Source organism: Streptomyces sp. NPDC033221, from assembly GCF_055577005.1.
In genome coordinates, this window is record NZ_JBVIQN010000007.1 from 171,710 (window position 1) to 287,052 (window position 115,343).

Consider the following 115,343-nt stretch of genomic DNA (forward strand, 5'->3'; position numbering starts at 1 on the left):
AGCTCGGCGTGGGCGACGGCCGGGTCCGTGGCCCGCATCCGCGCCAGCTCCTCCTCGAAGGGCGCGAGCGAGGACTCCGGCGGCGGGCCCAGGAAGTCCGGGGTGTAGCCGGGCTGCGGGGACGGCATCAGAAGCCACAGCGCGGACAGGTCCAGGCCCGTCAGCGCCGCGCGCGTCCGCCGCAGCCAGGGCAGGTGGTAGCCGTGCCGGTCGGTGCGTAACAGGGTCCGTACGGCTTCGTGGGTCTCGCACAGCGGCGAGATGGCGAAGCGGATGCGCAGCAGGTCGTCCGCGCCGAAGCGCATGTTCAGCGGCATGGCCGAGGCCCCCCTTCCCTCCTGCCTCCACTCTTCCCACCGGGCGGCCTGTTCCGTCATGGATTCGGCTGCCGGCGAATGACTGGGGAGCGGGGGCGCGGCCCGGCACGCTGCCGCCATGCCCTCGCCTTCCGGGCCCGCCGCCCGGGCCCCGGACCGGGCACCGCCCGCCGGTGCCGGTTACCGCGCCGTCTTCGCCGTCCCCGAATTCCGCCACGTCTTCGCCGCGCACCTCCTCTCCTCGCTCGGCGTCGTCGTCTGCGAGATCGCGCTGTCCGTGCTGGTGTACCGGCTCACCGGGTCGCCGCTGCTGAGCGCGCTGACGTTCGCGCTCGGCCTGCTGCCGTACGTCGTCGGCGGCACGCTGCTCTCCGCGGTCGCCGACCGCTACCCGGCCCGCCGCGTCCTCGTCGTCTGCGACCTGCTGTGCGCGGGCTGCGCCGCCGCGATGGTGGTCCCGGGCACGCCGGTCGCGGTGCTGCTGGCGCTGCGCTGCGCGACCGCCGCCATAGCCCCCGTCTTCGCCGGTACGCGGGCCGCGACGCTGGGCGACGTGCTGGGGGAGGGCGACCTGTTCGTCCTGGGGCGTTCGCTGATCCGCATCGTCAACCAGAGCGCGCAACTGGTCGGTTTCGCCGCCGGCGGGCTGCTGCTGGCCGCCGTGGCGCCCGGTGCGGTGCTCGCCATCACGGCCGGTACGTTCCTCGGCTCGGCGCTGCTGCTGCGCCTGGGCACCCGTGCCCGCCCCGCGCGCGGCGGGTCCCGCGGCGCGCTGCTGGGCGCCTCACTGGCCGGTACCCGGCAGCTGCTGGCCGACCGCCGTATCCGGTCCCTCCTCCTGCTGACCTGGCTGCCGCCGACGTTCGTCGTCATGCCGGAGGCGCTGCTCATCCCGTACGCCGACCAGCTCGGCACCGGCCCGGCGGGGGCCGGGCTGCTGATGTGCGCCATGCCGATCGGCGCGATCACCGCCGAAACCCTGGCCGGCACCTTCCTCGGCCCCCGGGCCCGCGCCCGGCTGACGTTCCCGCTGGGCGTCTTCTGCGTCCTGCCGTCCCTCGGCTTCGCCGCCCGGCCCTCGCTCGGCTGGGCGGTGGCACTGCTCGCACTGACCGGCACCGGCATCGCGTACAACTTCGGCGTGGACCGCTGGTTCGTGACCGCCGTACCCGACGCACTGCTGGGGCAGGCGATGACGGTGATGCAGGCGGGCCGCATGACGATCATGGGCTTGGGCATGGGCGTGGCAGGCGCCGCAGCCGAGTACGCGCCCTTGCGGGTGGTGATGCCGGCCGGCGGGGTGGTGGGGGTGGTGTGCGTGCTGCTGGTGGTGGCCGCGGTGCGGTGGACCCGTGCCGACCGGCCGTGTCACCAGCTGATCCGCCCGGGTACCGAAACCTGAGACACGGCTGACCACGATATGGCCGGACGGTAGGGTCGAAGACGTGCCGAAGCCGCTCAGCCTTGCCTTCGATCCCATCGCCCGCGCCGACGAACTGTGGCAGCGACGCTGGGGAGCCGTGCCGTCCATGGCCGCCATCACTTCGGTCATGCGTGCCCATCAGATCCTGCTGTCCGAGGTGGACGCGGTGCTCAAGCCGTACGGGCTGACGTTCGCCCGGTACGAGGCGCTGGTGCTGCTCACCTTCTCCAAGGCGGGGGAGCTGCCGATGTCGAAGATCGGCGAGCGGCTGATGGTGCACCCGACCTCGGTGACCAACACCGTCGACCGGCTGGTGAAGTCCGGCCTGGTCGACAAGCGTCCGAATCCGAACGACGGGCGCGGCACCCTGGCGACCATCACGGAGCAGGGGCGCGAGACCTGCGACAAGGCCACCCGCGACCTGATGGCGATGGATTTCGGTCTGGGTGCCTATGACGCAGAGGAGTGCGCGGAGATCTTCGCGATGCTGCGGCCGCTGCGGGTCGCGGCCGGTGATTTCCAGGACGGCTGATCCGTGGTAGGGGCGGCGAAGATCGCCCCGGAACGGGCGGTTACGCTCGGACCATGAAACGAAGCGTGCTGACCCGCTACCGGGTGATGGCCTACGTCACCGCCGTCATGCTCCTCGTCCTGTGCGCCTGCATGGTGGCCAAGTACGGCTTCGGCACGGGCAAGGACCTGACGCTCGTGGTCTCCCAGATCCACGGTGTGCTCTACATCATCTACCTCGTCTTCGCCTTCGACCTGGGCTCCAAGGCGAAGTGGAAGTTCGGCAAGCTGCTGTGGGTGCTGATCTCCGGCACCATTCCGACCGCCGCTTTCTTCGTCGAGCGCAAGGTCGTCCGCGAGGTCGAGCCGCTGGTCACGGACGGTACGCCGCAGCCCGCCAAGGTCTGAGGCACTGCACGGCCGCACCGTCGCCGTACGGCCGCCGGGCCCGGCCCGGCGGCCTTCCCGCGCCGCCCGGCGGCTGCCGTAGGGCAGCTCACGTCCGTCAGGCATCGACAATTACTAGGACGTCCAAGTAAATTTGCGGGTATGGACGCTGACGCGATCGAAGAGGGCCGCCGTCGCTGGCAGGCCCGGTACGACTCCGCCCGTAAGCGGGACGCGGACTTCACCACGCTGTCGGGGGATCCCGTCGAGCCCGTGTACGGCCCCCGCCCCGGCGACACGGTCGACGGCTTCGAGCGCATCGGGTGGCCGGGGGAGTACCCGTTCACCCGCGGCCTGTACCCGACCGGCTACCGCGGCCGTACGTGGACCATCCGGCAGTTCGCGGGCTTCGGCAACGCCGAGCAGACCAACGAGCGCTACAAGATGATCCTGAAGGCGGGGGGCGGCGGACTCTCCGTGGCGTTCGACATGCCGACGCTGATGGGGCGGGACTCCGACGATCCGCGGTCGCTGGGCGAGGTCGGCCACTGCGGTGTCGCCATCGACTCCGCCGCCGACATGGAGGTCCTGTTCAAGGACATCCCGCTCGGTGACGTGACGACCTCGATGACGATCTCCGGCCCGGCCGTACCGGTCTTCTGCATGTACCTGGTCGCCGCCGAACGCCAGGGCGTCGACCCGGCCGTGCTGAACGGCACGCTCCAGACGGACATCTTCAAGGAGTACATCGCCCAGAAGGAGTGGCTCTTCCCGCCCGAGCCCCACCTGCGCCTGATCGGCGACCTGATGGAGCACTGCGCGCGCGGCATCCCCGCGTACAAGCCGCTCTCGGTCTCCGGCTACCACATCCGCGAGGCGGGCGCGACGGCCGCGCAGGAGCTGGCGTACACCCTCGCCGACGGCTTCGGGTACGTGGAGCTGGGCCTCTCCCGCGGCCTGGACGTCAACACCTTCGCGCCCGGCCTGTCCTTCTTCTTCGACGCGCACCTGGACTTCTTCGAGGAGATCGCGAAGTTCCGGGCGGCCCGCCGCATCTGGGCCCGCTGGATGCGCGACGTGTACGGCGCGACCAGCGAGAAGGCCCAGTGGCTGCGCTTCCACACGCAGACCGCGGGCGTCTCGCTGACCGCCCAGCAGCCGTACAACAACGTCGTCCGTACGGCAGTGGAGGCGCTGGCCGCGGTCCTCGGCGGGACCAACTCCCTGCACACCAACGCGCTGGACGAGACCCTCGCCCTGCCCAGCGAGCAGGCCGCGGAGATCGCGCTGCGCACGCAGCAGGTGCTGATGGAGGAGACCGGCGTCGCCAACGTCGCGGACCCGCTGGGCGGCTCGTGGTTCATCGAGTCGCTGACCGACCGGATCGAGGCCGACGCCGAGAAGATCTTCGAGCAGATAAAGGAGCGCGGCACCCGGGCCGTCCCGAACGGCCGGCACCCGATCGGCCCGATGACCTCCGGCATCCTGCGCGGTATCGAGGACGGCTGGTTCACCGGCGAGACCGCCGAGTCCGCCTTCCGCTACCAGCAGGCGCTGGAGAAGGGCGAGAAGAAGGTCGTCGGCGTCAACTGCCACCACGGCTCGGTCACCGGCGACCTGGAGATCCTGCGGGTCAGCCACGAGGTCGAGCGCGAGCAGGTACGGGTCCTGGCGGACCGCAAGGCGGCCCGGGACGACGCGCGGGTGCGTGCGTCGCTGACCGCGATGCTGGACGTTGCGCGGAGCGGCGGCAACATGATCGAGCCGATGCTGGCGGCCGTACGGGCCGAGGCGACGCTCGGCGAGATCTGTGACGTGCTGCGCGACGAGTGGGGCGTTTACACGGAGCCCGCGGGGTTCTAGCGGCGGTACGTGCCGGGGGCGGGGCCGGGTGCGGCCCCGCCCCCGGTGTCGTTGCAGGACGCTCAGACCACCGCGCCGTTCCCGGTCCTGGCCTTGTCGCGCGGCCGGGCGGCCGGGGCTTCCGGAGCCGGGTGGCGGCTCTCCAGGAGGATCGCGGCCGGGGTGGCCGTGAAGACCGTCGAGGCGAGGCCGAACAGGACGCCCGCGAGCAGCGCCACGGAGAAGTCGGCCAGTGAGTCACCGCCCAGTACGGCGAGGGCGGCGAGGACGAACAGGGCGCCCATGCCGGTGTTCACCGTACGGGGCACGGTCTGCACGATCGCCCGGTCGGCGAGGCGGGCGAGCCCTTCCGGACCCCGCGCGGCCCGGTCGCCCTTGGCGCCGCGCCGCAGCTCCCGTACGCGGTCGAAGAGCACGACCGTGTCGTTGACGGAGTAGCCGACGACGGTCAGCAGCGCGGCCAGGAAGACGCTGTCCACCGGCTTGCCCAGCCAGGCGAACAGGCCCACCACCAGCACCACGTCCTGGACCATGGCCAGGACCGCCGCCGTCGCGAACGTCCAGCGGAACCGGATGCTCAGGTAGATCAGCTGGGCGGCGACCGCGATGCCCAGCGCGATCAGCGCCTTGCCGCGCAGCTCGTCGCCCATGCTCGGTCCGATCAGTTCGTCCCGCTCGACCTCGACCGTGCCGCCGGGTGCCTGGAGGGACGTACGGATACGTTCCTGCTCGGCGTCGGTCAGCCGCTCGGTCCGTACGGCGATGCCGCCGTCGCCCGACTCCTGCACGACCGCGCGCGGGAAGCCCGCCTCCGACACCGCATCGCGCGCCGTCCCGGCGTCCACCGTACGGCTGGTGCTGTACTCGACCAGCTGGCCGCCGGTGAACTCCACACCGAACTCCAGACCGCGCACGCCGATCCCGGTGACGGCGAGCAGCAGCAGGCCGGCGCCGATCCCCAGCCAGGTGCGGCGGTGCCGCATCAGCCGCGGTTCGCGGCGCGCCAGCCACCGCCGGACCCGCCCCTCGGACGCCATGCCGGTGATCGCGGGCCGCCGCCGAACGCCGTTGCGGCGCACCGCCCACCCCGCCAGCACCCGGGTGATGACCAGCGCCGAGACCATCGAGGCCAGCACGCCGATGGACAGCGTGACGCCGAAACCCTTGACCGGTCCGGTGGCGAAGAAGAACAGCAGGCCGGCGGCGAGCAGCGTGGTGACGTTCGAGTCGAGGATCGCGCTCCACGCCTTGCCGAAGCCTTCGCGCAGCGGGCGCCGCAGATCGCCGCCGGAGCGGGCCGCGCGGCGCGCGTACTCCTCCCTGGCCCGCTCGAACACCAGGACATTGGCGTCCACCGCCATGCCGATCGCGAGGACGAAACCGGCGAGGCCGGGGAGGGTGAGGGTGGCGCCCAAGGCGACGAGCACGGCGTACGAGATCAGTCCGTACGCGGCGAGGGCGACCGTGGCCAGCGCGCCCAGCAGCCGGTAGACCACGATGACGAACGCGCCGGTGCACAGCAGGCCGATGGCCGCGGCGGTGGCACTGGCCTTGATCGCGTCGGCGCCCAGCGTCGGGCCGACGGTGCGCTGTTCGGCGACCTCGACGGGCACCGGCAGGGCGCCGCCCTTGACCAGGGCCGCCAGATCGCGGGCCTCGGCGTCGCCGAACCCGCCGGTGATCTGGGCGTTGCCGCCCGCGATGCCGGTCTTGCACGGCACGCTCTGCTGCATCCCCGGGGCGGAGATGACCCGGTCGTCCAGCACGATCGCGACCCGCCGGGCCGGATCGCCGGGCGCCGCGCACGCCGCCTGGCCGGTGACCCGCGCCCAGGCGTCGGCCGCGGGGCCGCGGAAGGCCAGGTCGACGGTCCAGCCGCGGCCGCCCTGCGCGTCGAAGACGGCCTCCGCGTCCTTGACGCCCTCGCCGGTCAGTGCGGGCGGGCCGAGCCGCAGGGCCCGGCCGGGCGCGTCGGGGTCGGGAAGGGTGCGGGTGCGGTCGCCCTTGGCCTTCGCCTCCGGCGTGCCCTTCGGATCCTGCGTCGTCCCGAGCACGGGGTGGAACGTGAGCTGCGCGGTGCGGCCGATGACCGCGACGGCCTCCTTCGGGTCCTGGACCCCGGGCAGTTCGGCGACGATGCGCTTCTCACCGGAGCGGGACAGCGACGGCTCGGCGACACCGAGCGCGTCGACCCGCTGCCGCAGCACCTCCAGGGCCCGGTCGGTGGCGGCGGCGTCGGCGCGGGTGGTGGGCGAGTCCTTGGTCTCCAGGACGATCTGGGTGCCGCCGCGGAGATCGAGTCCGAGGCGGGCGGGGGTGGTCAGGGCGAAGAACAGCGACACGGCGACGACGGCGAGCGCGATCAGCGCACGCCAGGGCCGCCGCGACGGAGCGCGGGACGGCATGGGTCTCCCCTTCAGGGATACGGAGGCGGGGCGCCGGCCGGCCACGCGCACCGGGCCGCGACGGCGCGCTGAGGCGTCGCCGGGCGTGCGGGTGCTGCGGGCTGCCGTACGCCTGGGGCGTCAGCTGCTCCGTACGAAGGGGGGTCCGCGCGGGCTGCGCGGGGAGTACCGGGCCGGGGGCGGTGCCCGTTCCTGGCGGGGGCCGACGGTCTCGCCGTACCCGAAGGGGGAGTGGCGGGGCGCCGGGGCCGCGGAGGGCAGCGCGCCCGGGAGGCCGGGGAAACGCGGGGGCGGGAGGACGGCTTGCACCTGGGCGGCGGCGGTCTGGCGGGCCACCGGCCGGTCCGGAGCGGTGCGGGCGTCGGCCCGGGGGTGCTGTCCAGGTGTGGCGTACGCGGTGAGTACCTGGGGCGCGGAGGATGGCCGGGAAGCGGGGCCGGCGGGGCCGGAAGCGGCGGCTGCGGGATTCGCTACGGCAGCCAGTGGGCGGGGGCCCAGCGGGCCGGAAGCGGCACCCGCCGTACCGGACGTGCCGGCCAGCACCAGCAGGACGGCCCACAGCCCGGCCAGCGCGCGGGGCAGGAAGCCCGGCAGCGCACGGAACGCTTGTCTGCTCACCGCCCGCCCCTTCCGGTCCTTTGCCCTGGCCGTCCGGCCGCGCGTCCGGCCCAGGGTAGTACGCCGTTCCTGTCCCTGACCCGCCTGAAAACCCCCGCCGGAGACCACCGTCCTACCCCACTGGAAAGCGGAGACGGAAGAGCGCCCCGCCGCCCGGCGCCTGTGCGGCGGTGAGTTCGGCGTGGTGCGCGCGGGCGATCTGGCGCGCCATGGCCAGGCCCAGCCCGGATCCGGGCAGCGCGCGGGCCGCCTCGGCACGGTAGAAGCGGTCGAAGACGTGCGGCAGGTCCTCGGCCGCGATGCCGGGCCCGTGGTCGCGTACGGTCAGCTCCAGCGCGTCCGCGGACATGGTCAGTTCCGTTTCGACGGGGCCGCCGGGCGGTGAGAACTTCGCCGCGTTGTCGAGGAGGTTGGAGAGCAGGCGGGACAGCCGTGCCGGTACGCCGGGGACGGCCACCCCGTTCGCCGCCTCATCGGTCCGCGCGGTGAACGTGATCTCCGGCCAGTGGCCGCGTGCCGCCTCCACCGCGTGCTCCAGCAGCGCCGCCGGGCGCACCTGCTCGACCAGTGGCTGCGGCTCCTCGTCCCGGGCCAGTTCGATCAGGTCGTTGACGAGCGTGGTGACCTCGCGCAGCTGGCGGCCCAGCGCGCCGGACGCGCGGTCGCGCTGGGCGTCGGTCAGCCGGTCGGCGCGGGCGAGGAGTTCGGCGTTGGTGCGCAGCGCGGTCAGCGGGGTGCGCAGTTCGTGGGAGGCGTCCGCGACCAGCCGGCGCTGCGAGGCGACCGACTGCTCCAGCTCGCCGAGCATGGTGTTGAAGCTGGCGGCCAGCCGGGTGACCTCGTCCTCGCGGCCGGGCGGCCCGGCGGGCAGTTCGATGCGGTGCCGGGCGTCGCGGGTGGCGGCGATGCGTTCGGCGGTGGCGGTGAGCCGGGCGACCGGGGCCAGGCCGGTACGCGAGACCCAGTAGCCGAGGCCGGCGGCCAGCAGGATGCCCGTGCCGCCGACCCCGGCCAGCGCCAGGGAAGCCTTCTGCACGCCGCGTTCCACGAGGTCCGAGCGCAGCGCCACCTGGAGCGCCTGGTCCTTGCCGCGCAGCCGGACGGTGTACATCCGCACCGGATAGCCGGCCACGGTCAGCTCTTTGTAGTACGGCGCGCGCCGGCCGGCGGCGACCTCGCGGGTGGCGTCGTCGACCGGCAGCGCGTAGGGGCCGCGCGGGTCCCTGGACTTGTCGGCGGGGACCGACTGGACGCAGGGCACGGCCTGGTACTGGCAGCCCTTGTCCCCGGCCGACGGGCCGTCCTGGCGGTACTGCTCGGAGTGCTGGGCGGCTGTCTGGACCAGGCGGAATTCGAGTTGCCGGATCATCTGGTGGCGGGTGATGAAGATCGCCGCCACACAGATGCCGACCGCCACCAGCGCCACGGCCGCGGAAGCGGCGATCGCCAGCCGCGTCCGCAGCGGACGGCGACGGCGCCAGTGCGCGCCCAGACCACGTCGGCCGCTCACGCCTGTCCCGCCTGGTCAAGGCGGTAGCCGACGCCGTGCACGGTGTGCACCAGCCGTGACTCGCCGCCCGCCTCCAGTTTGCGGCGCAGGTAACCGACGTACACGGCGAGGGAGTTGGAGTCCGGGCCGAAGTCGCGGCCCCAGACCCGTTCCAGGATCACCTCGCGCGGCATCACCTGCCCGGGGTGCAGCAGCAGCAGTTCCAGCAGGGCCCACTCCGTACGGCTGAACTCCAGCGGCCGGCCGCCCCGGTGGCCGGTGCGAGTCACCGGGTCGACCACCAGGTCGGCGAAGGACAGCGAGGTGTCGTCGGCGGCGGTGGCCGAAGCGCGGCGCAGCAGCGCCCGTACGCGGGCGACCAGCTCGTCCAGCGCGAACGGTTTGACCAGGTAATCGTCGGCGCCCGCGTCCAGCCCGTCCACCCGCTCGCTGACCGAGTCCAGCGCGGTCAGCACGAGGATCGGCGTACGGTCGTCCAGCGCGCGCAGCCGGCGGCAGACCGCCAGGCCGTCCAGCACCGGCATCATCACGTCCAGCACGATCGCGTCCGGCTGCCAGGAGGCGACCTCGGAGAGCGCGGCCAGCCCGTCGGCGGCGCCGCGCACCGCGTATCCCTCCACGGTGAGGCCGTCCTCGACGGCGGCCCGCACCTCCGGTTCGTCGTCGACGACGAGGATCTTCGGCGGGGACGCGGCGGGCTGCTGGGCGGCGCTCCGGTGCGTGGGGTGCGGTGCAGGCGAGGACGGCATGCACACAGGCTGCCAAACCCGCGTCTTAGAACCTTCTTAGGGCGCTTGGCGAGCGTGGCGGCCATGCGCACACCACTCTCAGTCGTCATCGGTGCGGGCGGTACCGGCGGCCACATCTACCCCGGGCTCGCCCTCGCGGACGCCCTGCGCCGGGCCGTGCCCGACGCGGTGGTCTCCTTCGTCGGTACGGAGCGCGGGCTGGAGACGCGGCTCATCCCCCAGGCCGGGTACCGCCTGCACACCGTGGACATGATTCCCTTCGACCCGTCACTCGGCGCCAAGCGCTATCTGCTGCCCGCCGCGCTGCTCAAATCGGGCGCCCAGTGCCGCTCGATCCTGCGTCAGCAGGAGGCCCAGGTCGCGGTCGGCATGGGCGGCTACCCGAGCGCGCCGGTCATCGTCGGGGCGCGGATGACCGGGCTGCCCAGCCTGGTCCACGAGTCCAACGCGGTGCCCGGCCGGGCCAACAAGTTCGCCGCCCGGCTCACCCCGCACATCGCGCTGGCCTTCGACCGCAGCCGCGCGCACCTGGCGGGCGGCGAGCGGGCCGAGACCGTCGGCATGCCGCTGGTCGGGCCGCTGGCGAGCCTGGACCGTACGGCGCTGCGCGAGCGGGCGCGCCGCGAGCTGGGCGTGCCGGACGGCGCCCGGCTGCTGCTCGTCAACGGCGGCAGCCTGGGCGCGGCCCGGCTCACCGAGGCCGCGGTCGGACTCGCGGCGCGGTACCGCTCCCGTACGGACCTGCGGCTGCTGATCAAGACAGGGCCGGCCGCCCTGGAGGAGACCCGGGAGCGGCTGGCGGCGACGGGCGGCGCGGCGGTCGCCGAGGCGGTCCCGTACCTGGACCGGATGGACCTGGCCTACGCCGCCGCCGACCTCGTGGTGTGCCGGGCCGGCTCGGCGACCGTCGCCGAGCTGGCCACGATCGGGATGCCGTCCGTTCTGGTGCCGTACCCGCACGCGCCCGGCGACCACCAGACCCACAACGCGCGGGTGCTGTCCGACGCGGGCGCCGCCGTCCTGCTGCCGGACGCCGAGACCACCGCGGAACGCCTGGACACGCTCGTCACCCCCCTGCTCGACGACCCCACCCGGCTGGCGGTCATGGGCCAGGCCGCCGACCCGGGCACCCACGCGCACGCCGCCGACCTGCTGGCCGCCAAGGTCCTGAAGCTGGCCGGCCACCCCGACGCCCACCCCACCACCACCTACCTGAGGGAAACCGCATGAGCACCACCGACCACGCCGCCACCGACCACGCCACCATGGAAGCCCGCTGGAAGGACCGCACCGTCCTGGTCACCGGCGCCGAGGGCTTCATCGGCTCGACGCTGGTGGACCAGCTCGTCGGGTACGGCGCGAAGGTGCGCGCCTTCGTGCACTACAAGCCGTACGGCGAGAAGGGCCACCTCGCGCGCTACCTGGGCCCGGACAGCCCGGTCGAGATGATCGCGGGCGATGTGCGGGACGCCGGCCGGGTGGCGGACGCGGTGGCCGGCTGCGACACGGTCTTCCACCTCGCCGCCCTGATCGGCATTCCGTACAGCTACGACTCGCCCGGCGCCTACGTGCAGACCAACGTCGTGGGCACCGAGAACATCGCGGAGGCGTGCCGCCGGCACTCCGTGCGCCGCCTCGTCCACACCTCGACCAGCGAGGTGTACGGCACCGCCCTGACCGCGCCGATCAGCGAGGACCACCCCCTCCAGCCGCAGTCGCCGTACTCCGCCTCGAAGATCGGCGCGGACATGATGGCGCTGTCCCACTGGCACGCCTTCGAACTGCCGGTCACGGTCGTCCGCCCGTTCAACACCTACGGCCCGCGCCAGTCCGCGCGCGCCGTCATCCCCACCATCCTGGCGCAACTGCACTCCGGCGCCCGGGAGATCAGGCTGGGCTCGCTCACCCCGACCCGCGACTTCACCTACGTCACCGACACCGCGGCCGGGTTCCTGGCGATGGCCGACTGCGACCGGGCGCTGGGCGAGGTCGTCAACCTCGGTACCGGCCGGGAGATCTCCATCGGCGACCTGGCGCGGTCTCTGATCGCCGCGTCCGGGCGGGACGCCGAGGTGGTCGTGGAGGGGGCGCGGCTGCGGCCCGCCGGCAGCGAGGTCCAGCGACTGCTTTCGGACAATTCCCGGGCGCGCGAGTGGGCGTCGTGGACGCCGGAGGTGTCCCTGGAGGAGGGGCTGAAGCGGACGTCGGAGTGGGTGGCGGAGAACGTGCACCTGTTCGCGGCGGACCGGTACCAGGTCTGAGCAGGGGGCCGTACCCGAGGTGGCCGGCGGGCCCGTCCGGAGCGTCATGCCCCGGGCGGGCCCGCGTCCGTGTGTCCGTCCAGGCCGCCCAGACCGCTCAGTCCGGCCAGCAGCAGCGCGCTGAACTGCTGCGCCCACAGTTCGTCCACCGGTTCCGCGCTGACCAGCGCCCGGTGCACGACCGCGCCCGCGATCACGTCGAAGATCAGCCCCACCGCCCGCCCGGCGGCGGCCGCGCCCTCCTCGCCGGCCGGGTCGGGCGGCAGCTCCCCGCGGGCCTGGGCCCGCTCCCGGCCGAGGACCACCAGCCGCTTCTGCCGCTCGACCACGGCGGAGCGGATACGTACCCGCAGCGCCTCGTCAGTGGTGGACTCGGCGACCACGGCCATCAGCGCCGTCTTGGTCTCCGGGCGGGCCAGCAGCGAGGCGAACTGCAGGACGACGCCCTCGATGTCGGCCTGCAGGCAGCCCCGGTCGGGCAGTTCCAGCTCGTCGAAGAGGACCGCCACGGCGTCCAGGACCAGCTCGTTCTTGTTGGCCCAGCGGCGGTAAAGCGTGGTCTTGGCGACCCCGGCCCGGGCGGCGACGTCGCTCATCGTCAGCTTGCCCCAGCCCAGCTCGACCAGCGCGGCGCGGGTGGCGTCGAGGATCGCGCGGTCCGCCTCGGCGCTGCGCGGCCGGCCCGTACGGCCCGCGGGGGAGCCCGCACGGCCCGCGGGGGAGCTGGTGCCGGTGAGGGGGCAGCGGTGCATGGGGGCGACCATACCGGCCAGTAGGTGACGCCGGACCCGTCCTCGTGAGGCAGATCACTCGTAACGGTTCGCGCGAGGGCTTGCCGGGCCGGGGCGCCGGACAGTTACGCTACGGGTCGTAGCGAAAGGGTGTGGCCGGCACGGCACGCCCCGGACGCGACAACCACAGGCCGCGGGTGGGGACCCGAGGCCACAGCGGTACCAGCCGGCCCCCGGGCCGGCGCACTCGCGGCACCTGCGCCCTGCGCCGGCACACCGGCAGGCAGCACGGGCGGACCCGGCGCCGCGCGTTTTTCGCGCACCGTGAATTTTCGGCACCGCTTTTCGCAACGGTCCGCGGGAGGGGGGAGGATAGGCCCATGCAGCCACGCAACATGTCCATGAGTGGAGTCGTCGACCTCGCCGCGGTGAAGGCGGCCGGGGAAGCCAAGCAGAAGGCGGAGCAGGCGCGCGCCGAGGCGGCCCGTACCGGCCGGCCCGCAGGCGGCGGCGCCCGTCTGGTGTTCGATGTCGACGAGGCGGGGTTCCAGCAGGACATCCTCCAGCGCTCCACCGAGGTGCCGGTCGTCATCGACTTCTGGGCCGAATGGTGCGAGCCGTGCAAGCAGCTCGGACCGCTGCTGGAGCGGCTGGCGGGGGAGTACGCCGGCAAGTTCGTCCTGGCCAAGATCGACGTCGACGCCAACCAGACGCTGTTCCAGCAGTTCGGTGTACAGGGCATCCCGGCGGTCTTCGCGGTCGTCGCGGGCCAGCCGATCCCGCTGTTCCAGGGCGCGGCCCCGGAGGCGCAGATCCGCCAGGTGCTGGACCAGCTCGTACAGGCCGCCGAGCAGCAGTTCGGGATCGTGGGCGCGCCCGTCGACCCGGCCGACGACGCGCCGCAGGAGGACGTCCCCGAGCCGGTCGGCCCGTACGACGCCCTGCTGGAGGCCGCGAACCAGGCGCTGGACAGCGGTGACCTCGACGGTGCCGTCCAGGCTTACAAGAACGTGCTCTCCGACGACCCGGCGAACCCGGAGGCCAAGCTCGGCCTGGCGCAGGCCGAACTGCTGCGCCGGGTGCAGGACCTGGACCCGCAGGAGGTGCGCAAGGCGGCGGCCGACGGCCCCGCCGACGTGCCGGCGCAGATCAGGGCGGCCGACCTGGACCTGGTCGGCGGCCATGTCGAGGACGCCTTCGGGCGGCTGGTGGACACCGTCCGGCGTACGGCGGGCGAGGACCGCGAGGCGGCCCGGGTGCGGCTGCTGGAGCTGTTCGAGGTCATCGGCACCGACGATCCGCGGGTGGTTTCGGCCCGTACGGCACTGGCACGGGTGCTCTTCTGACCCTTCCGCGCACGGTCACCCGCGTCTCCTGAGGCGCGCGGATCCCAGCACTCGACGGCGGCCACGTTTTACCAAATCTTGGTAATCGTGGCCGCTGTTACTTGGAGTAAGTGGGGAGAGGGTTTTTGTCGGCCTTCGTCCCCGATTTCTCTGCGACTCCTCACTGGCGGCCACCACCCTGGGTGGCGGCCTGATTTCGCGCCGTTGCGGCGCGGTCATCTCTCCGTTACTCGCAAGTAACGAACCCCTTGTGCGACGGCCGCCGATGCACCACGATCGGCCACGCTCGGTCCATTCCCGCCGCCCGGCAACCGGTCGGCGCCGCGGGGGTCATGGGTCCCCACCGAGTGGCCGGCGGCACCGCCACCGGTCCTGGACAGGGGGGTTCCTGCCCACCCGGCAGGGCCTGTCCGACAAGGGCCGCGCGCGAGCGTGGCCAGTGGTTGTCGCTCGGGGGTGATCGCCGGTGCATCGGAACGCCGTACGCCTGTACGCCATTTCGATACGGGCGCTCTCCTTCCCGAGGACGTAGCACTTCTCCCATCCCAGGTACGGCCGCCGTCTTCCCAAGACCCGGACCGCAACCGGAGATGTACGTCCGAGAAGGAGGAAAGTCATGGAGTCCCTGGCTCGTGGCGGGACCAGATGGAAGCGGTTCGCCGTTGTCATGGTGCCGAGCGTCGCGGCGACGGCTGCCATCGGAGTCGCCATCGCGCAGGGTGCGCTGGCGGCATCGTTCAGCGTCTCCGGGCAGCAGTTCAAGGTCACCGCGTCCGAACTGGACGGCGAAGGCTTCGTCCAGTACGGAGCCCTCGACGGCGGCGAAAAGGGGCAGCACCCGGTCGCCGTGGTGGGCATGAACTCGGCCCAGATCACCAACCTGTGCCAGTCGGTGGTCGTCCCGGTGCCGGTCTTCGGCGACGTGACGATGCAGCTCAAGGCGGGCGGCAACGGCGGCCCGCGGGTCGAGGCGAAGAAGCTCTACATCGACGCCGACGACCTGCAGACCAACGCGACGTTCACCAACGTCGACATCGGCGTCTCGGTGGACCACACCACCAAGGGCCCGGGTCCGGCGAAGCCCGGCGAGGGCGGTCGGGGACAGTACCTCCCCAACTCCTTCGCCCAGCAGGCCGACAGTGTGCACTTCGAGAAGGTCAAGCAGCGTGCCTGGGCCACCACGGCCGGCACGTTCAAGCTCAGCGGCCTGCACATGAACGTCAGCCGCGGCAAGAACGAGTGCTACTGACGCACTGAGCGCACGGGTACGGGGCGCCCGCCGGACGGCCGCCCCGTCCGCCGTCCCGTACCCGTACGCCGGTAGCCACCGCAGCGCGTACTCCAGCGCATGTACCACCGATGAGCCAGTCCCGAGGAGCTGTACGACATGAGCGCCGACACGCGACCACGGCTGAACGAGAACATCGGCCGAAAGCGCACTTCGTTCCGGGAATGGCGAGGCCAGCGCCCGTTCTGGGGCGGGGTGCTGACGCTGCTGGCCGGCTTCCCGATCATGTACATCCCCTACGCGAACCTCACGATCGGCTCCCTGACCGTCCGTATGGCGACGACCGCGGGCGCCGGCTCGCTGATCATCGGCGTACTCCTGGTCGTCCTCGGCCTGACCATGTGGTTCCAGCCCGCCTCCCGCGTCTTCGCGGGCGTCGCGGCCATCCTGCTGTCCCTGGTCTCCCTGGTGGTCTCCAACTTCGGCGCCTTCATCGTCGGCTTCGCGCTGGGACTGGTCGGCGGCGCGCTGGGGGTCTCCTGGGCGCCGGGCAAACCCGTCGCCCCCGAGGACGGCGAACCGGCCGGGCCCGCGGGCGGCGCGCCCGCCGACCTGTCAGGAGCGAGCCCGGTCAACGGGGCGAACGGGAGGCACAGTGCCGGGTGACGAGCTGCACGAGACGAAAGCGGCCGCCCGCGCGAGAACCGGGCCACGCCACGCGGCCCCGCGCAAGCCGCTGCTGACCCGGCTGCACGTGCCCGCCGGCAAGGCGATCGCCATCGCCGCCATGCCCTCCGCCGTCCTGATGGGCATGGGCCTGACACCACAGCTGGCGATGGCCAAGCCGCAGCCGGAGAACCCGTTCAAGAAGGGCCCGTGCGTCAGCGCGCCCGACACGGCGGAGCAGCAGGCGAAGGAGGAGGCGGAGAAGGACAAGGCGGCGAAGGACAAGGCGGAGAAGGAAAAAACCGCCAAGGAGAAAGCGGCCAAGGACAAGGCCGAGAAGGACAAGGCGGCCAAGGACAAGACCGGCACGGGCAGCGGCACGGACACCCACACGCCCGGCACCCCCTCCCCGTCCCCGGACAAGAGGGGGACGGCCCCCGGGCCCGCCCCCGCCCCCTCCGCCGGCAAGTCCACCACTCCCTCCCCCTCCGCCTCCCCCACGCAGCAGAACCCCTGGTACGACCCCCTGGGCGTGGGCAAGAAGCTGCACGACGTCTTCCACCCCGGCGAGGACAAGCCCGCCACCCCGAGCACCACCCCGTCCCCGTCCCCGTCGTCCTCCGCACCCGCGGACAAGGACTCCGGCGGTACGTCCGGCAAGCGCACCGACCCGCTCAAGGACACCACCGACAAGCTGGGCAAGGCGGCCGGCGACACCACCGGCAAGGCCGGGAAGGCACTGGACGACGCCAAGGACAAGGCGGGCGACGCCCTCCCGTCGCCGTCACCGTCCCCCAGCGGCAGCGCCGACCCGGGCACCCCCGACGCGGACGGAAAGAAACCCTTCCCGTGCGTCGAGGAGAAGAAGGCCGCCGGCAAGGACGAGCAGTCCCCGGCAACCGTGCCGGTCCAGCCCTGGTACCTGGAGTCCAGCGGGCTGACGCTGCGCGGTCTGGACTACGAGGGCGTCGTCAACCTGACGATGCCGAACGGCCGGACCAAGCAGGCGCTGAAGTTCACCGCCGACAGCATCGACATCGGCGACCTCCACCAGATCGTCGACGGCCAGGCCGGCAAGAAGTACCACGTCCAGGCGGCCAAGGGCTCCACCTCGACGATCCGCGGCGGCAAGGTCACGATGTACACCGAGCGCCTCCAGGGCAATCTCTTCGGCCTCATCCCGATCGTCTTCGACCCGGAGCACCCGCCGCCGATCAACGTCCCTTATGCCTACTTCACCAAGGTGAAGATCACCCAGGCGGGCCAGTTCGGCGGCACCCTCACCATTCCCGGACTGCACCAGTCGATCACGGGCTGAGCCCGGCACCGGCGTACGGCAGTGGGCCGCAACCCCGAAGGGATGCGGCCCACAGTCGTCTTCAGATCGCGCGCGGCGTCAGGCGCGCTCGCCACCCAGGTGGTGGACCCGCACCATGTTGGTGGTGCCGGGGACCCCGGGAGGCGACCCAGCGGTGATGATCATGGTGTCGCCGTCGTTGTAGCGCTGGAGCTTCAGCAGCTCGGCGTCGACCAGGTCGACCATCTCGTCGGTGTGCTCCACGTGCGGCACGACGAAGGTCTCCACGCCCCAGCTCAGCGCGAGCTGGTTGCGGGTGGCCGCGTCCGTGGTGAAGGCCAGGATCGGCTGCGCCGAGCGGTAGCGGGACAGCCGGCGGGCGGTGTCACCGGACTTGGTGAAGGCGATCAGCGCCTTGCCGTCGAGGAAGTCGGCCATCTCGGCGGCCGCGCGGGCCACCGCGCCGCCCTGCGTACGGGGCTTCTTGCCCGGGACCAGCGGCTGCAGGCCCTTGGACAGCAGCTCCTCCTCGGCCGCCTCGACGATCTTCGACATCGTCTTGACGGTCTCGATCGGGTACTGGCCGACCGAGGACTCGGCGGACAGCATGACCGCGTCGGCACCGTCCAGGATCGCGTTGGCGACGTCGGACGCCTCGGCGCGGGTCGGCCGCGAGTTGGTGATCATCGACTCCATCATCTGGGTCGCCACGATCACCGGCTTGGCGTTCCGACGGCACATCTCCACCAGGCGCTTCTGCACCATCGGGACCTTTTCGAGGGGGTACTCCACGGCCAGGTCACCGCGGGCGACCATCACGCCGTCGAAGGCCGCGACGACCTGCTCCATGTTGGCGACCGCCTGCGGCTTCTCCACCTTGGCGATCACCGGGACGCGCCGGCCGACCTCGTCCATGACGCGGTGCACGTCCTGGACGTCCTTGGCGTCGCGCACGAAGGACAGGGCGACCAGGTCGCAGCCCATGTTCAGGGCGAACTTCAGGTCGTCGATGTCCTTCTCGGACAGCGCCGGGACGTTGACCGCCGCGCCGGGCAGGTTGATGCCCTTGTGGTCGGAGATGACGCCGCCCTCGATGACGATGCAGCGCACCCGCGGGCCGTCGACCTCGACGACCTGGAGCGCGACATTGCCGTCGTTGATCAGGACCGGGTCGCCCTTGGAGACGTCACCGGGCAGGCCCTTGTAGGTCGTGCCGCAGATGGTCTTGTCACCGGGCACGTCCTCGGTGGTGATGACGAACTCGTCGCCGCGCACCAGCTCGACCGGGCCGTCGGCGAAGGTCTCCAGGCGGATCTTGGGGCCCTGGAGGTCGGCCAGCACGCCGATGGCGCGGCCGGTCTCCTCGGCGGCCTTGCGGACGCGGTGGTAGCGCTCCTCGTGCTCCGCGTGGGTGCCGTGGCTCATGTTGAATCGGGCCACGTTCATGCCGGCCTCGATCAGCGTCTTCAGCTGGTCGTAGGAGTCGACGGCGGGGCCCAGGGTGCAGACGATTTTGGAACGGCGCATGGCTCAATCCTATCGTTTGTTTCGGAGCGGAATTATTTGGGCTCGGGTGCCCGGATGCGAGGCGGGGGACAGGCGCCGCGCCGAGACCGGCGGCGCCTGCCCACAGAAGCCGAAGGTCAGTTGCTGACCAGGGCGTATGTCTGGTCGGCGATCTCCAGCTCCTCGTCGGTGGGGACGACGGCGACCGCGACCCGGGCGTACTCCGGCGATATCAGCCGCGCCTCGTCGGACCGTACGGCGTTCAGGTCGGCGTCCACCGCCAGCCCCAGCTCCTCCAGGCCCTTGACCGCGGCCTCGCGCACCGGGGCGGCGTTCTCGCCGACGCCCGCGGTGAACGCCACCGCGTCCACCCGGCCCAGCACCGCGCTGTAGGCGCCGATGTACTTCTTCAGCCGGTGGATGTAGATGTCGAAGGCGAGCGCGGCCCGCTGGTCGCCCTCGTCGATCCGGCGGCGGATCTCCCGCATGTCGTTGTCGCCGCACAGCCCGACCAGGCCGCTCTTCTTGTTGAGCAGCTCGTCGACCTCGTCCGCGTCCATCCCCGCCACCCGCTTGAGGTGGAACACCACGGCCGGGTCGATGTCACCGGAGCGGGTGCCCATGACCAGGCCCTCCAGCGGCGTCAGCCCCATGGAGGTGTCCACGCAGCGGCCGCCGGCCACCGCCGAGGCGGAGGCGCCGTTACCCAGGTGCAGCACGATGACGTTGACGTCCTCGGGCGCCTTGCCGAGCAGCTCGGCGGTCTTGCGCGAGACGTAGGCGTGCGAGGTGCCGTGGAAGCCGTAGCGGCGGATGCGGTGCGCGTCGGCGGTCTCCACGTCGATGGCGTAGCGCGCCGCGTGCTCCGGCATGGTGGTGTGGAAGGCGGTGTCGAAGACCGCGACCTGCGGCAGGTCGGGGCGGAGCGCCTGGGCGGTCCTGATGCCGGTGATGTTCGCCGGGTTGTGCAGCGGCGCGACCGGCACCAGCCGCTCGATCTCCTTGAGCACCTCGTCGTTGATCACGGTCGGCTCGGTGAACTTCAGGCCGCCGTGCACCACCCGGTGCCCGATCGCCGCCAGCTCGGGCGAGTCCAGGCCGAGCCCGTCCGCGGACAGCTCGTCGGCGACCGCCTTCAGCGCCTCCTCGTGGTCGGCTATCCGGGCCTCGCGCTCGCGCTTGTCACCCCCGGTGGCCAGCGGGGTGTGGGCCAGGCGCGAGGTCTCCTCACCGATGCGCTCGACCAGGCCCACGGCGAGCCGGGAGCCGTCGTTCATGTCGAGCAGCTGGTACTTGACCGAAGAGGAGCCGGAGTTGAGGACGAGGACGCGGGTGGCTTTGGCAGTCATGAAGCAGCTTCCGGTTGGTGGTGGGGGGGGCGGGTGGCGGGGGGTGTCAGACGTCGGCTGCGGGCGAGCCGCCCGGCGCCGCACCTTGCGCCTGGATGGCCGTGATGGCCACGGTGTTGACGATGTCCTGGACGAGCGCGCCGCGCGAGAGGTCGTTGACCGGCTTGCGCAGGCCCTGGAGCACCGGGCCGACGGCGACCGCGTTGGCCGAGCGCTGCACGGCCTTGTAGGTGTTGTTGCCGGTGTTCAGGTCGGGGAAGACCAGCACGGTGGCCCGGCCGGCGACCTCGGAGTCCGGCAGCTTCGTCTTGGCCACCGCGGCGTCCACGGCCGCGTCGTACTGGATCGGGCCCTCGACCAGCAGGTCGGGACGGCGCTCGCGGACCAGCTCGGTGGCCTTGCGCACCTTGTCGACGTCCGCGCCGGAGCCGGAGGTGCCGGTGGAGTACGACAGCATCGCGATCCGCGGCTCGACGCCGAACTGGGCGGCGGTGGCCGCCGACTGGATGGCGATGTCGGCGAGCTGTTCGGCGTCCGGGTCCGGGTTGACCGCGCAGTCGCCGTAGACCAGGACGCGGTCGGCCAGGCACATGAAGAACACGGACGAGACGATCTGCGCGCCCGGCTTCGTCTTGATGATCTCGAAGGCGGGGCGGATGGTGGCCGCGGTGGAGTGCACCGCGCCGGAGACCATGCCGTCGGCCAGGCCCTCCTGCACCATCAGCGTGCCGAAGTACGACACGTCCGCGACGACGTCGTACGCCAGCTCGTAGGTGACGCCCTTGTGGGCGCGGAGCTTGCCGTACAGCTCGGCGAAGCGCTCGCGCAGCGGGGAGACCTGCGGATCGATGATCTGCGCGCCGTCCAGGTCGATGGCGAGGTCGGCGGCGCGCTTGCGGACCGCCTCCTGCTCGCCGAGCAGCGTCAGGTCGCACACGTCGCGGCGCAGCAGTACATCGGCGGCGCGCAGCACCCGCTCCTCGTTGCCTTCGGGCAGCACGACGCGGCGGCGGCCCGAGCGGGAGCGCTCGATCAGTTCGTGCTCGAACATCATCGGTGTGACGCGGCCGGAGCGGGCGACGGAGATCCGGTTCGTCAGCTCGGCGGTGTCCACATGCCGCTCGAACAGGCCGAGCGCGGTCTCCGCCTTGCGCGGCGCCGCGGCGTTCAGCTTGCCCTCGACGGCGAACAGCTCCGCCGCGGTCGGGAAGGAGCCGCCGGAGACGGAGATGACCGGGGTGCCGGGCGCGAGCCGGTTGGCCAGCGCCATGATGTCGGGCCCCGGACGCTCGTCCAGGGTCAGCAGCACACCCGCTATGGACGGGGCGCCGGCGCTGTGCGCGGCGAGCGAGCCGATGACCAGGTCGGCGCGGTCGCCGGGGGTCACGACCAGGCAGCCGGGCGTCAGTGCCTTCAGGAAGGTCGGCAGCATGGCGCCGCCGAAGACGAAGTCACGGGCGTCGCGGGCCAGCCCCGAGTCGTCTCCGAGCAGCACCTCGGCGCCGAGCGCGTGCACGATCTGGCCGACGGTGGGCGCGGAGAGGGCGCCGTCCTCGGGGAGTGCGTAGCAGGGGACGGGCAGGTGGGCGGAGAGCTGCCCGGCGACGGCCGTGCGCTGTTCGGGCGCCACCCGGTTCACGACCAGGGCGACGACGTCGCAGCCCAGCGAGTGGTAGGCGCGGTAGGCGTTGTGGGCCTCGGCGCGCACCGACTCGGCCTCCTGGCCCTGGCCGCCGACGACGGGCAGCACGGCGGCGCCGAACTCGTTCGCCAGCCGGGCGTTCAGGTTCAGCTCGGCCGGCAGGCTGGTGGCCGCGTAGTCGGAGCCGAGCACCAGGACGTACTCGTGGTCCCTGGCCACCCGGTGGAAACGCTCGACGAGCTGGGAGACCAGCTCGTCGGTGCCCTGCTCGGCCTGGAGGCGGGCGGCCTCCTCGTAGCCGAGGCCGAAGACGGTCTCGGGGGGCTGGGAGAGCCGGTAGCGGGCTCGCAGCAGTTCGAACAGGCGGTCGGGTCCGTCGTGGACCAGCGGGCGGAAGACGCCCACCCGGTCCACATGGCGGGTCAGGAGTTCCATCACTCCCAGCTCGACGACCTGGCGGCCGTCGCCGCGGTCGATCCCGGTCACGTACACGCTGCGCGTCACGCGTGCTCTCCGATCCATCCGTCGCTTCGCAAGGTCAAATTTCCCGTTATGGTGAGCTTGCCCCTCTTGACAATACCTGCGGCTGTGGTTAAGCCGCCCCTCCAGTTTTACGCATGTGTCAGCGGCTGGTCGCAGTGGTGCCCGACGCTGTGCGGGCAACGCCTGCCGGCCCGTGAAACAATCGGACCGGCTCTCAAGAACCAACAGCGAGCACAGGAGACACAGCACCATGCGTATCGGAGTCCTCACCGCGGGCGGCGACTGCCCCGGCCTCAACGCTGTGATCCGTTCGGTGGTGCACCGGGCCCTCACGGGACACGACGACGAGGTCATCGGTTTCGAGGACGGGTTCAAGGGTCTGCTCGACGGGCGGTACCGCAAGCTGGACCTGGACGCGGTCAGCGGCATCCTGGCCCGCGGCGGCACCATCCTCGGCTCCGCCCGCCTGGAGCGCGCCCGGCTGCGCGAGGCGTGCGTGAACGGCAAGGACCTGGCCCGGGAGTACGGCATCGACGTGCTCATTCCCATCGGCGGCGAGGGCACGCTCACCGCGTCGAAGATGCTCGCCGACGCCGGCCTGCCGATCGTCGGGGTGCCCAAGACCATCGACAACGACATCTCCGCCACCGACCGCACCTTCGGCTTCGACACCGCCGTCGGCGTCGCCACCGAGGCCATCGACCGCCTCAAGACGACCGCCGAGTCCCACCAGCGGGTCATGGTCGTCGAGGTCATGGGCCGGCACGCGGGCTGGATCGCGCTGGAGTCCGGCATGGCCGGCGGCGCCCACGGCATCTGCCTGCCGGAGCGCCCCTTCGACGTGAACGACCTGGTCGCCATGGTCGAGGAGCGCTTCGACCGGGGCAAGAAGTTCGCCGTGGTCTGCGTCGCCGAGGGCGCCCACCCCGCCGAGGGCACGATGGACTACGGCCACGGCGAGATCGACCAGTACGGCCACGAGCGCTTCCAGGGCATCGGCACCGCCCTCGCCCGCGAACTGGAGCACCGCCTCGGCAAGGAGGCCCGCCCGGTCATCCTCGGCCATGTGCAGCGCGGCGGCACCCCCACCGCGTACGACCGGGTGCTCGCCACCCGCTTCGGCTGGCACGCCGTCGAGGCCGCCCACCGCGGCGACTTCGGCCAGATGACCGCCCTGCGCGGCACGGACATCGTGATGAGCCCGCTGGCCGACGCGGTCACCGAGCTGAAGACCGTGCCGGTGAACCGCATGGACGAGGCCGAGTCGGTCTTCTGACCCGCGCTTCCGCACGCTGTCGGCGCGCGTTCCCCGCCGGGGAGCGCGCGCCTTCGCGTTGCCCGGGACAGGTGCCCGGCGCCCCCGCGTACGTTCCGGGCACCCGTACGGGCCAACGTTCCGGTTAACCGGCCCGTGAGGAGGTACCCGGCGCGCACAAGGAAGGAGGCGTGACCGGGATGAGCGATTTCGTGGATCACCGGACGGCCCCGCCGGACGGCAGGCCGGTCAACGAGCTGGTCACCCAGGCGTCGGAGCAGCTGTCCCGCCTGGTGCGCGACGAGATGCGGCTGGCGCAGACGGAACTGACCCGCAAGGGCAAGCGCTTCGGAGTGGGAGGCGGGCTGCTCGGCGGCGCCGGCACGGTGGCGTTCCTGGCCGCACAGGCGCTGGTGGCGACCGCGATCATCGCGCTCGGGCTGGTGCTGCCGCTGTGGGCCGCGGGCCTGGTGGTCGTGGGCGCCCTGCTGGCACTGGCGGCGGTCCTCGGACTGCTGGGACGGCAGCGCATCCGCCGTGCCACCCCGCCGGTGCCCGAGGAGGCCGTGCGCAGCGTCCGTCAGGACATCGAGACGATCAGGGAGAGGGCCCGGCGATGACCAGTGACCCCGGCAAGGACGGCACGGCGAGCCCGGCCGAACTGCGCGCCCGCATCGAGCAGACCCGGCAGGAACTCGGCGACACCGTCGCCGCGCTCGCCGACAAGGCCGACGTGAAGAGCCGCGCGCAGGAGAAGGCGGCCCGGTTCAAGGACCGGACGCTGCACCGGACCTCGGCGGTCACGGACCGGATGGCCGGTTCCACAGCCGTCCGCACGGCCGCCGTCGCGGGCGGCGCGCTGCTGGCCGGCGTGCTGGTGCTGCGCCGCCGCCGTCCCCGCGCGCGCGTACGTCCGTACGTGCTGCGTACGAAGAAGAAGATCCAGCGCCCGCTCGCCAAGACGGGCACCAAGGCCCGGCGGGCCTGCCGGAGCAAAGGACTGCACCGATGATCAAACTTCTCTACAAACCCCTGGGACTGGCGTTCGGCGTCCTCGGCGGGCTGCTGGCAGGGGCGCTGTTCAAGCGCCTGTGGAAGCTGGTCGGCGGCGAGGAGACCGCGCCGAAGCCCACGGACGAGGAACGCCGCTGGCGCGAGGTACTGCCCGCCGCCGCACTCCAGGGCGCGACGCTCGCGGTGGTCAGAGCTGCCGTGGACCGCAGTGGCGCGGTGGCCGTCCGCAAAGCCACCGGCACCTGGCCCGGCTGACTCCGAACACCGATGCCGCTTGGCGCCGCCGTGCCGTACGTGCGCACTGCGGCGCCGGGCTGTGCGTGCGCTCGCTGCCGCACGGCGCCGCCCGCTCACGGCCGGGGGTTGATGCGGTGCCACCGGGGGCGGGCGTCACCGCCCCGGCGCCCGGCGACGGACGCGCACCGGGGGCACACCCGCTGGACGCGGTCCGCCGCGCCGCCGGACTCGGGGAGGATGTCGGGCCAGGCGATGTGCGGGAACCGCGCCAGCTGCGAGCGGCTGAGCGAGAGGCCGCACACGGTCTGATTCAACCCCTGCTCCCAGGCGTGCACCTCGCCCGCGGGCAGCCGCCGCCCGTCCTCGTCGTCCACCCACTGGCCCGATCCCGCGACCGCGTACCGCTTCGCCGCTGCCATGACTGATCGTTCCTCCTCCCGTGGCGCCCCGCGCGCGGGAGGCGGCGGAGGCCACCCTGGTGCACACGCTGCACGGCCCCGCCGGATCGCCGGCAGGGCCGTGCCGCATGGCGTCGTCCGTGCGTTCACCGTGCCCGTCAGGAGGCGACGATATGCCGCTCGTCGGGTACGCAGTGGGTCATGGTCAGCCCGGAGACGTCCCGCGGCGGATTGTCGCCGAGGCGCGTCAGCCGCACCCGGTCCTCGTCGGTCAGATCCTGGCTCGCCAGCGGCTCCAGGTGGGCGACGTCCTTCGGGCCGATGCCCAGCCCCTCGCCGACCCGCAGCCCGAGGTCGTTCTCGACCAGCAGGAAGTGCCACACCATCCGCTCCTGGACCGCGCGGTCGGCCTGCGAGATCAGGTCGGTGAGGTTCTTCACCAGGTCGTCGCGCTCCCAGTCCTCCAGCAGGCAGTACCGCTGGCCCGCTTGGAGGTAGTCGTTGGTGCGCGGGATGCGCTTGCGGGTGAGCCGCCCGTGGATCTCCGGCCCCTGTTCGTCGTGGGTCGGGTAGGTGCCTTCCCGCAGGCCGCCGGTGATCGACGGCTCGTAGTTGACCTCCGGATTCGTTCCGTGCTGGTCCTGCTCGTACGCCATCAGGCCGTCGCGCTGGTTGGTGTGCACGGTGGCGTGCTTGGCGCGGTTGACCGGCAGCTGGAGGTAGTTCGGGCCGACGCGGTAGCGCTGGGTGTCGCTGTAGGAGAAGGTCCGGCCGGTGAGCATCTTGTCGTCGGAGAAGTCCAGGCCGTCGACGAGGACGCCGGTGCCGAAGGAGATCTGCTCGTTCTCGGCGAAGTAGTTGTCCGGCATCCGGTCGAGGACCATCCGGCCCACCGGGCGGGGCGGGAAGTCCTGCTCGGGCCAGGTCTTGGTGTCGTCCAGCGGGTCGAAGTCCAGCTCGGGGTGGTCGTCGTCGCTCATCATCTGGACGACCAGTTCCCACTCGGGGTATTCACCGCGGCGGACCGCCTCGTACAGGTCCTTCGTCGCGTGCCCCAGCTCCCCGGCCTGGACGGCGGCGGCGTCCTCCTCGGTCATGCTGCGCACGCCCTGCTTGGGCAGCCAGTGGTACTTGACCAGGACGGTGTCGCCCGCGTCGTTCACCCATTTGTAGGTGTTGACGCCGAAGCCCTGCATGTGCCGGTAGTCCGCCGGGATGCCGCGCGGGCTGAAGAGGTTGACCAGCATGTGCATCGACTCCGGCGTCTGCGACATGAAGTCGAAGATGCGGGCCGGTTTCTGCTCGTGCGAGACCGGGTCGGGCTTGAGGGCGTGGATGACGTCGGGGAACTTGATGGCGTCCCGGATGAAGAAGACGCCCAGGTTGTTGCCGACCAGGTCCCAGTTGCCGTCCTCGGTGTAGAACTTGACCGCGAAGCCGCGCGGGTCGCGGGCCGCCTCGGAGGAGTCCCGGCCGCCGATCACGGTGGAGAACCGCAGGGCCACCTCGGTGCGCTTGCCGGCCTCCTGGAACAGCTTGGCCCGGGTGTGGCGGCCGATGGGCTCGTCGCCCCACTTCCCGTAGCTCTCGAACCAGCCGTACGCGGTCACGCCGCGCGCGTGCACGACCCGCTCGGGGATGCGCTCCCGGTCGAAGTGGCTGATCTTCTCGATGAACTGGTAGTTCTCCAGCGTGGCCGGTCCGCGTGCGCCGACCGTCCGCTGGTTCTGGTTGTCGTAGACGGGGTGGCCCTGCCGGTTGGTGAGCACCGGCCGGTCGTCGCCGGCTGCCGGTCCCTGGCTTGCTACGTCTGTCACTGCTCTCGGTTTCCTTCAGCACTCGAAAGGCGCTCGGACCCGCGCCGTGGGTGGGGCTCCGGAAGGTCAGGGGTACCCGTTGGGGGCGGCGGTGGTGCAGACGCTCACCTGTTTGGACCAGTGCGGGGGAGTGTTGTCCGCATGTGGCTTTTCAGTGGTCCGGTGACGGTTCCTGGCCCGTGGGGCGGCGCCGGCGCGGCCACCGCAGCCGGTCCGGCCAGGTGCGGGTGTCCCGCGGCTCCACGTACGGCTCGTCCTGCGTCGGGTGCCCCTCGGTGATCGCCCGCTGCCGGGCCAGTTCGGCGTCGAACTCCAGGCCCAGCAGGACCGCCAGGTTCGACAGCCACACCCAGATCAGGAAGATGATGACGCCCGCCAGGGTCCCGTACGTCTTGTTGTACGAGCCGAAGTTCGCCACGTACAGCGCGAAGCCCGCCGAGGCGGCCAGCCACAGCACGACGGCCAGGAAGCTGCCGGGCGTCAGCCACCGCAGACCCTGGTCCCGTACGTTGGGCGTGGCGCGGTACAGGATGGTGATCATCAGCACCACGAGCAGGAGGAGGACGGGCCACTTGGCCACCGACCAGACCGCGATGCCGGTGTCACCGACGCCCATCGCGCGGCCCGCCTGCCGGGCCAGTGAGCCGGTGAAGACCACGATCACCGCGCTGGCGGACAGCAGCACCATCAGGACGACCGTGACGCCGAGCCGCAGCGGCAGGGTCTTCCACGCCGGCCGCCCCTCGGGCAGGTCGTAGACGGCGTTGGCGGTACGGATGAAGGCCGCGATGTAGCTGGAGGCCGACCACAGCGCGGCCAGCAGGCCCACGACGGCCAGTACGCCGCCGGTACCGGGCCCGTCCTGCAGCTGGCGTACCGCGCCGCGCAGGATCTGCTGCGCGGCCTCCGGCGTGATCTCCTCCAGGGTGCCGAGCACGGCGTCGGTCGCCGACTTCCCGATCACCCCGAGCATCGAGACGAGCACCAGCAGCGCGGGGAAGAGGGAGAGCACCCCGTAATACGTGAGGGCCGCGGCGCGGTCGGCCAGCTCGTCGTCCGCGAACTCCTTGGCGGTGCGCCGGAGTACGGACCACCACGAGTGGGCGATCAGCGCGGTGGGTTTCTCGGATTGCCGTTCGGCTGCCATGCCGGAGCGGGTTGCCCGTTCGGCGCGGGTGAACCCCCGGGTTCCGTACGGGCGGGCAAAAGCGTCTGCCCCGTCCCTGGGGGAGGAGGGACGGGGCAGACGGGCGGGCGGGGGCCGCCTCGGGGGTGGTTACTGGGCGCCGATGGACTCCAGCATGTTCAGCCGGGCGGCGCGGCGGGCCGGCCAGGCGGCGGCGAGGATGCCGACGACCAGGGCGATCGCCAGGAAGATGCCCAGGCGGTCCCACGGCAGGATCATTTCGTACGTGGGCATCGAGGTGGCCGTCATCTTGCCGCCGGCCCAGGCGAGGAAGACCCCCACGCCGATGCCGAGCACCGCGCCGAACAGTGAGATGACGACGGATTCGAGGCGGACCATCTGCTTGATGCCGGTGCGGGCCAGGCCGATGGCGCGCAGCATCCCGATCTCCCGGGTGCGTTCGAAGACCGACATGGCCAGGGTGTTGACGACACCGACCACCGCGATGATCACGGCCATGCCGAGCAGTCCATAGACCATGTTCAGGACCGTGTCGATGCTGCCGGCGTTCTCCTTGCGCAGGTCGTCCTTGTCCTGGACCTTCAGCAGCGGGCTGTCGCCGAGGGCCTTGCGGATCTCCTTCGCCAGCCCGGCGTCGGGTCCGTTGGCGGCCTTGACCAGGACCTTCTCGTCCTTGAGGGGCTTGACGTGCGGGTCGACCAGCGCGGTGGCGCCGAACAGGTCGCCGACGGTGGCGTTGTCCTCGTAGACGGCGGCGACCTTCAGCCGGGCCTTCTCCTTCTTCTCCGTGCCGGTGAAGAAGCCGACCTCGTGGGTCTCGCCCGCCTTCCAGCCCAGCTTCTCGGCCCTGCTGACGGAGACCGCGACCCCGCCGTCGCGTACGGCGTCCAGCGACCCGCTGCGGAACGTGAGGTCGGTGACCTGGCCGAGGTGCGCGAGGTCGGTGCCGGTGATCGAGCCGTAGCCGCTGCCGCCGTCCGTCTCGAAGCCGGCTGAGCGGAGGGGCACCGCCGCCGTCACTCCGGGCAGGTGCGCGGCCTTCTGCGTCAGCTTCGGGTCCAGGCCGCGGAAGTTGGACGTGCTGACCTGATAGTCGGCGGTGAGGCCCTGGGCGGCCATCTCGTCCGAGGCCCGCTGCGTCGAGATGCCGGCGACCGTCATGCCGGTGATCAGGGTGAGGCCGATCATCAGGGCGGAGGCGGTGGCGGCGGTCCGGCGCGGGTTGCGCAGCGCGTTCTCCTTGGCCAGCTTGCCGCTGATGCCGAAGACCCGGGTGGTGACCTTGCCGGCCAGCGCGACCAGCGGCCGGGACAGCAGCGGCGCGAGGATGATGACGCCGACCAGGGTGAGTGCCGAGCCCGCCATGGCGGTCATCAGGCCGCTTTCCTCGGCGGTCTTGAGGGTGGAGACATACAGCATGATCGCGACGCCGAGGGCGGTGATGACCGAGCCGATGGTGTTGCGGAGGACCAGGCCGCGCAGCGCGGGCGCCGCGTCCACGGTGCTCAGCGCCTCGACCGGGGCGATCTTCGCGGCCTTGCGGGACGGCAGCCAGGCGGCCAGCACGGTCACCAGCACGCCGACGCCGAGCGCGGACAGTACGGCGCTCGGGCTGATGACCAGGGGGCCGTCGGGGAAGCCGGCGCCGTTGGCGTTGAGCACCGCGCGTATGGTGACCGCGATGCCGGTGCCGAGCGCGAAGCCGACGACGGAGGAGATGAGGCCGAGCAGGCCCGCTTCGGCGAGCACCGAGCGCACCACCTGGCGGCGGGAGGCGCCGATGGCCCGCATCAGCGCGATCTCGCGGCTGCGCTGGGAGATCAGCATGGTGAAGGTGTTGGCAATGATGAAGATGCCGACGAACAGCGCGATGCCGGCGAACACCAGCAGCGTCTTGCTCATCGCCTGGTTGCTCATCTCGACCATCTTGGCCTGCTCGGCGGCGAGCGCGGTGCCGCTGGTCGCCTCCGCGCGGTCCTTCGGCAGCAGCTTCTCGACGGCGGCGGTCAGCGCCTTCTCGTCGGTGCCGGGCTGGGCGGCCACCACCAGTTCGTCGTACTGACCGGGGTGGGTGAACAGCTTCTGCGCGGTGACGGTGTCGAACAGCGCGAGGCTGCCGCCCGCGGTGACCTGCGGGTCCTCGGAGTGGACGATGCCCACCAGCTTCTTGTGCAGGGCCGGTCCGTCGACGGCGAAGCGCACATCGTCGCCGAGCTTGAGGCCGCTCTTGCCGGCGGTGGCCTCATCCAGTGCGATCTCGCCGGCCGAGGCCGGGCCGTGCCCCTTCACCAGCGGGTAGCGGCTGTCCTTGCCACCGGGGCCCGGCTGGTAGTTGGTGGCCACGTTCTGCCAGTCGCGGCCGATCGGCTGGTTGTCCTTGTCGGCGACGGTGGCGCGGCCGGTGACGTTGGCGTGCACGGCGGCCACGCCCGGCAGGGAGCGGACCTGGTCCGCCAGCCGGTCGGTGAGCAGGGTTTTACGGTTGCCCTCCTCGGGCCGGGGCTCATCGCCGGAGGTGGCCTTCACGGAGACGGCGACGTCCTTGAAGCTCTTGGCGGAGGCCTTCTTGACGGCCTCGCCGACGGTGTCGCTGAAGACCAGGGTGCCGGAGACGAAGGCCACGCCGAGCAGGACCGCGAGCGCGGTCATCATCAGGCGGGCTTTGTGCGCGAGCACGTTGCGCAGGGCGGTTTTGAACATGGTGGTGGGCTCAGTCCTGGGGTGAGGGCGGCGGCGGGCGTCAGCTCGTACGGTTCTTGGCGTCGAACAGCCGCATCCGGTCCAGGACGGCGTCGGCGGTCGGCTCGTACAGCTCCTCGACGATGCGGCCGTCGGCCAGGAAGATGACGCGGTCGGCGTAGGCGGCGGCGACCGGGTCGTGGGTGACCATCACGACGGTCTGCTCCATGGCCCGCACCGACTCGCGCAGAAAGCCCAGGACCTCGGCGCCGGAGCGGGAGTCGAGGTTGCCGGTGGGCTCGTCGGCGAAGATGATCTCCGGTTGGGAGGCCAGCGCGCGGGCCACCGCGACGCGCTGCTGCTGGCCGCCGGAGAGCTGGCCGGGCCGGTGCTTGAGCCGCCCGGACAGCCCGACGGTCTCCACGACGCGGTCGAGCCACTGCCGGTCGGGCTTGCGGCCCGCGATGTCCATGGGCAGCGTGATGTTCTCCAGCGCGGTGAGCGTGGGGAGCAGGTTGAATGCCTGGAAGATGAAGCCGATCTTGTCGCGGCGCAGCCGGGTCAGGTGCCTGTCGCTCAGCCCGGTCAGTTCGGTGTCCCCGATCCGCGCGGAGCCGGAGGATATGGAGTCCAGCCCGGCCATGCAGTGCATCAGGGTGGACTTGCCGGAGCCGGAGGGGCCCATGATGGCGGTGAAGCGGGCCCGGCCGAACTCGACGGAGACCTGGTCCAGCGCGACCACACGGGTCTCGCCGTCGCCGTAGACCTTGCTCAGATCCGTGGCCTGGGCGGCGACGGCCGCGGTGGCTCGGACGGGGGCGGGAAAGGCGGCCGCGTGGGACACGGATGAACTCCTGGGAAGGGGACGGGTGTGTGGTGCAGTCCCATTCTTCGCCGTACGGGGCTCCGATACCTCAGCCCCAAGTGGTGAAAGCGGTACCGGCCAGAAGTCCGACCTGCAGGGGGTCCGTCATCCCGTGGACGGACGGGAGTCCGACTTATGGCCGACGTAAGCGGACCGTCAGGCGGTCGGCCCGGGCCCCTGGGCGGCGTCGGAGCCCGACCCGGACCCGGAGTCCGGCCCGGGCCCTCGGACCGGCTCGGGCCCGAAGTCCGGTTCCGCCGCGGCCGGGCGGCGCAGCTCGTGGAAGCCCGGCACGGAAGCCATCATCAGGGCACCGTCCCACAGCCGCCCCGCCGTCTCTCCCCGGGGCGCGGGGGAGACCACCGGCCCGAAGAAGGCCACCGTGTCCACCGCGACGACGGGCGTGCCGACGTCCTCGCCGGCCAGGGCGACGGCGCGCGCGTGCGAAGCGCGGATCTCCGCGTCGTACTCCGTGGTCCACGCCGCCGCAGCCACCTCGCCGGGCAGCCCCGCGTCCGTCAGCGCGCGCTCGATCCCGTCCCACTCGCCCCGGTGGTGCAGCCGGATGCCGAGCGCGCGGTAGAAACGGTCCAACGCCTCCTGCCCGTACCGCTGTTCCACCGCGGCGCAGGCCCGCACCGGCGCCCACAGGTACGCGCCCCACTCGCCGTCCGGATCATCGGGATTGACCTCCCGGCCCTCGTTGAGCACTTGGAGGCTCATCAGCCGCAGCCGTACCCGCACCGGGCGGACCCGGGCCACTTCCCGTATCCACTGCGCGGCGATCCAGGTGTACGGGCAGACGGGATCGAACCAGAAATCCGCCGTCACACCGGGGCCGCCGGAAGCCGCCGAGCCTGCCGCCCCGTCCATGCGAGCCCCCCGCCGTCGACGCCGGGACGCGGTCAGCCACCGCCGGTGCGCGCCCAGAACGTCTCCAGAATGCCATCGAGGAACGCCTGCCCGGCATGGCCCGACTCATCGGCGCTCCCACCGCCGCCCCAGTTCAGCGAGGCGGCCATCAGCCCCTGATAATCGCCGTGCAGCCCCTGGAGAGCGGCCTGGACGCGCGGTTTCGGGAGCGGGACCAGCTTGGTGACCGGCCGCACGTACGCCTGCCAGCGGGTGGTCGCGGCACTGCGCAGCAACTCGGTCAGCTTCCCGTCCCGGCCGGTCAGCCGGATCAGCGCGTGGCACGGCAGCCGCAGCGCCTCGGCGAGCGCGGCCGCCTGCCGGTCGTTGCCGGTCCAGGTCCCGGCCGCCTCCATCCGCGCGTACGCGGCGGTCCCCATCCCGATGCGCAGCGCCAGGTCGTCCGCCGCCAGGCCGCGCGCCAGCCGGTGCTCGCGCAAGGTGCGCGGCGCGCCGAGCAGTTCGCCCGGCGCACACCACAGGGCCCCGGCCAGCGCGGCCAGCTCGGCCTCCGAAGGGGCTGCCTCGCCCCGCTCCCATGCCGTCACGGTCGCGGGCAGGACCCGCAGCCCGTACGCCGCCCAGATCCCGTACGCGACGTGCTCCGGCGTCATGCCGAGCGCCGTGCGCAGCCGCCGCGCCGCCGCGGCGTCGAACGGCGGTCCGGCCGGGCCGCCGGTGAGGTGCGTGGTCACCGGCACACGGTAGGGGCGGCGGCACCGGCGTACCTATGGTGCGGAGGTACAGGACGCGAAGTCGTAGGAAGCTACGGCCGTACCGGTGCGTCCGGCGCGCCGGGGGCGCCGTGGTGCGAGGACATGCGTACTCGCACCACCCCCGTTTGCCACCCCGGGGCGCTGGAGATTACGACTCTGCACCGCCGTGGAGTTGTCCGAAAGTGCAGCTCGCACGGGACAAACAAGCCGGACAATGGGGACCCGGGCCGCGGGGGCGGCCCCGGCGCAGGAAGAAGGTGGCGGGGATCGCAGGGGGAGGGCAGCACAAACCCCGGCTGGGGCGGCCGGAACGGCCGGTGGACCCGCAGGCCGGGCCGGTGGAGCGGCTGGCCTGGGAGCTGCGGCAGCTGCGGGAGCGGGCCGGGACGCCGAGCTACCGCACGCTCGCCAAAACGGCGCACTATTCCGCCAGCACGCTGGCGGAGGCGGCCAAGGGGGAGCGGCTGGCCACCCTGGACGTCGTCCTGGCCTACGCCCGGGCGTGCGGCGGGGAACGGGCCGAGTGGGAGGCGCGGTGGCGGGCCGCCGCGGGGGCCGGCGACGACGAACCGGTAACGGTCCGCTGCCCGTATCCGGGGCTGGCCGCCTTCGAGGCGGCGAACGCGGCGGAGTACTTCGGCCGCGCCACCCTCACCAAGGAGCTGTCCGGCCGCGTCGAACAGCACGCCCTCACCGTGGTCTTCGGCGCCTCGGGAAGCGGCAAGTCCTCCCTGCTGCGGGCCGGGCTGCTGCCCCGCCTCGGCGCGCACTGGCACCCGGTACTGCTGACCCCCGGCGCCCGGCCGCTCGACGCCCTCGCGGCGGCGGTGGCCCGCCTGGTGGCGGAACCGGACCCACCGGGCGGCGCGGGCCCGGCCGCCGACACGGTCGAGGCGGTGGGGGACGCGGCCGTGGCGGTGGGTGCCGCGGGGGCGGACGCGAATACGGATACGGATACGGCTGTCGGTGATGCCGCGGAGGCGCGTACGGCGGAGGAGGCGCGTACGGACGAAGGAGCCGCCCCCGAACCCCCGGCGCCCGACCCCCGGGCCCCCGACCCCCCGGCCCCCGGACCCCCCACCCCCGAAGACCACGCCACCGCCCTCCGCCGCCGGATCGACGAAGACCCCGCCGCCCTCGACCTCGCACTGCGCACCTGGCTCGCCGCCCGCCCCGACACCGCCCGCGCCCTGCTGGTCATCGACCAGTTCGAGGAGGCCTTCACCCTCTGCGCCGACGAGGACGAACGCACCGCCTTCCTCGGCGCCGTGGCCGACCTGGCCCGCTCCGGCGACCGGCGGGTCCGGATCGCCGTTGGCATCCGGGCCGACTTCTACGCACGCTGTTTCGTCCACCCGGGCCTGGTCGCCGCCCTGCGTACGGCCGCCCAGCTGCCCGTCGGGCCGCCGAGCCGCGCGGAGTTGCGGGACATCATCGCCGAGCCCGCCGTCCGTTCCGGCGTCCAGGTGGACGCCGATCTGGTGGAGGCGGTGCTCGCCGAGGCGGCCGGGCAGCCGGGCGCGCTGCCGCTGGTGGGGCACGCGATGCGCGAGGCGTGGCAGCGCCGGGGCGACGCCACCCTGCGGCTGGCCGATTACCGTGCCACCGGTGGGATGCGCGGTGCCGTCGCGCAGACCGCCGAGCGAATGTACGACGAGGCCGCACCCCGGCAGCGGGACGTGATGCGGGCGGTCTTCCTGCGGCTGACCGCGCTCGGCGAGGGGACCGAGGACACCCGGCGCCGGCTGGCCCGCCGCGAACTGGACGGGCTCGCCGACCCGCACGAGATCGACGGACTGCTGCGCAAACTGGCCGCCGCCCGGCTGGTCGTCCTGTCCGACGGCACGGTCGAGGTGGCCCACGAGGCCGTCATCCGGGCCTGGCCCCGGCTGCGGCACTGGCTCGACGAGGACCGGGAGGCGCTGCGGACCCACCGCAGGCTCACCGCCGCCGCCGAGACATGGCACGAACTGGGCCGGGACGCGGGCGCGCTCTACCGTGGCGCGCAGCTGGCCGGCGCGCGCGCCTGGGCCCACGGCCACGGCTCCGCGCTCAACACACTGGAACGGGACTTCCTGCGCAGTGCCACCGGAGCCGACCAGCGGCGCGGCCGCCGCGCGCGCTGGCTCACCGCGTCGCTCGGCGCCCTCCTCGTCCTCGCCCTGATCGCGGCGGGCGTCGCCATCCAACAGTGGTCGGACGCCGAGGTGCAGCGCCGCACCGCGGTGTCCCGTCAGTACGCCGCGCAGGCCGGCGAGCTGCTGCAGCAGCAGCCCCAGGCGGCGGCGCTGACCGCGCTGTACGGCTACCGGCAGGCGGAGACGGTGGAGGCGCGGGGCAGCCTGCTCAGCGCCTACGCGGCTTACCGGGCGAACCAGTTCACCGGGCACACCGGCGTCGTCAACGCGGTGGCTTTCGCGCCCGACGGCCGCACCCTGGCCACCGCTTCGGCGGACCGTACGGTCAAGCTGTGGGATACCGCCGCCAACCGGATGCACGGCACCCTGATCGGCCACACCGGCCCGGTGTACGCGCTCGCCTTCAGCCCGGACGGCCGCCTCCTCGCGACCGCCGGGGACGACGGCACCGTACGGCTGTGGAATGTCGCCACCCGCCGCTGGATCGCCGTGCTGGACGGCCCGTCGGGCCGGGTGGAGTCGCTGGCCTTCTCCCACGACGGCGCCACCCTCGCCTCCGGCAGTGTCGGCAACGCCGTACGGCTGTGGGACGTGGCCTCGCGGCGCCGGACCGCCGACCTCACCGGGCACACCGGCAACGTGGTGGCGGTGGCCTTCTCCCCGGACGGGAAGGTGCTGGCGTCGGCCGGTGACGACCGTACGGTACGGCTCTGGGACGCGCGCACCCACCGGCCGCTGGCCACCCTCACCGGTCATCTCCAGCCGGTGCACACGCTGGCCTTCAGCCCGGACGGCCGGACCCTCGCCAGCGGGGGCGGTGACCGCACGGTCGTGCTGTGGGACGTCGCCGGGCGCCGCAGATCGGGCGAACTCACCGGAACCGCCGACCGGATCACCGCCCTGGCCTGGGCGCCGAACGGCCGCACCCTCGCCGTCGGCAGCGCCGAAGGCATCGTCCGGCTGTGGGACGTCAACGCCCGGCACGCCGGGGAGAAGTTCGCCGCGCGCGTCGAGACGGCCAGTGCGCTGTCCTACGCGGCGGACGGCTCGGCGCTGGCCGCGCCGGCGGACGACGACACCGGGACGGTCCGGCTGTGGCGCTCCGCCGGCAACCGGAAGGAGACCCTCGGTGGCCGGCAGAGCGCGATGACCTCGGTCGCGGTGTCCCCGGACGGCCGGCTCGTCGCGGCCGCCGGCAGCGCGCTGACGCTCTGGTCGGCCGACCGGCCACGGCCGCTGCGGACGCTCGACGTGCCGCCCGGAATGGTCACCAGCCTGGTGTTCTCGCCGCGGAACGACACCTTCGCCTCCGTGCACGCCGACCGCTCGGTCCGGCTGTGGGACGCGCGCACCGGACGGATGCTCGCCACCCTGCGCGGACACACCAACACCGTCCGGCAGGTGGCCTTCTCGCCTGACGGCCGACGGCTGGCCACCGCCGGGGACGACCGCAACCTGTTCCTGTGGGACGTGGCCTCGCACCGCAGGACGGCCGCGCGCAAACTGGCGGGCGGCGGGTCCACCGTCACCTTCTCGCCGGACGGCACGGCCCTGGCGGTCACCGAGAACGCCAACAACCGGGGCTCCGTGCGGCTGTGGGACGCGGCGACGCTCGGCGAGACCGCCCGCCTGTCCGGCCGCTCCTACCCCATCTTCGCCGCCGCCTTCACCCGGGACGGGAGGACCCTGGCCACGTCCGGCACGGACCACGACATCCTGCTGTGGGACGTACCGGGCCGCCGGCAGACCGGCACGCTGCGCGGCCACGCCAGCAGTGTCGCCTCGCTGGTGTTCAGCCCGGACGGCCGCACCCTGGCCTCGGGCGGGGACGACGACACCGTACGGCTGTGGGACGTGGCCGCCCGCCGCACGTCGGCCGTGCTGTCCGGGCACACCGGCAGCGTCCTGTCCCTGTCGTTCTGGCCCGACGGCCGGGCGCTGATCAGCGGCAGTGCGGACGGCACCGTACGGGAGTGGTACGTCAAGGTGGACGAGGCGGCGCGGACGATCTGCCAGCTCAGCCGGAAGGGGCACTGGGCCGCTTCGGCCCTCGGCGTGCCGGCCGGCTGGTACTGCCGGTGAGTGCCGGGTCCGTCAGTGGAGGGTGAGGCCGAACGCCTGCAGTACCGGGACGACCGGCTGGAGGTAGGTGGTGCCGCCGGACGAGCAGGTGCCGCTGCCGCCCACGGTGAGGCCGATCGCGGTGCTGCCGGAGACGGCGGGGCCGCCCGCCGCGGTGCCCGGCTCGGCGCAGGCGGATGTCTGGGCGAGCCCGGTCACCGTGCCCTCGGGGTAGGTGACGCTGGCGTTCAGGGCGCGTACCCGACCGCAGTGCGTGCCCGTCGAGAGACCGGCCAGGCATACGGACTGGCCCACCGTGGGCCGGGCTGCGCCGGTGATGTCGAGGAAGCGGCCGCCGCCCAGGTCGACCTCGCCCGGGTAGGAGACGGCCGGGTTGGTGTAGCGGATGAGGGCGTGGTCCTCGCCGGGGAAGCGCACGGCTTCGGTGACGCCGACATGGACGGTGCGGGCCGCGTCGGCGTACCAGTCCCGGGCGCCGCCCGCACACCGGCCCTCCATGATCGCGTAATAGCCGCCGCCCTTGGTGGCGTTGAAGCCGACGGTGCAGCGGCCGGACGCGCTGTACAGGACATTGCCGCCGCGGACCGCCGTCGCGGCGGCCGTACGGGACGGGCCGGTGTCCGGGGCGGCACCGGCCGGCGGCGCGGCGGCCAGGACGGCCGAGGCGGCGGTGGCCAGGGCGGCCAGGGAGCGGAGCGCTGCGATGGGTCTCGGTCTCACGGGTCCTCCTACGGGAGGGACGGGGTCAGCCCTTCACCGCGCCGCCCAGCGCGAACCCGCCGCCCAGCCGGCGCGAGATCAGTACGTACAGCAGGACGACCGGCGTCGAGTACAGGATCGAGAACGCCGCCAGCTGGCCGAAGGCGATGGCGCCGTAGTTGCCGAAGAAGGTGAAGATGCTGACCGAGGCGGGCAGTTGCTCGGGGGTCAGGAGCAGCAGGAACGGGACGAAGAAGTTGCCCCACATGAGGGCGAAGGTGTAGATCGTCACGACCGTGACGCCCGGCCCCATCAGCGGCAGGATCACCCGCCACAGCGTCTGGAACCAGGACGCGCCGTCGGTCCAGGCGGCCTCTTCGAGGACGCGGGGGATGCCGTCCATGAAGTTCTTCATCAGCCAGATGGCGAACGGGAGCTGGGAGGCGGCGAGGAACAGCGCGGTGCCGTACACGGTGTCGATCAGATTGACCTGTACGTACAGCGCGTACACCGGGACCATCACCGCGGTGATGGGCAGGCAGGTGGAGAACAGGATGGTCAGCAGGTACGGGCGGCTGAACCGGGAGCGGTAGCGGGACAGCGGATAGGCCGCCAGCGCCGCGCAGGCGACCGTCAGGACGGTGGCGCTGCCGCACAGCACCAGGCTGTTGAGCATCGGCGTGAAGGTGATCTCGTCCGTCAGGACCGCCGAGAAGTTGTCCAGGGACGGCGACCCGGGCACGCGTATCCGCAGCGTCGCCTCGGTGTCCAGCGAGGAGAGCACCAGCCAGGCCAGCGGTACGGCGAAGGCGGCGGCCAGGGCGAGCAGCGCCGCGTCGGCGGCCAGGCGGCGCCGGGTGCGGCGGGTCAGCAGGGGTCTGGCACGGGAGGCGCGCACCGCGTCACACCTCCTCGCGCAGCAGACGCAGATAGACGACGGAGAAGAGGGCGCCCACCACGAGCAGCAGCAGGGCGACGGCGGTGCCGTACCCGATCAGCGACTTCAGGAACGCCTGGTCGTACATGAACACCGGCAGCGTCTGGCTGCGGCTGCCGGGGCCGCCGCGGGTCATGGCCCAGATCAGCCCGAACACGGAGAGCGTCTGGAGGGTGTTGAGCATCAGGTTGGTGCCGATGGAGCGGCGGATCATCGGCAGCGTCACATGCCACAGCCGCTGCCGGCCGCTCGCCCCGTCCACCTCCGCGGACTCGCTGACCTCCTGGGGGATCTCGGAGAGCGCGGCCGAGTAGATCAGCATCGAGAAGGCCGTGCCGCGCCACACGTTGGCGAACGACACGGCCAGGATCGGCAGCGTGAACAGCCAGTTCTGCGACGGCAGGTGCAGCCAGTCCAGGATCGCGTTGAGCGTGCCGCGCCGCTCGAAGAACGTGTACAGCAGGAAGCCCGCGACGATCTCCGGCAGCACCCAGGCGGTGAGGACGACCGCGCCGGTGACCGTACGGACGGGCTTGGAGGCGCGCCGCATCAGCGCGGCGAGCGCCAGGCCCAGCGTGTTCTGGCCCAGGATCGACGAGATCAGGGTGAAGACCAGCGTCAGGACCACGGCGTTCAGGAACGCGGGGTCGCCGAAGGCGTGCCGGAAGTTGTCCAGGCCCACGAAGGAGGTGGACTCCTGGCCGGTCAGCTGCATGTCGGTGAAGGCGATGTAGACGCAGTAGCCGATGGGCCCGGCGAGGAAGAGCAGCAGCAGGACGGTCGCGGGGGCCAGCGGTGACCAGCGCAGCAGGGCCGTACGGCGGGACCGGGCGCCGCGGCCCGCCGTGCCGTACGCGGTGGTCGTGGTGGCGGCGCGGCTCATGGCTTGGCGACGACCTGTCCGTCGACGATGGACTTCAGCTGCTCGTCGTAGTCCGCGGCCGCCTTCTGCGGCGTCGCGTCACCGGAGGTGACCGCCTCCATCGCCTCGCCGATCGCCGCCGACACCTTGGGGTAGACGGGCAGCGCCGGCCGGTACTGGCTGACCTCCACCAGGCCGGTGAAGAAGTCGATGCCCGGGATGGACTTGCGGTACGCGGGGTCCGCCGCCACGTCCTTGCGTACCGCGATCTGGGCGCCGCGCACACACCATTCCAGCGCGTTGTGCTGCGTCTGGAGCGCTTCGATCAGCTTCCAGGCCAGATCGGGCCGCTGCGACTGCCGTGGTACGGACCAGGTCCAGCCGCCCGCCAGGCTCACCCGGCCGGGCGCCGCGCCGGTCTGGGTGGGGAACGCCGTCCGGCCCAGCACCGCCGGCCACTCGGGCCACGGTTTGCCGCCGCCCTTCGGCTGCCACTGCTGGCCCAGCCAGGAGCCGTCCAGGTTGATCGCGAGCTTCTCCTCGGGCATCAGCTCGGTGGCGACGTTGGTCTGGATGTTGGGGCTGAGCGCGTCGGACACGTCGGGGCCCAGCTTCTCGCCGTACACGGTGCGGATGAATTCCAGGCTGTCCCGGAAGCCCTTGCTCCCGGTGACCCACTTCTTCGTCGCGGGGTCGTAGAGCTGGTCCTTGCCGGTGCCGTACAGCAGCATCTCGAAGCCCTGCATGACGGCGGCCTCGCCCGCGCCCTTGCCGGTGTAGACGTTCAGCGGGATGACGCCGGGCACCTTGCGCTTGACGGTGCGGGCCGCGTCCAGCACCTCGTTCCAGGTCTTCGGCCGCCAGTCCTGCGGGAGCCCCGCCTTCTTGAAAATGTTCTTGTTGAACCACAGGCCGCGGGTGTCCGTGCCGTCCGGTACGCCGTACGTCTTGCCGTCCTGCGCCCGTGCGGCGGCCTTCGCGGCCGGCTCGAACTGCTTCCAGTCCGCCCACTTGGCGATGTAGTCGTCCAGGGGGCGCAGCAGCCCGGCGGTGATGTCGGAGTTGATCAGGAAGGTGTCCTCGTAGACCAGGTCGGGGGCGGTCTTCGGGGAGCGCATCATCTGCTGGATCTTGGCGTAATAGTCGTTCTCGGACGCCTGGATCGGGATCAGCTTGACCTTCTTGCCCGGGTTGGCCTTCTCGAACGCGCGGGCCACCGTCTCCAGGTAATCGTCCCGGACGGTCACCTTGTTGTTGGTGTCCTTGATGAACGCGACCTTGAGGGTGTTCTTGTCGCCTCCTGAGCCGCCGCCGCAGGCGGTGAGCGTGCCGGCGGCCAGCGCGGCGGCGGTGAGCAGAGTCATCGGAGCGGTGCGGCGCACGGCATGACCTCCAACTAGCCACGGCAGGCTGCCCGGTGACCGTAAGTCAGGGGTAAGGGGAGGTCAATGCCCCATCCAGCGGTAGCGCAATTCCGGACGGCCCACCTGACCGTACTGCGGGGCGCGGGCGGCACGGCCTGCTTCGACGAGATGTTCGAGGTAACGGCGGGCCGTGATACGGGAGATGCCGATCTCCTCGGCGGCCGCGGTGGCGCCGAGGCCGCCGGGGGCGGCGCGCAGCGCGTCGGTGACCAGGCGCAGGGTCGCCGCGGTCAGCCCCTTGGGCAGCGCGGCGGGCTGCGGTGAGCGCAGGGCCGCGATCGCCCGGTCCACCTCGTCCTGTCCGCTGGCCTCGCCGGCGGCCGCGCGGAAGGCCGCGTACCGCAGCAGGCGGTCGCGCAGCGTGGCGAAGGTGAACGGCTTCAGCACGTACTGCACGACACCGAGCGAGACGCCCTCCCGGACGACGGCCAGTTCCCGCGCGGAGGTGACGGCGATGACGTCGGCGCCGTGCCCGGCCGCCCGCAGCGACCGGACGAACGTCAGGCCGTGCCCGTCCGGCAGGAACAGGTCCAGCAGGATCAGGTCGACGCCGTGCTGGTCCAGGTGCCGCCGGGCCCCGGCGACGGAACGTACCGTGCCCGACACGGTGAAGCCGGGCACCCGGCCCACGTACAGGGCGTGCGCGTCCGCCGCGACCGGGTCGTCCTCGACGACGAGCACCCGCAGCGGTGGCGGCACGGCCTCCGGGCGTGCGGCGCTCATCCGGCCCCGCCCGCTCCGGCAGTGACGTTCCGGCCCGTTCCCGTCGTGGCGTCCGCGGCCCGCAGCGGCAGCCGCACCGTGAACTCGGCGCCGCCCTCGGGCGCCTCGCCCACCCGCACGGTCCCGCCGTGCCGCCGTACGGCCTGCCGTACGAGCGCCAGTCCGAGCCCGCGGCCAGCGCCGCCCTTGGTGCTCCACCCCCACCGGAACACGTCCTCGGCATCCGCCGCACCCCGTACGCCGCCGCCGTTGTCCGCCACCCGCAGCAGCAGTTCCCCGCCGTCGGCCAGCGCGGTGACCCGCACCCGGGCGCCTTCCGGCGCCGCCTCGATCGCGTTGTCCAGGAGGTTGCCGAGGACGGTGACGAGGTCGCGCTGGGGAAGGGACGCGGGCAGGACGCCGTCGTCGATCCGGCTGTCGGCGGTGAGTTCCAGCTCCACGCCGTGTTCGTTGGCCTGGGCGGCCTTGCCGAGGAGCAGGGCGGCGAGGACGGGTTCGGCGACCGCGCCGACGACCTGGTCGGTGAGGGCCTGGGCCAGTTCCAGTTCGGCGGTGGCGAATTCCACGGCCTCGTCCGTACGGCCCAGCTCGACCAGGGAGACGACGGTGTGCAGCCGGTTGGCGGCCTCGTGCGCCTGGGAGCGCAGTGCCCGGGTGACCCCGCGTACGGAGTCCAGTTCGCCGGAGAGCGCCTGGAGTTCGGTGTGGTCGCGGAGGGTGACGACGGTGCCGCGCCGCTCGCCGCCGGAGACCGGCGAGGTGTTGACGACCAGCACCCGGTCGTCGGTGAGGTGGAGTTCGTCCGTGTGGGGGGCGGGGGAGAGGAGGGTGTCGGTGAGGGGCGTGGGCAGGCCGAGTCCGGTGACGGGCCGCCCGACGGGGTCCCCGCGCAGGCCGAGGAGTTCGCGGGCCCCGTCGTTCAGGAGGGCCACCCGCCGCTCCCCGTCCAGCATCAGCAGCCCCTCGCGTACCGCGTGCAGCGCCGCCTCGTGGTAATCGTGCAGGCGGCTCAGTTCGGCGGCGTTCATGCCGTGGGTGTGCCGGCGCAGACGCGCGTTGACGAGGTAGGTGCCGAGTCCGCCCAGGGCCAGCACCCCGGCCCCGACGGCGGCCAGGGTCAGGACCTCCCGCCGCAGCCCGTCGCTGATCGTCTCGACGGTGATGCCGGAGCTGACCAGGGCGACGATGCGGCCGCCGTCCTCCCGGTCGCGTACCGGCGAGATGACCCGTACGGAAGGGCCGAGGCTGCCCAGGTGCGTCTCGGTGTGGGTCCGGCCGGCCCGGGCCTCCGCGGTGCGGCCGAGGTAGGTACGGCCGATGGCGGACGGCTCGGGGTGGGTCCACCGCTTTCCTGCCGTGTCCATGACCACAATGAAGTCGACCCCGGCGTCCCGCCGCAGCCGCTCGGTGTACGGCTGGAGCTCCGCGGTGGGATCGGCCGAGCGCACCGCCCGCGCCACCGCGGGCGCGTCGGCGACCGCCGCGGTCACCGCCGTCGTCAGCCGCCGCGCGGTCTCCTCGGCCTGCCGCCCGGCGCTGACGTACGCGAAGACGGCGTACCCCGCGACCACCACGCCGACCAGCACCACCTGCACGGCGAACAGCTGCCCGGCCAGACTGCGCGGCCACCGCACGCGCGGGCGGCGCACGACCGTCGCACCAGGTGCTGGGCGCGCGCTGCGCGGCGGATCCCCCCGTCGGGAACGTGGCATGGGCGACAGTCTGCCCGTTCCTTGACGCGTGAACGAAATGCACGCAAGGGTGACGGGCGCCACAACGGCGTGCATAGTCACCGGGACTGTTCTGCGTACGGGCCGCGTACCGGCACGACACGGGCCGGATACGGGTTGCAGAGCCGCAGACCGGCGCAGGACCAAGGACCGAGGAGTCAGCCGTGGCCGCACAGACCCCACCGCCCGGGGGCACGACCGAGGAGACCGCACCGCACAAGAAGCGGGACCGGACGCATTACCTCTACATCGCCGTGATCGTCGCCGTGCTCGCCGGCATCGCCGTGGGCTTCGCCGCCCCCGGCTTCGCCGTCGGGCTGAAGCCGCTGGGCACCGGCTTCGTGAACCTGATCAAGATGATGATCTCGCCGGTCATCTTCTGCACGATCGTGCTGGGCGTCGGCTCGGTCCGCAAGGCCGCCAAGGTCGGCGCGGTCGGCGGCCTGGCGCTGGGCTACTTCATGGTGATGTCCACGGTCGCGCTGGGCATCGGCCTGGTGGTGGGCAACATCCTGGAGCCCGGCTCCGGCCTGCACCTGACCGAGTCGCTGCGGCACGCGGGACAGGCCCAGACCAAGGGCGGCGCCGAGTCGACCACGGACTTCCTGCTGGGCATCATCCCGGAGACGCTGGTCTCCGCGCTCACCCACGGCGAGGTGCTGCAGACGCTGCTGGTGGCGCTGCTCGTCGGCTTCGGCCTCCAGGCCATGGGCGCCTCCGGCGAGCCCGTACTGCGCGGCATCGGGCACCTCCAGCGCCTGGTCTTCCGCGTGCTGTCCATGATCATGTGGGCCGCGCCGGTGGGCGCGTTCGGCGCGATGGCCGCGGTGGTCGGCGCGACCGGCGTGGACGCCCTCAAGTCGCTCGCCGTCATCATGGTCGGCTTCTACGTGACCTGTCTGCTGTTCGTGATCGTCGTGCTCGGCACGCTGCTGCGCCTGATCGCCGGGGTGAACATCTTCGCCCTGCTGAAGTACCTGGGCCGGGAGTTCCTGCTGATCCTGTCCACCTCCTCCTCCGAGTCCGCGCTGCCGCGGCTGATCGCGAAGATGGAGCACCTGGGCGTCAGCAAGCCGGTCGTCGGCATCACCGTGCCGACCGGCTACAGCTTCAACCTCGACGGCACCGCCATCTACCTGACGATGTCCTCGCTGTTCATCGCGGAGGCGATGGGCAGCCCGCTCTCCATCGGCCAGCAGATCTCGCTGCTCGTCTTCATGATCATCGCGTCCAAGGGTGCGGCGGGCGTGACGGGCGCCGGACTGGCGACGCTGGCGGGCGGTCTCCAGTCGCACCGCCCGGAACTGGTGGACGGCGTCGGCCTGATCGTCGGCATCGACCGCTTCATGAGCGAGGCGCGGGCGCTGACCAACTTCGCGGGCAACGCGGTGGCCACCGTCCTCGTCGGCACCTGGACCAAGGAGATCGACAAGGCCCGGGTGGGCGAGGTGCTCGGTGGACAGCTGCCCTTCGACGAGCGGACGCTGAGCCCGGACGGGCACGGGCCCGACGGCGGGGCGGCGGCCGCGCCGGAGCAGCGCGCCGACGGGTCGAAGGAGCCGGTGAAGGTCTGAGACCCGAGACCCAGAAATAGGGGCCTCGGCGGGTGCGCCCGCCGGGGCCCTTCCGCGTTTCCGCCCGCCCGCGCGTCAGCCCGCCGCTGCCGCCCCGGCGGGCGCCCGCGACCCCCGCGACTCCTCCGCCGTCCGTACCGCCTCCGCCGCCCGCTCCGCCGGTACGCCCGACGCGGCCAGCACCGTCTCCGCCGCCGCGTGGCCGGCCACCTCCGCGCTCAGGTCGCCGTCGTTGACCGCCTGCATCAGCCCGAACAGCGTGTGCTCGTGTACGTGCGCGAGTGCGCGCGGGGTGAGCGGTGACCGGAACAGGCCCGCCTCCAGACCGCGGGTCAGGATGGTCGTCGCCCGGCTGCGTACGGGCTCCAGGCGGGTCCGGATACCCGCGTCCGTGACGCTGCACTGGGCGAGCGAGACCAGCAGCCGGTAGCGGTCGGCGCACTCCCACGAGGCGAGGGTGGCCCGGGCCAGCGCCACGTCGGCGGGCTCGGACGGGTCGGCCGTGCCGTCGGCGAAGGCGGTCGTCACATCGTCGACGGCGGCGTCCGTCAGCGCGGTGATCAGCGCCTCCCGGCTCGGGAAGTGCCCGTAGACGGTGCGCCGCACCACCCCGGCGGCGCGGGCGATCTGGTCCATGGTCGCGTCCGGGTGCCGCAGCAGTTCGGCCAGCGCGATGTCCATGATCCGGCGGCGGTTGGCGTGGGCCCGGCTGGTGAGTGCGGTCATGGCGCGGCGGCTCCTCGGTCGGCGGACGCGTGCGGTCACGGTCCCGCTCTCCTCTCATTTTGCACATCGCTGTGCAGCGACGTAAATTGCACACGGCTGTGTAATTGCACAGCCATGTGCAAGATCGTGCGCGCGGACGCGCGCCACCACGAGCATGGGGAGAGACAGGGGTGAATCGGGTGGCTCCTACGGAGACCCGGCCGGTCCAGGACACGGACCGGCCCTATACGAAGCGCTGGTGGGCACTGGGCGTGCTGTGCCTCAGCCTGCTGATCATCGTGATGGCGAACACCTCACTCACCGTCGCGGCCCCCGACATGACCGCCGACCTGGGCCTGAGCAGCTCCGACCTGCAGTGGGTCATCGACGCCTACACCGTCCCGTACGCCGCGCTGATGCTGATGCTCGGGGCCGTCGGCGACAAGTACAGCCGCCGCGGGGCCCTCGTCCTCGGCCTGCTGGTCTTCGCCGGCGGCTCCGTCGCGGGCGCCCTGGTGGACAGCTCCGGCGGCGTCATCACGGCGCGCGCCGTGATGGGCGTGGGCGCGGCCATGATCATGCCCGCGACGCTGTCCCTGCTGGCCGCCACCTTCCCGCGCGGCGAACGCGCGCTGGCCATCACCATCTGGACCGCGACCGCCGGACTCGCCATCGCCGTCGGCCCGCTCGTCGCCGGCGCGCTCCTGGAGGACCACGGCTGGTCCTCGTCCTTTCTGATCAACGTGCCGGTCGCCGCGCTCGGCATCATCGGCGCGCTGCTGGTCGTCCCGGCGTCCAAGGCAGGACACAGCGACCGCCTCGACTACGTCGGCGGCCTGCTGTCCGTCGTCTGGGTCGGCGCCCTGATCTACATGCTCATCCAGGGCCCGCACTTCGGCTGGGACGCCCGCGCCATCGGTGCCGCGGTCGCCGCCGGCGTCGGCCTGGTCCTCTTCGTCGTCTGGGAACTGCGCCACCCGCGCCCGGTCCTGGACGTACGCCGCTTCGCCCACCGCGGCTTCGCCGGCGCCAACCTCGCCGTCGCCCTCTTCTTCCTCGCGGTCTTCGGCGCGTTCTACTACCTCACCCAGCACCTCCAGTTCGTCCTCGGCTACTCCCCGCTGGACACCGGCATACGGATGCTGCCGCTGGCCGGCGCGGTCTTCGTGGGCGCCGCGCTGACCGGCTTCCTGACGCCGCGGCTGGGCATGAAGGTCACGGTCACCACCGGCATGGTCGGCGGCACGGCCGCCCTCGCCCTGCTCACCCGCGTGGACGCCGGTTCCTCGTACGGCGACTTCCTCGCCCCGCTCATCATCCTGGGCCTGGCCATCGGTCTGTCCCTGTCACCGTGCACGGACGCCATCATGGGCGCCTTCCCCGAGGACCAGCTCGGCGTCGGCGGCGCGGTCAACGACACCTCCATCGAACTGGGCGGCTCGCTCGGCATCGCCATCCTGGGCTCCGTCCTGGCGAGCACCTACTCGTCCAAGCTCTCCGGCGCGGCGGCGTCGGCCGCGGCACACGGCGGCCCGAAGCTGCCCGGCAGCGCCCTGGAGACCGCGCAGGACTCGGTGGGCGCCGGGCTGGCGGTCGCCAAGGAGGTCGGCAAGCAGGTCGCCCAGGGCGCCGCGCCCAAGGCCGGCCCGGAGAAGGCCCAGGCACTCGGCCTCCAGCAGGCCCAGGCGGTCGCGGACGCGGTGCGCGGGGCGTTCTCCGACGCGGTCGCGCACACCAGCCTGATCGGCGCGGTCGTGCTGGGCGTGGGCACGGTGCTGGTCGCCGTCCTGCTGCCGCGCCGCCGCCGTACGCAGCAGCCGGACACCGGACCGGAGGCCTCCCGCGCGCCGGTCACGGCGGGCAGCGGCGGCACGTCCACGCGCGGCTGAGCGGCTGCGAACGCGCACGACGAACCCCGGCGGCCAGTGCCGCCGGGGTTCGTGGCGAGCTCAGGACTGGGCCTGGTGGATCTTCCAGTCGGCCACGTCCGAGCTGCGGTTGAAATAGGCGTTGGTGCACAGGTCGTACCGGGCGTCCGTGAGCGTGCTCGTGTGGTTGGTCTCCAGGAAGCCTCCGTTGTCCCCGTACAGGTTCCACAGGTGCACCACGTCGCCGGTCCGGACGTTCTGGTCGGCGGGGTCGGAGGTCCGCGCGAAGATCCGCCAGCGCCCGGTGCCCTGGGCGCGGTCCCTGGCCTGGGACGTGGACACGTCGTACTTGGCGCCGGCGTTCTTCTGCTCGTCCCTGGCGTGACCGTTGGTGTCCAGATAACCGCCGTCGCCGCCGTAGAGGTTGCGCAGGTAGATCACATCGCCGCTGACGACGGGCTGACCGGCGGTCTTGCCGGCGGCGGAGAGGACCTCCCAGGTGCCGGTGCCCTTGCCCCGGGTGGGCGTGGCGGCCGTCGCGACCTGGTACTTCGCTCCCGACGCGCTGCTGTGGCTGTTGGTGTCCAGGTAACCGCCCTGCCAGCCGTTGTAGCCGTTCTGGAGGTGGATCTGCGCGCCGTACCTGAGCTCGTTCGCCATCGGGCCTCCCTTGCTGGATGACCGCGAGTGCGGACCGCGTCCCGGCAGGGGCGGGGCGCCGCACGCGGTGGACGACTGCCCATCCTCGCGCCGGGACACGCAGCGCGGGCCAGGTTCGCAAGGTTGTCCAAATGGCGTCCGTGCCGGTTCCGGCCATGCGGTGCCGGCGGTCACCGCCGGCCGGGTGCACGGGCCGCCGGGCCGATTGTCAGTGGCAGATGCCACGATGCAATCGGCCCGGTGGTGGTGCGGGCGTGCGGGGCGGTGACGAGTGAGGGGTGGACGCTGATGGGGACGTCGGGCATGGGGCCGTTCGACAACGACGGGGCGAAGGATCTGCTGGACGACCTTGCCGCCATGCCGGAGGAGCGGCGTCTCGGCGCCCTACGGGGCGTGCTGTCCACCGCCGCCGCCGAACGGGACTATCTCGAAGCCCCGGAAGGCCAGATGGCCGTGGCCGCCGCGGCCCTGACGGCCGCCGCCCGCTCCGGGAGCGCGTGCCCGGCCGTTTCCGCGTACGCCCCGGACCTGACGGTCCCCGAACCGCCGCCCCAGCTCGCCGTGCTCGCGCTGCACGCCCTGGACCGGGTGCTCGCGCCGGAGTCCGAACTGGCCGAGCTGTGGGACGGGACGGACGGCGGCCAGGAGTGGCTGGCGCACCTGGCCCGCCTGCGCGCGGAGCTGACCGGGGACGCGGACCGGGGAGCCGGCCGGGGACCCGGACCGGTCCCGCGCCCGTGAGCGGCCACGCCATGCCCGGCGCCTGCCGTGCGTCCCACCGGTCCCGCGCCTACGGTTGACCGCGGAGCGTCACCCGCACCGGCGACCGAGGAGGACCCGTGGAGTACCGCACGCTCGGGCAGTCGGGCCTGAAGGTGTCCCGGCTCGTGCTCGGCACCCTCAACGTGGGCGCGCGCGAGCAGTTCGCCCAGATCGGCGGGCTCGGCACGGACGAGGCCCGCCGGCTGTTCGACATCGCCCTGGACGCCGGGGTGAACATGATCGACACCGCGAACATGTACTCCTTCGGCCAGGCCGAGGAGATCACCGGCGAGGCGCTGCGCGGCCGGCGGGACGACGTACTGCTCGCCTCGAAGGTCCGCATGCAGGTCGGCGACGGGCCCAACGAGGGCGGATCGTCGGCGTACAGCGTGCTGCGCGAGGTCGAACGCAGCCTGCGCCGGCTCCAGACCGACCACCTGGACCTGCTCTATCTGCACCAGTGGGACGGCCAGACGCCCATCGAGGAGACCCTGACCGCGCTGGACCGGCTCGTCGCCGACGGCAAGGTCCGCTACGTCGGCGTCTCGAACTTCAGCGGTTGGCAGATCATGAAGACGCTCTACACCGCGCGGCTGCACCGCCTGACCGCGCCGGTGGCCCAGCAGGTCTACTACACCCCCGAGGCCCGCGAGGCGGAGTACGAAATCCTCCCGGCCGCCCTGGACCAGGGTCTGGGCACGCTGGTGTGGAGCCCGCTGGGGGAGGGGCTGCTCAGCGGCAAGGTCCGGCGTGGACGGCAGGTGCCGTCCACGACCCGGCAGGGCACCGACTGGCCCGAACCGCACGTGGTCGACAAGGAGCGGGCCTACGACATCATCGACGCCCTCGCCGAGGTCGCCGAGGCGCACGGCACGTCCGTACCGAGAGTCGTGCTCTCCTGGCTGCTGGGCCGCCCCGGCGTCACCGGCCTGGTGATCGGCGCCCGCAACGAGGAGCAGCTGCGCGACAACCTCGCGGCCACCGGTCTCACCCTCACCGAGGCCGAGACGGCACGGCTCACCGGACTCTCCCAGCTGCCCGCCTACTACCCGTACTGGCACCGCGTCATGAACGCGTCCGACCGCCCGGACCCGGCCGAGGCGCCCTTCCTGGACGGCTGGAAGCAGGCCATGGGCGGCTGAACGGGCCGGGGCCGGGGCATGACGGCCCCGGCCCCGGAAAGCCGCGCTCCGTCACACCGGCCGCAGCCAGACCGTCGCCAGCGGCGGCAGCACCGGCGTGATCGACGCCGGCCGCCCGTGCCACGGTACGGACGCGTCGGGCACCAGCGGCTCGGCGCTGCCCACCCCGCTCCCGCCGTACCGCGCCTCGTCCGTGTTCAGCACCTCCCGCCAGGCCGGCACGTCCGCCGGCACCCCGAGCGGATACGCGTGCCGCACCACCGGCGAGAAGTTGGCGACCGCCAGCAGCGGGGTGCCGTCCGTGCCGTAGCGCAGGAAGGCGAAGACGTTGTCCTCGCTCGCGTCGCCGACGATCCAGGAGAAGCCCTCCGGCACGGTGTCCTGCTCCCACAGCGCGGGGGTGTCCGTGTAGCGGCGGTTCAGGTCGCGGACCAGGTCCCGTACGCCCCGGTGGTCGGGCTCGGCCGAGTACGACGGGTCCAGCAGCCACCAGTCGGGCCCGTGCCCCTCCGCCCACTCCGCCCCCTGGGCGAACTCCTGCCCCATGAACAGCAGCTGCTTGCCCGGGTGCGCCCACATGTACCCGAGGTACGCCCGCTGCGTGGCCCGCTGCTGCCACCAGTCACCGGGCATCTTGGAGACCAGCGACCGCTTGCCGTGCACCACCTCGTCGTGCGAGATCGGCAGCACGTAGTTCTCCGAGTACGCGTACACCATCGAGAACGTCATCTCGTTGTGGTGGTACTTGCGGTGCACCGGCTCCTTGCCCACATAGCCCAGCGAGTCGTGCATCCAGCCCATGTTCCACTTCAGCCCGAAGCCCAGCCCGCCGAAGCCGCCGGGCCCCGCATGGTGGGTGGCGCGGGTGACGCCGTCCCAGGCGGTGGACTCCTCGGCGACGGTGACGACACCGGGGCAGCGCCGGTAGACCGTCGCGTTCATCTCCTGGAGGAAGGCCACCGCGTCCAGGTTCTCCCGGCCGCCGTGCGCATTGGGCGTCCACTCGCCGCTCTCCCGGGAGTAATCGAGATAGAGCATCGAGGCGACGGCATCCACCCGCAGCCCGTCGATGTGGAACTCCTCGCACCAGTACACCGCGTTGGCGACCAGGAAGTTGCGCACCTCGGCACGGCCGTAATCGAACTCCAGGGTGCCCCAGTCCGGGTGCGCGGCCCGCGCCGGGTCCTCGTGCTCGTACAGCGGCCGCCCGTCGAACTCGGCCAGCGCCCAGTCGTCGCGCGGGAAGTGCGCCGGCACCCAGTCCATCAGCACGCCGATGCCGGCCCGGTGCAGCGCGTCGACCAGATACTTGAAGTCGTCGGGGGTGCCCATCCGGGCGGTCGGGGCGTAGAAGCCGGTGACCTGGTAGCCCCAGGACCCGCCGAAGGGGTGCTCGGCGACCGGCATCAGCTCGACGTGGGTGAAGCCCAGGTCCGCGACGTAGGCGGGCAGCTGCTGGGCCAGCTGCCGGTACGTGAGACCGGGACGCCAGGACGCCAGGTGCACCTCGTAGACGGAGAACGGCGCCGCGTGCACCGGGCGCTCGGCGCGCCGCTCCAGCCATGCGGCGTCCTGCCACCGGTGGTGCGAGGTGTGCACCACGGAGGCGTTGGCGGGCGGGCACTCCGTACGGCGGGCCATCGGGTCGGCGCGCAGCGTCTTCGAGCCGTCCGGCCGGGTGATCTCGAACTTGTACAGCTCGCCCTCGCCCAGTCCCGGCAGGAACAGCTCCCACACACCGGACGAGCCGAGCGAGCGCATCGGGAAGCCGGTGCCGTCCCAGTAGTTGAAGTCGCCGACGACGCGCACGCCCAGGGCGTTCGGCGCCCAGACGGTGAAGCGGGTGCCGGTCACCTCCTGGTGCACCATCGGCCAGGCGCCCATCGCCTGCCACAGTTCCTCGTGGCGGCCCTCGCCGAACAGGTACAGGTCCAGTTCGCCGACGGCGGGCAGGAAGCGGTACGGGTCGTGCACGGTCACGACGTTGTCCTCGTACGAGACCAGCAGCTCGTACTCCGGGATCGCGGAGAGCGGGATGACGCCGCCGAACAGGCCGTCGCCCTCGTCGTGCAGATCGGCCCGCAGGCCCTTGGCGACGACGGTGACCGCCCGCGCGTACGGGCGCAGCACGCGGAAGAGCACGCCGCCGCGCACCGGGTGCGCGCCGAGCAGGCCGTGCGGGTCGTGGTGGGCACCGGCCAGCAGCCGGTCCCGGTCCCCGGTGCCGAGCGGCGGCGCGGTCCGGACGCCACGGCTCCCGCCGCTGGGCTCCGGGGCGGGGCCGGGGTGCGTGCCGTCGGGCCGGGTGCCGTCGGTCTGCGTGCCATCGGTCTCTGTGCCGGCGGTCCGAGCGCTGTCCCGGCGCGCGGCGTGGGACCGCTCCGGCAGGGGCTCGCCGTGGTCGCGCTGGTGCGGCGGCCGCTCGGCGGTCCCGCCAGGGTCACCGGACCGGCCGGTCCCGTCGGCGGAAGCGGCCCCGTCGGGCCCGGCAGGATCGTCCCGCCCCGGCAGGAAGGTCGCCGGTACACCGGGCCGGCCGGCGGTTGCCTCCGGGGACTCGCCCCGGACGGCCGTGCCACGGGCGGGCGCGGGTTCTTGCGATGGGCGGCGGGACGACGAACGGGCGGTCACGAGAGGAGCCTCCTCGGCCAGATGTCAGAGATCAGGGTGTCTGGGATGCGGGGGTCTGGTGCGCGCCGGGCGCGCGGGACGGGCCGGGGCCGCGCCCGCCGGTGTCGGTGCTCCGTGGCCCGGGTGGCCCGCTCCCGCCGATTCATGCGCGTCCATCGGCCCCGTCCGGATCCGGGCCCGCACAGGGGTCCGTGCCGGCGGCGCCCCGGGAGGCCTGCGCACCGGCGAGCCGCCGCACCGCGGCCATCGGTACGGGCAGCCAGTTCGGCCGGTGCCGGGCCTCGTACAGCACTTCGTAGACGGCCTTGTCGGTCTCGTACGCCCGCATCAGCTCGGGCGCCGAGCGTGGATCGAGCCCGCCGGCCTCCGCGTACCCGAGGCAGTACGCGGCCCGGGTGCGCCGGGCCCACTCCAGCGACCACGGATCGCCGCCGGACGGGCCGCTGCGCGCCGCGTAGTCGAACGAACGCAGCATGGCCGCGACATCCCGCACCGCGGGCTGCGGGCGCCGCCGCTCGGCCAGCGGCCGGGACGGCTCGCCCTCGAAGTCGATCAGCGACCAGCGGCCCTCGTCGGCGGACCGCAGGGTCTGCCCCAGGTGCAGGTCGCCGTGGATGCGCTGGGCGGACCAGGCGCGGCCGTCGTGCCCGAGCGCGGCGAGTTCGTCGAAGGCGGTGCGCAGCCGGGCGCAGTACGGCCGCAGCGCGGGCACCACCCGCGCGGTGGCCACCAGGCGTTCGTTCATCCGGGTCGCGATCGCGTCGAGTTGGGGGCGGCGCAGCTCGGTGGTGGGCAGCGTCTCGGCCAGCGCGGTGTGCACCTCCGCGGTGGCGTGTCCGAGCGCCCGCGCCGAGCTGGTGAAGTCGGCCTGCACGGCGAGCGCGTTGAGGGCCAGCTGCCAGCCGTCGGCCGAGCCGTTCAGGAAGGGCTGGAGCACGCCCAGCGTCACCGGCTCGCCCTCGTCCGCCTCCGGGTCGGTCTCGAACCAGGCGGCGGGCGCCGGCACCCGCCCGCACTTGGCGCGGGCCAGCGCCAGCGGCAGTTCCAGGTCGGGGTTGAGGCCGGGCGCGGTCCGCCGGAAGACCTTGAGGATGTACGAATCCCCGTAGACCACTGATGAGTTGGTCTGCTCGGCGGTGACCGGACGGGCGGGCATCCCCGAGGAGATGGTGCTGTCCGGCACCCGGCAGAACCGCAGCCCGCCGAGCCGCCCCGGTACGCGCAGCCGCTCCAGCAGGAGGGCGCACAGCCGGTTGTCCAGCAGCGCGTCGTAGACCGTACGGCCGTGCAGGGGGCCGCCGGCGGGGCGGCCGATCACGGCGGGGGCGAGCTGCGGCGGCAGTGCGCTGTGCACGCCGAGCAGGAGTTGGTAGCAGTCCGCCGTGGCCGCGGGGCCCCCGGACGGCGTGGAGGCCTGATCGGCCAGGCCCTCCGGTGGTGGTACCGGCTGCGGAGCCCCGGGGGGGACCGCCGACTGCTGCGCCCGTACGAGCAGGTGCAGCAGCCCCGGTGTGGCGCCACCCGCCGCGCACGGCAGCAACTCGGTCGCCGTCACCAGCTGGAATCCCGTGATCGGCCGCCCTTTGCCGGCGAACCACCGCTGCCGCGGCAGCCATTCGCTCAGCAGGGGGACGAGTGAGGACAACAGCGCGGGCGCGGTGGTCGAGAGGCGGTCATGCGAACTGCGGATGGCACGGGTCGAGGCGGTCTCCGACATGGCGTCGCGTCCTTTCCCCGGGCACACGACAGGTAGGGCAAAGTGTCCCGGAATGCGGCCTTGACTGTGCGGCGGTGCGGGACGTGTCGGGTGAGGATCGTCCGTACGGCAGCGGCGTACGTGGGGATTACCCCTGACGCCGGGGTTTCGGCGCTGGCTCACCCGGCCCGTGCGGTAGTAGGAAGACTGCCCGTGGGTGTGGTCGGAAAACGCCCGTACCCGCCTCGCGGACGGATACGGGCGGCGGTTTTCCGCCGCCCTGCACGTGCGTCGGTACAGTCCCTAGACCGCCCCCCTCCGCAACCGGAACCAATAGAAGCCGTGGCCGGCCAGGGTCAGCAGATACGGCCATTCGCCGATGGGCGGGAAACGGACGCCGCCGATCAGCTCGACCGGATGCCGTCCGTTGAATGTCCGCAGATCCAGTTCGGTGGGCTGCGCGAAACGCGAGAAATTGTGCACGCACAGCACCAGGTCGTCCTGGTATTCGCGCAGGAAGGCCAGTACGGCGGGGTTGGACGAGGGCAGTTCGGTGTAGGTGCCGAGGCCGAAGGCCGGGTTCTGCTTACGGATCTCGATCATGCGCCGGGTCCAGTGGAGCAGCGACGACGGCGACGACATCGACGCCTCGACGTTGGTGACCTGATAGCCGTAGACCGGGTCCATGATGGTCGGCAGGGAGAGCCGGCCGGGGTCGCAGGAAGAGAAACCGGCGTTCCGGTCGGGGGTCCACTGCATCGGGGTGCGGACCGCGTCTCGGTCGCCGAGCCAGATGTTGTCGCCCATGCCGATCTCGTCGCCGTAATACAGGATCGGCGACCCCGGCAGCGACATCAGCAGCGCGGTGAACAGCTCGATCTGGTTGCGGTCGTTGTCGAGCAGCGGGGCCAGTCGGCGGCGGATGCCGATATTGGCCCGCATGCGCGGGTCCTTGGCATATTCCGCGTACATATAGTCGCGCTCTTCGTCCGTGACCATTTCGAGCGTCAGCTCGTCGTGGTTGCGCAGGAAGATGCCCCACTGGCAGTTGGCCGGAATCTCCGGGGTCTTGGCCAGGATTTCCGAGACCGGGTAGCGTGATTCCCGGCGGACCGCCATGAAGATGCGCGGCATGACCGGGAAATGGAACGCCATGTGGCATTCGTCCCCGCCCTTGGAGTAGTCACCGAAATAGTCGACGACGTCCTCCGGCCACTGGTTCGCCTCGGCCAGCAGCACCGTGTCGGGGTAATGCGCGTCGATCTCCGCCCGGACGTGCTTGAGGAAGCCGTGCGAGGCGGGCAGGTTCTCGCAGTTGGTGCCCTCCTCGGCGTACAGGTACGGAACCGCGTCCAGCCGGAACCCGTCGATCCCCAGGTCGAGCCAGAAGCGCAGCGCGGAGAGCATCTCCTCCTGGACGGCCGGGTTCTCGTAGTTCAGGTCCGGCTGGTGGGAGAAGAAGCGGTGCCAGAAGTACTGCTTGCGCACCGGGTCGAAGGTCCAGTTCGATGCCTCGGTGTCAACGAAGATGATCCGCGCGTCCTGGTACTGCTTGTCGTCGTCAGCCCAGACGTAGTAGTCCCCGTACGGGCCGTCCGGGTCGGTGCGGGACTCCTGGAACCACGGGTGCTGGTCGCTGGTGTGGTTCATGACGAAGTCGATGATCACCCGCATCCCGCGCTGGTGCGCGGCGTCCACGAACTCCACGAAGTCGGCCAGATCGCCGAATTCGGGGAGTACGGCCGTGTAGTCCGACACGTCGTAACCGCCGTCCCGCAGCGGGGACTTGAAGAACGGCGGCAGCCACAGGCAGTCCACGCCCAGCCACTGGAGATAGTCCAGTTTGGCCGTGATGCCCTTGAGGTCGCCGATGCCGTCGCCGTTGCTGTCCTGGAAGGAACGCACCAGGACCTCGTAGAAGACGGCCCGTTTGAACCAGTCGGGATCGCGGTCCTTGGCCGGCGTGTCCTCGAACTTGTCCGGGACGGGCTCGTTGACGATCAATTGGGTGACCCTCCGATCGGTGAGGACGGTCGCAGGGAGAACAGGTGCGCGGGCGCCGGGGCGCGGCCCGGGTCGAGGCGCACATAGTTGTCCCTGCCCCAGTGGTAGGTCTCGCCGGTGAGCTCGTCGCGCACCGGGACGGAATCGTGCCAATCGAGGCCGAGTTCCGGCATGTCCAACGACACCGTCGCCTCGTGGGTGTGGTGCGGGTCGAGGTTGACGACGGTGAGCACCGTGTCGGCCCCGGCGCCGTTCCCGGCCCGTTTGGAATAGGCGAGGACGGCGTCGTTGTCGACGGTGTGGAAATGCAGACTGCGCAGCTGTTGGAGTGCCGGGTGGCGGCGTCGCAAGCGGTTCAGCGTGGTGATGAGAGGAGCGATCGTACGTCCCCGGCGCGCCGCTGTCTCCCAGTCCCGTGGCCTCAGTTGGTACTTTTCGGAATCCAGGTACTCCTCGCTGCCATCTCGTACCGGTGTCGACTCGCACAGCTCGAATCCGGCGTAGACGCCCCACGCCGGGGAGAGGGTGGCGGCCAGTACGGCACGCACCTCGAACGCGGGCCGCCCGCCGTGCTGCAGATAGGCGTGCAGGATGTCCGGCGTATTGACGAAGAAATTCGGCCGCATGTACGAGGCCGATGCGCGCGACAGTTCGGTGAGGTACTCGGTCAGCTCGTGCTTGGAGTTGCGCCAGGTGAAGTAGGTGTACGACTGCTGGAACCCGATCTGCGCCAGCGTGCGCATCATGGCAGGCCGGGTGAACGCCTCGGCCAGGAAGATGACGTCCGGATCGGTGCGGTTGACGTCCGCGATGACCTTCTCCCAGAAGAGCACCGGCTTGGTGTGCGGATTGTCGACCCGGAAGATGCGCACCCCGCGCTCCATCCAGAAGCGCAGCAGCCGTTCCGTCTCCCGTACCAGCCCGTTCAGGTCGGCGTCGAACGCCAGCGGGTAGATGTCCTGGTACTTCTTCGGCGGGTTCTCGGCGTAGGCGATGGAGCCGTCCGCCCGGTGGTGGAACCACTCGGGGTGCTCGGTGACCCAGGGGTGGTCCGGCGAGCACTGGAGGGCGAAGTCCAGCGCCACCTCCATGCGCAGGTCGCGTGCCGTGCGGACGAAGTGCTCGAAGTCCTCGAAGGTGCCGAGGTCCGGATGCAGGGCGTCGTGCCCGCCCTCGGGGGAGCCGATCGCCCACGGCGACCCCACGTCGCCCGGGCCCGCGGAGAGCGCATTGTTGGGGCCCTTGCGGTAGGAGGTGCCGATGGGGTGTACGGGCGGCAGATAGACGACGTCGAAACCCATGGCCGCGACCGCCGGCAGCCGCTCGGCGGCCGTCCGGAACGTGCCGCTGACCGGTGCCGCGCCCTTGCGGACGACCGCGCCCTCCGAGCGCGGGAACAGCTCGTACCACGATCCGAACAGCGCCCGGCGGCGTTCGACCAGCAGCGGCGCCGTACGCGAGGCGGTGACCAGCTCGCGCAGCGGATGCCGGGCGAGCGCGGCGGTGACCTCGGGGGCGAGCGCGGCGGCGAGCCGGGTCGCGGCGGGCAGGTGCGCGTCGCGCAGGGCGTCCACCGCGGCCAGCACCGCTTCCCGGCCGTCTCTCTTGGGCACCCCCTCGGCGGCGCGTTCGTGCAGCGTGGCGCCCTCGGCGAGGACCGGTTCGGTGTCGATGCCGGCCGGGATCTTGATCCCGGCGTGGTGGCGCCAGGTGCCGACCGGGTCCGACCAGCCCTCGACGGCGTACGTCCAGCGGCCCTCCACGTCCGGGGTGACCTCGGCGCCCCAGCGGTCCGTGCCGGGTGCCAGTTCGCGCATCGGGGTCCAGGGGCCCGGCCGGCCCAGCGGGTCGCGCAGGACGACGTTGGCGGCGACCGCGTCATGGCCCTCACGGAAGACGGTCGCCGAGATCTCGAAGGTCTCACCGGCCACCGCTTTCGCCGGGCGACGGCCGCAGTCGATCAGCGGGTGGAGGTCGAGCACGGGAATGCGGCCGATCATGGGGTCACCTGACACTCGGGACGTGCTACCGGATTCTGTCCTTTCTATCGTTTTTGTCACGGATGGACGGGCTGCGGGCATGGGCACTCCTGTCCGCTTTCACTCGGCTGGCGGATGGGGGTGGTGCGGGAAGCCGTGCGGCGCTCCGGGGCGCAAGAGCGGTACCGCACAAGCCTTCCCGTGGCGCACGGGCGGGCAATCCGGCCGTCCGCGCACTACCGGTACGTAACCGCGGAACGGAATATGACCGGGGCCCCGGCCACGCCCACCGAAGGCGCGGAGGCCCCCGGGCGCACGGTTCCAGCCCGCCCGCACGTGGTACGGAGCCGCGCCGCCCTTGGCTCACCAGCCGGAGCTGACCTGCGACGACGCGGTCGGCGAGCCGGGGCCCGCCGCTCTGGTCCGATGCCCGGCCGCCACGGCGGCCGGCGCGTTCCGCACCTCCTTCGGTCCGGCCCGACGGTGGGCCACAGGTGGAGCGCGGCCGCGCCGGCTGCGTACGGAGCGGCCGTGGGCTTGCCGGAGCGGGGCCGCTTCGCAGTCTCCCCCGGGTTCCACGCGGACGTGATGTCCACACCCGGTGCGAACAGGCCGACTTTCGCACGCCAGTTGGAGAACGCGGCCCGCCGGTCGCAGGTATCGCCGGCCCCGGTCGCGGCCGCCTCGCGCCGCCGGACCGACACCACCCGGCAGCCTTCCGCCCGGCGTGCGCCCGTACAAGAGTGCGCGACGGTGGGGAACCGGCCATATCGGCCGCGCGGGGCGGGCGGGAAGCGGGGGAGGGGCGGACCGGACCCGGCCGTCGTCGCGCGCCGTACCGTGCCCACGGGTGGCCGGAAGGCGCCCTCCTGGGGGTCGGCTCCGCCGAACGGGTGACGCCCCAAGATCCTTACGGGTCCCGGCAGTTGGTGGTCTCATGCGACCGGATTACGGGGTACCGGGCGAATCGGGCGGCCCTGCGCCGCTACCGTCGTAGCGTGAAGGCCATTCGTCGGTTCACCGTGCGCCCCGTCCTCCCGGAACCCCTGCGACCGCTCAGCGACCTGGCTCGCAATCTGCGCTGGTCCTGGCACCCCGAGACCCGTGAACTGTTCCACGCCATAGCCCCCGCCGGCCGGCGCCGGGCGGGGCTGGACCCCGTACGGCTGCTGAGCACCGTCTCCGCCGAACGGCTCGCCGAGCTGGCCGGGGACCGCAGGTTCCTGCGCCGGCTCGGCGCGGCCGCCGACGACCTGCAGGACTATCTGACCGGACAGCGCTGGTACCAGAGCGCCCAGGAGGGCGGCCGGGACGGCCGGCTGCCCGAGGCCGTCGCCTACTTCTCGCCCGAGTTCGGCATCACCGCCGCGCTGCCCCAGTACTCGGGCGGCCTCGGCATCCTCGCCGGCGACCACCTCAAGGCCGCCAGCGACCTGGGGGTGCCGCTGATCGGGGTCGGTCTGCTCTACCGGCACGGGTACTTCCGCCAGTCGCTCTCCCGCGAGGGCTGGCAGCAGGAGCACTACCCGGTGCTGGACCCCAACGAGCTGCCGCTGGACCTGCTGCGGGAGGCCGACGGGACACCCGCCCAGGTCGCCCTCGCGCTGCCCGGCGGGCGGCAGCTGCGGTCGGTCGTCTGGGTGGCGCGGGTCGGGCGGGTACCGCTGCTGCTCCTGGACTCCGACGTGGAGGAGAACGGGCCGGGCGAGCGGGACGTGACCGACCGGCTGTACGGCGGGGGCAGCGAGCACCGCCTGCTGCAGGAGATGCTGCTGGGGATCGGCGGGGTGCGGGCCGTACGGACGTACTGCCGGCTCACCGGCCACGCCGCGCCCGAGGTGTTCCACACGAACGAGGGACACGCGGGCCTCCTCGGCCTGGAACGCATCCGGGAGCTGGCGGACGCCGGCCGCGAGGCCGGCCCCGGCGAGGCCGGCGGGCCGGTCGGCCTGGACTTCGACGGCGCCCTGGAGACCGTGCGCGCCGGCACGGTCTTCACCACCCACACCCCCGTCCCCGCCGGCATCGACCGCTTCGACCGCGAACTGGTCGCCCGGCACTTCGGCGAAGCGGCGGAGCTGCCCGGCATCGACGTCGAACGGATCCTCGCGCTCGGCCTGGAGACCTACCCCGGCGGCGAGCCCAACTGCTTCAACATGGCGGTGATGGGACTGCGGCTGGCGCAGCGCGCCAACGGCGTCTCCACCCTGCACGGCCGCGTCAGCCGGGAGATGTTCGCCGGGCTGTGGCCGGGCTTCGACCCGGAGGACGTACCGATCACCTCGGTGACCAACGGGGTGCACGCGCCCACCTGGGTGGCGCCCGAGGTCTTCCGGCTGGGCGCGCGCCAGATCGGGCCGGGACGCACCGAGGACGCGCTGTCCGTCGGCGACTCGCGGCGCTGGTCGGCGGTGGCCGACATCCCGGACGCGGACGTCTGGGACCTGCGGCGGGTGCTGCGCGAACAGCTCGTCGAGGAGGTACGGCGGCGGCTGCACGTCTCCTGGCGGCAGCGCGGCGCCGGGGCCGCGGAACTGGGCTGGATCGACGGCGTGCTCGACCCGGACGTCCTCACCATCGGGTTCGCCCGCCGGGTCCCGTCCTACAAGCGGCTCACCCTGATGCTGCGCGACCGCGACCGCCTGATGGACCTGCTGCTGCACCGCGAGCGGCCGGTCCAGATCGTGGTGGCGGGCAAGGCCCACCCGGCCGACGACGGCGGCAAGCGCCTCGTACAGGAACTGGTCCGCTTCGCCGACGACCCGCGCGTACGGCAGCGGCTGGTCTTCCTGCCCGACTACGGCATGGCCATGGCGCAGAAGCTCTACCCCGGCTGCGACGTCTGGCTCAACAACCCGCTGCGCCCGCTGGAGGCGTGCGGCACCTCCGGCATGAAGGCGGCGCTCAACGGCTGTCTGAATCTCTCCGTCCTGGACGGCTGGTGGGACGAGTGGTACGAGCCGGACTTCGGCTGGTCCATCCCGACCGCCGACGGGCACGCCACCGACGAGAACCGGCGCGACGAACTGGAGGCCAACGCGCTGTACGAGCTGCTGGAGCAGCGGGTCGCGCCGCGCTTCTACGACCGGGACGAGAGCGGCGTCCCGCAGCGCTGGGTCGAGATGGTGCGCCAGACCCTGGTCAACCTGGGGCCGAAGGTGCTGGCGGGCCGGATGGTGCGCGAGTACGTGGAGCGGCTGTACGCGCCCGCCGCCCGCGCCCAGCGCGCGCTGACCCCGCAGGCCGCGACGGAACTGGCGGTCTGGAAGGCCCGGGTGCGGGCCGCGTGGCCGCGCGTCGCGGTGGACCACGTGGAGACCGGGGCCCCGGTGGTGGACCACGCGGAACCCGTAGGCGTACCGGGCGGCCCGCCCAACGGCAGCGCCGAACTGGGCGCCACCCTGGCGCTCCGGGTCCGCGTCGCGCTCGGCGACCTCGCGCCGGACGACGTGGAGGTCCAGGTCGTCTCGGGCCGGGTGGACGAGTCGGACCGGATCACCGACGCGACGACCGTGCCGCTCAAGCCGAGCGGCGGCCCGGACCTGGAGGGCCGCTGGCTCTACGAGGGCCCGCTCGCCCTGGACCGCACCGGCTCCTTCGGCTACACGGTCCGCGTCCTGCCGGCCCACCGGCTGCTGGTGTCCGCCGCCGAGATGGGGCTGCTGGCGGTGCCGTCGGAGGCGACGGGCGAGGAGGCCGGGGTCCTGATGCGCTGACGGACCGCGGCCTTCCGCGACGGCCGGGGCCCGCACGGCAGCGTGCGGGCCCCGGCCGGCCGTTCACCGGGACAGCAGGAAGTGCACCTGGCGCGGCCTGACCTCCAGGTCGCTCAGCCCCTCGGGCGTTGCGCCCATCTCACGGGCGACCTCGGACGCCGCGCGGAAGGTCTCCTCGGACTCGAAGGCGCCGGTGGTGACGACGGCCTCGCCGTCCGGGGTGACCCAGACCCCGACGGACAGGAAGCCCGGCTGCGACCGTGCCGCTTCGGCGACCTGGTGGCACTGGCCGACGAACTCCTCGACGTGCTCGGGAGCCGGGTAGTGGAAGGCGACGAAACCGAATGACATGACGGGGTCCCCCCTCGGGCGTACGGTTGCGTACGAGCCGAAGCTAGACCGGCGGTAGGGCCCCGTACAGCCGCCCGCGGCACCCGACGGGCAGAATCAGCCTGCGGAAACCACCGGCTGGTCCTCCGACGCCGGGCGGGGCGCCCGGAACGTACGCCGGTAAGCCTGCGGTGAGACGCCGATGGCGGCATGCAGATGCTGGCGCAGGGACGCGCCGCCGGCGAAGCCGACCCGGCCGGCGACCAGATCCACCGGCAGATCGCTGGTCTCCAGCAGCTGGCGGGCGCGCAGCAGCCGCTGCTGGATGAGCCACCGCCCGGGGCTCAGACCGGTCTCGTCGCGGAAGCGGCGGTTGAAGGTGCGCAGGCTCATTCCGGCGTGCTGGGCCAGCCGGGTCAGGGTCAGCGGTTCGTCCAGGTGCTCCAGGGCCCACTGCTGGGTGGCCGCGGTGCCGGTCGCGGTCGGCGCGGGCACCGGCTGCTCGACGTACTGGGCCTGGCCGCCGTCCCGGAACGGCGGCATGACGCACTTGCGGGCCGCGTGGTTGGCGACCGCGCCGCCGTGGTCCGTGCGCACGATGTGCAGGCAGACGTCGATGCCGGACGCGGCGCCGGACGAGGTCAGGATGTCGCCGTCGTCGACGAAGAGCACGTCGGGGGTGAGCCCGACCTTCGGGTACAGGCGGCGGAAGTGGTCGCCGAGCTGCCAGTGGGTGGTGGCCGGGCGGCCGTCGAGCAGTCCGGCGGCGGCCAGGACGTACGCGCCGGTGCAGATGGACACGATGCGCGTACCGGGCCGGACGGTCGCCAGCGCGGCCCGCACCGTGTCGGACAGCGCGTCGTCGATGCGGTCCGGGGCGATGGACGGGATCACCACCGTGCCGGCCGTGCGCAGCACCTCGGGGCCGTGCTCCACCATGATCGAGAAGTCGGCGCCGCAGCGCACCGGGCGCCCGTCGGCGGAACAGGTCAGCACCTCGTAGCGGCCCTCGGCGGCGCCGAACACCCGGCCCGGGATGCCCAGCTCGAAGGGGTAGACGCCGTCCAGGGCCAGGACCACCACTCGATGTGTACGCATGGCACGATCCTATCGAATGATGGCCATCGTGCCATTGTTGTGGCCCCGGAGGCCGGTGATGCTGGACGGCATGAGCGAACTCACCATGCGTGCCATCAGCCAGGACGTCACCGGCGGCCCCGACGTCCTGAAGGAAACCGAACTCCCGCGGCCCGAGCCGGGCGTCGGCCGGATCCAGATCGCGGTCCGCGCCGCCGGCGTCAACCCCACCGACTGGAAGCACCGCGCGGACGGTCTCTTCGTCAGGACGCTGCCCCGCGTCCTGGGCTGGGACGTCTCCGGCGTCGTCACGGCGGTCGGCATCGGCGTCACCCTGTTCCAGCCGGGCGACGAGGTCTTCGGCATGGTCCCGTACCCGTACGGCGTCGGCACCCACGCCGAGTACGTCACCGGCCCCGCGCGGGCGTTCGTGCCCAAGCCCGCCGCCCTCGACCACGTCCAGGCGGGCGCCCTGCCGCTGGCCGCGCTCACCGCCTACCAGGCCCTGGTGGACACCGCGGACGTACGGCCCGGACAGCGCGTCCTGATCCACGCGGCGGCGGGCGGCGTCGGCCACCTCGCCGTACAGATCGCCAAGGCCAAGGGCGCCCACGTGATCGGCACGGCCAGCGCCGGCAAGCACGGCTTCCTGCGCTCCCTCGGCGCCGACGAGGTGATCGACTACCGGGAGACCGACTTCGCCGAGGCCGCCGGAACGGTCGACGTCGTCCTGGACACCATCGGCGGCGACACCCTCACCCGCTCCCTGGACGTGGTGCGCGAGGGCGGCACCGTCGTCTCGATCCTCGCCCACAGCACCCCGGAGGACCGGGCGAAGGCCGCGGAGCGCGGGGTCCGCCTCGCGCTGCTGATCGTCGAGGCCGACCACGCGGGCATGCGCGAGGTCGCCGCCCTCGCCGAGACCGGCGCGCTGCGCGCCCACATCGCCGCGACCTTCCCGCTGGAGCAGGCCGCGCAGGCGCACGAGATGGGCGAGACCGGCCGGACCCAGGGGAAGATCGTCCTTGAGGTGAAGTGACACGGCGGCTAGGGCGTTTCTGATGGATCTCCGTGGGCGTCGCGATGCCGCGGAGATCCGTCAGAAGCGCCCTAGCGGTCCCGCCGGTGCACCAGCCCCTTCGAGGCCAGCCGGCCGTCCGCGAAGCACAGCTGGTAGGCCATGTCCTCCGCGTACGCGCGGACGTAGTAGTACCGGCAGGTGTGGCCGGGCGGCGGGACGGGGGTGCCGTCCGGCGGTACGTCCATGGAGAAGAACGGCAGCCGTGACTCCACCGCCTCCTGGCCGTCGCCGGTCCGTATCCGGTCGTACGTCCCGCGGTCCAGGACCGACCAGGACGGGCTGATCAGCGCGAAGACACCCATGAGCAGCAGCAGCCCGGTGAACAGCGCCACCGGCACGGTCACCGTCTGCACCAGCCGCCGCCGCACCTGGTGCCGGGCGGACGCCAGCTCCCGCTGCGACAGGCTCCATCGCGCACCGTCGCCGGGGCCGCGCACCGGCGCCCCGCCGGTCGTCGGCAGCCGGGCCGCCACCTCGAAACCGCCCTCGGGTGTCGGCCCGGCCCGCAGCTCGCCGCCCGCCAGACGCACCCGTTCGTCCAGCCCCACCAGCCCGTTGCCGCCCGAGACCGGGACCGGTACGGACGCCGTGCCGGTCCCGGACCCGCCGGGCGGGGGCGGGGCGTTGGCCACCGTGACGTCCAGCCGCCGGTCGCCGCCGGCGAGCCGCACCTCGACCGGTGCGCCCGGCGCGTGCTTCGTGGCGTTGGTCAGCCCCTCCTGCACCACGCGGTACACCGCACGGCCGCCCATGACCGGCATGTCCTGCGCCGCCGCGTCCCCGTCGTGCCGCAGCGAGACGTCCAGGCCGGAGGACCGGGCGCGTTCGACGAGGGCCTCCACGCTGTCGTCGGCGGGCAGCCGGGACGGCGTCACCCGGTCGTCGGCGCGCAGCACCCCGATGATGTCCCGCAAGTGTTCGGCGGCCGCCCCGGCCGCCGCCCGCAGTTCGCCCACCGCCGCCCGCTGGTCCGGCGCCAGCCGCGGATCGACCTCCAGCGCCCCGGCGCGCAGCGTGAGCAGCGCCAGTTCGTGGCCGAGCGAATCATGCATGTCCCCGGCGATCCGGGCCCGTTCACGCAGCCGCGTACGGTCGGCGACGGCCTGCTGCTCGTGTTCCATCCGCTCGGCGAGCTGCCAGCCCGTACGGACCAGCGCGGCGTACTGGCGGCGGTAGCGGCCCAGCAGCCACGGCAGTACGACGTTGAAGAGCAGGGTGAGCACGGCGGTGAACCACGGCCACATGTTGCGGGTGACCAAGACGCTCAGCAGCAGGCCGACGGCCGCGACTCCCGCGAAGAACCACAGGGAGGCGCGGGTCCGTTCGACCCGTACCCCGGCCAGGAACGCCAGGGCGGCCAGCGCGGCGGTGTACTCGAACGTGAACAGGTCCCGGGTCGTCACGAACCCCAGCGCGACGGGCACCGCGAGCGCCGCGAGCGGCCACCTGCGCCGCACCGCCACCGCCGCGGCCAGCAGCGGGATGCCGAGCACCGCCGTCCACGTACGTACCTGCGGCACCCCGTCGAAGGCGGCGGTGAGCGGTACGGACAGCGCCAGCCAGAGACCGGCGTCCAGCAGCAGGGCGACCCACCGGGGACGCTCGGCGGCGGGCGGCGCGGGACGCAGGAGACGAGTGAGCATGACGTCAGCTTCGCCGACCGGAGACCGGACGCGCCCCTGACGAAAGTAAGGACCATCGCCCGCCTGTCACCTCCCGCTGACCCAGAACGCACCACCGGCCGCACCGGCCACGCTGCTCAGGACGGCGAGCAGCCGGTAAGGCAGGTGCTGGACCACTACGTGCACGCCCCCGATACGCAGCTCCAGAAAGGGGGTTGGCGGCTTCTTCTGCTGCTGGCGTGGTGTCATGACGGCCTTCGATCGGCTCGGGGTGTTGGATACAGTCCAAGCTCAGCAGCGGCGCGCGATGTTGCGCCAGCGCGCGCGGAAGCCTTGCGTGAGACGGACGCAAGTTGCGGGGACGGCAACTTCAGGGGTGGCGATGAGTCCAGAGCTCGGAGCAGGGCGTACGGGGCGGGGGCCGGACAGGCTTGCCCTGCTGGACAACGTGCCGGAGGGGCCGCGGAAGGTGCTGGTTGCGCGGCTGCGCACCTTGGCGTCCGGCCTGACACTGGCGCAGCTGACGCAAGGGCTCGCGGAGCAGGGCGTCATGCTCAGCGTGTCGCGGCTGTCGAAGTTCCTCAACGGGCGCGAGCTTCCCAGCCGCGCCCAGATCGCGGCCCTCCACCAGGTGTGCGAAGCGGCACCGGACACCGCCCGCGCTCAGGAGGCCGTCCGGACGACCCAGAAGATGCTGTACGCCGTCGTGGACGCCGAGCGGGACAAGAAGCCGCTGCGGGCACACGCATTCGACGTGGCAGCGGCCCGCGAACAGCAGGAGGCGCTGCGCGCGGAGGCCGAGGCCAAGCTCGGCACCCTGCGCGAGGAGGTGACACACGAGCGCGCCTTGCGGCGCAAGGCGGAGGAGGCGCTCCAGCGCCTGGCCGAGCAGGCCGGCGACCACGCGCGGGAGATCGGCGAACTCACCCGGGAACGCGACGCGGCCCGGCGCCGGGTGGCCGACCTGGAGGACGAGATCGCGCAGGGCGAGGCGGTGGTGCGGCTGCGGCGGTCCGAGGTGCGGCACCTGGACGAGATGGCCGCCGAGACGGCCCGGGAGATCGCCCGCTACGAAGAAACGGCGCTGCCGCCCACGGCCCCCTCGACGGCTCCCCTTTCCGTCACGGACCTGTTCGCCCTCGTGGAACAACTCCGTGACGAGGACCGTGACGCGACCGCGGACATCGCGGTGGCCACCTTCTGCAACGAGTCGCCCGACGGCATTCCCGCTCTCTGGCAGGAGTTCCGCGAGCACAGCCGGAGACTCGACGCCGAGCGGCTCCTCGCCGCCGCGGCCCGGATCTGCGGCGGAGTCCAGCTCTATCACCTGTGCCGGACCGGGACGTTCCGGCGTACCGCGTTCATCCTCAACACCGAGGTCGTCACCGGCGACCACCTGATCGACTCCATCGGCGGCAAAGCCCCCGTCGGTGAACTGGCACGGTTCGGCAAGGCGTGTGACGAACGTGACGACCAGGAGGCCCTGGGTTTTCTCGCCACCGCGTGCCGGGACCGGCCCGAGGCAGCCGTACGGGACTTCTACCGTGAACGCGGCGTGCGGGTGGGCGCGTTGGCGCCCGGGCGCCCGCGGCCCTGGTGGCGATTCTGGGGCTGACGGTCTTCCGCCGCCCGGCTCACGCGTCCCGGACCAGCCCCGCCTCGTACGCGAGGATCGCCGCCTGTACCCGGTTCTTCAAGCCCAGCCGGGCCAGGATCGCGCTGACGTACGCCTTGACCGTGCCCTCGACGACGAACAGCCGCCCGGCGATCTCCGCGTTCGACAGCCCGGCGCCCACCAGCGCGAGCACCTCGCGTTCGCGCCCGGTCAGCTCCTCGACACGGGACCGCGCCGCGGCCGCCTTGCCCAGCGCCCCGCCGCCGAACTGGCTGATGACGCGCCGTGCCACGGACGGCGAGAGGTACGCGCCGCCCTCGGCGGCCGCCCGTACCCCGGTGATCAGCTCGCGCGGGTCGCCGGTCTTCAGCAGGAATCCGCTGGCGCCGGAGCCCAGGGCCCCGGCCACGTACTCGTCCTCGGAGAAGGTCGTCAGCATCACCACGGCCGTCTCCGGCAGGGCCCGGCGCAGTTCGGCCGCGGCACCGAGGCCGTCCAGCCGCGGCATCCGGATGTCCAGCAGGCACACATCGGGCCGGTGCCGCAGCGCCAGTTCCACCGCTTCGCGCCCGTCGGCCGCCTCCGCGACCACCTCGACGCCGGGCGAGGCCGTGAGGATGGCGCGCACGCCCGCCCGGATCATCGCCTCGTCGTCCGCCAGCAGCACCCGAACAGCCGCCCCCGCATCGCTCATACGGAACACCCTAGCCATGTGCCCGGTGGCAGCCGCCGCCGGGCACATGGATGGGCGGTGTCCGAAGGGAGGTTGGGAGCCTCCGGACACCGCCCGGTCGTGGGGTCATGCTGCCCCGGAAGGTGCGGCCGGCCGCCGTGGGCCGGCCGCACCGCCGCTTACTTCACCGCGACGCCCGTCCACGCCGCCTCGACGCCCTTGACCTCGGCGCCGTCCGCGCCGTACAGGTCGGTGGCGGCCTTGACGGTCGCCTCGCGGGCGCCCTTGTAGTCGGTGTTCGAGGTCATGTACGTGGTCAGGGCCTTGAACCAGATCTTCTCGGCCTTCTCCCGGCCGATGCCCTCGACCTTCTTGCCGTCCGCGGTCGGGCTGTCGTACTTGACGCCGCCGATCTCCTTGGCGCCGCTGCCCTCGGACAGCAGGTAGAAGAAGTGGTTGGCGATGCCGGAGGAGTAGTGCACGTCGACGTTGCCGGCGTCCGCGCTCCAGCTGTCCAGCGACTGGCCGTCCTTGGAGGGCTTGTCCATGTAGCGCAGCGGCTTGCCGTCACCGGCGATGTCGAGCTTCTCGCCGATGAGGTAGTCGCCGGCGTCCTCCTTGTTCTTGGCGGAGAACTCCACGGCGGTGCCGAAGATGTCCGAGGTGGCCTCGTTCAGGCCGCCGGACTCGCCGCTGTAGGTGAGGTTGGCGGTGGCCGAGGTGACGCCGTGGCTCATCTCGTGCGCGGCGACGTCGATCGAGGTGAGCGGCTTCTTGTTGCCCTCGCCGTCGCCGTACGTCATGCAGAAGCAGCTGTCGTCCCAGAACGCGTTCGAGTAGTTCTGGCCGTAGTGGACGCGGGAGGTCGCGCCCTTGCCGTCGCCCTTGATGCCCGCGCGGCCGTGCACGTTCTTGTAGTAGTCCCAGGTCAGCTGGGCACCGTACGCGGCGTCGACGGCGGCGGTCTCCGGGTCGTCGGCCTTGCCGTTACCCCACTTGTCGTCCTTGTTGGTGAAGAGCTTGCCCTCGCCGCTCTCGCTGCCGCTCAGGTTGAACGTCGAGTGGCCGCCGCGCCCGTCGTCGGTCAGCTCGAAGCCGCTGCCGCCCTTCTTCGTGCCGATCTCGACGGAGCCGCTGTACGCGGAGGTGCCGGCGCCGTTCTCGATCCCCTGGTACTGGAAGATCTTCTTGCCGGTGTCGGCGTCGGTGATGACGTGCAGCTGGTTGGGCGTGCCGTCCTTCTGGAAGCCGCCGACCACCGTGTCGTACGCGAGGACCGGCTTGCCGGAGGCGGCCCAGACGACCTTCTTCGGCGTCACGGCGGCGGCCTGCTTGGCGCCGAAGGACTTCGCGGTGCCCTGGGCGGCCTGCGCGGCGGCCTTCGGGGCGATCTTCGGGGTGGTCGAGGCGACGGCTATCTTCGCGCCGTTGGCCTTGGTGGTGCTCTTGACCGCACCGCCCTTGGCCCGGTGCACGATCAGGTCGCCGCCGAGGACGGGCAGTCCGGCGAAGGTGCGGTCGTAGCGGGTGTGGGTGGTGCCGTCGGCGTCCTTGACGACGTCCTTGACGACGAGCTTCTCCTGGGCGCCCAGGCCCAGTTCCTTGGCGGCCTGCGCCTTGGTGGCGCTCGCGTCGCGCAGCAGTTCGGCGCGGTGCGAGGCGGTCATCTGGACGGGCGAGGCCGCGGTGGTCCGGGCGGCGGTGTCGGGGCCTGTGGGGGAGGCGCCCGCGGTGCCGGCGGTGACGGCGGCGGCAACCAGGGCGCCGGCCGCTGCCAGCGTGGTGCCGGTGATACGTGCCTTACGGGAAATGTGGGGGGACACGCGTGTGCTCCTTCAACTTTGCCAAGAGTGGGGGTGCAAAGCGATGCGGGTGGTGCTTGCGGGGGAGACTGCCATTCGAACGCGTGCATGTCAGGAGGGGGCCCGGAAGTTGGCGTGAAATCGTCCGTAGAGCGAACATCACTGTTCGTATGCCGGTGTTGCACCCAAAGAAACGGGCGTCGCCCCAGGTGGGAGCGACGCCCGGTCGAACGGGGTGCCGTAACTGACCGGCCGGCCGCGGCGGTTGGCCCGCGCGCGGCCGACCGTCACCTCAGAAGGTCAGCTTCCAGCTGTTGATGTAACCGGTGTCCTGCTGGTAGACGTCCTGGACCCGCAGGTTCCAGGTGCCCTCGGCCTTCTCGGCGGAGGCGTTGACGGTGTACGTGGTCTTCACGTTCTCCGCCGAGTCGGCCGCGTTGGAGTTCTTCAGCCGGTAGGCGGTGCCGTCCGGGGCCACCAGGTCGATGACCAGGTCACCGCGGTAGGTGTGCACGATGTCCACGCCCACCTTCAGGGCGTTCGGCGCGTTGCCCGCCCGGGTGACCTTGACCGGCGAGCTGACCGCGCTGCCCGCGTCCGGGATCTGCACGTCGTCGGTGTTCTCGAAGACGTCACCGCCGCTGACCGGGTTGACGGTCCAGGTGAAGCTGGTGGTCCCGGTCTTGTTGGCGGAGTCGGTGACGGTGACCGTCACGTTGCTGGTGCCCGCGGTGGTCGGGGTGCCCGAGATCAGGCCCGAGTCCTGGTTGATGGCGAGCCCGGCCGGCAGCCCGGTGGCCGCGTACTTCAGCGCGCCCGCGTTGCTGCTGGTGGCCTTGATCTGCAGGCTGGCGGGCTGCCCGGCGGTGCTGGTCTGGTTGCCCGGGTTGGTCACGCTGACGCCGGAGTCCGGGACGCGCTGGCCGACGTTGACCGCCGCCCAGGTGTTGGCGACCGTGTTGTACGTGGCGCTGCCCTGGCCGAACAGCTCGGCCGCGGCGGACAGCGTCGCGGTGCGGGCGGCGGCGTAGTTGGTGTTCGCGTTCATGTACTTGGTCAGCGCCGAGAACCAGATCTTCTCGGCGTTGGCCCGGCCGATGCCGGGCACCGGCAGGTTGTCGTAAGTCGGGCTGTCGTAGTGGACGCCGTTGATGTCCTTGGCGCCGCTGCCCTCGGACAGCAGGTAGAAGAAGTGGTTGGCGACACCGGACGAGTAGTGGACGTCGACGCCGCCGATGCCGGAGTACCAGTAGTCCTTGGAACGGCCGTCCTTGCTGGGCTTGTCCATGTAGCGCAGCGGCGTGCCGTTGCCGTTGATGTCGATCTTCTCGCCGACCAGGTAGTCACCGACGTCGCTGGGGTTGTTGGCGCTGAACTCGACGGCCGCGGCGAAGATGTCCGAGGTGCCCTCGTTCAGGCCGCCCGGCTCGCCGCTGTAGGTGAGGTTGGCGGTGGCCGAGGTGACGCCGTGGGTCATCTCGTGGGCCGCCACGTCGATGGAGGTCAGCGGCTTGGTGTTGCCGGTGCCGTCGCCGTACGTCATGCAGAAGCAGCTGTCCTGCCAGAACGCGTTGACGTAGTTGTTGCCGTAGTGCACCCGGCTGTACGCGCCGACACCGTCGCCCCTGATGCCGCTGCGGCCGTGCACGTTCTTGTAGTAGTCCCAGGTCAGCGCCGCGCCGTAGTGCGCGTCCACGCCGGCGGTCTGGGCGTTCTGCGGGGTGCCGTCGCCCCACACGTCGTCCGGGTCGGTGAACAGCGTGCCGGTGCCGGAGGTGCCGCGGTTGAGGTTGTACGTCTTGTGGCTGCCGCGGGCGGTGTCGGTCAGCGTGTACGAGGGAGCGGTGCCCAGGGTGACCTGGCCGCTGTACATGCTGTTGCCGGTGCCTTCGTGGACGCCCTGGTACTCCTGGAGCTTCTCGCCGGTCATGGCGTTCGTGATCACGTGCAGCTCGCTGGGCGTGGTGCCGTCCTCCTGGACGCCGCCGACGACCGTCTCGTACGCCAGCACCGGCTTGCCGTCGGCGACCCAGATCACCTTGCGCGGGTCCCGGGCGTCCGGCTTCTTCGTGCCCTGCGCCTGCGACGCCGCCAGGGCCTTCTTCTCCGCGGCGGCCGGCGCCAGCTTCGCGGTGGTGGTCGGCACGTCGAGCTGCGACCGTACGTCCTTCGAGACGCCGCGCAGCGTTCCGTTGGCCGCCTCGTGGACGACCAGGCCGCCGCCGAGCACCGGCAGCCCCGCGTAGGTGCGCTCATAACGGGTGTGCAGACTGCCGTTGACGTCCTTGACGACGTCCTTGACGACCAGCTTCTCCTTGGGGCCGAGCTTGAGCTGCCTGGCCGTTTCCGCGGTGCCGGCCTTGGCCTCCCGCAGCAGCTCCGCCCGCTGGGCGGGCGTCAGCTTGACGGGCAGCGCGCCCGGGTCGGGCTGCGCGGTGATCTGGCCGGGCCGGGGGGCGGCGGCGGTGCCGGCGCCTGCCTGCACGGTCACGGTCAGCATCGCGGCCATGGCGACCACGGCGCCGGTCGCGACGGCGCGCCTATGGGGGGTGCGTCTCACACTGACTCCTTCTGCGGTGGCCGCGACCGGAGGGTGGGCGGCCGAGGGGGACCGGGCGGCGGAGTGACCGTCCGGGCAGAGCGAGGCAGAACACGTGGAACGTGTGGGGGGAGGCACCAGGTGCGGGTGGTCCGGGCTTTCGAGCGACGAGCGACGTGCGTCGAGCGGGCCGTGGGCGCGGAGTGGTGCACTGTGGGGCTCCGCGTAACGGATGCGGGGAAGAGTGCCACCTGAGAGCCGAGGTTGTCAGTGGTCGGTCAATAGTTGGCCGGAAAACGTCCGTAGAGCGGGGGATCGGGTCCGTATACAGGACGTGACGCCACGTTTTGCCCCACCGGCCTCCCGCCGCACCGGCGGCCTCCGGCGCCACGGCGTCGCGACACGCCCACGCGAGCCGGGCACATACACGTCCGGCCCACCCTTCGCCGTCCGGCGCGGCACCGAACCACGATCTTTGGCCACCCACCGCACACCACCGGTACCGGCCCCGCGGCCGGAAAAGGGATGCGGCGGCCCGGCCGCGCCCGGCAGGATCGGCCGGTCGAAAGGAAGCACATGACCACCGAACGCCCCGCCCCGCCGCTTCGCGCGGGCGAACGCGAAACCCTCCGCGCCTACCTCGACTTCCACCGCGCGACACTCGCCATGAAATGCGACGGCCTCTCCGACGAGGAGCTGCGCAGCCGCTCGATGCCGCCGTCCACACTGAGCCTGCTCGGCCTCGTACGGCACCTGGCCGAGGTGGAGCGCACCTGGTTCCGGCGGGTGGTCAACCAGGAGGACATCCCCCTGGTGTGGTCGCCGGACGGCGACTTCCAGGCGGCGTACGAGCCCGGCACGGCCACCCGCGAGGAAGCGTTCGCCGCCTGGCAGGCCGAGGTCGGCCACGCCCGCCGCATCGAGAGCGCCGTCCCCTCGCTGGACGCGACGGCCTACGCGCCCCGCTGGGACGCCGACGTGTCCCTGCGCGTCGTGATGCTCCACGTCATCCTCGAATACGCCCGCCACAACGGCCACGCCGACTTCCTGCGCGAGGGCATCGACGGGGTGGTGGGGCCCTGAGAGCCGCTGTCCCGGGAGCCGGCGCCGTGGAGAGCCGGTACCGGCGCCGCCCGTAATTGGCTGGCGCGGCACCGCGTGGTGGCGGGACGATGCGGAGCGCCGGAGCCGCCGCACGCGCGGCCCCGCGCCGCACCCGGAGGGGGAGCCCGATGACCGGTGCCGTGCCCGAACCGCCCGACGCCACCGGCCCCGGGCCCGAGATCCGCACGGCGGCCGGAGCGGTCCGCGGCAGCCGGGAGGCGGGTGTGGCGGTCTTCCGCGGCATCCCGTTCGCCGAGCCGCCGGTCGGTGCCCTCCGGTTCGCCGCGCCGCGCGCGGCGCGGAAGTGGGACGGCGTACGGCCGGCCCTGACGTACGGGCCCCCGCCCCCGCAGGGCGGCCACTTCGGTATGGAGGCCCTGTCCCGGGACGCCGCCGACGACTGGCTGACGGTCAATGTCTGGACGCCGGATCCGGGCCCGGCGGCCGGGCTGCCGGTGATGGTGTGGATCCAGGGCGGCGCCTACACGATCGGCACGTCCGCCCTTCCCGAGTACGACGGGGGCCGCCTGGCGCGCGCCGGTGTCGTCGTGGTGACCTTCAACTACCGCGTGGGGCTGGAGGGATTCGGGCAGTTCGAGGGGGCGCCCGCCAACCGGGGCCTGCTCGATCAGATCGCCGCCCTGGAGTGGGTACGGGACAACATCCGCTCCTTCGGCGGCGACCCGGCCCGGGTCACCGTCTTCGGCCAGTCGGCGGGCGGCGGCTCGGTCGCCGCGCTGCTGGCGATGGAGCGTGCGGCCGGGCTTTTCGGCCGGGCCGTCGCGCAGAGCGTGCAGGGCACGTTCTTCTCGCCGGAGCTGGCCGCCGATATCGCCGCCGTCTGCGCCGCCGAGCTGGGGTGCGCCCCCACGGTGGGCGAGCTGTCCACGGTGTCCCCGGCCCGGCTGTCCGCCGCCGGTGACGCGATCGGCGCCACGATGGGCGGGCGGGCACGGCGCTGGGGCGCGATCGCCCACCGTACGGTCCTGGTCTCACCGGTCGTCGACGGCGACACCCTGCCGGTCACACCGTGGCAGGCACTGGCGGACGGCGCCGGCCGGGACATCCCGCTCCTGACCGGTCACACCCGGGACGAACAGCGCCTGTTCACTGTGATCGAGGGCCTGCTCGGCCAGGTGACCCCCGAACAGGCCGAGACCGCCCTGCGCGTCTTCGCGCCCGGCCCGGACGGCGCACGCCGGTACCGCGACGGCTTCCCGGCCGCCACCCCGGAGGAACTGTACGAACGGGTCCGCTCCGACTGGACGTTCAGCATGCCGTCCCTCCACCTCGCCCACGCCCAGGCCACCGGCGGCGGCCGCGCCCACCTCTACGAGCTGACCTGGCCCGCCCCCGGCATGGACGGCGCCTTCGGCGCCTGCCACGGCCTCGACGTACCGCTGGTCTTCGGCAACCTGGACCGGGGACAGCCCGCCGTGCTGATCGGCGAGGAGCCCTCCACGGAGGGGGAGGCGCTGTCGGCCCGGATGCGCGCGGCGTGGACGGCGTTCGCCACCGACGGAGACCCCGGCTGGCCCGCGTACGACACCGAACGGCACCTGACCCGGCTCTTCGGCGACCAGCCGGATGTCACGGTCTACCCGGAAGCGACCTCGCGCCTGATCTGGCAGGACCACACCTTCTCCGCGCTGCCGCCGGCCGGACGGTAGTCCCGGCTTCGGCACGGCGCCGGACAGCACGTACGGCCCCGGCCGCTCCGCACGCACGCATCCTTCAGCCACGCCCTGCTCGGTGGAACAAATCTGCACATTGCCCGGAGCGCGCTACCACCGCGGCCGGACGGCCCAACAGAATTCCGTCAGATGAAAACCGGGAATGCCGACGACAGCACGACGACGACCGCGACGACCACGAACGGAAGTGATCCAGGGTGACCGCCGATATCGCTGCCAGCAACGAGCTGAATCCGGCCGCTGCAAAAGGACGCATGCTGGACTTTCAGAACGGCCTGAGGATGGCGCATCTGCTGTACGTCGTCGCCGACCTGGGGGTGGCCGATCAGCTCGCCGACGGCCCGCTGCCGGTCGACGAGATCGCCAAGCGCGTCGACGCGCATCCGGGCGCCCTCTACCGCGGCCTGCGGGCCATCGCCGGCCAGGGCGTCTTCACCGAGGTGGCGCCCGGCACCTTCGCGCTCAACCCCATGGCCGAGACGCTGCGCTCGGACGTCCCCGGCTCGCTGCGGGACCACTTCCGGTACGAGGGGCTGCCGGCGCTCCAGCAGGCGTACGCCGCGCTCGGGCACAGCATCCGGACCGGACAGAGCGCTTTCGAGCATGTGCACGGTACTGACCTGTTCTCGTACCTGACCGCCCGCCCGGAACTGGGGGAGGTGTTCAACAGCGCGATGGGAGAAATCGTCAGCCACCTCCAGAGCGTCGCGGTCGAGGCGTACGACCTGTCCGGAGTCCGGCAGATCGTGGACATCGGCGGCGGCCACGGATATCTGGTGGCCCGCATCCTGCAGCGCTATCCGGAAATGCGCGGCGTGGTGTTCGACCTGCCCGAGGTCGCGCCGGGAGCCGTCAAGGTGCTCACCGAGGCCGGCGTCATCGACCGCGGTGAGACGGCCGCCGGCGATTATCTGGCCGCGGTGCCCGCCGGTGCCGACGCGTATGTCATTTCGCATGTGGTGCATCAATTGAGCGATGCCGAGGCGACCACCGTGCTGAAGAACATCCGCGAGGTCATGGACCCGGCCGGCCGGGTCGTCGTCCTCGACGGCGCCGAGACCACCGCCGGATCGATGTGCAGACGCTTGGCCAGCAACGGCATGGTCCCGCCGACGGTCGCCGCCCACCCGCAGATGAGTACCAGCGCGACGCCGACCACGAGAGCGATGTGCGCGCCCACGAACGCCGTACCGAGCGCCACCCCGAGGGCCGCCAGCATCGTGCCGAGCACGACTCCCACCCGGCACTCGCGCCAGATGATCGCGGGCAGGTCGGAGCTGCGTATCTCACCCACCGCCAGCGCGCGTACGGCAGTGGTCGCCGCCTGCGCCCCCGCGTTCCCGCCGGTGCCGATCAGCATCGGGATGAACATGGCGAGCTGGGTGACCTTCTCAAGGGTGCTCTCGAACGCCTGGGTCACCGTCATGGTGAGCGTCGCGGCCAGCAGCAGGAGCAGGAGCCAGACGACTCTGTAGCGCGCGACCTGCCACACCGTCGCCGCCATGTAGTGCCCGCTCCACGGAGCCGACCCCGACTGCCGCGCCACGTCCTCGGTGTCGGCCTCCTCGATCACCTCGACCGCGTCGTCGATGCTGAGCAGCCCGACCAGCCGTTCCTCACTGTCGACGACGGGCAGGTCCAGGGTGTTCGTCTCGCGCATCAGACGCGCCGCGTGCTCCGCGGAGTCGGCGGCGTGCGCGCGGGGGGCGTCCGGGACGACGAGGTCGCGGACGTCGCGGCCCAGCGGACTGAGCACCAGCTCCCGCAGCTCGACGACACCGGTCAGCCGGCGCCCGGCGTCCACCACGGGCAGCGTGTAGATGGTCTCGGCGTCGGCGCCCTTGGCGCGGACGATCCTGCTGGTCGCCCTCAGAAGGACGGTCGCGCCAACCACGCGGAACTCGCCCAGGCCACCGGCTGGTCGCCGGTCACCGTCGCGCGCCGCCTGGCCGATCTGCAGGCGGGCGAAGCCATTTTCTTCGACGTCGAGGTCGACACCGGGCTGTTCGGCGCCAACACCAGGGCGCTGCTGTGGATTTCGGTCAGCCCCGCCCATCTGGAACACGTGGCGACGACCCTGGCGGGCCACGACGAGCTCGCCTTCGTCGCCGCGACCACCGGCCCCACCAACCTGGTCGCCCAAGCGCTCTGCAGAGACCCGGCCGACCTGCACCATTACCTGGCCCGCCGGCTCGGCTCCCTCGACGCGATCCACACCCTGGAAACCAGCCCGGTCCTGCAGAACGTCAAGGCGGCGAGCCCGATGATCACGCGTCCGGACCGCGGACGCCGGCCGGCGCCACCCCTGCGCGCACGGCCGTGAGGACCGGTGGCCGCACACACGACGATGCGGCGGCCGCACGGCCGCCGCATCCTTCGCCCCGAGAGGCGGCCCGGTCAGGACCGCGCCGCCTCGGCAGCGGTCTTCGCCGTCATCAGCCTGGCGGAGCCGAAGCTCACCACCACCAGCGCGACGGCGACCCAGAACGCGACCTGGATCGCGTGCAGGGAAGTCGAAGCGCCGCCGGGCGTCGCGCTGTTGAGGTACACGCTGCCCAGGACGGCGACCCCGAGCGTGGCGCCCAACTGCTGCACGGCGTTCAGCAGCCCGGCGGCCGACCCGATCTCCTGAGGCTGCAGCGGCTGCAGGGCGATGGTGAAGAAGGCGGGACCGAAGAGGCCGACACCCAGGCCGACGACGCCCAGCGCGAGCAGCAGAGGCTTGGGGTAGGCCGTGGGGTCGGCCGCGTGGTAGACGGCGATGGCGGCCAGCGCCCCGACCAGGAGCACGCCGAGACCGATGGACATGGTGTGGTGCCCGTAGCGCCGGACCAGGTGCGCACCGGCCAGCCACGACGCGACGGCCAGGCCGACCGACCACGGAGCGAGCGTCAGCCCCGCGGCGAGCACGTCGGTGCCCAGCCCCAGCTGGAGCTGGAGCACGATGACCATCATCAGACCGTTCGTCACCGCGAAGAACGCCGCCGACGTCACCAAGGCGGCCGGGAAGCTGCGGTGCGCGAACAGGCTCGGCTCCACCAGCGGGCTCCGGCCACCGGCGCCCGCACGGCGCTGGTGCACCGCGAACCCGGTCATCACGAGCAGACCGGCCACGATGGCGGCCCAGCTCCACCCGGACAGCGCGGCGATGTCGCCGCCGATGAGCGGGTAGACGATGAGGCCGACACCGACCATGGCCAGGAGGGTGCCGGTCACGTCCAGGGTGGGCCGCTTCGGAGCCCGGTTCTCCAGCATCTTGGGGGTGATGGCCAGCACGATCACCGACACCGGGACGTTGACCAGGAAGGCCGCGCGCCACGACGAGCCGAACAGGTCGGCGTGGGTCAGGACTCCGCCGAGCACCGGACCGCAGACGGCGGCCAGACCCATCACGGGGCCGATGCTGCCCAGCGCCTTGGACATCTCGTCACCGGCGAACATCGTCTTGATCAGGCCGATGGTCTGGGGAATGATCACGGCCGCCGCGGCGCCCTGGACCACCCGAAAGGCGATCAGCAGACCCACCGAAGGCGCCAGCGCGCAGGCCGCGGAGGCGAGCATGAAGCCGGTGACACCGATGACGAACACCCGCCGCCGGCCGGCGATGTCGCCCAGCCGGCCACCGGTGATCAGCAGCACCGCGAACGGGAGGGTGTAGGCCGTGGTGAACCACTGGATGTCGGACACCGACCCGCCCAGATCGTTGTGGATCGCGGGTGCGGCGACCTGCACGATCGTCGCGTCCAGCAGGTTCATGGCCTCACCGAGCAGCAGGGCGGTGAGCGCCAGCCACCGCCATCGGTACGCCGCTGTGGGAGTCGGCGCGAGCACACGCTCAGCAGTCATCGGAGTTCCTCTCCAGCATCGTCGACACGTCGGCCCGGTCCGCCGGGAAGGGGGAGCCGGGCTCGACCACCGTCAGAGTGGAGGCCGGGGCCGGGCGGGCTCCAGCCAGGGCGCGGAGATGGAGGATTCCTTCCGTCGAGGGCTCCCGCGGTCGCGATTTCTCACACGCCGGCCCGCTGAGCGCACCCGGCCGGCGGCGCCGCCGGGGCGAAGACGAGATCGGCCTACGGTGTGCGCTTCCTTCAGCCGACCGCCTGGGATGGAAGAAATGCTCCAGTACGGCGCCCTGGCTGGAGGCGTCGGGGGAACTGCTCCACGCTGGGATTCCTTGGTCACCGCGCGTGACCAGGCCTCATATTCCTACGTTCTTCCCGTTCAGGAGGGTGCATGGCTGCCCTGCCCGCTACCCAGCGAGAAGTCCGCCTCGTGGCCAGGCCCGACGGGCTGCCGCGGCTGGAGCACTTCGACGTCGTCGAGACGCCCCTGGCTTCACCGGGGGAAGGCGAAGTGCTGGTCCGCAACCGGTTCTTCCAGGTCTTCGCCACGCTGCGCCTGCTGATCTCGGGCGTCACCCAGGACACGCCGTTCCCCGTGCTCGGCCCCGGCGACACCCTGCTCGGGTCGGCGGTCGGCGAGGTCGTCCGGGCTCCGGACGGCAGCCCGCTGCGGCCGGGCGACCTGGTTGCGCACGGGCTGGGCTGGCGCGAGTACGCCGTCGTACCCGCGGACGGGTGCACCCCGCTGGACCCGGCAGCCCTTCCCGACCCGATCGCCCACCTCCAGCGGGGCTGGACGGCCTATGCGGCACTGACCCGGGGCGTCGAACTTCGCCCCGGCGACACGGTGTTCGTCTCGGCGGGCGGCAGCGGGATCGGCGCGATGGCCGGATTGATCGCCAAGCGGCTGGGCGCCGGCCGGGTCATCGCCAGCACCGGCTCCCAGGAGAAGGCCGACCGTCTCGTGGCCGAACTCGGCTACGACGAGGTCGTCGTGCGCGGCGCCGGGCCACTCGGCGAACAGCTGGCCAAGGCGGCCCCGGACGGGATCGACGTCTTCTTCGACAACGTCGGGGGCGAACAGCTCCAGGCCGCCGTGGAGGCAGCTCGTCCGGGTGCCCGGTTCGTGCTGATCGGTGCGCTGTCCGGCCAGCTCAGCGAGCACGGCACCGGTACGTCGGCGCCCGTCCGGCTGGACTCCATGCCGCTCATCCGCAAGCGGATCGAGATGCGGGGCTTCAGCTCGGACGACTTCGACGGCGCGGCGGAGTGGACAAAGACGTTCGGGGCCTGGCTCCGGGCGGGCCAGGACGTCTTCCCGCACGCCCGGATCAAGGGCATCGAGCAGGCCCCGAAGGCTCTGCTGGAGGTGATCGAAGGGCGGCACGTGGGTGCCGTCATCGTCGAGCTGTAGCTCGGCACCGTTCGCAGTCAACTTCGGTGAGTCGGGCGGACGGTCCGCCTTCGCCCGACAGACCCACCTCCCCTCATGCGCCGAGAAGGAGTCCCCGTGCCGCCGGCCACCGCACACGTCCTCGACCTTCCCCTCGATGTCCGCCCCGACCCGGACGACCTGATACAGGCCGCCATGGAATGGCACTTCCACCCTGATACGGGGTCCCGGTTCTGGCTGGAGCGGGCCAGAGCCCTGCCCTTCGACCCGCGCAGCGACATCCGCACCCACGAAGACCTCGCACTCTTCCCCGACGTGACGGCCGAACTGCGCGACGTCCGTGCCGAGGACCTGATCCCGCAGTGCTACGGCCGGCATCCCGACGTCGTCGGGGTGTTCGAGAGCGGCGGGACCACGGGAGCGCCCAAGCGGGTCGTCCTGCTCCGGGACTGGCTCCAACGCATGCTCCACTGGAGCAACGCCAACCTCGACGCCCACGGCTTCCCCGGCGGCGCCGACTGGCTCGGGCTCGTCCCGACGGGCCCGCACATCGTGGGCGAGTACTTCCGCAGGTCCGCGACCAGCCACGGGCGCCGCGGCCACACCATCGACCTCGACCCCCGCTGGGTGAAGAAACTGATCTCCGCCGGCCGGGGCGCCGACGCCGACGCCTACGCCGAACACCTCGTCGACCAGGCCGCGCTGGTGCTGCGTACCCAGGACATCGGCGTCCTGACGATCACGCCCCCGCTGCTGGAGCGGCTCGCCCGGCGGGACGACCTGGCCGAGCTGGTCGACGAGAAGGTCCGGGCCATCCGCTGGGGCGGCACCCAGCTGGACCCCGACTCCCGCCACCTCTACAAGGCCGAGGTCTTCCCCAGGACGGTCCTGTGCGGCAACTACGGGAGCACCATGATCCTCGGGTTCGCCGGCGAGCGCCCGGGCCTGCCGGCGGAGTCCGGCTGCGTCTTCGACCCCTACAGCCCGTACGTGACGTTCTCGGTCGTCGACCCGGGGACGCTGCGGCCGGTCGCGTACGGCGAACGGGGCCGCGTCCTGGTCCACCACGTCAGCAAGTCGTTCTTCCTGCCCAACAACCTGGAGCGGGACGTGGCGACCCGGACCGAGCCGCCGGCCGGCTCGGTCGGCGACGCGGTGGCGGACATCGCCCCGGTCGCGACCTACGAGAACGAGGCCGTGATCGAGGGGGTCTACTGATGGCGCAGCCGAGCGACGGCGTCGTACAGCTCGACGCCTTGGGGGCGCGGGGCCCGTACCGGGCCCGCAACCGCACGCCCGTCCTCGATGTCGCGGGCCGGGAGACCGCCGCACTGAGCCTGGTCCCCTCCCTGTTCGTCGAGCGCACGATAAAGGCCCTGCGCCGGGCTGCCACTCCCGCACTCGACGACCGCATCCGGATGATCGGCCGCGCCGGCGAACTCTTCGCGGCCGCGACGCTGGGGGAGCAGTCGCCGGGGGAGTACGCGTACCGGGTCAGCCGGGCCGGCGGCACACCGGTCTCCGTGGTGCGGGCCACCACCCGGGCCATCGCGGACCGGTTGAAGAAGGTCCACACCAGCGTGGAGTCCGCCCGGCCGGCCGGCTCGGTGACGCGCTGGGACGACCCGCTGACCCGCACCGGCCGCGCAGTGTGGACCCGGCGCGGGAACGTCTTCGCCGTGCACGCGGCCGGCAACCACCCCGGGCCGCACAGCCTCTGGCCGGAGGCGCTCGCCCTGGGCTTCCGCGTCGCGGTCCGGCCCTCCCGGCGTGAACCGTTCACCCCGCACCGGCTGGTCACCGCCCTGCGCAGCGCGGGCTTCGGCGACGACCAGGTGGCGCTGCTGCCGACCGACCACGCCACCGCGGACACCCTGCTGCGCAGCTCCGACCTGGGGCTGGTCTACGGAGGTGAGGACGTGGTGCGCAAGTACGCCGCTGACCCGTCGATCCTCCCGCAGGGGCCGGGCCGTTCGAAGATCCTGCTGACCAAGGAGATGGACTGGCGGGACCACTTCGAGACCATTGTCGACTCCGTGAGCAGCCACGGTGGCACCGGCTGCGTCAACACCACCGCCGTCTTCGTGGAGGGCGACCCGGCTCCGCTCTGCGAGGCGCTGGCCGAGCGTCTCTCAACACTGCCCAGCCTGGCACCGGAGGACCCCGGGGCGGTACTGCCCGTACAGCCGCCGGCCACGGCCAAGGCCCTGGAGGCGTACCTGCTGGGCAAGGCGGCCGGCACCGTGCCGTGGCTCGGCGGCGACGGCATCGCCGACGAACTGGGCGACGGCAGCGCCGTACTGCGGCCCGCCGTCCACCAGCTCGACCGGCCCGACGCGCCACAGGCTGCGGTCGAACTGCCCTTCCCCTGCGTGTGGGTCGCCCCGTGGACGCGTGCCGCAGGCCTCGCCCCGCTGCGCAACAGCCTCGCCCTGACCGTGCTGACCCACGACGCCCGGCTCGTCGACGAGCTGCTGGAGGAGCCGTCGATCAGTAACGTGTACGTGGGAGACCACCCGACGTACTGGATGCGCCCCGGCATGCCGCACGACGGCTTCCTCGCCGAGTTCCTGATGCGCTGCAAGTCGGTGGTCAGAGACTGAGGAGTGTCCTCCGTGGCGGCTCGCCGCCACACCTGAGGGGAGAGGTCCGTTCTTCCCTCGTCCGCCGGGCTGCCGGGCCCGGATTCCGACCGAGCCGAGCACCGACGTGTGCGGGGTTGCCACCGGCGGCGTGCCGCGCCCTGCCACGCGGTGCGTGAAGGATGGTGTGCGCATGCTCGATGACCTGGACCGCGCCCTGATCCATGCGCTGCACATCGACGGACGTGCCTCTTTCACACAGATAGCCGACGTACTGGCGGTGTCCCCGCAGACGATCTCCCGGCGCTACGACCGGCTGCGCGAGCACGCCGCACTCCGGGTCGTCGGGCTGCCCGACCCCCATCTGACGGGCCGGGAACAGTGGCTGCTGCGCCTGACCGCGGCCCCGGAGACGGCCCTGGACCTCGCGCACGCCCTGGTCCGGCGCCCGGACACCTCGTGGGTCTACCTCACCGGGGGCGGCACCGAGATCGTCGCGGTGCTCCAGACCCCGCTGGGCACGGCGCACGGCCACTCCCTGCTCCTGCACGAACTCCCGCCCAGCATCGGGCTCACCGCCGTCTCCGCCCACCACCTGCTGCACACCTACCTCGGCTGGCGCACCCCATGGCGGATGAGCGCCAACGCGCTCACCCCCCGCCAGCAGCGCCGGCTGGGCGGAGCGAGAACCACCGGGCGCGGCGGGTCCCCGGCCGCGGACCGGTACCGGCAGGTACGGCTCACCCCGGCGGACCACGCCCTCATGGACGCCCTGCGGCGGGACGGCCGGGCCAGCGTCGGCGACCTCGCCGCCACCACCGGCTGGTCGCCGGCGACGGTGTCGCGCCGGTTGGAGAGCCTCGGCGAGGAGGGCGTGATCTTCTTCGACGTGGAGCTCGACCCCACCCTCCTGGGCGGCAACACCAAGGTCCTGTTATGGATGGCGGTCGCTCCGGCCCATCTCGACGAGGTGGCCACCACCTTGGCCGGGCATGGTGAACTGGCTCTCGTGGCCCACACCACTGGCCCCACCAACCTCGTGGCTCACGCACTGTGCCGGGACACCTCGGCCCTGTACCACTACCTCACCCACGGCCTGGGCGCGGTCAAGGCCATCCGCACCCTGGAGACGGCCCCGGTTCTGCGGACCCTCAAAGCGGTGGGAACGATCGCGTCCGCACCGCAGCCGCCCCGCCACGGATGACACAGCGCGCCGGGCGCTCCGGACACGGCCGGCACACCGGCCCCACCGGCCGGCCGGGCCGCTCACACCACACTCTCCCGCCAGGCCTGGTGCAGCTCCGCGAACCGGCCGCGGTCCGCGATCAGCTCGGCGGGGCTGCCGTCCTCGACGATGCGGCCCTCGGACATCACCAGGACCCGGTCGGCCGTCTCGACCGTGGACAGGCGGTGCGCGATGACCACTGCCGTACGGCCGCGCAGCACCGTGTCCATGGCGCGCTGGACGGCGCGTTCGCCGGGGATGTCGAGGGAGCTGGTGGCCTCGTCGAGGATCAGTACGGCCGGGTCGGCGAGCAGGGCGCGGGCGAAGGTGACGAGCTGGCGCTGACCGGCGGAGATCCGGCCGCCGCGCTTGCGTACGTCGGTGTCGTACCCGTCCGGCAGGGCCGCGATGAAGTCGTGCGCGCCGATGGCCCGCGCGGCCTGTTCGACCTCCTCGCGAGTGGCGTCGGGGCGGCCGATGGCGATGTTCTCGGCGACCGTGCCGGAGAACAGGAACGCCTCCTGGGTGACCATGACCACCGAGCGGCGCAGGTCGGCGGTGGACAGGTCGCGCAGGTCGACGCCGTCGAGCAGTACCCGGCCGCCATCGGGGCCTTCCCTGCTCGAACGTGGCCGGGAACGTGGCTGAGAGCCCGGGGAAGGGTCGTAGAACCGGGCCAGCAGCTTGGCCAGCGTGGACTTGCCGGCGCCCGTGGAGCCGACGACGGCGACCGTTCGGCCCGCGGCGAGAGTGAGGTCGAAGCGCGGCAGCACCTCGCCGCCGGTGCGGTAGGCGAACCGGACGCCGTCGAAAATGACCTCGCGGCCCGGCCGGGAGCCGGGCCGGTCCGGCAGCGGCCGCGGGTCGGCGGGCTCCGGGACACCCGGGCGCTGGGCGAGCAGTCCGGCGATCTTCTCCAGGGAAGCGGCGGCGGACTGGTAGGAGTTGAGGAACATGCCGAGGCGGTCGATCGGGTCGTACAGACGGCGGAGGTAGAGCACCGCGGCCGCCAGCACCCCCAGCGCCAGACTGCCGGAGGCCACCCGGTACGCGCCCCACAGGACCAGCGCGGCCACCGCGACGTTGGCCACCAGACGGGACGAGACGACATACCGGGCCATTTCCAGTATCGCGTCACCGTTGGTGCGTTCGTGCCGTCCGTTGAGGCGGGCGAACGCCGCGTCGTTGGGGCGCTCGCGCCGGAACGCCTGCACGGGGCGGATGCCGTTGATCGTCTCGGTGAACTTCACGATGACGGCGGCCATCGCCGACGACTTCACGCTGTAGACGCGCTCGGAACGCCGCCGGAAGGAGCGTACGAGCAGATAGAGCGGCCCGGCGGTGGCGACGGCGGCGGCCCCCAGGCCCCAGTCGAGGTAGAGCAGCGTCGCCGTGATGTAGACCGTGGCCAGGACGATGGAGATCAGCTCCTGGAGGCCCTCGTTCAGCAGCTCGCGCAGCGCCTCCACGTCGGTGGTCGCGCGGGAGATCAGCCGGCCGGAGGTGTAGCGCTCGTGGAAGTCCAGGCTCAGCACCTGGCCGTGCCGGAAGATCCGGCCCCTGAGGTCGAGCAGGACGTCCTGGCTGATCCGCGCGGAGAGCCGGATGAAGACGTACTGGAGACCGCCGCCGGCCGTCGCACACAGCAGATAGGCCGCCGCCACGGCCATGAGCGGGCCGTGGTCGCCCGCGCGCAGGGCCGGGACGGCGTGGTCGATGGCGAAGGCTACCAGCAGCGGCCCGGCCTGCACGGCGGCCTGCTGGAACAGGAGGAGGACGGCGGCCGCCCAGGCGGCGCGGGTGTGCGGGCGCAGCAACGAGCCCAGCAGGCCGCGGGAAGCGCCGTTGGTGGTGGGCAGGAGGTCCTGTTCGAAGGCGTCGGGGGAGGGCGGGGCAGCCGGGGGAGGGGCTGACGGGCCCGGCGCGCTGTCGGCGTCCGGCGCGTCGCCCGTGGCCGTACCGGTACCTGTGCTCGTCGTCATCGCACGCTCTCCCCTTCACGCCGGGCGATGTCCCCGCCGTCCGCCGCGCCGGACATCAGCGCCGCGTACTCGGCGTTCTCGCACAGCAGCCGATGGTGGCTGCCGACCGCCGTGATCCGGCCGCCGGACAGCAGCGCCACCCGGTCGGCGAGCAGGACCGTGGACGGGCGGTGCGCGACGACCAGGGCGGTGGTGGTCGCCAGAACCTGCCGCAGGGCCGCCTCGACCAGCGCCTCCGTATGGACGTCCAGCGCCGACAGCGGGTCGTCGAGGATCAGGAAGCGCGGCCGGCCGACCACCGCGCGGGCCAGTGCGAGCCGCTGCCGCTGCCCGCCGGACAGACTCAGCCCCTGCTCGCCGACCTCGGTGTCCCGGCCGTCGGGGAGCGCGTCCACGAATCCGTCGGCCTGGGCGACGCGCAGGGCCCGTACGAGATCGTCCGGCCCGGCACCCGCACCGCCCATCAGGACGTTCTCCGCGGCGGTCGCGGAGAACAGGGTCGGCTCCTCGAAGGCCACCGCGACCCGGGCGCGCAGCTCGTCGCGGGTCAGCGCCCTGATGTCCGTGCCGTCGAGGGTGATACGGCCGCCGGTGGCGTCGTGGAGCCGGGGGACGAGCGCGGTGAGCGTGGTCTTGCCGCTGCCGGTCGCGCCGACCAGGGCCATCGTCTCGCCGGGGCGTATGTGCAGGTCGATGCCCTGGAGGGTGGGCGGGGCGTCGGCGGGCGCGTCCGGATAGCGGAAGGTGACGTTGCGGAAGAGGAGACCGGGGGCGGCTTCGGGGCAGGTTTCGGAGCCGGGTTCGGGACCGGCCTCGGAACCGGGTTCAGGTCCGGGCCCGGCCGTGAGCGCCGTGAGCTCCGCCGCTGTCCGTGCGTCGTCCCGGCCCGCCACGGGCTCGTCCAGGACCTCGAAATACCGGTCGGTGGCCGCCGCCGCGTCATTGCTCATGGCGAGCAGGAAGCCGATCGACTCCACCGGCCACATCAGGGCCAGCGCCGTGGACAGGAACGCGACGAGGGTGCCGGCCGACAGGTCCCCGTCGGCCACCTGGACCGTGCCGAGCACCAGCGCCGCCCCGATGGCCAGCTCCGGCAGCGCCATGATGAAGGCCCACAGCAGGGCCAGCAGCCGCGCCTTGCGCAGCTCGGTCGTGCGCAGCCGGGCCGTCAGCGCCCGGAACGCGCGGGCCTGGCTGCGGTGCCGGCCGAACCCCTTGATGATGCGGATGCCGAGGACCGACTCCTCCACGACCGTGGTCACGTCACCGACCTGGTCCTGGGCCCGCCGCGCGGCCACCGCGTACTTCGCCTCGAAGACCGAGCACAGCGCGATCAACGGCACGATCGGCGCCAGCAGCACCAGCCCCAGCGACCAGCGCTGGACCAGCAGAATCGTGCAGCCCACCAGGATCGTGGTGGCGTTGACGATCAGGAACGTCAGCGGGAACGCCAGGAACAGGCGCAGCAGTTGCAGGTCGGTCGTGCCCCGGGACAGCAGCTGGCCGGAGGCCCAGCGGTCGTGGAAGGCGACCGGCAGCCGCTGCACGTGCCGGTACAGACTGTCGCGCATCGTGGCCTCGACGCGCGCCAGCGGCCGCGCCACCAGCCAGCGCCGCAGCCCGAACAGGCCCGCCTCCGCGAGGCCGAGCAGCAGCAGATACCCGCCGCCCAGCCAGGCCCCGCCCGGGTCCCGGGCGGCGATCGGCCCGTCCACGAGCCATTTGAGGACCAGGGGGATGACCAGCCCGATGCAGGACGCGAGCACCGCCACGAACGCCGCCGTGAACAGCCGCGCCCGCACCGGCCGGACGAACGGCCACAGCCGCAGCAGGGAGCGCACGGCGGAGCGCCGGACCGGCGGGCGCTGCCCGTCGGCGGGGTCGGCAGCGGGTCTGTCGGGCGGCTGCTGACTCGTCACCTTCGCTGTATCGGCCATCAGCACCGAGAGTACGGCGCACCACTGACATCACTCACCGGGTTTTCGCCGCAAGCGCAGGGGGCGTTGGGGCGCCGGGGACGTCAGCCGGCCACCACGCGCAGCAGCAGCACCGACCGTTCGGGGACGGTGAGCCGGGCGCCGGCGCGCAGGACGGTCCCGGGCGGCCCGTCCTGGTCCTCGCGGGAGGTGTCGACGACCAGTTCGTACGCGTCGGCCCAGGGCGGCCCGGGGAGGGTGCAGGCGGCCGGGCGGTGGCCGGTGTGCAGGACGGCGAGGAAGCTGTCGTCGGTGACCGGGCGGCCTTCGGGGTCGCGCTGCGGTATGTCGGTGCCGGAGAGGTACATGCCGAGCGTGGCGGTGGGCGCGTACCAGTCCGGTTCGGTCATCTCGGTGCCGCGCGGGGTGAACCAGGCCAGGTCCCGCAGGCCGTCCGGGCGCTGCGGGCGGCCGGAGAAGAAGGCGCGGCGGCGCAGTACGGGGTGGTCGCGGCGCAGCGCCATCAGCCGGGCGGCGAGGGTGGCCAGCGCCCGCCAGTCCGGGTCGTCGAGCAGCGACCAGTCGACCCAACTGGTGGCGTTGTCCTGGCAGTAGGCATTGTTGTTGCCGCCCTGGGTGCGGCCCATCTCGTCGCCGGCGACCAGCATCGGCACCCCGGTGGACAGCAGCAGCGTGGTGATCATGTTGCGGAGCTGGCGGCGGCGCAGCGCCTGGACGGCGGTGTCGTCGGTCGCGCCCTCCACGCCGCAGTTCCAGGAGCGGTTGCCGTCGGTGCCGTCGCGGTTGCCCTCGCCGTTGGCGGCGTTGTGCTTCTGCTCGTACGAGACCAGGTCGCGAAGGGTGAAACCGTCGTGCGAGGTGATGAAGTTGACCGAGGCGTACGGGCGGCGGCCGCCCCACGCGTACAGGTCGCTCGACCCGGAGAGCCGGTAGCCGAGGTCCCGTACGTCGGGGTGTGCACCGCGCCAGAAGTCGCGCACGGTGTCGCGGTAGCGGTCGTTCCACTCGGTCCACAACGGGGGGAAGGCACCGACCTGGTAGCCGCCGGAGCCCACGTCCCAGGGCTCGGCGATCAGTTTGACGCGGCGCAGCACCGGGTCCTGGCCGATCACCGCGAGGAACGGCGAGAGCATGTCCACGTCGTGCATGGAACGGGCCAGCGCCGCCGCCAGGTCGAAGCGGAAACCGTCCACGCCCATCTCGGTGACCCAGTAGCGCAGCGAATCCGTGATCAGGCGCAGTACGTTGGGCTGGACGACGTGCAGGGTGTTGCCGCAGCCCGTGTAATCGGCGTAGCGGCGGCTGCCATCCGCCAGCCGGTAGTAGCCGCGGTTGTCGATGCCCCGGAAGGACAAGGTGGGGCCCAGCTCGCTCGCCTCGGCGGTGTGGTTGTAGACGACGTCGAGGACGACCTCGATGCCGGCGTCGTGCAGGGCCCGCACCATCCGCTTGAACTCGCCGACCTGCTGGCCGCGGGTCCCGGAGGCGGCGTAGGCGGCGTGCGGCGCGAAGTAGCCGATGGAGTTGTAGCCCCAGTAGTTGCGCAGGCCGCGGCGGAGCAGGTGGTCCTCGTGGGCGAACTGGTGCACTGGCATCAGTTCGACGGCGGTCACGCCGAGCCGGGTCAGGTGGGATATCGCGGCGGGGTGCGCGAGCCCCGCGTACGTGCCGCGCAGCTCCTCGGGGATGTCCGGGTGGAGCATGGTGAAGCCGCGCACGTGCAGCTCGTACAGGACCGTGTCGGACCAGGGCGTCTTGGGCCGCCGGTCGTCCATCCACTCGTCGCCGCCTTCCTCCGGGTCCGCGTCGGCGACCACGACGCCCTTGGGGACGTACGGGGCGGAGTCGCGGTCGTCGCGCACGGTGTCGGCGACGTGCTGCTGCGGCCAGTCGCGGACGTGCCCGTACACCTGGGCGGGCAGCGAGAACTCGCCGTCCACGGCGCGCGCGTACGGGTCCAGGAGCAGTTTCGCCGGGTTCCAGCGGGCGCCGGTCCACGGGTCCCAGCGGCCGTGCACCCGGTAGCCGTAGCGCTGGCCGGGCCGTACGCCGGGCAGGAAGCCGTGCCAGATCTCGTGCGTCAGCTCGGTGAGCGGGTGGCGGGTCTCGCGGTCCTCGTCGTCGAAGAGGCACACCTCGACGGCCTCCGCGCCGCCCGCCCACAGGGCGAAGTTGGTGCCCGCCACGCCGTCGGGGCCCGTACGGTAGCGGGCCCCGAGAGGCTGTGAGCTGCCGGGCCGCACCGGCACGGGCAGCGGCGCCGCACGGGTCTGCGGGTCCGGCTCGGCGGCGGGGCCGGGCGGCCGGGTGGGGGGTACGCGGACCCGGTGGCCGTTGACGGGCGCGGCGCCGTTCCCGGGGTCCGTGCCGTTCGCGGCGTCCGGGCCCGGTGTGTGCGCCGGCCCGGGCTCCGTACCCGCGGGCGGCGCCGCACGTCCGGGGCCGCCGGCGCGCCGCCCGCCGCACACGCCGTCCTCGCCCCGCACGTCCTGTACCGACTCCTGCTCGGGTGCGCTCGACACAGGCCAGCCTCCCGCGGCTCATGGCTCGTTCGGACGGGGCCGCGCGGCGTCCCGGCCGCGCGCCCGGCCCGTCCTCCCCTGTGTTCTTCCCGCAACGGGCCGTCGCCTCACGTTTCCTCGGCGCCGGGGGCATCGTTGAGCTGTCCGTGACGTATCGCGGTGTGACATATCGGGACATGGAGCGGCGGACCCTCGTACGGCGGGCCCCTGGGCGGTCCGCCCCCGTAGCGGCACCTTCCGTACGGCGGCTCCCGGCGGGGAGCCGCCCGGTGCGCCTGCCCCACCGGGGCGGGGGGCCGGCTTCCATGACGGCCGTCACCGCCGCCGTCCTCACGGCTGTCGTGGCGCTGGCGGGCTGCGGGCTTCCCGGGGCGGTGACCGGTGGCAAGCCGCGGTCGCCGAAGGAGGCGATCAGGGTGACCCCGCAGGACGGCGCGAAGAACGTCCGGGAGACCGACCGCATCGCCGTACGGGTGCCGGACGGCCGTCTGGAGCGGGTCGCGGTCAGCCGCATCGAGGACGACGGCAGTACGCCGGTGCCGGGCCGGATCGCGCCGGACGGGCTGACCTGGCGCCCGTCCGGGCGGGCCCGCCTCCTGCCGGCCGCCCGCTACACGGTGGACGCGGTGGCGCTGGACGGGCACGGCCGCCGGTCCGCGCGGCACACGACCTTCACCACGTACGTGCCGCCGCACCGCCTCGTCGGCTTCTTCACGCCCGAACACGGTGCCACCGTCGGCACCGGCATGATCGTCTCGCTGGAGTTCAACCGGCCGGTCACCGACCGGGCGGCCGTCGAGCGCGCGGTCTCGGTCACGGCCCGGCCCGCCACCGAGGTCGCCGCCCACTGGTTCGGCGCCCGCCGCCTGGACTTCCGGCCCCGCACCCGCTGGCGGCCCGGTACGCGGGTGACGATGGACCTGCGGCTGCGCGGCGTCCGGGCGGCCCCCGGTGTGCTCGGGGCCCAGCGCAAGAAGGTCCGGTTCAAGATCGGCCGGGATCAGACCAGCCGGGTTGACGCGGCGGCGCACACGATGACGGTGTGGCGCGGCGGCCGGCGGCTGGCCACGCTCCCGGTGACCGCCGGCAGCCTCACCAGCCCCACGTACAACGGCAGGATGGTGATCCTGGAACGGCACCCGGTGACCCGCATGGACGGGGACACGGTGGGCTTCGGCGGCGAGTACGACATTCCGGACGTGCCGCACGCGCTGCGCCTGACCACTTCGGGAACGTTCCTGCACGGCAACTACTGGGCGCCCGCGCGCACCTTCGGCGGCGCCAACACGAGCCACGGCTGCGTCGGACTGCGGGACACCCAGGGCGGCGGCCCGGACACCCCGGCCGGCTGGTTCTACGACCGGTCGCTGGTCGGGGACGTCGTGGAGGTCGTGAACTCCCGGGACCGGATGGTCGCCCCCGACAACGGCCTGGGTGGCTGGAACATGCCGTGGCGGATGTGGCGGGCGGGCTCCGCGCTGCGCTGAGAGGCACCTTCGGCACCGGACGGTTCCGGCCGACTTCGGGGCGAACCGGACTCCCTTCCGTGCGATCCCGCCCCAGGCATATCACTTGAGGCCGAACGGTGACATCGCCGGGTGAAGCCACTGTCAGTGGGGTGTGGTTATCTATCGGCTGAGCGTGCGTGGGTAGATATGCGCGTACGGGGGATTGCGGGCCGGGCGAGGGAGCAAAGGGGCCAGTCGTGAACGTGCAGCAGGGGCAGCCGGTGCCGGGGGAGCGGCGAGCGGGGCCGCGAAGGAGCGGCGGGGTGCTCGCGCTGCTGCTGTCGGCGCTGCTGATACTGGTCACCGCCTGCGGAGGCGGGGGCGACGACAAGAAGGACGGCGGGACCGACCCCGACAAGCAGCCGTCCCAGGCCGCTGTGACGATCACGCCCGAGGACGGCGCCAAGGACGTGGCCACCGACGGCGCCCTGAAGGTCAGCTCCTCGCGGGGCCGGCTGTCGTCGGTCAAGGTGCTGGACGACAAGGGCAAGCCGGTCGCGGGCAAGCTGACCGGCGGCACGGTCTGGCAGCCCACCGGCAAGCTGCGCGCCGCCACGACATACAAGGTCGACGCCGTCGCCGTCGACGACCAGCTGCGCGAGTCCGCCCGGCACGCCACGTTCACCACCCTGGTCCCGGAGAACACCTTCGTCGGCCGGTACGCCCCGGAGGACGGCCAGACCGTCGGCGTCGGCATGCCGGTCTCCATCAACTTCACCCGGGGCATAACGGATCCCCAGAGCGTCCAGAAGGGCATCAAGGTCACGGCCAAGCCCGCGGTGCCGATCGTGGGCCACTGGTTCGGCAACGACCGCCTGGACTTCCGCCCCGAGGCGTACTGGAAGCCCGGCACGAAGGTCACCCTCGACATCGACCTCAAGGGCGTCGAGGGGCGGCCGGGCGTCTACGGCACCCAGTCCAAGCGCATATCCTTCACGGTCGGCCGCAGCCAGATCAGCACGGTCGACGTGAAGGCGAAGGAGATGTCCGTCGTCCGCGACGGCAAGAAGATCAAGACGATCCCGATCACCGCGGGCGGGCCGGGCACCGAGACGTACAACGGCCAGATGGTGATCAGCGAGAAGCACGAGGTCACCCGGATGAACGGGGAGACCGTCGGCTTCGGCGGCGAGTACGACATCGCGGACGTGCCGCACGCCATGCGGCTGAGCACGTCCGGTACGTTCATCCACGGCAACTACTGGTCCGGCAGGTCGACGTTCGGCTCCCGCAACGCCAGCCACGGCTGCATAGGCCTCTTCGACCAGCGCGGCGGCGGTGACGGCTCGACCCCGGCCGCCTGGTTCTACGCCAACTCACTGGTCGGCGACGTGGTCACGGTCAAGAACTCCCACGACGAGACGATCGCACCCGAGAACGGCCTCAACGTGTGGAACATGTCCTGGCAGAAGTGGCGGTCCGGCCGCTAGGGTCCGCTGCCGGCGCCCCGGCCGTTGGCCGAAGGGCGCCGGTCCGCCCCGCGTTAACGCGGACTAACCTGCCCCCATGACTGTGAACTTCGAGGTCGCCGAGGGCGTCGGCACCATCCGCCTGGACCGCCCGCCGATGAACGCACTGGACATCGCCACCCAGGACCGGCTGCGCGAGCTGGCCGAGGAGGCCACCCGCCGCGACGATGTGCGCGCCGTCGTCATCTGGGGCGGTGAGAAGGTGTTCGCGGCCGGCGCGGACATCAAGGAGATGCAGAACATGGACCACGCGGCCATGGTCGAGCGCTCCAAGGCCCTGCAGGACTCCTTCACCGCCGTGGCCCGCATCCCCAAGCCCGTGGTCGCCGCCGTCACCGGTTACGCGCTCGGCGGCGGCTGCGAGCTGGCGCTGTGCGCCGACTTCCGGATCGCCGCCGACAACGCCAAGCTGGGCCAGCCGGAGATCCTGCTCGGCCTGATCCCGGGCGCCGGCGGCACCCAGCGGCTGGCCCGGCTCGTCGGCCCGTCCAAGGCCAAGGACCTGATCTTCACGGGCCGCCAGGTCCGCGCCGACGAGGCACTGACCCTGGGGCTGGTGGACCGGGTGGTGCCCGCCGCCGAGGTTTACGAGCAGGCGCACGCCTGGGCGGCCCGGCTCGCGGCCGGCCCCGCCATCGCCCTGCGGGCCGCGAAGGAGGCCGTTGACGCGGGTCTGGAGACCGACATCGACACCGGTCTGACGGTCGAACGCACCTGGTTCGCGGGCCTCTTCGCCACCGAGGACCGGGAGACCGGTATGCGCAGCTTCGTGGAGGAGGGCCCGGGCAAGGCCAAGTTCCGCTGAGACGGATGATGTTGACGGGGCCCCTGTGGTTCCGGCTGACTTTCGATGCCCCGTGTGGGGGAATTGCGGAAATCGCCGCCAGGCCCTGGAGGGCCCCGTCCGCAGTGCCCGTTGATCGGGTAGGCACATGAAGTCACCGCAGGTCAGCCAGGATTCGGCCGACCTTTCCCTGCCGTGGGCATATGCCGGGGTCGGGGGTCGGAACGGGGTGTTCCGGGCAGGGCATTCCACCGGTTCCGCCCCCGTGACCCCCCGGTAACAGCCATGATGGGGGGCATGGCGGGCCTCGAAGGAATGGAGCAGCCGCGGCCGCGGAGCGGCACGGCCGCCGCACGCTGGGGACTTTCCGGAGGTCTCCCCGGTGCGGGCGCGGCGCACGGCCCGTCCGGCGGTGATCTCGCCGTCCGCGCGCTGGAGTTGGTGGGCGATCCGACACTGGACGAGGTGCGTCTGCCCTCCCGTCCCGAATCCGCCCTCACCGCCCGCCGGCTGACCCAGTCCGTGCTCCTCAAGCGGTGGAACGTCACCCCCCAGCTGACCGAGCACGCCGTGCTGCTGGTCTCGGAACTGGTCGGCAACGCCGTCCGGCACACCGGCGCGCGCACCTTCGGGCTGCGGATGCTGCGCCGTCGTGGCTGGATCCGTATAGAGGTCCGCGACCCGTCCCGCGGCCTGCCCTGTCTGATGCCGGTCCACGAGATGGACATCAGCGGCCGCGGTCTCTTCCTCGTCGACAAGCTCTCCGACCGCTGGGGCGTCGATCTGCTGCCGCGCGGCAAGACGACCTGGTTCGAGATGCGGGTCATCGACCGCTGAGCGGGGCGTCCGGGCCCGGGAACGCGACTGGGGCCTGCCCGCGCCGTACGCGGGTGAGGCCCCAGTGTCGACCGCCGGCGGGCGAAAGGGGTGTACCCGCGGGGTCTGGACGACCTTGGCCCGGGTCAATGGGGGGTCGCTGGAACCGACTATGGCAGGCGGGTCGCGACCTTGCCAAAGCGGCAATTGCGGACAGAGTATCCCCAACCTTGATTAATCCCCGCGCGATCAAAGGTGAGCTACGACACCAGCCTTGCATTTAGTGGTTAGGTAATCGATTCCCTCAATGGTTATGCGATCACAAGCGTGGGCTATGCACGTAACCCGAGGGTGGGGGGCCGGTCGGTAGCGGAACGACGGGCCGGTGGTCCGTAGGATGGGCGGCTCACACCGAGAACGCCGCCACCGCGCCGCGGACGCCACCGGGACACCGGCGGAATCCGGCGCGGCCCCGGGAGACGGAGACGGAAGGAGACCGGGACATGGAACGCGTACGCCGTTCGGCTGCCGCGACCCTGCTGCTCCTGCTCGCCGTCACCTTCGCGCCGCTGCTGTGCCGGGTGGGCGGCGTCCAGCCGGCGCCGGCGCTGCCGGCCGCCGCGGCGCAGCCCGCCGCGCAGGCGGCCGACGCCGCCGCGACCGCCCCGGTCACGCACCGCGCCGTCGCCCAGGCGCCGAAGAAGTGCTCCGGGCAGCACGCCCCCAGCCAGAACGAGTCGGTTCCGGTCCCCACCCCGAACCGCGGCGAGCCGCTGACGCCCGTCGCCACCGCACCCGCCCCGCTCGCCGCCGCCACACCGGCCTGTTTCGCGCTCGCTCGCCCGCCCACCGGAACGGCACCCGCCACCGATCACACCGCGCTCCTGCCCGTACTGCGGATTTAGGCCTGCCCGTCAGCACGGCCGGCCTCCTTTCCACCCAGTACGTCTGGAGCATCCCCATGCCCACTCCCCCGTCATCCGCTTCACCCACCCGCAAGATCGCCGCCATCGGCGCCGTCATCGCCCTGGTGGTGGCACTCGTCGCCGTCGGCATCGCCGTCGGCAAGGCCGTCGAAGGCGGCTCGGACAGCGGCACCGACACCCCCGGCGCCGCCGCTTCCGTCTCTCCCCAGGAGGACGACGGCCAGCAGAAGCTGTACGACCAGCTCGCGCAGCAGACCAGCCGGCGCACCGACGGTGACCCGCTCGCCGTCGGCAGGAAGGACGCCCCGGTCGTCCTCGTCGAGTACGCCGATTACCAGTGCTCGTTCTGCGGGCGCTTCAACCGCGAGACCAAGCCCGAACTGATCAAGAAGTTCGTGGGCGACGGCACCCTGCGCATCGAGTTCCGCAACTTCACCATCTACGGCGCCGACTCCGAGCGGGCCGCCCGCGCCTCGTGGGCCGCCGGACAGCAGGGCAAGTTCTGGCAGCTGCACGACGAGCTGTACGCCAAGACCAACAAGGGCAGCGCGCTGGCCGAGGACAAGCTCGTCGAGATGGCGCGCAAGAGCGGCGTGCCCGACATCGACAAGTTCCGCAGCGACCTGACGGGCTCCGCCGCCGCGGCCGCCCTGAAGAAGGACCAGGACGAGGGCTACGGCATCGGCGTGCAGTCCACGCCGTCCTTCCTCGTCAACGGCCGGCCCATCGCGGGCGCCCAGCCCACCGAGGTCTTCGAGCAGACGATCAGCCAGGCCGCCGAGCAGGCCGAGAAGGCCGGGAAGTCCGGCGGCGCGGAGAAGGGCCAGGGTTCCGGCAAGGCGGAGGAGCAGGCGAAGTGACGGACATCGGATACCTCGCCGCCTTCCTGGGCGGCGCCCTCGCCCTGCTCAGCCCGTGCAGCGCGCTGCTGCTGCCCGCCTTCTTCGCCTACTCCCTGTCCCACCCCGGCCGGCTGCTGGCCCGCACCGCCGTGTTCTACCTGGGCCTCGCCACCACACTGGTCCCGCTCGGCGCGGCCAGCACGGCCGCCAGCCGGCTGTTCAACGGTCACCGGGACCTGCTCGTCGGCATCGGCGGCTGGGTCGTGATCGCGATGGGCGTCGCCCAGATCCTCGGCCTCGGTTTCGCCTTCAAGCGTGCCCAGCAGGCGGCGGCTCGGATCACTCCCCGCTCGGCCCTGTCCACGTTCCTGCTGGGCTGCGTCTACGGCCTCGCCGGGTTCTGCGCCGGGCCGATCCTGGGCGCGGTGCTGACGGTCACGGCGGTCAGCGGCTCTCCGGTCTACGGCGCCTCCATGCTCGCCGTGTACGCGCTGGGCATGGCCCTTCCGCTGTTCGTGCTGGCACTGCTCTGGGACCGCTTCTCCCTGGGCAGCCGGGGCTGGCTGCGCGGCCGCGAATTCAGCGTCGGAAAACTGCGGCTGCACACCACCTCCCTGGTCTCCGGCCTGTTCTTCATCGGCATCGGCATCCTTTTCCTCACCTTCAACGGCACCAGCGCCCTGCCCGGAATCCTGGACGCGGACTCCGAGGTCCGCGTCGAGCAGTGGGCCACCCGGGTCGGGAACGCCGTACCGGACTACGTGCTCGTCGCCCTGGTCGCGCTCGTCGTGGCGGCCGTGCTGGGCCGTATCGCACTGCGCCCGGAGAAAAAACGGCAGGACTGAGCTGCCCGCCGCCCCCCCCCGCACGCCTGCCAGGCCGCCCGGCAGGCGTGCGGGGTTCTAGGCGCTACGGCGCAGGGAATGGTCCTGGCGGTCCCAGTGATACGGCTGGTGAGGGCCGGCGTCCGCACGGCGGCGGCGGTCGTTGCACAGCAGGCATTTGCCGTACCCCGGAGGCAGCGGGTCCTCGGGGTCGCCGTACAGCGGATCGACCGCGCCGTTCGGATGTATGGCGCAGCCGGTCGGGCCGGACAGCGTGCTGAGTGAGCTGGCGGCGGTCAGCGCCTGCCGCAGGACGTCGACGAGCTGGTCGGCGTCCCGCCGGGTGGGCGCCGCCTGGAGGGAGGAGGCGATGTCGGATGCGGTCGTCAGCGCGGTCTGGAGTTCGCGCAGGTCTGCGTAACCCATGCTTCGGAGCGTAGAGCCCCCCACTGACAGTTGATCTTCCGATCGCATTTCACGGCTCCGCATGCCCCATCCATGCCCGCCGTGGACCACGATTCAGCACACCTCGGGTGACCGTCCCCTAGCCGGAGCATGACAGTCCGTACGGGCGCGGACGCGAAAAGGTGCGGGGACCGGTCCCGGCCCCCGCACCGCAAGCGTTTCCCGTGGCTCAGGGAGCCGTCGGCAGCTCCCGCTTGTGGGCCGTGGCGTGGTAGCGGCGGACGATCGACTCGTACGCCTGCTCGCCGACCGGCTTGCCCTCCAGGAAGTCGTCGATGTCGTCGTACGTGACACCGAGCGCGTCCTCGTCCGGCTTGCCCGGGTCCAGCGTCTCCAGGTCGGCGGTCGGCACCTTCTTGACCAGCTCGGCGGGGGCGCCCAGCGCGTCCGCGACGGCCCGGACCCGGCGCTTGGTCAGGCCGGTGAGCGGCACCACGTCCGCCGCGCCGTCGCCGTACTTGGTGAAGAAGCCGGAGACCGCCTCGGCGGCGTGGTCGGTGCCCACGACCAGGCCGTCCTGGGCGCCCGCGACCGCGTACTGCGCGATCATCCGCTGGCGCGCCTTGATGTTGCCCTGGACGAAGTCCTGGTGCCGCTCGTCCCGGAAGACGATCCCGCCGGCCAGCGCCGCCTCCAGCATGGCGTCGCTCGCCGGGCGGATGTCCACGGTCAGCACCCGGTCGGCCTTGATGAAGTCCAGCGCCAGCTGCGCGTCGTGCTCGTCGGCCTGGACGCCGTACGGCAGCCGCATCGCGTGGAACGTCGCGTCGTGCCCAGCGTCACGGGCCCGCTCCACCGCCAGCTGGCACAGCCGGCCGGCGGTGGTGGAGTCCACGCCGCCGCTGATGCCCAGGACGAGCGCGCGCAAGCCCGTGGACGTCAGCCGTTCCGTGAGGAAGGCCACGCGGCGTTCGATCTCCGCCTGGACGTCGAACGACGCGGACACCTGGAGATCCCGGGCGATCTCCTGCTGCTGGGACGTGGACGCCGGGTCGGTCACGGCTGCTCCTTCGGACGAGGGCCAGCGTGGTACGCAGGGTGCGCGGTGCTGGTGCGGACAAGACTCCTCAGACTCTATGACGGAGACGCCCATTCCTTCAGGGCGGCCCTGTCCGGGAAGTCGGCCACGTCCTTGTCCAGCGGCCGGTCCGTGTACTGGTGGAAGCGCCAGGCCGCCTTGATGCGCGGATGCCCGGCCGAGACGTAATCGGCGATCCACAGGCCGTCGGCGGCGTACGACGTCGTGTCGTGGTTGAGCCAGAAGTCGCGGTTGCAGTAGAGGATCACGCGGTGCGACGGCCGCAGCCGTTTGACCTCCTTCAGGAACTGGTCCTTCTGCGCGTTGCTCGCGTAGGTGCCGCCGCCGGTGCGCTCCCAGTCGGCCGCCAGCAGGTCGCCCTCCACGGACGCGCACTTGTCGACGAAGTACTTCGCCTGCGCCGCGATGTTGCCCGGCCACAGGAAGTGGTAGAAGCCCACCACACAGCCCGCCGTGCGGGCCTTGGCCGCCTGTGCGCTCTGGTGCGGGTTGATGTACGAGCGGCCCTCTGTCGCCTTGATGACGACGAAGTCCAGACCGGTCGCCGAGTACGAGGGGTTGTGGGAGCTGACGTCGACGCCATGCAGCATGTGCGGCCTCCTGCCGACCGAAAACGATCGATTACGATGCGTCACGTGGTGTTATCAGCAGTTCAACATGTTCACGGCATCCCGCGCCAGAGGCCGGCGGTGAACTTCCGCTGATCAACGCGTTGTTGGCGGGCCTGCGGCGGCGGACGACGTTCTTCGGCCGGGCATGATCGATTGCCGTCGCGGTAGCGATGCGTAGGGGATGAAGCTCCCGGTGCGGCCAGAGGGTGCGCGGTCCGGCCACGGAAGGGGCGCGCATCGGCCAGAGAACCACCGCGGTTCGGCCAGACCGCGCGCCCCCGCGTTTCGGCCGCCCGCCGGCGTGCACGGCGCAGACGGGCGGGGCGCCCCGCCCGTGGCCCGTATCGCCGCCAAGCCAACTGCCTCCGGCACATGTATCCGGCACGAACCATCTCTGACCTTGGCAGACTTACCGGATGACGCACACCGCACGACTCGTCGAGGACGACCGGCCCGTCAGGCCCTCCGGGGCCCGGCGAATCTTCACGCCCCCGCAGCCCCCGGCGGAGGCCCCATGAAGCCGTCCGAAACCCGCCCCGGCCGGCCGCGTGTCCCCGGCCCGCTCCTCCTCGCCGCGCTGTGCGTCCTCCTCCTCGCGGCGACCGCCGCACTGCTCGCCGTACACGACTGGGCCCCGCTCGGCATCGAACAGGCGGCGCACACCTGGGCGGTGACCCACCGGCCGGACGCGGCGGGCACCACCGCCCTCGTGGTGACGGCCACCGGTTCCGGCCCCGTCCCGTACGCGCTCGCCCTCCTGGCAGGCGCGCTCGCAGGCCGGAACGCCGGCGAACGGCTGCGCGCGGCAGCCACCGCCCTCGCCGTCCTCCTCCTCGGCCAAGCGGTCCGGTACGGCCTGATGGAACTGATCACCCGCCCGCGCCCCTTCGAGGGCGACTGGGCCGGCCGGGCCACCGGCCACTCCTTCCCCTCCGGGCACGCCACGACGTCCCTCCTGGTGGCCGGCATCCTCGCGTGGGCGGTACTGACCCGCGTCCACCGGGCACCCGCCCGCCGCCTGGCCTGCGGGCTGCTCGGCACCTGGGTCGCGGTGGTCGGCGCCACACGCGTCTACCTCGGCGTGCACTGGCCCGGTGACGTGCTCGCGGGCTGGCTGCTGGCCACCGCCTGGCTCTGCCTCACCCTGCACCTCCTGCGAACGGGCCGACTGCCGGCCCCGCGCGCCCCTGTCTCCCCGTACGCCCCCCGAACCGCTCCACGCCCCCCAAACGATTCATGACCTGCCCAGATATCCCCCAAGGAAGGCATGGACCGGCACGCAGGCGAGCAACACCCCCGTGAACGCCGCCGGTCCGCCGCCGACCACCGGCACCGCACGCACCGCCCGCCCAGGGGGAGGCCCTCCATGGAAGACCGACAGCACCGCGCAACACCACGCTGCCCCGCCGCGCCGGAGCCGGACCCGACCCCGTGCGAAGGCCCGCACGACGCGGCCACGATCATCTACCCGCACGGCCAGGAGGTCGCGGGCTGTGTCCACCACTGCGCCCGCGTACTGGCCGGACTCGACGGCGCCCGCGTCCACCCGTTCGTCCCGGCCGGCAGCGCCATGGAGGTCTACCTACGGGCCCGCGAACTCCCCCCGTTCGCCTGGGAGATAGGCAAGTGAAACGACCGGACACGCAGGTCGGAGGCGCTTGTCAGTGGCAGGCCGTACTGTGCGGACATGACGACGAACGGGGAAGCGGACACCGGCACCGACACCGCACGACAACGAACGGCCGAGGACGCGCCGGGCGTCCAGCCGTACTACGCACACGCCGCGGAAGCACTGGCCGAGCGCTATGAGAGCGTCCGCTTCGAAACCGTGCACCGGGACTTCCTGCCCCTGCTGCCTACGGCCCCGGCACGCGTCGCCGACATCGGCGCCGGCACCGGCCGGGACGCCGCCGCCCTGGCCGCCCGGGGCCACCACGTCCTCGCCGTCGAACCCGTACCGCAACTACGCGCCACCGCCCGCCACCTGCACCCCTCCCCGGCGATCCGCTGGCTGGCGGACTCCCTCCCCGCCCTCTCCGGCCTCAAGGACGAGGAAGGACGCCTCGACCTGATCCTCCTCTCCGCCGTCTGGATGCACCTGGAGAAACAGGACCGCCCACCGGCCATGCGCCGCCTGCACGACCTCCTGGCCCCCGGCGGCCGCCTCCTCCTCTCCCTCCGGCACGGCCCGCTCCCCGAGAACCGCCGGATGTACGACATCCCCGCCCCCGAAACCATCACCCTCGCCGCCCACCACGGCCTCCGCCCCCTCCAGGCGACCACCGGAACGGACCAGCTCGGCCGCGACGCCGTCGACTGGTCGGCCCTCGCCTTCGAAAAGGAGCGGACATGACCGGGGACGACTTCTACGCCACCGATCCGTCCGCCCGACCGAGCGACTGCTGGATACCCGGTCGCACGAGCCCGACAGGCTCCGCACGGAGCTGGACGCCCGCTGGAGCAATGTGAAGACCAGTTTCGCGACCGACATAGGCCACAGCCTGATCGAGGAAGGAACCACGCGACCTGGACACCCTGCACCTGACTGACTGACCGACACCGCCGCCCGGTCGTCGGCGTGGCCGGCTTCCAGCGCAGGCGCTGTCACATCTGCGACGGGCGGCGATCCCGACCGCCGAGTACCGAACTGGGCCGCGTGCCCATGGGGAAGGCTTGCGCTTAGGCACCACCCGCAAGCGCCCCAATTACGACGAAGGAGTACTGCCACCAGACAGTCACCCGTGCCCCACAGCGTCCCCAGCCACTATGCCGGGAAAGTCGCCGAACGGCCGTAATCGGGGACACGCAGTGACTTCCCGCAGGTGACCGGTGCGTACACGCGGTTTACCTTCCTGCCCCCTGGCCAGCGCAACGGCGCCGTGGGGGTACCGCCGGCCGAAGGCTGAGTGAGAGTGCCCAAGCCCCCACCCACCGAACCGGAGACGCAGACCGCGCCCCCCACCAAGGCAAACCCCACCAAGGCGCCCCCGGCCCGCCTCCAGCCCTCCAGCCCCCAAAGCCCCCTCAGCACTCGATGATGTTGACCGCCAGCCCGCCCCGGGCCGTTTCCTTGTACTTGACGCTCATGTCGGCGCCGGTGTCCTTCATGGTCTTGATGACCTTGTCGAGGGAGACGTGGTGGCGGCCGTCGCCGCGCAGGGACATGCGGGCGGCGGTGACGGCCTTGACGGCGGCCATGCCGTTGCGTTCGATGCAGGGGATCTGGACGAGGCCGCCGACCGGGTCGCAGGTCAGGCCGAGGTTGTGTTCCATGCCGATCTCGGCCGCGTTCTCGACCTGCTCGGGGCTGCCGCCGAGGACCTCGGCCAGGCCGCCGGCGGCCATCGAGCAGGCCGAGCCGACCTCGCCCTGGCAGCCGACCTCGGCGCCGGAGATGGAGGCGTTCTCCTTGAAGAGCATGCCGATGGCGGAGGCGGCGAGCAGGAAGCGGACGACGCCGTCCTCGTCCGCGCCGGGCACGAAGTTGACGTAGTAGTGCAGGACGGCGGGGATGATGCCGGCCGCGCCGTTGGTGGGGGCGGTGACGACCCGGCCGCCGGCTGCGTTCTCCTCGTTGACGGCCATCGCGTAGAGGGTGGTCCACTCCATCGCGTGGGCCTCGGCGTTGCCCTCGGCGCGCAGCGCGCGGGCGCCGTTGGCGGCGCGGCGGCGTACCTTCAGGCCGCCGGGCAGGATGCCCTCGCGGGACGTGCCGCGGGACACACAGTCGCGCATGACCTGCCAGATCTCCAGCAGCCCGGCGCGGATCTCGTCCTCCGTGCGCCAGGCCTTCTCGTTCTCCAGCATGAGGGAGGAGATCGACAGGCCGGTCTCGCGGGAGAGGCGCAGCAGCTCGTCGCCGGTGCGGAAGGGGTACTTCAGGACCGTGTCGTCGAGCTTGATGCGGTCCTCGCCGACCGCGTCCTCGTCGACGACGAAGCCGCCGCCGACGGAGTAGTAGGTCTTCTCCAGCAGGGGCGCGCCGCCCGCGTCGTACGCGAAGAGGGTCATGCCGTTGGCGTGGTATGGCAGGGAGCGGCGGCGGTGCAGGATCAGCTCGGTCGACTCGTCGAAGGCGATCTCGTGGTCGCTGCCTATCTCCGCGCCGAGCAGCCGCAGCCGGCCGCTCTTGCGGATCCGCTCGACCTCGTCGTCGGCGGTCTCGACGTTCACGGTGCGCGGGGAGTGGCCCTCCAGGCCGAGGAGGACGGCCTTGGGGGTGCCGTGGCCGTGGCCGGTGGCGCCGAGGGAGCCGAAGAGTTCGGCCCGTACCGCCGTCGTCTGGGCGAGCAGACCGTCCTTCTTGAGGCGCCCGACGAACATCCGGGCGGCGCGCATCGGGCCGACCGTGTGGGAGCTGGACGGGCCGATGCCGATGGAGAAGAGGTCGAAGACGGAGATGGCCACGGTGGCGGACTCCCTTGTCTGCTCGTGGTGGACGGTGGAGCACATGGAGCTGAGGGGGCGGACGAAACGGAAGGTACGTTTCTGCGCCGACTGTCGAGCCTAACCCGGACGGCGGACAGACTCTCAGACGGAGGCCATCGGACGGTTGTCCTCCGGCACAACGGCGGACGACGCAGCGGAGTCGGTCGTGGTGTCGAGTGCGGGGTCGCCGCCGGTCAGGCCGGTTTCGTGGGCGCGGACCCCGGCGCGTACGGCCCAGAAGTAGAAGGCGACGGCGGAGAGCGCGACGAGGACGATGTCCAGGCCGCCGGGGAGGACGCCGTGGCCGCCGAAGTCCGGGCTGCCGAGTGCGGAGACCACGGACATCCAGGCCAGGAAGCCGACCAGCCACCAGGCGGGCGCGAACTGGCGGCGCAGATTCGTTTCTCCACGGCGCCGCAGCACCACTGCGGCGACCGGCGCGGCCACCAGCGTCAGCAGCGCGACCTTGCCGGTGTCCGGCCACTTCGACCAGTACAGCGCGCATGCGGCGAAGGCGAAGGTGATGGGGCACAGCACCTTCGCGGCGGGCAGCCGGAACGGGCGCGGCAGGTCCGGCCTGGTCTGCCGGAAGACGCCGACCGCGATCGGGCCGATGAGGTACGAGATGACCATGGCGGCCGAGATCACGCTGGCCAGCGCGTTCCAGCTGTGGCCGACGGTGACCAGCAGCAGGACCGAGAAGCCGAGGTTGAGCCACATCGCGGGCCGGGCGGTCCCGTACCGGGGGTGCACGGCGGCCAGCTTCTTGGGGAAGAAGCCGGTCTCGGCGAGGTTCTGGACCATGTACGCGGCGGACGCGACGTTGGCGATGTTGGAGCCGGCCGGCGAGATGAAGGCGCCGAACTGGAGCATCGTGACGACCCAGTGCAGCATCAGGATCTTGGCCAGGTCGGCGAAGGGCGAGTTGAAGTTCACGCCGTGCCAGCCGCCGGCCTGAGCCAGCTGCTCCGGCGGTACGGCGCCGAGGAACGCGGTCTGCAGGGCGAGGTAGATCACCAGGCCCAGCGAGAGCGCGCCGACCAGCGCGACCGGGATCGCCCGGCCGGGGTTCTTGGCGGCGCCGCCGAGGTTGACCACGGCCTGGAAGCCGTTGAAGGCGAAGACCACGCCGCAGGTGGTCACGGCGGTCAGCACGGCCGGCCAGCCGTACGGGGCGAAGCCGCCGTGCGCGGTGAAGTTCGAGGTGTGGAAGCCGGAGGCGATCAGCGCGGCCACGGCCAGTACCGGGATCGCGAACTTGATCAGCGTCAGGACCGTGTTGGCGCGGGCCAGCAGCTGGACCGACCAGTAGCAGGTCAGCCACAGCACGAAGGTCAGCAGCAGCGCGACACCGCTCCCGGCCGCGGTCAGGTGGTTGCTGGCCGGGTCGACCAGGCCCTGGGCCCAGCCGAAGCCCCAGGACGACATGTACTGGGTGGCGGCGATGGACTCGATCGGGATCAGCGAGGCGACCGCGATCCACACCGCCCAGCCGGTCAGGAAGCCGAGCACGGGGCCGTGCGAGAGGTGGCCGTAGCGGGCCATGCCGCCGGGGATCGGGTACGCGGACCCGACCTCCGCGTAGGACATCGCGATCATGCCGATGAAGACGGCGCCGATGATCCAGGCGACCAGCGCCGCGGGCCCCGCCACCTGCGCGGCGGAACCGGCGCCGAAGAGCCAGCCGGAGCCGAAGATCGAACCAATGCCGATCATGGTCAGGGCGAAGAGGCCGATCCCCTTGCGGTTGCCCGCGCTCATGTCCATGCCGTGCGTGTTCCGTCCTGCTGTGGTGCGAAGGACTCCGCGTCGTTGAGGAGTCGGTTCTCAGCCTATGGGGCGGAAAATCACCGTAAGGCGGACGGAAAAGCCGTGCGCCCGAGGTCAACGACCCCGGGCGCACGCCTTGTTCACCTCGCGGGCGCCACCTCGGCGGCACCTTTCGGGGCGTACTTCATGAAACGCGTCACACGGCCGCGGCGGACGCGCCGGGAAGGCGCGCGGCCGCCGGCCGCGTGGCACGGGTCACAGTGACGGCGTCGAGCCGGTCACAGCGACGGGTACAGCGGGTGCTTGCCGGCCAGGGTGGTCACCCGGGCCTTCAGCGCGTCGGCGTCGTACGACGGCTTGAGCGCCTCGGCGATGATGTCGGCGACCTCGCGGAAGTCCTCCGCCTGGAAGCCGCGGGTGGCCAGCGCCGGGGTGCCGATCCGCAGGCCCGAGGTGACCATCGGGGGCCGGGGGTCGTTCGGGACGGCGTTGCGGTTGACCGTGATGCCGACCTCGTGGAGGCGGTCCTCGGCCTGCTGGCCGTCCAGCTCGCTGTTGCGCAGGTCCACCAGGACCAGGTGCACGTCGGTGCCGCCGGACAGCACGGAGACGCCGTGCTCGGTGACGTCGGACTGCGTCAGGCGCTCGGCGAGGATGCGCGCGCCGTCCAGGGTGCGCTGCTGGCGCTCCTTGAACTCCTCGGTCGCCGCGACCTTGAAGGACACCGCCTTCGCCGCGATGACGTGCTCCAGCGGGCCGCCCTGCTGGCCCGGGAAGACCGCCGAGTTGATCTTCTTGGCGAGCTCCTGGGTGGACAGGATCACTCCGCCGCGCGGACCGCCGAGGGTCTTGTGCGTGGTGGTGGTCACGACGTGGGCGTGCGGCACCGGGTTGGGGTGCAGCCCGGCCGCCACCAGGCCGGCGAAGTGCGCCATGTCGACCATCAGGTACGCGCCGACCTCGTCGGCGATCCGGCGGAACGCCGCGAAGTCCAGCTGGCGCGGGTACGCGGACCAGCCGGCCACGATCAGCTGCGGGCGGGTCTCCTTGGCCAGGCGCTCGACCTCGCCCATGTCGACCTGGCCGGACTCCTCGTCGACGTGGTAGGGCACCACGTTGTAGAGCTTGCCGGAGAAGTTGATCTTCATGCCGTGGGTCAGGTGCCCGCCGTGCGCGAGGTTCAGACCCATGATCGTGTCGCCCGGCTTGAGCAGCGCGAACATCGCCGCCGCGTTGGCCTGCGCACCGGAGTGCGGCTGCACGTTCGCGGCCTCGGCGCCGAACAGCGCCTTGATCCGGTCGATGGCGATCCGCTCGACCACGTCGACGTGCTCGCAGCCGCCGTAGTAGCGGCGGCCCGGGTAGCCCTCGGCGTACTTGTTGGTGAGGACCGAGCCCTGGGCCTCCATGACGGCGGCCGGGGCGAAGTTCTCCGACGCGATCATTTCGAGGGTGGACTGCTGACGGTGGAGCTCGGCGTCGACGGCGGCGGCGACGTCGGGGTCGAGCTCGTGGAGGGAGCTGTTCAGAAGCGACATGACTCTTCCTGGGGTTCGCGGGACGCACGGCCCCGCCGGGCGGCGGGTGGGCGTATCAGCCGGTGAAGGCGGTGTACTCGTCGGCCGTGAGCAGGTCGTCCGGCTCGCCGCTGACCTTCACCTTGAACAGCCAGCCGCCCTCGAACGGGGCGGTGTTCACCAGCGAGGGGTCGCTCACCACGTCCTCGTTGATCTCCGTGACCTCGCCGTCGACGGGGGAGTAGAGATCGCTGACGGACTTGGTCGACTCCAGCTCACCGCAGGTCTCGCCCGCCGTGACCGTGTCACCGACCGCAGGGAGCTGCACGAAGACGACGTCGCCGAGCGCGTTGGCGGCGTGCTCGGTGATGCCGATCGTCGAGACGCCCGCCTCGGCGGCCGACAGCCACTCGTGCTCCTTGCTGTAACGCAGCTGCTGGGGGTTGTTCATGACTTGATTCTCCTGGATGCGGTGGCGTGCTTGCTGCAGGGGTCTTGACAGGTGAGACGCAAAGACGGCTCGGGCGGAGGTACGCGCGTCACTTCCGGCGCTTGTAGAAGGGCAGCGCCACGACCTCGTACGGCTCATGGGTGCCACGGATGTCCACCGCCACACCGGCCGTCCCGGGCGCGGCGTGCGCGGCGTCCACGTACGCCATGGCGACGGGCTTGCCGAGGGTGGGCGAGGGGGCACCCGAGGTGACCTCGCCGATCACGGCGCCGTCCGGGCCCACGACCGGGTATCCGGCGCGCGGCACGCGGCGGCCCTCGGCGATCAGACCGACCAGCTTGCGGGGCGGCCGGGTCTCGGCGCGGTCCCGGGCCGTCTCCAGGGCGGCGCGGCCCACGAAGTCGCCGCCGTTCGTCGTCTTCTCGAACTTCACGACCCGGCCCAGGCCCGCGTCGAACGGGGTGGTGCCGGTGGTCAGCTCGTGCCCGTACAGCGGCATGCCCGCCTCCAGGCGCAGCGTGTCCCGGCAGGACAGGCCGCACGGCACCAGGCCCGCGTCCTGACCGGCCGCGGTCAGCGCCTCCCAGAGGGTGACCGCGTCCGCCGGGCGGACGAACAGCTCGAAACCGTCCTCACCGGTGTATCCCGTACGGGCGATCAGCGCCGGCACGCCGGCGACGGTGCCGGGCAGCCCGGCGTAGTACTTCAGGCCGTCCAGGTCGGCGTCCGTAAGGCCCTTGAGGATGCCGCCGGACTCCGGGCCCTGCACGGCGAGCAGCGCGTACGCGTCCCGGTCGTCGCGTACCTCGGCCTCGAAGCCGCTCGCCCGCTCGGTGAGCGCATCCAGCACGACCTGGGCGTTGGAGGCGTTGGCGACGACCATGTACTCCGTCTCGCCGAGGCGGTAGACGATCAGGTCGTCCAGGATGCCGCCCTCGGCGTCACAGATCATGGTGTAGCGGGCGCGGCCGACGGCGACGCCGCCGATGTTGCCGACGAGTGCGAAGTCCAGCAGGTCGGCGGCGCGCGGTCCGGTGACGGTGATCTCGCCCATGTGCGAGAGGTCGAACAGGCCGGCGCGGGTACGGACGGCGACGTGCTCGTCACGCTCGCTGCCGTAGCGCAGCGGCATGTCCCATCCGGCGAAGTCGGTCATGGTCGCGCCGAGCGCGCGATGCGTCGCGTCCAGCGCGGTCCGGCGGGGGGCTTCGGTCATGGTGAGGGCTCCCGGGCATGGGTGACAAGACGGTCTCCCCATCTGTCATCGGAACCTGAGAGGTTCACCGGAAGGCCGTCACCGGTCCCGGTTTGCACCTTGGGTGGAGCCACACCACGGCGGCCCGCTTTTCAGATCTGCCTCGCCCGCGCGGTATCGGGGCCTGAGAGATTCAAGGGAGGACTTGCTCCTTCGGCGCCCCGCCGTGACGGCCGGGGACTCTCCCGCGCGGATTCAAGCGGCCGGTATGCAATTGGCTGAGCGTGGCACCCGTACGAGGAACGCACACGGAGCTGTGCGGTCCGGCACATGGCGCGCACATCATCGCACGGGATCGCCGGATACAGGAGCCCTGGTCGTACCGGTGTTCGCAGGGGCGTCACAACAGTGTCCGCGGACTGTACGGATCGTGCCGTTTCCTTGAAGCGCATTACCTTTTCTTGACACTCTGCGGGTAAGGGGACGGAACCACCGGACCGGGAGGGGCGATCACGGTGCACAGGCAAGCCGCATTCGCGACAAGTCCGGGAGGCGTGCCCCCGGGCTGTGTCCCGGAGCCGGCCCCGGCCGCCGTGCCGGGGCCCCGGCGGCTGCCGCTCGGGGTGGTCCGCCCCGGCCGGGCGCGGACCGCCGCGCCGGACGCGCCGGCGGTGGACGTCGTCGACCTCAGGGACGGACGCGCCCCGCGCGAGGCGGCCGAACTGCACTTCACGGCCGGTGACGTGGTGGTCGTCTCCGGCCTGCCGGGCAGCGGCAAGAGCACGCTCATGCTCCGGCTGGTGCCCGCCCACGACCAGCAGGGCGCGGTGGTGCACCGCGTGGACTCGCAGGACGTACGGGAGCGCTGGGAGCGTGGCCGGCTGCGCCGGTTCCCGTACGCGCTCTACCGGCCACTGGTCAGGGCGGCCCACTACCGGGGGCTGCGGCAGGCGCTGCGGTCGGGGCGGAGCGTGGTGGTGCACGACTGCGGGACGCTCGCGTGGGTACGTCGCTGGCTCGCGCGCGAGGCCCGGCGCGGCGGACGCGGCCTGCACCTGGTGCTGCTGGACGTACCGCCCGGGGTCGCGCTGTCCGGGCAGCGCTCACGCGGCCGCGGGGTCTCCGGTTACGCCTTCGCCCGGCACCGGCGCGCGGTACGGCGGCTGGCCGCCCGCGCCCGGGCGGCCCGGCTCCCCGCGGGCTTCACCTCGGCCGTCCTGCTGGACCGGCCCGCGGCGGGCGCGTTGCGGCGGATCGGCTTCGAGTGAGGCCGAGGCGCGGACGGCCGTACGCTCCCTGATGTCCGCGATATCCGCAATTCCCGCGATATCCGCAATTCCTGCGATAGCCGTGATGCCGGACACCTGACGGGCCGTACGGAATGTTCCGTACGGCCCGTCAGAACCGGTCCTAGCTTCGGCATATCTCCCGCATACGCGCCTCCTCCGGACGCCCCCGGGCCGATCTAAAGGCCCAGGGCCTTGAGCAGCACCGTCGGCAGCGACAGTACGGAGTTGAGCAGCGAGCCGCCGGGCTGCTTCGCCGCGTCGTCGGCCGGCCGGCCCTCGGCGGCCGGCTGCGGGGCGGCGGGCTGCTGCCGCGGCGCGTCGTCGGCCGGCTGCGGGTCGCTGGTCGGCGCCTTCGGCTGGGCCGCCGACTGGTCGTCCGCCTCGGCCGCGGGCTCGGCGGCGGGCTGGGCGGGCCGGTCGGCCGCCTGGGTGGCGGGCTGGGCGGACGGCTGCTGACGCAGGTCGCCGAGCAGCTTGTCGATGCCCAGGATCTTGAAGATGTCCGAGACGGACCGGGCCACCGAACCGGTCAGGCTCACGGCGTCGGAGGACTCTCCCGGCGCCGGGGCCCGGAACGCGGCCAGCTCGTCCACCTGCGTGCGCAGGTTCTGCGAGGCCTGGCGCAGCTGGACGGAGTCGGCCGAAGCCGACCGGTCGGAGTCCTCGTTCAGCATGTCCGCCATCCGCTGCGCGTCCGCGAGGACGGTGTCCAGGCGGGTGCGGGCGGCCCTGACCTCCACGGAGTGGCCGCGGCTGTCGGCCGACTTCTCGGCCAGCTCGGTGGAGGCGTCCGCCAGCCTGCTGATGTCGTCGACGATGATGCTCTGGTTGCGGACCGGGGGCTTGGGGCCTTCCGACGCGGCCGCGGAACCCACGGCGCCGAGGGCGAGGGCGCCGACGGTGGCGGCGCTGACGAGGGTGGCGGCGGTCCGGTGCGTTGCCATCAGGAGACGTGCCTTTCTGTAGGAACGGAACGGCAGGGCAAGATCACCCTGGAGCCACCTTCGGAGCGGTGTGCACGGTCCGCAACCGCTCGCGCGCGTTCGGTGGTCATCCGGACGCACCAGGGCTCCTCCCGTCTGCTGGCGTTAGGGTCGTCGACCAGGTAAAGCGCGGTACGAGCGGTACGGAGCGGGTGGGTGGAGATGGACTTTCCGGAGCAGGGCATTCCGCGGCTGGAGTGGCCCGCCAACGAGCTGGAGGAGGTGCTCGCCGCCTCGGTGGGGCACCCCGGGGCGGGCGCCCGCATCGTCGAGGTGCTGGGCCGCAGCCGGATATGGGTGCCGCTGCCCAAGGGCGGCGGCCCGGAGAGCGCGGGCCTGGGCCGGACGGGCCTGGACCTGCCCACCGTCGAGATCGGCTCGGCCGCGTACGTCCCGGTCTTCAGCTCCGAGCAGGAGTTCCGGCGGGTGGCCGGACCGCACCTGTCCTTCACCGTCGCGCCGGCCGCCGAGTTCGCGCGCGGCCTGCCCCCGCTGATCGGGATCGCGGTCAACCCGGAGGGCACGGTCGGTGTGCCGCTGCCCCCGGACGCGGTGGCCGAGCTGTGCCGGACCGGGCGCCCGGACCTGCCCGGGGCGCCGAGCGGTGCCCGGGTCCGGCTGTTCGAGCCGGACTGGCAGGAAGAGCCGGTGGACTTCCTGGCCGCGGCCGGGCTGGAGTTCTCGGCGGCGGGTTTCGTGGCCACCGCGCGCCGCGCGCTGGCCAGCGTCGAGGGTGACGCGCCCGCGCTGTTCGTCGGTGTCCAGGTGGACGCCGCGGCCGTGGCGCCGCACGACCCGGCCGTACGGGACGCCGTCACCGCCGCCCTCGGGCGGGCCCTCGGCGGGACGCCGCTGACCTGGCCCGTCCAACTCGTCATGCTGGACCTCGCGCAGGGCGACCCGGTCGCCGACTGGATGCTGGAGCGGGTCCGCCCCTTCTACTCCCGCGACGCCGTCTGACCGTCCGCGCCCCCGGCGCCCCGGTGCGCCCGGAGTGCTCCTTTCCGTGACCGCAAGCCACGTGTGCTGATCCGACCGGGGCCCGGACGCAGGCTCTAAGCTGTTGTTGCAACCGGCAGGCGTACCCCACGTGCCTGCCGACAGGAAGGGACGGACCACGTGAGCGCGGGTGCGCATCAGGGAGCGGCTGCCGGGCAGGTCGAGCAGATGCTGCAGCAGGTCTCGCCCGGCCGGTACGACGCCTATGAGGCGTTGCTGCAGGCCCTCGCCGCCGGTCAGGTCTGGATGCTCCTCTGGCACGGCCAGGCCGGTTCGCCCGATGCGCAGTACGGCAACATGGAGGTCGACGGGCTCGGCTACGCGCCGTGCGTGACCTCGGCCCCCGAGCTGGCGGCCAGTGGCTGGAACCGTGCGCACGAGGTCGTCTACGGCCGGGACATCGCGGCCACCCTCTTCCCCGACCGCTGGGGCCTGTGGCTGAATCCGCACGCCCCCGGCGGTGGCGTCGGCATTCCGTGGCTGGATCTGCGGCGGGTCGCGGGCGGCCTGGACCGGCTGCCGGCCGGTCCGCTGCGGATCAGTGAACCGGTCATCGAGATTCCCCAGTTCTACGCCCTGCTGGGGCAGAACGCGCACCGCACGCCCGCCGTGCGCTCCCTGCGCCGGGCCTGGGTGCAGCCCGCCCTCGGCGCGCCGTATCTGGCGATCGGCCTGGATCTGTATGACACGGGGCAACCGGCCGTGGACTCGGTGCGATTGATGATCCAGCAGTCCATCGGCGCGGTGCCGGAGGGACTGCCCGTCTCGACGGTCGCGATGAACGACGAGTACGACCCGGTCGGGATGTGGATGCGGGCCAACGCGCGGCCGTTCTTCGACCGGGACGCGTACGCGGCCGGTCCGGTGCCCGCGCCCGCCCAGGCGTACGGATACGGCTACCCGCGCCCGTACTGATCTTGCCGCACCGGCCCCTCAGGGGGCCCTCTCCGGCCCGAAATGGCCGCTCACGCCCGTAAGTTCACCCCTGCCCGCGCTCGCGCGAACCGCTCAGTCGGGGCTTGTGTCCGGATAACGGAAGCCCGTGGGCCACATCACAGTTGCGCATCCATTCCCGGTCAGGGCTGGTGAGTGATCGCGAATCGGATGAAGACTCCCGCAGCAGAGGGTTTCGGCCCTGTGTACGAGATGTACCGATCACCGTCGCGTGACGTTCCGCGACGTCTGCTCCGCCTGCAACATCCGTAAGGCCTGCAACACCTGTACCCGCAACGCTCGCACTACACGCATCAGTTGCTCCAGCTGTTCCAGAGTTCTCCCCGTTGCACCAGCAGCACTCGCCCTACCCGCTCCCGGGCGCCACTCGCTCCGGAGCGCCATCCCGCACCACAGTTCCACTCGCACCAGTGATGTGAACCAGGCCGCTGACCGCGGCGCGCATGGGCCGGCGGCGCCGGCCGAGAGGGGTCAAAGGCACCGTGACCGCACCGATCGAGACCACCGGGGCGGCTGCCGAAGCGCAGCCGGAAGCGGTGCTGCAAGGCGTCGAGAGCAAGAAGATCGAGGGGCGCTCACTCGGCCAGATCGCCTGGTTGCGCTTCCGGCGCGACAAGGTCGCGGTAGCGGGTGCCATCGTTGTCATCCTGCTCATCGTGATCGCGGCGCTCTCCCGGCCGATCCAGTCCTGGCTGGGCCTGGACCCCAACAGCCCGCACCAGGACCTCATCGACCCCAACACCACGCTGCCCAAGGGCGACCTCGGCGGGATGAGCCTGGACCACCCGCT

At 72.3% G+C, this 115,343-nt stretch carries 92 protein-coding genes, 1 pseudogene and 2 riboswitches (2 of these 95 running past the window's edge); of the genes and pseudogenes, 44 read left to right on the forward strand and 49 right to left on the reverse strand.

The features are described 5' to 3' along the window. Positions 1 to 317, reverse strand: the 5' end (the start) of a protein-coding gene (locus ACZ53K_RS11680) for an ArsR/SmtB family transcription factor (protein WP_468834247.1). The gene continues 691 nt to the left of window position 1, outside the view; the window shows 317 of its 1,008 coding nt (coding positions 1-317); its start codon is at positions 315 to 317; its stop codon lies off the left edge, out of view. Positions 318 to 435: 118 nt separating this feature from the next. Between ACZ53K_RS11680 and ACZ53K_RS11685 the strand changes: the two genes are divergently transcribed. From ACZ53K_RS11685 to ACZ53K_RS11700, 4 genes are all read left to right on the forward strand, one after another. Then, positions 436 to 1,719: an MFS transporter gene (locus tag ACZ53K_RS11685; RefSeq protein ID WP_468834250.1), complete on the forward strand. Its 1,284-nt coding sequence runs from the start codon at positions 436 to 438 to the stop codon at positions 1,717 to 1,719. A 43-nt stretch (positions 1,720 to 1,762) separates the two neighbouring features. Further along, positions 1,763 to 2,272 (forward strand): MarR family winged helix-turn-helix transcriptional regulator, encoded by a 510-nt coding sequence (locus tag ACZ53K_RS11690; protein WP_468834252.1) that lies wholly within the window; start codon positions 1,763 to 1,765, stop codon positions 2,270 to 2,272. 53 nt (positions 2,273 to 2,325) lie between these two features. Then, positions 2,326 to 2,658 (forward strand): DUF3817 domain-containing protein, encoded by a 333-nt coding sequence (locus ACZ53K_RS11695; protein WP_073757739.1) that lies wholly within the window; start codon positions 2,326 to 2,328, stop codon positions 2,656 to 2,658. A 141-nt stretch (positions 2,659 to 2,799) separates the two neighbouring features. After that, the gene (locus tag ACZ53K_RS11700; protein ID WP_468834254.1) at positions 2,800 to 4,500 is read left to right on the forward strand and encodes an acyl-CoA mutase large subunit family protein; all 1,701 of its coding nucleotides are present in this window, start codon (positions 2,800 to 2,802) and stop codon (positions 4,498 to 4,500) included. Between the two features lie 62 nt (positions 4,501 to 4,562). On the opposite strand, the gene secD is transcribed toward ACZ53K_RS11700, so the two are convergent. The 4 genes from secD to ACZ53K_RS11720 form a co-directional block, all read right to left on the reverse strand. Further along, entirely contained in the window at positions 4,563 to 6,905 is a 2,343-nt protein-coding gene (secD, locus tag ACZ53K_RS11705) for a protein translocase subunit SecD (protein WP_468834257.1), read from the reverse strand. 120 nt (positions 6,906 to 7,025) lie between these two features. Next, positions 7,026 to 7,523 carry a hypothetical protein gene (locus ACZ53K_RS11710; RefSeq protein ID WP_468834258.1) on the reverse strand — a complete coding sequence of 166 codons (498 nt, stop codon included), beginning with the start codon at positions 7,521 to 7,523 and terminating at the stop codon, positions 7,026 to 7,028. A 112-nt stretch (positions 7,524 to 7,635) separates the two neighbouring features. Further along, positions 7,636 to 9,033, reverse strand: coding sequence for a sensor histidine kinase (locus ACZ53K_RS11715; protein WP_468834260.1), 1,398 nt, complete (start codon positions 9,031 to 9,033; stop codon positions 7,636 to 7,638). Further along, entirely contained in the window at positions 9,030 to 9,782 is a 753-nt protein-coding gene (locus ACZ53K_RS11720) for a response regulator transcription factor (protein ID WP_468834261.1), read from the reverse strand. The genes ACZ53K_RS11715 and ACZ53K_RS11720 overlap by 4 nt, the downstream gene beginning before the upstream one ends. A 63-nt stretch (positions 9,783 to 9,845) precedes the next feature. On the opposite strand from ACZ53K_RS11720, the gene ACZ53K_RS11725 reads away from it, so the two are divergent. Together ACZ53K_RS11725 and ACZ53K_RS11730 are read left to right on the forward strand one after the other, a co-directional pair. Then, positions 9,846 to 11,012, forward strand: coding sequence for a UDP-N-acetylglucosamine--N-acetylmuramyl-(pentapeptide) pyrophosphoryl-undecaprenol N-acetylglucosamine transferase (locus ACZ53K_RS11725; RefSeq protein WP_468834264.1), 1,167 nt, complete (start codon positions 9,846 to 9,848; stop codon positions 11,010 to 11,012). Beyond that, positions 11,009 to 12,043 (forward strand): GDP-mannose 4,6-dehydratase, encoded by a 1,035-nt coding sequence (locus tag ACZ53K_RS11730; protein WP_468834265.1) that lies wholly within the window; start codon positions 11,009 to 11,011, stop codon positions 12,041 to 12,043. The genes ACZ53K_RS11725 and ACZ53K_RS11730 overlap by 4 nt, the downstream gene beginning before the upstream one ends. Before the next feature lie 44 nt (positions 12,044 to 12,087). Here the strand turns inward: ACZ53K_RS11730 and ACZ53K_RS11735 are convergent, their stop codons facing one another. Then, positions 12,088 to 12,795 (reverse strand): TetR/AcrR family transcriptional regulator, encoded by a 708-nt coding sequence (locus ACZ53K_RS11735; RefSeq protein ID WP_468834267.1) that lies wholly within the window; start codon positions 12,793 to 12,795, stop codon positions 12,088 to 12,090. Positions 12,796 to 13,154: 359 nt separating this feature from the next. Here ACZ53K_RS11735 and ACZ53K_RS11740 point away from each other — a divergent pair, with 359 nt between their 5' ends. From ACZ53K_RS11740 to ACZ53K_RS11755, 4 genes are all read left to right on the forward strand, one after another. Further along, positions 13,155 to 14,120, forward strand: a complete 966-nt coding sequence (locus ACZ53K_RS11740; protein ID WP_468834268.1) for a tetratricopeptide repeat protein — start codon at positions 13,155 to 13,157, stop codon at positions 14,118 to 14,120. 616 nt (positions 14,121 to 14,736) lie between these two features. Next, positions 14,737 to 15,369: a DUF6230 family protein gene (locus ACZ53K_RS11745; RefSeq protein ID WP_468834271.1), complete on the forward strand. Its 633-nt coding sequence runs from the start codon at positions 14,737 to 14,739 to the stop codon at positions 15,367 to 15,369. Positions 15,370 to 15,507: 138 nt separating this feature from the next. Next, complete coding sequence (locus tag ACZ53K_RS11750; RefSeq protein WP_468834272.1) at positions 15,508 to 16,014, forward strand: DUF6114 domain-containing protein; 507 nt, start codon at positions 15,508 to 15,510, stop codon at positions 16,012 to 16,014. Continuing rightward, on the forward strand, positions 16,004 to 17,332 hold the full coding sequence (locus ACZ53K_RS11755) for a hypothetical protein (RefSeq protein ID WP_468834274.1): 1,329 nt from the start codon (positions 16,004 to 16,006) through the stop codon (positions 17,330 to 17,332). Before ACZ53K_RS11750 ends, ACZ53K_RS11755 begins: the two co-directional genes overlap by 11 nt. Positions 17,333 to 17,410: 78 nt before the next feature. Here ACZ53K_RS11755 and pyk read toward each other — a convergent pair whose 3' ends face one another. The 3 genes from pyk to pta form a co-directional block, all read right to left on the reverse strand. After that, the gene (gene pyk, locus ACZ53K_RS11760) at positions 17,411 to 18,838 is read right to left on the reverse strand and encodes a pyruvate kinase (RefSeq protein WP_468834276.1); all 1,428 of its coding nucleotides are present in this window, start codon (positions 18,836 to 18,838) and stop codon (positions 17,411 to 17,413) included. A 116-nt stretch (positions 18,839 to 18,954) separates the two neighbouring features. Next, on the reverse strand, positions 18,955 to 20,166 hold the full coding sequence (locus ACZ53K_RS11765; protein ID WP_468834278.1) for an acetate kinase: 1,212 nt from the start codon (positions 20,164 to 20,166) through the stop codon (positions 18,955 to 18,957). Between the two features lie 46 nt (positions 20,167 to 20,212). Beyond that, entirely contained in the window at positions 20,213 to 22,312 is a 2,100-nt protein-coding gene (gene pta / locus ACZ53K_RS11770) for a phosphate acetyltransferase (RefSeq protein ID WP_468834280.1), read from the reverse strand. Positions 22,313 to 22,541: 229 nt separating this feature from the next. On the opposite strand from pta, the gene ACZ53K_RS11775 reads away from it, so the two are divergent. From ACZ53K_RS11775 to ACZ53K_RS11790, 4 genes are all read left to right on the forward strand, one after another. Further along, positions 22,542 to 23,567 carry an ATP-dependent 6-phosphofructokinase gene (locus ACZ53K_RS11775; protein ID WP_468834282.1) on the forward strand — a complete coding sequence of 342 codons (1,026 nt, stop codon included), beginning with the start codon at positions 22,542 to 22,544 and terminating at the stop codon, positions 23,565 to 23,567. A 179-nt stretch (positions 23,568 to 23,746) separates the two neighbouring features. Next, positions 23,747 to 24,166 carry a phage holin family protein gene (locus tag ACZ53K_RS11780; protein ID WP_468834283.1) on the forward strand — a complete coding sequence of 140 codons (420 nt, stop codon included), beginning with the start codon at positions 23,747 to 23,749 and terminating at the stop codon, positions 24,164 to 24,166. Further along, positions 24,163 to 24,558, forward strand: coding sequence for a DUF3618 domain-containing protein (locus ACZ53K_RS11785; RefSeq protein WP_468834285.1), 396 nt, complete (start codon positions 24,163 to 24,165; stop codon positions 24,556 to 24,558). The genes ACZ53K_RS11780 and ACZ53K_RS11785 overlap by 4 nt, the downstream gene beginning before the upstream one ends. After that, a complete protein-coding gene (locus tag ACZ53K_RS11790; RefSeq protein WP_468834286.1) occupies positions 24,555 to 24,815 on the forward strand; it encodes a DUF4235 domain-containing protein in 261 nt (86 codons plus the stop codon). Before ACZ53K_RS11785 ends, ACZ53K_RS11790 begins: the two co-directional genes overlap by 4 nt. A gap of 95 nt (positions 24,816 to 24,910) precedes the next feature. Here ACZ53K_RS11790 and ACZ53K_RS11795 read toward each other — a convergent pair whose 3' ends face one another. The 7 genes from ACZ53K_RS11795 to ACZ53K_RS11825 all read right to left on the reverse strand — a co-directional run bounded on the left by ACZ53K_RS11795 (position 24,911) and on the right by ACZ53K_RS11825 (position 33,316). Continuing rightward, positions 24,911 to 25,216, reverse strand: coding sequence for a hypothetical protein (locus tag ACZ53K_RS11795; protein ID WP_468834287.1), 306 nt, complete (start codon positions 25,214 to 25,216; stop codon positions 24,911 to 24,913). A 137-nt stretch (positions 25,217 to 25,353) separates the two neighbouring features. Beyond that, positions 25,354 to 27,012 carry a catalase gene (locus ACZ53K_RS11800; RefSeq protein ID WP_468834288.1) on the reverse strand — a complete coding sequence of 553 codons (1,659 nt, stop codon included), beginning with the start codon at positions 27,010 to 27,012 and terminating at the stop codon, positions 25,354 to 25,356. A 151-nt stretch (positions 27,013 to 27,163) separates the two neighbouring features. Further along, entirely contained in the window at positions 27,164 to 28,159 is a 996-nt protein-coding gene (locus ACZ53K_RS11805) for a YihY/virulence factor BrkB family protein (protein WP_468834290.1), read from the reverse strand. Positions 28,160 to 28,288: 129 nt separating this feature from the next. Beyond that, a complete protein-coding gene (locus ACZ53K_RS11810; protein ID WP_468834292.1) occupies positions 28,289 to 30,859 on the reverse strand; it encodes an ABC transporter permease in 2,571 nt (856 codons plus the stop codon). Between the two features lie 40 nt (positions 30,860 to 30,899). Next, the gene (locus ACZ53K_RS11815; protein WP_468834295.1) at positions 30,900 to 31,682 is read right to left on the reverse strand and encodes an ABC transporter ATP-binding protein; all 783 of its coding nucleotides are present in this window, start codon (positions 31,680 to 31,682) and stop codon (positions 30,900 to 30,902) included. 177 nt (positions 31,683 to 31,859) lie between these two features. Next, positions 31,860 to 32,576: a mycothiol-dependent nitroreductase Rv2466c family protein gene (locus ACZ53K_RS11820; RefSeq protein ID WP_468834297.1), complete on the reverse strand. Its 717-nt coding sequence runs from the start codon at positions 32,574 to 32,576 to the stop codon at positions 31,860 to 31,862. A 32-nt stretch (positions 32,577 to 32,608) separates the two neighbouring features. Beyond that, entirely contained in the window at positions 32,609 to 33,316 is a 708-nt protein-coding gene (locus ACZ53K_RS11825) for an XRE family transcriptional regulator (protein WP_468834299.1), read from the reverse strand. 272 nt (positions 33,317 to 33,588) lie between these two features. Here ACZ53K_RS11825 and ACZ53K_RS11830 point away from each other — a divergent pair, with 272 nt between their 5' ends. Then, entirely contained in the window at positions 33,589 to 37,551 is a 3,963-nt protein-coding gene (locus ACZ53K_RS11830; RefSeq protein WP_468834302.1) for an nSTAND1 domain-containing NTPase, read from the forward strand. A gap of 12 nt (positions 37,552 to 37,563) precedes the next feature. Here ACZ53K_RS11830 and ACZ53K_RS11835 read toward each other — a convergent pair whose 3' ends face one another. From ACZ53K_RS11835 to ACZ53K_RS11860, 6 genes are all read right to left on the reverse strand, one after another. Next, positions 37,564 to 38,271, reverse strand: coding sequence for a S1 family peptidase (locus tag ACZ53K_RS11835; RefSeq protein WP_468834303.1), 708 nt, complete (start codon positions 38,269 to 38,271; stop codon positions 37,564 to 37,566). A 25-nt stretch (positions 38,272 to 38,296) separates the two neighbouring features. Then, positions 38,297 to 39,148 carry a carbohydrate ABC transporter permease gene (locus ACZ53K_RS11840; protein ID WP_468834305.1) on the reverse strand — a complete coding sequence of 284 codons (852 nt, stop codon included), beginning with the start codon at positions 39,146 to 39,148 and terminating at the stop codon, positions 38,297 to 38,299. A 4-nt stretch (positions 39,149 to 39,152) separates the two neighbouring features. Next, a complete protein-coding gene (locus ACZ53K_RS11845) occupies positions 39,153 to 40,070 on the reverse strand; it encodes a carbohydrate ABC transporter permease (protein WP_468834308.1) in 918 nt (305 codons plus the stop codon). Continuing rightward, positions 40,067 to 41,431: an extracellular solute-binding protein gene (locus ACZ53K_RS11850; protein ID WP_468834310.1), complete on the reverse strand. Its 1,365-nt coding sequence runs from the start codon at positions 41,429 to 41,431 to the stop codon at positions 40,067 to 40,069. Before ACZ53K_RS11850 ends, ACZ53K_RS11845 begins: the two co-directional genes overlap by 4 nt. 63 nt (positions 41,432 to 41,494) lie before the next feature. After that, the gene (locus ACZ53K_RS11855; RefSeq protein WP_468834312.1) at positions 41,495 to 42,196 is read right to left on the reverse strand and encodes a response regulator; all 702 of its coding nucleotides are present in this window, start codon (positions 42,194 to 42,196) and stop codon (positions 41,495 to 41,497) included. Next, positions 42,193 to 43,845: a sensor histidine kinase gene (locus tag ACZ53K_RS11860; protein ID WP_468834315.1), complete on the reverse strand. Its 1,653-nt coding sequence runs from the start codon at positions 43,843 to 43,845 to the stop codon at positions 42,193 to 42,195. The genes ACZ53K_RS11855 and ACZ53K_RS11860 overlap by 4 nt, the downstream gene beginning before the upstream one ends. Positions 43,846 to 44,090: 245 nt before the next feature. On the opposite strand from ACZ53K_RS11860, the gene ACZ53K_RS11865 reads away from it, so the two are divergent. After that, positions 44,091 to 45,500: a cation:dicarboxylate symporter family transporter gene (locus ACZ53K_RS11865; protein WP_468834317.1), complete on the forward strand. Its 1,410-nt coding sequence runs from the start codon at positions 44,091 to 44,093 to the stop codon at positions 45,498 to 45,500. A gap of 75 nt (positions 45,501 to 45,575) precedes the next feature. Here ACZ53K_RS11865 and ACZ53K_RS11870 read toward each other — a convergent pair whose 3' ends face one another. Next, a complete protein-coding gene (locus ACZ53K_RS11870; RefSeq protein WP_468834319.1) occupies positions 45,576 to 46,226 on the reverse strand; it encodes a TetR/AcrR family transcriptional regulator in 651 nt (216 codons plus the stop codon). A gap of 179 nt (positions 46,227 to 46,405) precedes the next feature. On the opposite strand from ACZ53K_RS11870, the gene ACZ53K_RS11875 reads away from it, so the two are divergent. Next, a complete protein-coding gene (locus tag ACZ53K_RS11875; protein ID WP_468834321.1) occupies positions 46,406 to 48,094 on the forward strand; it encodes an MFS transporter in 1,689 nt (562 codons plus the stop codon). A gap of 60 nt (positions 48,095 to 48,154) precedes the next feature. On the opposite strand, the gene ACZ53K_RS11880 is transcribed toward ACZ53K_RS11875, so the two are convergent. Further along, complete coding sequence (locus tag ACZ53K_RS11880) at positions 48,155 to 48,733, reverse strand: hypothetical protein (RefSeq protein ID WP_468834323.1); 579 nt, start codon at positions 48,731 to 48,733, stop codon at positions 48,155 to 48,157. Between the two features lie 288 nt (positions 48,734 to 49,021). Between ACZ53K_RS11880 and ACZ53K_RS11885 the strand changes: the two genes are divergently transcribed. Beyond that, complete coding sequence (locus ACZ53K_RS11885; RefSeq protein ID WP_468834325.1) at positions 49,022 to 49,474, forward strand: DUF4259 domain-containing protein; 453 nt, start codon at positions 49,022 to 49,024, stop codon at positions 49,472 to 49,474. A 98-nt stretch (positions 49,475 to 49,572) separates the two neighbouring features. Next, on the forward strand, positions 49,573 to 50,637 hold the full coding sequence (locus ACZ53K_RS11890; protein ID WP_468834328.1) for an aldo/keto reductase: 1,065 nt from the start codon (positions 49,573 to 49,575) through the stop codon (positions 50,635 to 50,637). 51 nt (positions 50,638 to 50,688) lie between these two features. On the opposite strand, the gene glgB is transcribed toward ACZ53K_RS11890, so the two are convergent. The 4 genes from glgB to ACZ53K_RS11910 all read right to left on the reverse strand — a co-directional run bounded on the left by glgB (position 50,689) and on the right by ACZ53K_RS11910 (position 58,968). Further along, positions 50,689 to 53,268 carry a 1,4-alpha-glucan branching enzyme gene (gene glgB, locus ACZ53K_RS11895; protein ID WP_468834329.1) on the reverse strand — a complete coding sequence of 860 codons (2,580 nt, stop codon included), beginning with the start codon at positions 53,266 to 53,268 and terminating at the stop codon, positions 50,689 to 50,691. A gap of 142 nt (positions 53,269 to 53,410) precedes the next feature. Then, on the reverse strand, positions 53,411 to 54,985 hold the full coding sequence (locus tag ACZ53K_RS11900; RefSeq protein WP_468834331.1) for a maltokinase N-terminal cap-like domain-containing protein: 1,575 nt from the start codon (positions 54,983 to 54,985) through the stop codon (positions 53,411 to 53,413). 282 nt (positions 54,986 to 55,267) lie between these two features. Further along, positions 55,268 to 56,968, reverse strand: a complete 1,701-nt coding sequence (gene treS, locus ACZ53K_RS11905; protein WP_468834334.1) for a maltose alpha-D-glucosyltransferase — start codon at positions 56,966 to 56,968, stop codon at positions 55,268 to 55,270. Continuing rightward, positions 56,965 to 58,968: an alpha-1,4-glucan--maltose-1-phosphate maltosyltransferase gene (locus tag ACZ53K_RS11910; RefSeq protein WP_468834336.1), complete on the reverse strand. Its 2,004-nt coding sequence runs from the start codon at positions 58,966 to 58,968 to the stop codon at positions 56,965 to 56,967. Before ACZ53K_RS11910 ends, treS begins: the two co-directional genes overlap by 4 nt. 977 nt (positions 58,969 to 59,945) lie before the next feature. Between ACZ53K_RS11910 and glgP the strand changes: the two genes are divergently transcribed. After that, a complete protein-coding gene (glgP, locus tag ACZ53K_RS11915) occupies positions 59,946 to 62,663 on the forward strand; it encodes an alpha-glucan family phosphorylase (RefSeq protein ID WP_468834338.1) in 2,718 nt (905 codons plus the stop codon). Positions 62,664 to 62,726: 63 nt separating this feature from the next. On the opposite strand, the gene ACZ53K_RS11920 is transcribed toward glgP, so the two are convergent. Both ACZ53K_RS11920 and ACZ53K_RS11925 read right to left on the reverse strand, forming a co-directional pair. Continuing rightward, on the reverse strand, positions 62,727 to 63,014 hold the full coding sequence (locus ACZ53K_RS11920; RefSeq protein WP_468834340.1) for an antibiotic biosynthesis monooxygenase family protein: 288 nt from the start codon (positions 63,012 to 63,014) through the stop codon (positions 62,727 to 62,729). Positions 63,015 to 63,110: 96 nt separating this feature from the next. Continuing rightward, a complete protein-coding gene (locus ACZ53K_RS11925) occupies positions 63,111 to 64,091 on the reverse strand; it encodes a GlxA family transcriptional regulator (RefSeq protein WP_468834343.1) in 981 nt (326 codons plus the stop codon). Between the two features lie 85 nt (positions 64,092 to 64,176). Here ACZ53K_RS11925 and ACZ53K_RS11930 point away from each other — a divergent pair, with 85 nt between their 5' ends. After that, positions 64,177 to 65,109 (forward strand): NADP-dependent oxidoreductase, encoded by a 933-nt coding sequence (locus tag ACZ53K_RS11930; RefSeq protein WP_468834549.1) that lies wholly within the window; start codon positions 64,177 to 64,179, stop codon positions 65,107 to 65,109. Positions 65,110 to 65,180: 71 nt separating this feature from the next. Here the strand turns inward: ACZ53K_RS11930 and ACZ53K_RS11935 are convergent, their stop codons facing one another. Continuing rightward, the gene (locus ACZ53K_RS11935) at positions 65,181 to 66,794 is read right to left on the reverse strand and encodes a sensor histidine kinase (protein ID WP_468834345.1); all 1,614 of its coding nucleotides are present in this window, start codon (positions 66,792 to 66,794) and stop codon (positions 65,181 to 65,183) included. Positions 66,795 to 66,860: 66 nt separating this feature from the next. Next, the gene (locus ACZ53K_RS11940) at positions 66,861 to 67,022 is read right to left on the reverse strand and encodes a hypothetical protein (protein ID WP_468834348.1); all 162 of its coding nucleotides are present in this window, start codon (positions 67,020 to 67,022) and stop codon (positions 66,861 to 66,863) included. A gap of 133 nt (positions 67,023 to 67,155) precedes the next feature. Between ACZ53K_RS11940 and ACZ53K_RS11945 the strand changes: the two genes are divergently transcribed. After that, positions 67,156 to 68,388 (forward strand): hypothetical protein, encoded by a 1,233-nt coding sequence (locus ACZ53K_RS11945; protein WP_468834349.1) that lies wholly within the window; start codon positions 67,156 to 67,158, stop codon positions 68,386 to 68,388. A gap of 19 nt (positions 68,389 to 68,407) precedes the next feature. Here ACZ53K_RS11945 and ACZ53K_RS11950 read toward each other — a convergent pair whose 3' ends face one another. From ACZ53K_RS11950 to ACZ53K_RS11960, 3 genes are all read right to left on the reverse strand, one after another. Further along, positions 68,408 to 69,082 carry a response regulator gene (locus ACZ53K_RS11950; RefSeq protein ID WP_468834350.1) on the reverse strand — a complete coding sequence of 225 codons (675 nt, stop codon included), beginning with the start codon at positions 69,080 to 69,082 and terminating at the stop codon, positions 68,408 to 68,410. A gap of 158 nt (positions 69,083 to 69,240) precedes the next feature. Beyond that, positions 69,241 to 70,884 (reverse strand): M4 family metallopeptidase, encoded by a 1,644-nt coding sequence (locus ACZ53K_RS11955; RefSeq protein WP_468834353.1) that lies wholly within the window; start codon positions 70,882 to 70,884, stop codon positions 69,241 to 69,243. 271 nt (positions 70,885 to 71,155) lie between these two features. Next, positions 71,156 to 73,423, reverse strand: a complete 2,268-nt coding sequence (locus ACZ53K_RS11960; protein ID WP_468834355.1) for a M4 family metallopeptidase — start codon at positions 73,421 to 73,423, stop codon at positions 71,156 to 71,158. Between the two features lie 555 nt (positions 73,424 to 73,978). Between ACZ53K_RS11960 and ACZ53K_RS11965 the strand changes: the two genes are divergently transcribed. The 3 genes and pseudogenes from ACZ53K_RS11965 to ACZ53K_RS11975 all read left to right on the forward strand — a co-directional run. Beyond that, on the forward strand, positions 73,979 to 74,485 hold the full coding sequence (locus ACZ53K_RS11965; protein WP_468834357.1) for a DinB family protein: 507 nt from the start codon (positions 73,979 to 73,981) through the stop codon (positions 74,483 to 74,485). A gap of 149 nt (positions 74,486 to 74,634) precedes the next feature. Beyond that, positions 74,635 to 76,176, forward strand: coding sequence for a carboxylesterase/lipase family protein (locus ACZ53K_RS11970; protein WP_468834359.1), 1,542 nt, complete (start codon positions 74,635 to 74,637; stop codon positions 76,174 to 76,176). 305 nt (positions 76,177 to 76,481) lie between these two features. Next, positions 76,482 to 77,192: pseudogene (locus ACZ53K_RS11975) on the forward strand (methyltransferase); the annotation flags it as partial. Here the strand turns inward: ACZ53K_RS11975 and ACZ53K_RS11980 are convergent. Further along, on the reverse strand, positions 77,165 to 78,256 hold the full coding sequence (locus tag ACZ53K_RS11980; RefSeq protein ID WP_468834361.1) for a magnesium transporter: 1,092 nt from the start codon (positions 78,254 to 78,256) through the stop codon (positions 77,165 to 77,167). The pseudogene ACZ53K_RS11975 and the gene ACZ53K_RS11980 overlap by 28 nt on opposite strands. A 9-nt stretch (positions 78,257 to 78,265) precedes the next feature. Here ACZ53K_RS11980 and ACZ53K_RS11985 point away from each other — a divergent pair, with 9 nt between their 5' ends. Continuing rightward, on the forward strand, positions 78,266 to 78,523 hold the full coding sequence (locus ACZ53K_RS11985) for an Lrp/AsnC ligand binding domain-containing protein (protein WP_468834363.1): 258 nt from the start codon (positions 78,266 to 78,268) through the stop codon (positions 78,521 to 78,523). 74 nt (positions 78,524 to 78,597) lie between these two features. Here ACZ53K_RS11985 and ACZ53K_RS11990 read toward each other — a convergent pair whose 3' ends face one another. Next, a complete protein-coding gene (locus ACZ53K_RS11990; protein WP_468834365.1) occupies positions 78,598 to 80,046 on the reverse strand; it encodes an MFS transporter in 1,449 nt (482 codons plus the stop codon). Between the two features lie 387 nt (positions 80,047 to 80,433). Here ACZ53K_RS11990 and ACZ53K_RS11995 point away from each other — a divergent pair, with 387 nt between their 5' ends. The 4 genes from ACZ53K_RS11995 (at position 80,434) to ACZ53K_RS12010 (ending at position 85,221) form a co-directional block, all read left to right on the forward strand. After that, entirely contained in the window at positions 80,434 to 81,456 is a 1,023-nt protein-coding gene (locus tag ACZ53K_RS11995) for an MDR family NADP-dependent oxidoreductase (RefSeq protein ID WP_468834367.1), read from the forward strand. A 96-nt stretch (positions 81,457 to 81,552) separates the two neighbouring features. Continuing rightward, the gene (locus ACZ53K_RS12000) at positions 81,553 to 82,653 is read left to right on the forward strand and encodes a phenylacetate--CoA ligase family protein (RefSeq protein ID WP_468834368.1); all 1,101 of its coding nucleotides are present in this window, start codon (positions 81,553 to 81,555) and stop codon (positions 82,651 to 82,653) included. Then, entirely contained in the window at positions 82,653 to 84,038 is a 1,386-nt protein-coding gene (locus ACZ53K_RS12005; protein WP_468834371.1) for an aldehyde dehydrogenase family protein, read from the forward strand. The genes ACZ53K_RS12000 and ACZ53K_RS12005 overlap by 1 nt, the downstream gene beginning before the upstream one ends. Positions 84,039 to 84,210: 172 nt before the next feature. After that, positions 84,211 to 85,221, forward strand: a complete 1,011-nt coding sequence (locus ACZ53K_RS12010) for an Lrp/AsnC family transcriptional regulator (protein WP_468834373.1) — start codon at positions 84,211 to 84,213, stop codon at positions 85,219 to 85,221. 62 nt (positions 85,222 to 85,283) lie between these two features. On the opposite strand, the gene ACZ53K_RS12015 is transcribed toward ACZ53K_RS12010, so the two are convergent. The 3 genes from ACZ53K_RS12015 to glgX form a co-directional block, all read right to left on the reverse strand. After that, the gene (locus ACZ53K_RS12015) at positions 85,284 to 87,224 is read right to left on the reverse strand and encodes an ABC transporter ATP-binding protein (protein WP_468834374.1); all 1,941 of its coding nucleotides are present in this window, start codon (positions 87,222 to 87,224) and stop codon (positions 85,284 to 85,286) included. Then, positions 87,221 to 89,161 carry an ABC transporter ATP-binding protein gene (locus tag ACZ53K_RS12020; RefSeq protein ID WP_468834377.1) on the reverse strand — a complete coding sequence of 647 codons (1,941 nt, stop codon included), beginning with the start codon at positions 89,159 to 89,161 and terminating at the stop codon, positions 87,221 to 87,223. The genes ACZ53K_RS12015 and ACZ53K_RS12020 overlap by 4 nt, the downstream gene beginning before the upstream one ends. An 83-nt stretch (positions 89,162 to 89,244) precedes the next feature. After that, on the reverse strand, positions 89,245 to 91,410 hold the full coding sequence (gene glgX, locus ACZ53K_RS12025; protein ID WP_468834550.1) for a glycogen debranching protein GlgX: 2,166 nt from the start codon (positions 91,408 to 91,410) through the stop codon (positions 89,245 to 89,247). Positions 91,411 to 91,988: 578 nt separating this feature from the next. On the opposite strand from glgX, the gene ACZ53K_RS12030 reads away from it, so the two are divergent. The 7 genes from ACZ53K_RS12030 to ACZ53K_RS12060 all read left to right on the forward strand — a co-directional run bounded on the left by ACZ53K_RS12030 (position 91,989) and on the right by ACZ53K_RS12060 (position 98,873). Beyond that, positions 91,989 to 93,170 carry a L,D-transpeptidase gene (locus ACZ53K_RS12030; RefSeq protein WP_468834379.1) on the forward strand — a complete coding sequence of 394 codons (1,182 nt, stop codon included), beginning with the start codon at positions 91,989 to 91,991 and terminating at the stop codon, positions 93,168 to 93,170. A 224-nt stretch (positions 93,171 to 93,394) separates the two neighbouring features. Beyond that, entirely contained in the window at positions 93,395 to 94,621 is a 1,227-nt protein-coding gene (locus ACZ53K_RS12035) for a L,D-transpeptidase (protein WP_468834551.1), read from the forward strand. A gap of 76 nt (positions 94,622 to 94,697) precedes the next feature. Beyond that, positions 94,698 to 95,465, forward strand: coding sequence for an enoyl-CoA hydratase/isomerase family protein (locus ACZ53K_RS12040; protein WP_468834381.1), 768 nt, complete (start codon positions 94,698 to 94,700; stop codon positions 95,463 to 95,465). Between the two features lie 264 nt (positions 95,466 to 95,729). After that, positions 95,730 to 96,281, forward strand: a complete 552-nt coding sequence (locus ACZ53K_RS12045; RefSeq protein ID WP_468834384.1) for an ATP-binding protein — start codon at positions 95,730 to 95,732, stop codon at positions 96,279 to 96,281. A 482-nt stretch (positions 96,282 to 96,763) separates the two neighbouring features. Continuing rightward, entirely contained in the window at positions 96,764 to 97,165 is a 402-nt protein-coding gene (locus ACZ53K_RS12050; RefSeq protein WP_468834386.1) for a hypothetical protein, read from the forward strand. Between the two features lie 56 nt (positions 97,166 to 97,221). Further along, positions 97,222 to 98,046, forward strand: coding sequence for a DsbA family protein (locus tag ACZ53K_RS12055; RefSeq protein WP_468834388.1), 825 nt, complete (start codon positions 97,222 to 97,224; stop codon positions 98,044 to 98,046). Then, positions 98,043 to 98,873 carry a cytochrome c biogenesis CcdA family protein gene (locus ACZ53K_RS12060; protein ID WP_468834391.1) on the forward strand — a complete coding sequence of 277 codons (831 nt, stop codon included), beginning with the start codon at positions 98,043 to 98,045 and terminating at the stop codon, positions 98,871 to 98,873. Before ACZ53K_RS12055 ends, ACZ53K_RS12060 begins: the two co-directional genes overlap by 4 nt. 57 nt (positions 98,874 to 98,930) lie before the next feature. Here ACZ53K_RS12060 and ACZ53K_RS12065 read toward each other — a convergent pair whose 3' ends face one another. From ACZ53K_RS12065 to ACZ53K_RS12075, 3 genes are all read right to left on the reverse strand, one after another. Next, positions 98,931 to 99,278, reverse strand: coding sequence for a hypothetical protein (locus tag ACZ53K_RS12065; RefSeq protein WP_468834393.1), 348 nt, complete (start codon positions 99,276 to 99,278; stop codon positions 98,931 to 98,933). Between the two features lie 208 nt (positions 99,279 to 99,486). Beyond that, a complete protein-coding gene (gene nadE / locus ACZ53K_RS12070; RefSeq protein ID WP_468834395.1) occupies positions 99,487 to 100,317 on the reverse strand; it encodes an ammonia-dependent NAD(+) synthetase in 831 nt (276 codons plus the stop codon). Between the two features lie 74 nt (positions 100,318 to 100,391). After that, a complete protein-coding gene (locus tag ACZ53K_RS12075; protein ID WP_468834398.1) occupies positions 100,392 to 100,946 on the reverse strand; it encodes a GH25 family lysozyme in 555 nt (184 codons plus the stop codon). A 535-nt stretch (positions 100,947 to 101,481) separates the two neighbouring features. On the opposite strand from ACZ53K_RS12075, the gene ACZ53K_RS12080 reads away from it, so the two are divergent. The 3 genes from ACZ53K_RS12080 (at position 101,482) to ACZ53K_RS12090 (ending at position 103,320) form a co-directional block, all read left to right on the forward strand. Further along, positions 101,482 to 102,207, forward strand: coding sequence for a phosphatase PAP2 family protein (locus tag ACZ53K_RS12080; protein WP_468834399.1), 726 nt, complete (start codon positions 101,482 to 101,484; stop codon positions 102,205 to 102,207). Between the two features lie 126 nt (positions 102,208 to 102,333). Further along, positions 102,334 to 102,597, forward strand: coding sequence for a hypothetical protein (locus ACZ53K_RS12085; RefSeq protein ID WP_468834401.1), 264 nt, complete (start codon positions 102,334 to 102,336; stop codon positions 102,595 to 102,597). A 57-nt stretch (positions 102,598 to 102,654) separates the two neighbouring features. Beyond that, a complete protein-coding gene (locus ACZ53K_RS12090; RefSeq protein WP_468834404.1) occupies positions 102,655 to 103,320 on the forward strand; it encodes a class I SAM-dependent methyltransferase in 666 nt (221 codons plus the stop codon). A 671-nt stretch (positions 103,321 to 103,991) separates the two neighbouring features. On the opposite strand, the gene ACZ53K_RS12095 is transcribed toward ACZ53K_RS12090, so the two are convergent. The 5 genes from ACZ53K_RS12095 to gcvT all read right to left on the reverse strand — a co-directional run bounded on the left by ACZ53K_RS12095 (position 103,992) and on the right by gcvT (position 110,349). After that, on the reverse strand, positions 103,992 to 105,374 hold the full coding sequence (locus ACZ53K_RS12095; RefSeq protein WP_468834554.1) for an L-serine ammonia-lyase: 1,383 nt from the start codon (positions 105,372 to 105,374) through the stop codon (positions 103,992 to 103,994). Between the two features lie 123 nt (positions 105,375 to 105,497). Continuing rightward, positions 105,498 to 107,162, reverse strand: a complete 1,665-nt coding sequence (locus ACZ53K_RS12100; protein ID WP_468834406.1) for an APC family permease — start codon at positions 107,160 to 107,162, stop codon at positions 105,498 to 105,500. A gap of 281 nt (positions 107,163 to 107,443) precedes the next feature. Then, the gene (gene glyA, locus ACZ53K_RS12105; protein WP_468834407.1) at positions 107,444 to 108,703 is read right to left on the reverse strand and encodes a serine hydroxymethyltransferase; all 1,260 of its coding nucleotides are present in this window, start codon (positions 108,701 to 108,703) and stop codon (positions 107,444 to 107,446) included. A gap of 55 nt (positions 108,704 to 108,758) precedes the next feature. Then, positions 108,759 to 109,133, reverse strand: a complete 375-nt coding sequence (gcvH, locus tag ACZ53K_RS12110; RefSeq protein WP_468834410.1) for a glycine cleavage system protein GcvH — start codon at positions 109,131 to 109,133, stop codon at positions 108,759 to 108,761. Positions 109,134 to 109,221: 88 nt separating this feature from the next. Further along, on the reverse strand, positions 109,222 to 110,349 hold the full coding sequence (gene gcvT, locus ACZ53K_RS12115; protein WP_468834412.1) for a glycine cleavage system aminomethyltransferase GcvT: 1,128 nt from the start codon (positions 110,347 to 110,349) through the stop codon (positions 109,222 to 109,224). A gap of 32 nt (positions 110,350 to 110,381) precedes the next feature. Continuing rightward, positions 110,382 to 110,490, reverse strand: a riboswitch (glycine riboswitch). After that, positions 110,491 to 110,586, reverse strand: a riboswitch (glycine riboswitch). Positions 110,587 to 110,882: 296 nt separating this feature from the next. Between gcvT and ACZ53K_RS12120 the strand changes: the two genes are divergently transcribed. After that, complete coding sequence (locus ACZ53K_RS12120) at positions 110,883 to 111,596, forward strand: AAA family ATPase (protein WP_468834413.1); 714 nt, start codon at positions 110,883 to 110,885, stop codon at positions 111,594 to 111,596. A gap of 197 nt (positions 111,597 to 111,793) precedes the next feature. On the opposite strand, the gene ACZ53K_RS12125 is transcribed toward ACZ53K_RS12120, so the two are convergent. Then, positions 111,794 to 112,561, reverse strand: a complete 768-nt coding sequence (locus tag ACZ53K_RS12125) for a hypothetical protein (RefSeq protein WP_468834416.1) — start codon at positions 112,559 to 112,561, stop codon at positions 111,794 to 111,796. A 201-nt stretch (positions 112,562 to 112,762) separates the two neighbouring features. On the opposite strand from ACZ53K_RS12125, the gene ACZ53K_RS12130 reads away from it, so the two are divergent. The 3 genes from ACZ53K_RS12130 to ACZ53K_RS12140 form a co-directional block, all read left to right on the forward strand. Beyond that, positions 112,763 to 113,560 carry an enhanced serine sensitivity protein SseB gene (locus ACZ53K_RS12130; RefSeq protein ID WP_468834556.1) on the forward strand — a complete coding sequence of 266 codons (798 nt, stop codon included), beginning with the start codon at positions 112,763 to 112,765 and terminating at the stop codon, positions 113,558 to 113,560. Positions 113,561 to 113,719: 159 nt separating this feature from the next. Further along, complete coding sequence (locus ACZ53K_RS12135; RefSeq protein WP_468834417.1) at positions 113,720 to 114,514, forward strand: enhanced serine sensitivity protein SseB C-terminal domain-containing protein; 795 nt, start codon at positions 113,720 to 113,722, stop codon at positions 114,512 to 114,514. Positions 114,515 to 115,035: 521 nt separating this feature from the next. After that, positions 115,036 to 115,343, forward strand: the 5' portion of a protein-coding gene (locus ACZ53K_RS12140; protein WP_468834419.1) for an ABC transporter permease. 691 nt of this gene lie beyond the right edge of the window; the window shows 308 of its 999 coding nt (coding positions 1-308); the start codon lies at positions 115,036 to 115,038; its stop codon lies beyond the right edge, outside the window.

Coding starts and splice junctions, on each gene's coding strand:
- ACZ53K_RS11685 (WP_468834250.1), top strand. CDS start 436: ATGCCCTCGCCTTCCGGGCCCGCCGCCCGGGCCCCGGACCGGGCACCG.
- ACZ53K_RS11695 (WP_073757739.1), top strand. CDS start 2,326: ATGAAACGAAGCGTGCTGACCCGCTACCGGGTGATGGCCTACGTCACC.
- ACZ53K_RS11700 (WP_468834254.1), top strand. CDS start 2,800: ATGGACGCTGACGCGATCGAAGAGGGCCGCCGTCGCTGGCAGGCCCGG.
- secD (WP_468834257.1), bottom strand. CDS start 6,905: ATGCCGTCCCGCGCTCCGTCGCGGCGGCCCTGGCGTGCGCTGATCGCG.
- ACZ53K_RS11720 (WP_468834261.1), bottom strand. CDS start 9,782: ATGCCGTCCTCGCCTGCACCGCACCCCACGCACCGGAGCGCCGCCCAG.
- ACZ53K_RS11725 (WP_468834264.1), top strand. CDS start 9,846: ATGCGCACACCACTCTCAGTCGTCATCGGTGCGGGCGGTACCGGCGGC.
- ACZ53K_RS11730 (WP_468834265.1), top strand. CDS start 11,009: ATGAGCACCACCGACCACGCCGCCACCGACCACGCCACCATGGAAGCC.
- ACZ53K_RS11735 (WP_468834267.1), bottom strand. CDS start 12,795: ATGCACCGCTGCCCCCTCACCGGCACCAGCTCCCCCGCGGGCCGTGCG.
- ACZ53K_RS11740 (WP_468834268.1), top strand. CDS start 13,155: ATGCAGCCACGCAACATGTCCATGAGTGGAGTCGTCGACCTCGCCGCG.
- ACZ53K_RS11745 (WP_468834271.1), top strand. CDS start 14,737: ATGGAGTCCCTGGCTCGTGGCGGGACCAGATGGAAGCGGTTCGCCGTT.
- ACZ53K_RS11750 (WP_468834272.1), top strand. CDS start 15,508: ATGAGCGCCGACACGCGACCACGGCTGAACGAGAACATCGGCCGAAAG.
- pyk (WP_468834276.1), bottom strand. CDS start 18,838: ATGCGCCGTTCCAAAATCGTCTGCACCCTGGGCCCCGCCGTCGACTCC.
- ACZ53K_RS11765 (WP_468834278.1), bottom strand. CDS start 20,166: ATGACTGCCAAAGCCACCCGCGTCCTCGTCCTCAACTCCGGCTCCTCT.
- ACZ53K_RS11775 (WP_468834282.1), top strand. CDS start 22,542: ATGCGTATCGGAGTCCTCACCGCGGGCGGCGACTGCCCCGGCCTCAAC.
- ACZ53K_RS11780 (WP_468834283.1), top strand. CDS start 23,747: ATGAGCGATTTCGTGGATCACCGGACGGCCCCGCCGGACGGCAGGCCG.
- ACZ53K_RS11785 (WP_468834285.1), top strand. CDS start 24,163: ATGACCAGTGACCCCGGCAAGGACGGCACGGCGAGCCCGGCCGAACTG.
- ACZ53K_RS11790 (WP_468834286.1), top strand. CDS start 24,555: ATGATCAAACTTCTCTACAAACCCCTGGGACTGGCGTTCGGCGTCCTC.
- ACZ53K_RS11795 (WP_468834287.1), bottom strand. CDS start 25,216: ATGGCAGCGGCGAAGCGGTACGCGGTCGCGGGATCGGGCCAGTGGGTG.
- ACZ53K_RS11805 (WP_468834290.1), bottom strand. CDS start 28,159: ATGGCAGCCGAACGGCAATCCGAGAAACCCACCGCGCTGATCGCCCAC.
- ACZ53K_RS11810 (WP_468834292.1), bottom strand. CDS start 30,859: ATGTTCAAAACCGCCCTGCGCAACGTGCTCGCGCACAAAGCCCGCCTG.
- ACZ53K_RS11820 (WP_468834297.1), bottom strand. CDS start 32,576: ATGGACGGGGCGGCAGGCTCGGCGGCTTCCGGCGGCCCCGGTGTGACG.
- ACZ53K_RS11845 (WP_468834308.1), bottom strand. CDS start 40,070: ATGAGCCGCGCCGCCACCACGACCACCGCGTACGGCACGGCGGGCCGC.
- ACZ53K_RS11855 (WP_468834312.1), bottom strand. CDS start 42,196: ATGAGCGCCGCACGCCCGGAGGCCGTGCCGCCACCGCTGCGGGTGCTC.
- ACZ53K_RS11870 (WP_468834319.1), bottom strand. CDS start 46,226: ATGACCGCACTCACCAGCCGGGCCCACGCCAACCGCCGCCGGATCATG.
- ACZ53K_RS11880 (WP_468834323.1), bottom strand. CDS start 48,733: ATGGCGAACGAGCTCAGGTACGGCGCGCAGATCCACCTCCAGAACGGC.
- ACZ53K_RS11885 (WP_468834325.1), top strand. CDS start 49,022: ATGGGGACGTCGGGCATGGGGCCGTTCGACAACGACGGGGCGAAGGAT.
- ACZ53K_RS11900 (WP_468834331.1), bottom strand. CDS start 54,985: ATGTCGGAGACCGCCTCGACCCGTGCCATCCGCAGTTCGCATGACCGC.
- ACZ53K_RS11910 (WP_468834336.1), bottom strand. CDS start 58,968: ATGATCGGCCGCATTCCCGTGCTCGACCTCCACCCGCTGATCGACTGC.
- ACZ53K_RS11920 (WP_468834340.1), bottom strand. CDS start 63,014: ATGTCATTCGGTTTCGTCGCCTTCCACTACCCGGCTCCCGAGCACGTC.
- ACZ53K_RS11925 (WP_468834343.1), bottom strand. CDS start 64,091: ATGCGTACACATCGAGTGGTGGTCCTGGCCCTGGACGGCGTCTACCCC.
- ACZ53K_RS11930 (WP_468834549.1), top strand. CDS start 64,177: ATGCGTGCCATCAGCCAGGACGTCACCGGCGGCCCCGACGTCCTGAAG.
- ACZ53K_RS11935 (WP_468834345.1), bottom strand. CDS start 66,794: ATGCTCACTCGTCTCCTGCGTCCCGCGCCGCCCGCCGCCGAGCGTCCC.
- ACZ53K_RS11940 (WP_468834348.1), bottom strand. CDS start 67,022: ATGACACCACGCCAGCAGCAGAAGAAGCCGCCAACCCCCTTTCTGGAG.
- ACZ53K_RS11945 (WP_468834349.1), top strand. CDS start 67,156: ATGAGTCCAGAGCTCGGAGCAGGGCGTACGGGGCGGGGGCCGGACAGG.
- ACZ53K_RS11950 (WP_468834350.1), bottom strand. CDS start 69,082: ATGAGCGATGCGGGGGCGGCTGTTCGGGTGCTGCTGGCGGACGACGAG.
- ACZ53K_RS11965 (WP_468834357.1), top strand. CDS start 73,979: ATGACCACCGAACGCCCCGCCCCGCCGCTTCGCGCGGGCGAACGCGAA.
- ACZ53K_RS11970 (WP_468834359.1), top strand. CDS start 74,635: ATGACCGGTGCCGTGCCCGAACCGCCCGACGCCACCGGCCCCGGGCCC.
- ACZ53K_RS11980 (WP_468834361.1), bottom strand. CDS start 78,256: ATGGGCGGGGCTGACCGAAATCCACAGCAGCGCCCTGGTGTTGGCGCC.
- ACZ53K_RS11990 (WP_468834365.1), bottom strand. CDS start 80,046: ATGACTGCTGAGCGTGTGCTCGCGCCGACTCCCACAGCGGCGTACCGA.
- ACZ53K_RS11995 (WP_468834367.1), top strand. CDS start 80,434: ATGGCTGCCCTGCCCGCTACCCAGCGAGAAGTCCGCCTCGTGGCCAGG.
- ACZ53K_RS12005 (WP_468834371.1), top strand. CDS start 82,653: ATGGCGCAGCCGAGCGACGGCGTCGTACAGCTCGACGCCTTGGGGGCG.
- ACZ53K_RS12010 (WP_468834373.1), top strand. CDS start 84,211: ATGCTCGATGACCTGGACCGCGCCCTGATCCATGCGCTGCACATCGAC.
- ACZ53K_RS12015 (WP_468834374.1), bottom strand. CDS start 87,224: ATGACGACGAGCACAGGTACCGGTACGGCCACGGGCGACGCGCCGGAC.
- ACZ53K_RS12020 (WP_468834377.1), bottom strand. CDS start 89,161: ATGGCCGATACAGCGAAGGTGACGAGTCAGCAGCCGCCCGACAGACCC.
- ACZ53K_RS12030 (WP_468834379.1), top strand. CDS start 91,989: ATGACGGCCGTCACCGCCGCCGTCCTCACGGCTGTCGTGGCGCTGGCG.
- ACZ53K_RS12040 (WP_468834381.1), top strand. CDS start 94,698: ATGACTGTGAACTTCGAGGTCGCCGAGGGCGTCGGCACCATCCGCCTG.
- ACZ53K_RS12045 (WP_468834384.1), top strand. CDS start 95,730: ATGATGGGGGGCATGGCGGGCCTCGAAGGAATGGAGCAGCCGCGGCCG.
- ACZ53K_RS12050 (WP_468834386.1), top strand. CDS start 96,764: ATGGAACGCGTACGCCGTTCGGCTGCCGCGACCCTGCTGCTCCTGCTC.
- ACZ53K_RS12055 (WP_468834388.1), top strand. CDS start 97,222: ATGCCCACTCCCCCGTCATCCGCTTCACCCACCCGCAAGATCGCCGCC.
- ACZ53K_RS12065 (WP_468834393.1), bottom strand. CDS start 99,278: ATGGGTTACGCAGACCTGCGCGAACTCCAGACCGCGCTGACGACCGCA.
- ACZ53K_RS12075 (WP_468834398.1), bottom strand. CDS start 100,946: ATGCTGCATGGCGTCGACGTCAGCTCCCACAACCCCTCGTACTCGGCG.
- ACZ53K_RS12080 (WP_468834399.1), top strand. CDS start 101,482: ATGAAGCCGTCCGAAACCCGCCCCGGCCGGCCGCGTGTCCCCGGCCCG.
- ACZ53K_RS12085 (WP_468834401.1), top strand. CDS start 102,334: ATGGAAGACCGACAGCACCGCGCAACACCACGCTGCCCCGCCGCGCCG.
- ACZ53K_RS12090 (WP_468834404.1), top strand. CDS start 102,655: ATGACGACGAACGGGGAAGCGGACACCGGCACCGACACCGCACGACAA.
- ACZ53K_RS12100 (WP_468834406.1), bottom strand. CDS start 107,162: ATGGACATGAGCGCGGGCAACCGCAAGGGGATCGGCCTCTTCGCCCTG.
- glyA (WP_468834407.1), bottom strand. CDS start 108,703: ATGTCGCTTCTGAACAGCTCCCTCCACGAGCTCGACCCCGACGTCGCC.
- gcvH (WP_468834410.1), bottom strand. CDS start 109,133: ATGAACAACCCCCAGCAGCTGCGTTACAGCAAGGAGCACGAGTGGCTG.
- gcvT (WP_468834412.1), bottom strand. CDS start 110,349: ATGACCGAAGCCCCCCGCCGGACCGCGCTGGACGCGACGCATCGCGCG.
- ACZ53K_RS12125 (WP_468834416.1), bottom strand. CDS start 112,561: ATGGCAACGCACCGGACCGCCGCCACCCTCGTCAGCGCCGCCACCGTC.
- ACZ53K_RS12130 (WP_468834556.1), top strand. CDS start 112,763: ATGGACTTTCCGGAGCAGGGCATTCCGCGGCTGGAGTGGCCCGCCAAC.